The sequence below is a fragment of the Mesorhizobium loti R88b genome, assembly GCF_013170845.1.
GTDB lineage: Bacteria > Pseudomonadota > Alphaproteobacteria > Rhizobiales > Rhizobiaceae > Mesorhizobium > Mesorhizobium loti_B.
Window position 1 is genome coordinate 2099155 of sequence record NZ_CP033367.1, and the last position, 113020, is coordinate 2212174.

Annotated in this window: 108 protein-coding genes, 1 tRNA gene and 2 pseudogenes (2 of these 111 running past the window's edge); 56 read left to right on the top strand and 55 right to left on the bottom strand. The window is 62.7% G+C overall.

Annotated elements, in window-relative coordinates; translation table 11 throughout:
- Positions 1-2168, top strand: the 3' portion of a protein-coding gene (locus tag EB235_RS10220) for a transglycosylase domain-containing protein (protein ID WP_027031096.1). It extends 118 nt beyond the left edge of the window; 2168 of the gene's 2286 nt are visible here — the last part of the coding sequence; its start codon lies beyond the left edge, outside the window; it ends in the stop codon at positions 2166-2168.
- Positions 2169-2231: 63 nt separating this feature from the next.
- Positions 2232-2984 carry an SDR family NAD(P)-dependent oxidoreductase gene (locus EB235_RS10225; RefSeq protein WP_027031095.1) on the top strand — a complete coding sequence of 251 codons (753 nt, stop codon included), beginning with the start codon at positions 2232-2234 and terminating at the stop codon, positions 2982-2984.
- 3 nt (positions 2985-2987) lie between these two features.
- Here the strand turns inward: EB235_RS10225 and EB235_RS10230 are convergent, their stop codons facing one another.
- On the bottom strand, positions 2988-4172 hold the full coding sequence (locus EB235_RS10230) for an MFS transporter (protein ID WP_027031094.1): 1185 nt from the start codon (positions 4170-4172) through the stop codon (positions 2988-2990).
- Between the two features lie 105 nt (positions 4173-4277).
- Positions 4278-5198 (bottom strand): zinc-binding dehydrogenase, encoded by a 921-nt coding sequence (locus tag EB235_RS10235; RefSeq protein WP_027031093.1) that lies wholly within the window; start codon positions 5196-5198, stop codon positions 4278-4280.
- 102 nt (positions 5199-5300) lie between these two features.
- On the opposite strand from EB235_RS10235, the gene EB235_RS10240 reads away from it, so the two are divergent.
- Positions 5301-6113, top strand: coding sequence for an AraC family transcriptional regulator (locus EB235_RS10240; RefSeq protein WP_027031092.1), 813 nt, complete (start codon positions 5301-5303; stop codon positions 6111-6113).
- Here the strand turns inward: EB235_RS10240 and EB235_RS10245 are convergent.
- Positions 6110-7897, bottom strand: a complete 1788-nt coding sequence (locus EB235_RS10245; protein WP_027031091.1) for a cation:proton antiporter — start codon at positions 7895-7897, stop codon at positions 6110-6112. The genes EB235_RS10240 and EB235_RS10245 overlap by 4 nt on opposite strands.
- Positions 7898-8445: 548 nt before the next feature.
- On the opposite strand from EB235_RS10245, the gene cysG reads away from it, so the two are divergent.
- The 7 genes and pseudogenes from cysG (at position 8446) to EB235_RS10280 (ending at position 15864) form a co-directional block, all read left to right on the top strand.
- Positions 8446-9897 (top strand): siroheme synthase CysG, encoded by a 1452-nt coding sequence (gene cysG / locus EB235_RS10250; RefSeq protein WP_027031090.1) that lies wholly within the window; start codon positions 8446-8448, stop codon positions 9895-9897.
- Positions 9894-10187, top strand: coding sequence for a DUF2849 domain-containing protein (locus EB235_RS10255; RefSeq protein WP_027031089.1), 294 nt, complete (start codon positions 9894-9896; stop codon positions 10185-10187). The genes cysG and EB235_RS10255 overlap by 4 nt, the downstream gene beginning before the upstream one ends.
- A gap of 45 nt (positions 10188-10232) precedes the next feature.
- Positions 10233-11903, top strand: a complete 1671-nt coding sequence (locus tag EB235_RS10260; protein WP_027031088.1) for a nitrite/sulfite reductase — start codon at positions 10233-10235, stop codon at positions 11901-11903.
- Entirely contained in the window at positions 11878-12642 is a 765-nt protein-coding gene (locus tag EB235_RS10265; RefSeq protein ID WP_027031087.1) for a phosphoadenylyl-sulfate reductase, read from the top strand. Before EB235_RS10260 ends, EB235_RS10265 begins: the two co-directional genes overlap by 26 nt.
- Positions 12643-12815: 173 nt before the next feature.
- Positions 12816-13349 (top strand): DUF934 domain-containing protein, encoded by a 534-nt coding sequence (locus tag EB235_RS10270; protein ID WP_027031086.1) that lies wholly within the window; start codon positions 12816-12818, stop codon positions 13347-13349.
- 95 nt (positions 13350-13444) lie between these two features.
- Positions 13445-15051 (top strand): annotated as a pseudogene (locus EB235_RS10275) (GMC family oxidoreductase).
- A 192-nt stretch (positions 15052-15243) separates the two neighbouring features.
- Positions 15244-15864: a DJ-1/PfpI family protein gene (locus EB235_RS10280; RefSeq protein ID WP_027031085.1), complete on the top strand. Its 621-nt coding sequence runs from the start codon at positions 15244-15246 to the stop codon at positions 15862-15864.
- 91 nt (positions 15865-15955) lie between these two features.
- Here EB235_RS10280 and EB235_RS10285 read toward each other — a convergent pair whose 3' ends face one another.
- Both EB235_RS10285 and EB235_RS10290 read right to left on the bottom strand, forming a co-directional pair.
- Entirely contained in the window at positions 15956-16978 is a 1023-nt protein-coding gene (locus EB235_RS10285; protein ID WP_027031084.1) for a fatty acid desaturase, read from the bottom strand.
- 104 nt (positions 16979-17082) lie between these two features.
- On the bottom strand, positions 17083-17283 hold the full coding sequence (locus EB235_RS10290) for a hypothetical protein (RefSeq protein WP_027031083.1): 201 nt from the start codon (positions 17281-17283) through the stop codon (positions 17083-17085).
- 237 nt (positions 17284-17520) lie between these two features.
- On the opposite strand from EB235_RS10290, the gene grpE reads away from it, so the two are divergent.
- Together grpE and EB235_RS10300 are read left to right on the top strand one after the other, a co-directional pair.
- A complete protein-coding gene (gene grpE / locus EB235_RS10295) occupies positions 17521-18153 on the top strand; it encodes a nucleotide exchange factor GrpE (RefSeq protein ID WP_027031082.1) in 633 nt (210 codons plus the stop codon).
- A 116-nt stretch (positions 18154-18269) separates the two neighbouring features.
- Complete coding sequence (locus tag EB235_RS10300; RefSeq protein ID WP_027031081.1) at positions 18270-18902, top strand: trimeric intracellular cation channel family protein; 633 nt, start codon at positions 18270-18272, stop codon at positions 18900-18902.
- Between the two features lie 114 nt (positions 18903-19016).
- On the opposite strand, the gene EB235_RS10305 is transcribed toward EB235_RS10300, so the two are convergent.
- The 6 genes from EB235_RS10305 to EB235_RS10330 form a co-directional block, all read right to left on the bottom strand.
- Positions 19017-19892 carry a GNAT family N-acetyltransferase gene (locus EB235_RS10305; RefSeq protein ID WP_032925566.1) on the bottom strand — a complete coding sequence of 292 codons (876 nt, stop codon included), beginning with the start codon at positions 19890-19892 and terminating at the stop codon, positions 19017-19019.
- Between the two features lie 287 nt (positions 19893-20179).
- The gene (locus tag EB235_RS10310; protein ID WP_027031079.1) at positions 20180-22462 is read right to left on the bottom strand and encodes a hybrid sensor histidine kinase/response regulator; all 2283 of its coding nucleotides are present in this window, start codon (positions 22460-22462) and stop codon (positions 20180-20182) included.
- Positions 22463-22618: 156 nt separating this feature from the next.
- Positions 22619-23608, bottom strand: coding sequence for an MDR family oxidoreductase (locus EB235_RS10315; protein ID WP_027031078.1), 990 nt, complete (start codon positions 23606-23608; stop codon positions 22619-22621).
- Between the two features lie 54 nt (positions 23609-23662).
- On the bottom strand, positions 23663-24190 hold the full coding sequence (gene lspA, locus EB235_RS10320; protein WP_027031077.1) for a signal peptidase II: 528 nt from the start codon (positions 24188-24190) through the stop codon (positions 23663-23665).
- A gap of 13 nt (positions 24191-24203) precedes the next feature.
- Positions 24204-25061, bottom strand: a complete 858-nt coding sequence (locus EB235_RS10325; RefSeq protein ID WP_027031076.1) for a TrmH family RNA methyltransferase — start codon at positions 25059-25061, stop codon at positions 24204-24206.
- 17 nt (positions 25062-25078) lie between these two features.
- Positions 25079-26164: a class I SAM-dependent rRNA methyltransferase gene (locus tag EB235_RS10330; protein ID WP_027031075.1), complete on the bottom strand. Its 1086-nt coding sequence runs from the start codon at positions 26162-26164 to the stop codon at positions 25079-25081.
- Positions 26165-26296: 132 nt separating this feature from the next.
- Between EB235_RS10330 and EB235_RS10335 the strand changes: the two genes are divergently transcribed.
- The 3 genes from EB235_RS10335 to EB235_RS10345 all read left to right on the top strand — a co-directional run bounded on the left by EB235_RS10335 (position 26297) and on the right by EB235_RS10345 (position 27864).
- A complete protein-coding gene (locus tag EB235_RS10335) occupies positions 26297-26986 on the top strand; it encodes a helix-turn-helix transcriptional regulator (RefSeq protein WP_027031074.1) in 690 nt (229 codons plus the stop codon).
- A gap of 75 nt (positions 26987-27061) precedes the next feature.
- Positions 27062-27442, top strand: a complete 381-nt coding sequence (locus EB235_RS10340) for a VOC family protein (protein WP_027031073.1) — start codon at positions 27062-27064, stop codon at positions 27440-27442.
- Positions 27439-27864 (top strand): EVE domain-containing protein, encoded by a 426-nt coding sequence (locus EB235_RS10345; protein WP_027031072.1) that lies wholly within the window; start codon positions 27439-27441, stop codon positions 27862-27864. Before EB235_RS10340 ends, EB235_RS10345 begins: the two co-directional genes overlap by 4 nt.
- 7 nt (positions 27865-27871) lie before the next feature.
- Here EB235_RS10345 and EB235_RS10350 read toward each other — a convergent pair whose 3' ends face one another.
- From EB235_RS10350 to sppA, 4 genes are all read right to left on the bottom strand, one after another.
- Entirely contained in the window at positions 27872-28837 is a 966-nt protein-coding gene (locus EB235_RS10350) for an ornithine cyclodeaminase family protein (protein ID WP_027031071.1), read from the bottom strand.
- Positions 28838-28874: 37 nt separating this feature from the next.
- Entirely contained in the window at positions 28875-29231 is a 357-nt protein-coding gene (locus EB235_RS10355) for a LapA family protein (protein WP_027031070.1), read from the bottom strand.
- A 31-nt stretch (positions 29232-29262) separates the two neighbouring features.
- A complete protein-coding gene (locus tag EB235_RS10360; protein ID WP_006200394.1) occupies positions 29263-29547 on the bottom strand; it encodes an integration host factor subunit beta in 285 nt (94 codons plus the stop codon).
- A gap of 81 nt (positions 29548-29628) precedes the next feature.
- Positions 29629-30585, bottom strand: a complete 957-nt coding sequence (sppA, locus tag EB235_RS10365) for a signal peptide peptidase SppA (RefSeq protein WP_027031069.1) — start codon at positions 30583-30585, stop codon at positions 29629-29631.
- Between the two features lie 358 nt (positions 30586-30943).
- Here sppA and lptC point away from each other — a divergent pair, with 358 nt between their 5' ends.
- The 6 genes from lptC (at position 30944) to ptsN (ending at position 36237) form a co-directional block, all read left to right on the top strand.
- Positions 30944-31657 (top strand): LPS export ABC transporter periplasmic protein LptC, encoded by a 714-nt coding sequence (gene lptC, locus EB235_RS10370; RefSeq protein WP_027031068.1) that lies wholly within the window; start codon positions 30944-30946, stop codon positions 31655-31657.
- The gene (locus EB235_RS10375) at positions 31644-32243 is read left to right on the top strand and encodes an LptA/OstA family protein (RefSeq protein WP_027031067.1); all 600 of its coding nucleotides are present in this window, start codon (positions 31644-31646) and stop codon (positions 32241-32243) included. The genes lptC and EB235_RS10375 overlap by 14 nt, the downstream gene beginning before the upstream one ends.
- Complete coding sequence (gene lptB, locus EB235_RS10380; RefSeq protein WP_027031066.1) at positions 32243-33061, top strand: LPS export ABC transporter ATP-binding protein; 819 nt, start codon at positions 32243-32245, stop codon at positions 33059-33061. Before EB235_RS10375 ends, lptB begins: the two co-directional genes overlap by 1 nt.
- 271 nt (positions 33062-33332) lie before the next feature.
- Complete coding sequence (rpoN, locus tag EB235_RS10385) at positions 33333-34865, top strand: RNA polymerase factor sigma-54 (RefSeq protein ID WP_027031065.1); 1533 nt, start codon at positions 33333-33335, stop codon at positions 34863-34865.
- A 263-nt stretch (positions 34866-35128) separates the two neighbouring features.
- On the top strand, positions 35129-35713 hold the full coding sequence (hpf, locus tag EB235_RS10390; RefSeq protein WP_027031064.1) for a ribosome hibernation-promoting factor, HPF/YfiA family: 585 nt from the start codon (positions 35129-35131) through the stop codon (positions 35711-35713).
- Between the two features lie 59 nt (positions 35714-35772).
- Positions 35773-36237: a PTS IIA-like nitrogen regulatory protein PtsN gene (gene ptsN, locus EB235_RS10395; RefSeq protein WP_027031063.1), complete on the top strand. Its 465-nt coding sequence runs from the start codon at positions 35773-35775 to the stop codon at positions 36235-36237.
- A 68-nt stretch (positions 36238-36305) separates the two neighbouring features.
- On the opposite strand, the gene EB235_RS10400 is transcribed toward ptsN, so the two are convergent.
- Together EB235_RS10400 and EB235_RS10405 are read right to left on the bottom strand one after the other, a co-directional pair.
- Positions 36306-36560, bottom strand: a complete 255-nt coding sequence (locus EB235_RS10400; RefSeq protein WP_027031062.1) for a DUF1150 family protein — start codon at positions 36558-36560, stop codon at positions 36306-36308.
- Between the two features lie 64 nt (positions 36561-36624).
- Positions 36625-37050 carry an Hsp20 family protein gene (locus EB235_RS10405; RefSeq protein ID WP_027031061.1) on the bottom strand — a complete coding sequence of 142 codons (426 nt, stop codon included), beginning with the start codon at positions 37048-37050 and terminating at the stop codon, positions 36625-36627.
- 292 nt (positions 37051-37342) lie between these two features.
- On the opposite strand from EB235_RS10405, the gene EB235_RS10410 reads away from it, so the two are divergent.
- Entirely contained in the window at positions 37343-38284 is a 942-nt protein-coding gene (locus EB235_RS10410) for a nucleoside hydrolase (protein WP_027031060.1), read from the top strand.
- A 165-nt stretch (positions 38285-38449) separates the two neighbouring features.
- Here EB235_RS10410 and EB235_RS10415 read toward each other — a convergent pair whose 3' ends face one another.
- From EB235_RS10415 to EB235_RS10455, 9 genes are all read right to left on the bottom strand, one after another.
- Complete coding sequence (locus EB235_RS10415) at positions 38450-39064, bottom strand: LysE family translocator (RefSeq protein WP_027031059.1); 615 nt, start codon at positions 39062-39064, stop codon at positions 38450-38452.
- Positions 39065-39170: 106 nt separating this feature from the next.
- On the bottom strand, positions 39171-40616 hold the full coding sequence (locus EB235_RS10420; protein WP_027031058.1) for an amidase: 1446 nt from the start codon (positions 40614-40616) through the stop codon (positions 39171-39173).
- A 1-nt stretch (position 40617) separates the two neighbouring features.
- Positions 40618-41523 carry a ribokinase gene (locus tag EB235_RS10425; RefSeq protein ID WP_027031057.1) on the bottom strand — a complete coding sequence of 302 codons (906 nt, stop codon included), beginning with the start codon at positions 41521-41523 and terminating at the stop codon, positions 40618-40620.
- A gap of 142 nt (positions 41524-41665) precedes the next feature.
- Positions 41666-42151, bottom strand: coding sequence for a hypothetical protein (locus tag EB235_RS10430; protein ID WP_027031056.1), 486 nt, complete (start codon positions 42149-42151; stop codon positions 41666-41668).
- Entirely contained in the window at positions 42123-42641 is a 519-nt protein-coding gene (locus tag EB235_RS10435; RefSeq protein WP_027031055.1) for a hypothetical protein, read from the bottom strand. The genes EB235_RS10430 and EB235_RS10435 overlap by 29 nt, the downstream gene beginning before the upstream one ends.
- Positions 42608-42982, bottom strand: a complete 375-nt coding sequence (locus EB235_RS10440; RefSeq protein WP_032925561.1) for a hypothetical protein — start codon at positions 42980-42982, stop codon at positions 42608-42610. The genes EB235_RS10435 and EB235_RS10440 overlap by 34 nt, the downstream gene beginning before the upstream one ends.
- 38 nt (positions 42983-43020) lie before the next feature.
- Positions 43021-43491: a hypothetical protein gene (locus EB235_RS10445; protein ID WP_027031053.1), complete on the bottom strand. Its 471-nt coding sequence runs from the start codon at positions 43489-43491 to the stop codon at positions 43021-43023.
- Between the two features lie 217 nt (positions 43492-43708).
- Positions 43709-44587, bottom strand: coding sequence for a methylated-DNA--[protein]-cysteine S-methyltransferase (locus tag EB235_RS10450; RefSeq protein ID WP_027031052.1), 879 nt, complete (start codon positions 44585-44587; stop codon positions 43709-43711).
- A gap of 134 nt (positions 44588-44721) precedes the next feature.
- Positions 44722-45216, bottom strand: coding sequence for a DUF2244 domain-containing protein (locus EB235_RS10455; RefSeq protein WP_027031051.1), 495 nt, complete (start codon positions 45214-45216; stop codon positions 44722-44724).
- Positions 45217-45238: 22 nt separating this feature from the next.
- Between EB235_RS10455 and nth the strand changes: the two genes are divergently transcribed.
- Positions 45239-46045 (top strand): endonuclease III, encoded by an 807-nt coding sequence (nth, locus tag EB235_RS10460; RefSeq protein ID WP_027031050.1) that lies wholly within the window; start codon positions 45239-45241, stop codon positions 46043-46045.
- Here nth and EB235_RS10465 read toward each other — a convergent pair.
- Positions 46039-46494: a DUF2214 family protein gene (locus EB235_RS10465; protein ID WP_027031049.1), complete on the bottom strand. Its 456-nt coding sequence runs from the start codon at positions 46492-46494 to the stop codon at positions 46039-46041. The two genes, nth and EB235_RS10465, sit on opposite strands and share 7 nt — an antisense overlap.
- Before the next feature lie 210 nt (positions 46495-46704).
- On the opposite strand from EB235_RS10465, the gene EB235_RS10470 reads away from it, so the two are divergent.
- Together EB235_RS10470 and EB235_RS10475 are read left to right on the top strand one after the other, a co-directional pair.
- Complete coding sequence (locus EB235_RS10470; protein ID WP_027031048.1) at positions 46705-47244, top strand: GNAT family N-acetyltransferase; 540 nt, start codon at positions 46705-46707, stop codon at positions 47242-47244.
- 87 nt (positions 47245-47331) lie between these two features.
- Positions 47332-48408 (top strand): OmpA family protein, encoded by a 1077-nt coding sequence (locus EB235_RS10475; protein WP_027031047.1) that lies wholly within the window; start codon positions 47332-47334, stop codon positions 48406-48408.
- A 3-nt stretch (positions 48409-48411) separates the two neighbouring features.
- Here the strand turns inward: EB235_RS10475 and EB235_RS10480 are convergent, their stop codons facing one another.
- Both EB235_RS10480 and EB235_RS10485 read right to left on the bottom strand, forming a co-directional pair.
- The gene (locus tag EB235_RS10480; protein WP_032925559.1) at positions 48412-50904 is read right to left on the bottom strand and encodes an EAL domain-containing protein; all 2493 of its coding nucleotides are present in this window, start codon (positions 50902-50904) and stop codon (positions 48412-48414) included.
- A gap of 270 nt (positions 50905-51174) precedes the next feature.
- Positions 51175-51942, bottom strand: coding sequence for an IclR family transcriptional regulator (locus EB235_RS10485; RefSeq protein WP_027031046.1), 768 nt, complete (start codon positions 51940-51942; stop codon positions 51175-51177).
- A 184-nt stretch (positions 51943-52126) separates the two neighbouring features.
- Here EB235_RS10485 and EB235_RS10490 point away from each other — a divergent pair, with 184 nt between their 5' ends.
- The 5 genes from EB235_RS10490 (at position 52127) to EB235_RS10510 (ending at position 57350) form a co-directional block, all read left to right on the top strand.
- Positions 52127-53104 (top strand): Bug family tripartite tricarboxylate transporter substrate binding protein, encoded by a 978-nt coding sequence (locus EB235_RS10490; protein WP_027031045.1) that lies wholly within the window; start codon positions 52127-52129, stop codon positions 53102-53104.
- A gap of 132 nt (positions 53105-53236) precedes the next feature.
- Positions 53237-53773, top strand: coding sequence for a tripartite tricarboxylate transporter TctB family protein (locus tag EB235_RS10495; RefSeq protein WP_027031044.1), 537 nt, complete (start codon positions 53237-53239; stop codon positions 53771-53773).
- Positions 53774-53778: 5 nt separating this feature from the next.
- Positions 53779-55302 (top strand): tripartite tricarboxylate transporter permease, encoded by a 1524-nt coding sequence (locus EB235_RS10500; RefSeq protein WP_027031043.1) that lies wholly within the window; start codon positions 53779-53781, stop codon positions 55300-55302.
- Between the two features lie 15 nt (positions 55303-55317).
- On the top strand, positions 55318-56502 hold the full coding sequence (locus EB235_RS10505; RefSeq protein ID WP_027031042.1) for a CaiB/BaiF CoA transferase family protein: 1185 nt from the start codon (positions 55318-55320) through the stop codon (positions 56500-56502).
- Complete coding sequence (locus EB235_RS10510; RefSeq protein ID WP_027031041.1) at positions 56499-57350, top strand: citryl-CoA lyase; 852 nt, start codon at positions 56499-56501, stop codon at positions 57348-57350. Before EB235_RS10505 ends, EB235_RS10510 begins: the two co-directional genes overlap by 4 nt.
- A 9-nt stretch (positions 57351-57359) precedes the next feature.
- Here the strand turns inward: EB235_RS10510 and EB235_RS10515 are convergent, their stop codons facing one another.
- Both EB235_RS10515 and EB235_RS10520 read right to left on the bottom strand, forming a co-directional pair.
- On the bottom strand, positions 57360-57836 hold the full coding sequence (locus EB235_RS10515) for an NUDIX hydrolase (protein ID WP_027031040.1): 477 nt from the start codon (positions 57834-57836) through the stop codon (positions 57360-57362).
- A 123-nt stretch (positions 57837-57959) separates the two neighbouring features.
- Positions 57960-58328, bottom strand: coding sequence for a hypothetical protein (locus tag EB235_RS10520; protein WP_245268834.1), 369 nt, complete (start codon positions 58326-58328; stop codon positions 57960-57962).
- Positions 58329-58872: 544 nt separating this feature from the next.
- Between EB235_RS10520 and EB235_RS10525 the strand changes: the two genes are divergently transcribed.
- Both EB235_RS10525 and EB235_RS10530 read left to right on the top strand, forming a co-directional pair.
- A complete protein-coding gene (locus EB235_RS10525; protein ID WP_280945045.1) occupies positions 58873-67233 on the top strand; it encodes an autotransporter outer membrane beta-barrel domain-containing protein in 8361 nt (2786 codons plus the stop codon).
- 35 nt (positions 67234-67268) lie between these two features.
- Positions 67269-67850, top strand: a complete 582-nt coding sequence (locus EB235_RS10530; RefSeq protein ID WP_027031037.1) for an invasion associated locus B family protein — start codon at positions 67269-67271, stop codon at positions 67848-67850.
- Between the two features lie 56 nt (positions 67851-67906).
- On the opposite strand, the gene coaBC is transcribed toward EB235_RS10530, so the two are convergent.
- The 3 genes from coaBC to ubiE all read right to left on the bottom strand — a co-directional run bounded on the left by coaBC (position 67907) and on the right by ubiE (position 71884).
- Positions 67907-69376 carry a bifunctional phosphopantothenoylcysteine decarboxylase/phosphopantothenate--cysteine ligase CoaBC gene (coaBC, locus tag EB235_RS10535; protein WP_027031036.1) on the bottom strand — a complete coding sequence of 490 codons (1470 nt, stop codon included), beginning with the start codon at positions 69374-69376 and terminating at the stop codon, positions 67907-67909.
- A gap of 86 nt (positions 69377-69462) precedes the next feature.
- On the bottom strand, positions 69463-71037 hold the full coding sequence (ubiB, locus tag EB235_RS10540) for a 2-polyprenylphenol 6-hydroxylase (protein WP_027031035.1): 1575 nt from the start codon (positions 71035-71037) through the stop codon (positions 69463-69465).
- 70 nt (positions 71038-71107) lie between these two features.
- On the bottom strand, positions 71108-71884 hold the full coding sequence (gene ubiE / locus EB235_RS10545; RefSeq protein ID WP_027031034.1) for a bifunctional demethylmenaquinone methyltransferase/2-methoxy-6-polyprenyl-1,4-benzoquinol methylase UbiE: 777 nt from the start codon (positions 71882-71884) through the stop codon (positions 71108-71110).
- Positions 71885-72018: 134 nt separating this feature from the next.
- On the opposite strand from ubiE, the gene EB235_RS10550 reads away from it, so the two are divergent.
- The 3 genes from EB235_RS10550 (at position 72019) to EB235_RS10560 (ending at position 74455) form a co-directional block, all read left to right on the top strand.
- Entirely contained in the window at positions 72019-72993 is a 975-nt protein-coding gene (locus EB235_RS10550; RefSeq protein ID WP_027031033.1) for an adenosine deaminase, read from the top strand.
- A 148-nt stretch (positions 72994-73141) separates the two neighbouring features.
- Positions 73142-73771, top strand: a complete 630-nt coding sequence (gene upp, locus EB235_RS10555) for a uracil phosphoribosyltransferase (protein ID WP_015315749.1) — start codon at positions 73142-73144, stop codon at positions 73769-73771.
- Positions 73772-73891: 120 nt separating this feature from the next.
- Positions 73892-74455, top strand: a complete 564-nt coding sequence (locus EB235_RS10560; RefSeq protein WP_027031032.1) for a TIGR02281 family clan AA aspartic protease — start codon at positions 73892-73894, stop codon at positions 74453-74455.
- Between the two features lie 17 nt (positions 74456-74472).
- Here the strand turns inward: EB235_RS10560 and deoA are convergent, their stop codons facing one another.
- The 6 genes from deoA to EB235_RS10590 form a co-directional block, all read right to left on the bottom strand.
- On the bottom strand, positions 74473-75792 hold the full coding sequence (deoA, locus tag EB235_RS10565) for a thymidine phosphorylase (protein WP_027031031.1): 1320 nt from the start codon (positions 75790-75792) through the stop codon (positions 74473-74475).
- Positions 75792-76601: a purine-nucleoside phosphorylase gene (locus EB235_RS10570; RefSeq protein WP_027031030.1), complete on the bottom strand. Its 810-nt coding sequence runs from the start codon at positions 76599-76601 to the stop codon at positions 75792-75794. The genes deoA and EB235_RS10570 overlap by 1 nt, the downstream gene beginning before the upstream one ends.
- A 48-nt stretch (positions 76602-76649) precedes the next feature.
- Entirely contained in the window at positions 76650-77042 is a 393-nt protein-coding gene (gene cdd / locus EB235_RS10575; protein WP_027031029.1) for a cytidine deaminase, read from the bottom strand.
- Positions 77043-77209: 167 nt separating this feature from the next.
- On the bottom strand, positions 77210-78181 hold the full coding sequence (locus EB235_RS10580) for an ABC transporter permease (RefSeq protein ID WP_027031028.1): 972 nt from the start codon (positions 78179-78181) through the stop codon (positions 77210-77212).
- A 1-nt stretch (position 78182) separates the two neighbouring features.
- Complete coding sequence (locus tag EB235_RS10585) at positions 78183-79322, bottom strand: ABC transporter permease (protein ID WP_027031027.1); 1140 nt, start codon at positions 79320-79322, stop codon at positions 78183-78185.
- Positions 79319-80848 carry an ABC transporter ATP-binding protein gene (locus EB235_RS10590; RefSeq protein WP_027031026.1) on the bottom strand — a complete coding sequence of 510 codons (1530 nt, stop codon included), beginning with the start codon at positions 80846-80848 and terminating at the stop codon, positions 79319-79321. Before EB235_RS10590 ends, EB235_RS10585 begins: the two co-directional genes overlap by 4 nt.
- A 199-nt stretch (positions 80849-81047) precedes the next feature.
- Here EB235_RS10590 and EB235_RS10595 point away from each other — a divergent pair, with 199 nt between their 5' ends.
- The gene (locus EB235_RS10595; protein ID WP_027031025.1) at positions 81048-81257 is read left to right on the top strand and encodes a SlyX family protein; all 210 of its coding nucleotides are present in this window, start codon (positions 81048-81050) and stop codon (positions 81255-81257) included.
- 23 nt (positions 81258-81280) lie between these two features.
- Complete coding sequence (locus EB235_RS10600; protein WP_027031024.1) at positions 81281-81670, top strand: hypothetical protein; 390 nt, start codon at positions 81281-81283, stop codon at positions 81668-81670.
- On the opposite strand, the gene EB235_RS10605 is transcribed toward EB235_RS10600, so the two are convergent.
- The 5 genes from EB235_RS10605 to EB235_RS10625 form a co-directional block, all read right to left on the bottom strand.
- Positions 81665-82105: a GNAT family N-acetyltransferase gene (locus tag EB235_RS10605; RefSeq protein WP_032925558.1), complete on the bottom strand. Its 441-nt coding sequence runs from the start codon at positions 82103-82105 to the stop codon at positions 81665-81667. The genes EB235_RS10600 and EB235_RS10605 overlap by 6 nt on opposite strands.
- Before the next feature lie 105 nt (positions 82106-82210).
- A complete protein-coding gene (locus EB235_RS10610; RefSeq protein ID WP_027031022.1) occupies positions 82211-83200 on the bottom strand; it encodes a BMP family lipoprotein in 990 nt (329 codons plus the stop codon).
- Between the two features lie 338 nt (positions 83201-83538).
- Complete coding sequence (msrA, locus tag EB235_RS10615; RefSeq protein WP_027031021.1) at positions 83539-84201, bottom strand: peptide-methionine (S)-S-oxide reductase MsrA; 663 nt, start codon at positions 84199-84201, stop codon at positions 83539-83541.
- A gap of 38 nt (positions 84202-84239) precedes the next feature.
- Positions 84240-84563, bottom strand: coding sequence for a hypothetical protein (locus tag EB235_RS10620; RefSeq protein WP_027031020.1), 324 nt, complete (start codon positions 84561-84563; stop codon positions 84240-84242).
- A gap of 101 nt (positions 84564-84664) precedes the next feature.
- Positions 84665-85396: a hypothetical protein gene (locus tag EB235_RS10625; protein WP_245268830.1), complete on the bottom strand. Its 732-nt coding sequence runs from the start codon at positions 85394-85396 to the stop codon at positions 84665-84667.
- A 213-nt stretch (positions 85397-85609) separates the two neighbouring features.
- Between EB235_RS10625 and EB235_RS10630 the strand changes: the two genes are divergently transcribed.
- From EB235_RS10630 to EB235_RS10640, 3 genes are all read left to right on the top strand, one after another.
- Positions 85610-85750 carry a hypothetical protein gene (locus tag EB235_RS10630; protein WP_155256413.1) on the top strand — a complete coding sequence of 47 codons (141 nt, stop codon included), beginning with the start codon at positions 85610-85612 and terminating at the stop codon, positions 85748-85750.
- Positions 85751-85765: 15 nt separating this feature from the next.
- Positions 85766-85855 (top strand) — tRNA-Ser (locus tag EB235_RS10635).
- A gap of 364 nt (positions 85856-86219) precedes the next feature.
- Positions 86220-86882 (top strand): hypothetical protein, encoded by a 663-nt coding sequence (locus EB235_RS10640; protein ID WP_155256412.1) that lies wholly within the window; start codon positions 86220-86222, stop codon positions 86880-86882.
- A gap of 81 nt (positions 86883-86963) precedes the next feature.
- Here the strand turns inward: EB235_RS10640 and EB235_RS35170 are convergent, their stop codons facing one another.
- Both EB235_RS35170 and EB235_RS10650 read right to left on the bottom strand, forming a co-directional pair.
- Positions 86964-87293: a hypothetical protein gene (locus EB235_RS35170; RefSeq protein WP_027031016.1), complete on the bottom strand. Its 330-nt coding sequence runs from the start codon at positions 87291-87293 to the stop codon at positions 86964-86966.
- 26 nt (positions 87294-87319) lie between these two features.
- On the bottom strand, positions 87320-88288 hold the full coding sequence (locus EB235_RS10650) for a LysR family transcriptional regulator (RefSeq protein ID WP_051429682.1): 969 nt from the start codon (positions 88286-88288) through the stop codon (positions 87320-87322).
- Positions 88289-88726: 438 nt separating this feature from the next.
- Here EB235_RS10650 and EB235_RS10655 point away from each other — a divergent pair, with 438 nt between their 5' ends.
- The 4 genes from EB235_RS10655 to EB235_RS10670 all read left to right on the top strand — a co-directional run bounded on the left by EB235_RS10655 (position 88727) and on the right by EB235_RS10670 (position 91758).
- Positions 88727-89656 (top strand): pirin family protein, encoded by a 930-nt coding sequence (locus EB235_RS10655; protein WP_027031015.1) that lies wholly within the window; start codon positions 88727-88729, stop codon positions 89654-89656.
- A gap of 258 nt (positions 89657-89914) precedes the next feature.
- On the top strand, positions 89915-90676 hold the full coding sequence (locus EB235_RS10660; RefSeq protein WP_245268829.1) for an isochorismatase family protein: 762 nt from the start codon (positions 89915-89917) through the stop codon (positions 90674-90676).
- 83 nt (positions 90677-90759) lie between these two features.
- Positions 90760-91365, top strand: coding sequence for a hypothetical protein (locus EB235_RS10665; RefSeq protein ID WP_208603633.1), 606 nt, complete (start codon positions 90760-90762; stop codon positions 91363-91365).
- A gap of 24 nt (positions 91366-91389) precedes the next feature.
- On the top strand, positions 91390-91758 hold the full coding sequence (locus tag EB235_RS10670; RefSeq protein WP_027031012.1) for a DUF1622 domain-containing protein: 369 nt from the start codon (positions 91390-91392) through the stop codon (positions 91756-91758).
- A 252-nt stretch (positions 91759-92010) separates the two neighbouring features.
- Here the strand turns inward: EB235_RS10670 and EB235_RS10675 are convergent, their stop codons facing one another.
- Positions 92011-92196 carry a hypothetical protein gene (locus EB235_RS10675; protein ID WP_155256411.1) on the bottom strand — a complete coding sequence of 62 codons (186 nt, stop codon included), beginning with the start codon at positions 92194-92196 and terminating at the stop codon, positions 92011-92013.
- Between the two features lie 436 nt (positions 92197-92632).
- On the opposite strand from EB235_RS10675, the gene EB235_RS34720 reads away from it, so the two are divergent.
- Positions 92633-93208 carry an ABC transporter ATP-binding protein gene (locus tag EB235_RS34720; protein WP_280945053.1) on the top strand — a complete coding sequence of 192 codons (576 nt, stop codon included), beginning with the start codon at positions 92633-92635 and terminating at the stop codon, positions 93206-93208.
- 50 nt (positions 93209-93258) lie between these two features.
- Positions 93259-93351, top strand: a pseudogene (locus EB235_RS35175) (TOBE domain-containing protein); the annotation flags it as partial.
- Between the two features lie 154 nt (positions 93352-93505).
- Here EB235_RS35175 and EB235_RS10685 read toward each other — a convergent pair.
- Positions 93506-94402, bottom strand: coding sequence for a GntR family transcriptional regulator (locus EB235_RS10685; protein ID WP_027031010.1), 897 nt, complete (start codon positions 94400-94402; stop codon positions 93506-93508).
- Between the two features lie 269 nt (positions 94403-94671).
- On the opposite strand from EB235_RS10685, the gene EB235_RS10690 reads away from it, so the two are divergent.
- From EB235_RS10690 to EB235_RS10715, 6 genes are all read left to right on the top strand, one after another.
- Positions 94672-95622: an ABC transporter permease gene (locus EB235_RS10690; protein ID WP_027031009.1), complete on the top strand. Its 951-nt coding sequence runs from the start codon at positions 94672-94674 to the stop codon at positions 95620-95622.
- Positions 95619-96404, top strand: coding sequence for an ATP-binding cassette domain-containing protein (locus tag EB235_RS10695; protein WP_051429681.1), 786 nt, complete (start codon positions 95619-95621; stop codon positions 96402-96404). The genes EB235_RS10690 and EB235_RS10695 overlap by 4 nt, the downstream gene beginning before the upstream one ends.
- A gap of 136 nt (positions 96405-96540) precedes the next feature.
- Positions 96541-97407: a sugar ABC transporter substrate-binding protein gene (locus EB235_RS10700; protein ID WP_432431176.1), complete on the top strand. Its 867-nt coding sequence runs from the start codon at positions 96541-96543 to the stop codon at positions 97405-97407.
- Between the two features lie 73 nt (positions 97408-97480).
- Entirely contained in the window at positions 97481-98503 is a 1023-nt protein-coding gene (locus EB235_RS10705; protein ID WP_027031006.1) for a zinc-binding alcohol dehydrogenase family protein, read from the top strand.
- On the top strand, positions 98484-99773 hold the full coding sequence (locus EB235_RS10710; protein WP_245268827.1) for a mannitol dehydrogenase family protein: 1290 nt from the start codon (positions 98484-98486) through the stop codon (positions 99771-99773). Before EB235_RS10705 ends, EB235_RS10710 begins: the two co-directional genes overlap by 20 nt.
- Positions 99774-99841: 68 nt before the next feature.
- Positions 99842-100606, top strand: coding sequence for an SDR family oxidoreductase (locus EB235_RS10715; RefSeq protein ID WP_027031005.1), 765 nt, complete (start codon positions 99842-99844; stop codon positions 100604-100606).
- A gap of 124 nt (positions 100607-100730) precedes the next feature.
- On the opposite strand, the gene EB235_RS10720 is transcribed toward EB235_RS10715, so the two are convergent.
- The 6 genes from EB235_RS10720 to EB235_RS10745 form a co-directional block, all read right to left on the bottom strand.
- Entirely contained in the window at positions 100731-102872 is a 2142-nt protein-coding gene (locus EB235_RS10720) for a beta-galactosidase (protein WP_027031004.1), read from the bottom strand.
- Positions 102873-102895: 23 nt separating this feature from the next.
- Positions 102896-103798 carry a carbohydrate ABC transporter permease gene (locus EB235_RS10725; RefSeq protein WP_027031003.1) on the bottom strand — a complete coding sequence of 301 codons (903 nt, stop codon included), beginning with the start codon at positions 103796-103798 and terminating at the stop codon, positions 102896-102898.
- Positions 103798-104718 (bottom strand): carbohydrate ABC transporter permease, encoded by a 921-nt coding sequence (locus EB235_RS10730; protein ID WP_032925555.1) that lies wholly within the window; start codon positions 104716-104718, stop codon positions 103798-103800. The genes EB235_RS10725 and EB235_RS10730 overlap by 1 nt, the downstream gene beginning before the upstream one ends.
- 77 nt (positions 104719-104795) lie before the next feature.
- Positions 104796-106106 carry an ABC transporter substrate-binding protein gene (locus tag EB235_RS10735; protein WP_027031001.1) on the bottom strand — a complete coding sequence of 437 codons (1311 nt, stop codon included), beginning with the start codon at positions 106104-106106 and terminating at the stop codon, positions 104796-104798.
- A gap of 110 nt (positions 106107-106216) precedes the next feature.
- Positions 106217-107401, bottom strand: coding sequence for an ROK family transcriptional regulator (locus EB235_RS10740; RefSeq protein ID WP_027031000.1), 1185 nt, complete (start codon positions 107399-107401; stop codon positions 106217-106219).
- A gap of 422 nt (positions 107402-107823) precedes the next feature.
- Positions 107824-109020 (bottom strand): ROK family transcriptional regulator, encoded by a 1197-nt coding sequence (locus EB235_RS10745; RefSeq protein WP_080680827.1) that lies wholly within the window; start codon positions 109018-109020, stop codon positions 107824-107826.
- A gap of 357 nt (positions 109021-109377) precedes the next feature.
- On the opposite strand from EB235_RS10745, the gene EB235_RS10750 reads away from it, so the two are divergent.
- The 4 genes in view from EB235_RS10750 to EB235_RS10765 are tightly spaced (at most 54 nt apart) and all read left to right on the top strand, a layout consistent with a single transcriptional unit that may run on beyond the window.
- Entirely contained in the window at positions 109378-110568 is a 1191-nt protein-coding gene (locus EB235_RS10750; protein ID WP_245268826.1) for a glycoside hydrolase family 30 protein, read from the top strand.
- A 46-nt stretch (positions 110569-110614) separates the two neighbouring features.
- Positions 110615-111880: an ABC transporter substrate-binding protein gene (locus EB235_RS10755; protein ID WP_027030999.1), complete on the top strand. Its 1266-nt coding sequence runs from the start codon at positions 110615-110617 to the stop codon at positions 111878-111880.
- A gap of 54 nt (positions 111881-111934) precedes the next feature.
- On the top strand, positions 111935-112861 hold the full coding sequence (locus EB235_RS10760; RefSeq protein ID WP_208603632.1) for a carbohydrate ABC transporter permease: 927 nt from the start codon (positions 111935-111937) through the stop codon (positions 112859-112861).
- A protein-coding gene (locus EB235_RS10765; protein ID WP_027030997.1) for a carbohydrate ABC transporter permease crosses the window boundary here: on the top strand, positions 112858-113020 show its 5' end (the start). 668 nt of this gene lie beyond the right edge of the window; the window shows 163 of its 831 coding nt (coding positions 1-163); it begins with the start codon at positions 112858-112860; its stop codon lies beyond the right edge, outside the window. Before EB235_RS10760 ends, EB235_RS10765 begins: the two co-directional genes overlap by 4 nt.

Sequence of the window (113020 nt, forward strand, 5' to 3'; positions counted from 1 at the left end):
CCTCCGCAAAGCGCAAATCAGCGAAGGCGAAATCGTCGCGTGGTGGGCGTGGCGGAAGCCGGCGCGGCCTGTTCGGCGTGCTTGGCCGGCTGTTCTACTGGTGCTTCGTGCTCGCCATCTGGGGCGGCATCGCGGTGGCGGGCGTCGTCATCTATTACGGCGCCAAGATGCCGGCGGCTACCACCTGGTCGATCCCCGACCGCGCCCCCAACATCAAGATCGTCTCGGTTGATGGCCAGTTGCTCGCAAACAGGGGCATGAGCGGCGGCGAGGCCGTCGGCCTGCACGAAATGTCGCCCTATATTCCGGAAGCTGTCATCGCCATCGAGGACCGCCGGTTCTATTCGCATTTCGGCGTCGACCCGATCGGCCTGTCGCGTGCCATGGTGACGAACCTGCTCGGCGGGCACTTCTCGCAAGGCGGCTCGACGCTGACTCAGCAATTGGCGAAAAACCTGTTCCTGAAGCCCGACCGCACGCTGGAACGCAAGGTGCAGGAAGTGCTGCTGGCGTTGTGGCTGGAGCACAAGCACACCAAGGACCAGATTCTCGAAATGTACCTCAACCGGGTCTATTTCGGCTCCGGCGCCTATGGTGTCGAGGCGGCGTCGCGGCGTTATTTCGGCAAGAGCGCGCGCGATGTCACTCTGTCGGAGGCGGCGCTGCTTGCCGGCCTGTTGAAGGCGCCATCGAAATTGTCGCCGGCACGCGATCCGAAGGCCGCCGAGGAGCGCTCGCAACTGGTGCTCGCCGCCATGCGCGACGAGGGCAAGATCAGCGACAAGGAACTCAAGAGCGCACTCAGCGCGCCGGCGACGCGATCACCGTCCTACTGGACCGGCTCGGAAAACTATGTCGCCGACACCATCATGGAAGAATTGCCCGACCTGATCGGCGACGTGCGTGGTGACATTGTCATCGACTCTACCGTCGACCTGAACCTGCAGAAGTTCGCCGAACAATCGATCCGCAAGCTGATCGACGACAGCGGCAAGAAGCTCAACGTCACCCAGGGTGCGCTGGTGTCGATCGACGATTCCGGCGCGGTGCGCGCCATGGTCGGCGGCTACGATTATTCGACCAGCCAGTTTGATCGCGCCTCGGAAGCGCGCCGGCAGCCCGGCTCGGCGTTCAAGCCGTTTGTCTATATGGCGGCACTCGAAGCAGGCCGCACGCCCGACAGCACGCGCAACGATGCGCCGATCAGGATCGGCAACTGGACGCCTGACAATTACGGCGGCAAGTATTTTGGCAAGGTCACGCTGGCGACGGCGCTGGCCAAGTCGCTGAACTCGGTTGCCGCGCAGCTGACCATGGAGGTCGGACCGAACGCGGTGGTCGAGGCCGCGCACCGCATGGGCATCCAGTCCGATTTGCAGGCGAACACCTCTATTGCGCTCGGCACTTCGGAAGTGACGCCGCTGGAGCTGACCTCGGCCTATGTGCCTTTCGCCAATGGCGGCTACAAGCCTGATATCCATTTCATCCGCCGCATTACATCAGCCGACGGCAAGGTGCTGTACGACAGCGGTGGCGGCAATGCGCCGCGCGTGGTCAAGTCCGAGATCGTCGGTATGATGAACTCGATGATGATGGGCACGGTCGAGTTCGGCTCGGCAAAGAAGGCGGCTTTCGCCTGGCCGTCGGCCGGCAAGACCGGCACCAGCCAGAATTCGCGCGATGCCTGGTTTGTCGGCTACACCGCCAATCTCACCACGGGCGTCTGGTTCGGCAATGATGACGGCACGGCGATGAAGAAGGTCACCGGCGGCGCGCTGCCGGCGCAGGCCTGGCACGAATTCATGGTCGCGGCACATGAGGGCGTACCGGTGCGGCCGCTGCCCGGCACCTGGAAATCGACGCCGGCCGACACGATCGTGCCCGACGACATTCCTTCGGCCGACAACAACCAGCAGGCGCCGGTTCCGTCAGCGTCCGTTGGTCGGCAGGCGCCGGCTCCCGTGGCGCCGCAAGCCGCGCCTGTCGCTCAGGCGCCGACGCCGGCACGTGCAGTGCGTCCCGCCCAGACTGTCGATGCCGATGGCTTCGACATGCCGGCTGACAATGGCACAACCGCATCGGTCGGGCATCCGGTACCCCCCGGCAGTGTCGGCGGTCCGCTGAAGAAGAAACAGACCTCGATCCTCGATATCCTTGGCGGCGGCTAAGCGTCAATCCGCCCCTCGCCAGCGTCGCGGCGTTCCGCTACATCTCCGCCCTGGAGATCCGACATGGCCGAGACCGACACCAGAAAAACCATCGTGCTGACCGGCGCCAGCCGCGGCATCGGCCACGCCACGGTCAAGCGTTTTTCACGCGAAGGCTGGCGCGTCATCACCTGTTCGCGGCAGGCCTTTGCCGAGGATTGTCCTTGGCCAGCGGGTCCAGAGGATCACATCAAGGTCGACCTCGCTGACCAGGAAGATGTCGGCATCGCCGTTTCCGAAATCCGCCATCGGCTGGAAGCGCATGGCGGCCAGTTGCACGCGTTGGTCAACAATGCCGGCATTTCGCCCAAGCTCAAGGACGGCAACAGCCGCATGGACTCGATCGACACGCCGATGCATGTCTGGCGCGACGTGTTCCAGGTCAATTTCTTCGCGCCGATCATGCTCGCGCGGGGGTTGTTCAAAGAGTTAGCCGCGGCCAAGGGCTCGATCGTCAACGTCACCTCGATCGCCGGCACGCGCGTGCACCCCTTCGCCGGCACCGCCTATGCGACATCCAAGGCCGCGCTCGGCTCGCTGACGCGCGAGATGGCGCATGATTTCGGTCCGCACGGCATCCGCGTCAACGCGATTGCACCCGGCGAGATCGACACCGCGATCCTGTCGCCTGGCACGGACAAGATCGTCGAGACGATTCCAATGCGGCGGCTCGGCAAAACCGCCGAGGTCGCCGACATCATCTTTTTCCTCTGCTCACAGCAGGCATCCTATGTGACGGGCTCGGAAATCCACATCAATGGCGGCCAGCACGTCTAGAAGTCAGATCGTTCTTGCCCGTCCCGCAAGGCTTCCCAGGACCGCCATCAGCAAGGTGACGATGGCGCAGGCGCTCAGAGCCAAGCCCCAACTTCCAGTCACATCATGGGCAAGGCCGGCCAGCGGCGGGCCTGCTGCCGCCAGCGAATAGCCCAGGCATTGCGCCATTCCCGATAGTGCTGCCGCCTCCTGGCTGTTTGAGGCCCTCAGGCTGACGAAGGAGAGGCCTAGCATGAAGGCGGCACCCGCGCCGAAGCCGAACAGCGCCACCCATAACGGCGCAAGTGCCGGAATCTGCCACAGGCCGAGCAGCGAAAGGCAAGTGGCCAGTGCCATGCCGATGGCCATGGCGCGCTGGTCCTTCATGCGCTTGACGGCGGTGCCGAGCAGCAGACCGGGGACCGCGATCGCCAGTTGGCAGAGCCCATGAAGTGAGCCCGCGGTCGCCGGGGGATAGCCTGCCTGCGCCAGGATCGAGGGCAACCATCCGACGATCACGTAGAAGACCAGCGAGGTGAGGCCAAGAAAGCCCGTGACCTGCCAGGCGAGCGCCGAGCGCCAGAGGTGTCCGCGGTCATGCGTCGAGGATGCCGCTCGCTCCGGGTCGGAGGGCATTTGAAGCTGAGGCGCCCAGGCAATCAGGGCCGCGACTGGAAAGATCAGCGTGCAGGCAAGCGAGAGATGCCAGCTCGATCCCGGCAATTGAGCAAGCGGGATTACCGCTGTCGATGCCAATGCCTGCGATAGTCCGGACACGATGGCATAGAAGCCGGTCAGGCTGGCGACCCGGTTGGGAAAATCGCGTTTCAGCAAGCCTGGCAGCAGGACGTTGGCGACAGCAATTCCGGCCCCAATCGTACCGGTGCCGACGAACAGCGCCCAGAGGGGGCCGGTCGAGCGCAGGACAATACCTGTCGCGACAACAAGCAGCGCTGCGAATAACGACCTCTCCATGCCGTATCGACGCGCCAGTCCGGCGGCGAAGGGGGAGATCGCCGCGAACGCCAGCAAGGGAAGGGTCGTCAGCATTCCTGCTTCGGCGGCGCTGATGCCGCTGGTTTCGCGGATCATGCCGAACATCGGCGCCACGGCGGTGATGGGCGCGCGAAGCGTCGAGGCGATCAGCATGATGCCGATCAGGAGAAGTCCCTGACCGCCTGATGTTCTGACAATCTCTCTTACAGTCATTGCAGGCTCCTGCCGTGGGTGCTTTGGTTGGGAAAAATGATCGCTGAATACCGTCAGCCGGCTCCGACCGTGCCTGAGCGGGGTCCGTCGACTGAAAACGGCGGATTATCCGGCTATGGTCAGAACAGCCTTGCCGCTGAAGCTCCGCTGGCGCAGGGCGTCCACGGCCTGGGCGATATCCGTCCACGGCATGGTCAAGGAAACGCGGGTTTCCAGCCGGCCAGCCGCGACCAGAGCGAGCAGCGAGGCGATGTCGGCGCCAATGCCCGAGCCGGACGTGTAGTAGGCGAACGTCTGGAGCCGCGCCCCCTCGTGACCGGGAACGAACTGTCGGAAGCCAATGGGGGTGAGTTCGCCGCTGCTTGAACCGAACATGACAATGGTGCCGCCCGGCGCGACACGTTCAATTGCTTGCGCTAGGCTTTCGCCGCCGACCGACTCGGTGATCAGCGAAAACGGCCCCTTGGCCTGCTCGATCGACTCGACAACTTGTTCGGCTCCCAACTGGCGGAGATCATCGGCATGCCGGGCGGCGGCGATCGCCGTCACAAGCGCGCCTTGTTCGCGGGCGATCTGAATCTGGAAACGGCCGACCGCACCGCTTGCGCCAGTGACCAGGACCTTGAGGCCGGTCAAGTCACCGCCATGGCACAAGGTCCTCAGTGCCGTCGTGCCCGCCACGGGAAGCGTGGCGGCGGATACGAAGCTCACCTTATCCGGCAGGGCTGCGAGACGGTCGGTTGAAACGGCGACCCGTTCGGCCCAGCCGGCCTCGTCGACCAAAGCCACAACGCGGGTACCGACAACTGGCCCGGAGCCATCGGCTGCCGCCCGTTCGACAACCCCAACGATATCCTGGCCAGGTATCCAGCCGTCCTGACGTATGGCGAGCAGGCGCAGTTCGCCACGGTTCAACGAGGTTGCGTGGACGGCGACCAGAGCCTCGTTCGCGCGGGGCTGGGGCTCATCCACTTCGGTGAGTTTCAGTCTGGCGGCGTTGTCGGAAGAGATGGTGAGGGCGAGCATGGCGTCTTCCTTTGCCAATTGGCGAGAACGAGCCGAGCCTATCGATTTGTGTTGACGAATAATCTAGATATAAAAGCAATTGATCGCTAAAAGCAGGCAAATATGAGACAGCCTCTTCGTTACCCATGGCTCAATTTCGACGTCGATGACGTCCTTGCCCCGGCGATCGCCGTGCGCGTCGATGTTACCGACACCAAGGCTGAGGTGTCGCAGCATTGGCATCGCAAGGGGCAACTCGTCTTCGCGCTTGGTGGCGGCGTCACGTGCCGCGTTCCCAGTGGCCTGTGGATGGTGCCGCCGCATTGCGGCGTGTGGGTGCCAAGCCGCATGGAGCACAGCAACATCGCGACGGCAAACGCGCGGATTTTCTTCGTTTATATCGAGCCGGGCGCGGTCGATCTGCCGGACCGATGCTGCACGCTGTCGATCTCGCCGCTGCTGCGCGAGGTCATCATCGAACTGTCGGACTGCGCGCCGGACGATGCACGGTGCGCTTTCCTGGGAAGCGTCCTGCTTGCCGAACTGCCCGATATGCCTGTCCAGCAGTTGCATCTGCCTCTATCTTCGGAGCCGCGCTTGCGGCGGATCGCCGAAGCGTTGGCGGACGATCCCGCCGACCGCAGCACGCTGGCGGAGTGGGCCAATCGTGTCGCGCTCAGCGAGAGCAGTCTCGCGCGTCTCATTGTGAAGGAGACAGGCTTGAGCTTCGGCCGCTGGCGTCAGCAATTGCATTTGATCGTTGCGATAAGGGAGCTGGCTTCGGGCGCAAGCGTTCAGCGGGTTTCGGGTGATCTCGGCTATGAGTCAGTCACAGCTTTCATCACCATGTTCAAAAAGGCGCTCGGCAAGCCTCCCGCACAGTATCTCAGCAGCATCGCACAGAATGGCGGTTCTGCATTCGTACGATCAGCTTAGGCCGCGGACGGTTCAACCGCCTCTGGCTTGTGCCCCAGCACCTCTTCCACGATCCCGCGCGCGATCTCGCGTTCGCCCATGATGACCGTATCGGCGCCGAGCCCCTTGAGGTGCTCGACTTCTGCATCGGAGTGCGCGCGTGCGATGACATTGATGCCGGGGTTGGCGGCACGCGCCCTCAGCACGATCTGGCCGGCCTCGAAGGCATTGGGGATGGCGAGGATCAAACGCCTGGCGCCTTCGGGATTTGCGGCGGCAAACACTTCGGCGTTGGCGGCATTGCCGGAGACGGTCTCGATGCCGTCCGCTTTCAGCTTCGCCAGCGTCTTGTCGGCGTCCTCGATGACGAGGAAGGGCAGAGCGGCCTTTTTAAGCGCCGCGCCGACGAGGTTACCGACGCGGCCATAGCCGATCAGGATCGCATGGTCGGTAAGGCCAGTCCTGGGCGGCGGTCCGTCTTCGTCGCCCTTGGCCGATGCCGCCACCGATGCCACCTGGCCCGGTTCGGTCGCCGGCCCAAGCGGCTTGGCTTCCGCTGGTGGCGCCTTGCGGGCGGCGCGGGCTTCAAGCCATGGCTTCATCCAGTCGATCGCGAGGAACATCAGCGGGTTGAGCACGATCGACAGGATGGCGCCGGCCAGGATCAGATCACGGCCCTGTTCAGGCAACAGTTTCAACCCGACGCCGAGCTCGGCCAGGATAAAGGAGAATTCGCCGATCTGGGCAAGGCTGGCCGAAATCACCAAGGCCGTGGCCAGGGGATAGCCGAAGGCGATGACGATGACGAAGGCCGCCAGCGACTTGCCGATAATGATGATGGCGAGCGTCGCCAGGATCGGCAGGCCGTTGCTGAGCAGGCTGAACGGATCGAACAGCATGCCGACCGAGACGAAGAACAGCACCGAGAAGGCGTCGCGCAGCGGCAGCGACTCTTCGGCGGCGCGATGGCTGAGTTCGGACTCGCTCATGATCATGCCGGCGAAGAAGGCGCCCAGCGCCAGCGACACGCCGAACAGCTTTGCCGCGCCGAAGGCGACGCCGAGCGCGATTGCCAGCACCGCAAGCCGGAACAGTTCACGCGAGCCGGTATGGGCGACATAGTGCAGGATCCACGGGATGACCCTGCGGCCGACCACAAGCATGACGACGACGAAGGCGGCGACCTTGGCCAATGTAATGCCGACGACGCCCCAGATGCCGTAGCTGGCGGGCAGCGACAGCAAGCCGCTGGCATGGGCGTCGGCCTGTTCCTGGCCGCCGAGCACGCCGGCAAGCGCCGGCAGCAACACCAGCGCCAGCACCATGGCCAGATCCTCGACGATCAGCCAGCCAACGGCGATGCGGCCGCGCTCGGTCTCGATCATGCGGCGTTCCTGCAAGGCCCGCAGCAGCACGACAGTGGAAGCCACCGACAGCGCCAGGCCGAAGACCAGTCCTGCGCCCATCGACCAGCCAAGCATCCAGGCGAGCCCGGCACCGAGTGCGGTGGCAAAGCCAATCTGCACGATCGCACCGGGCACGGCGATGGCGCGGACCGACAGCAGGTCCTTCAGCGAGAAATGCAGGCCGACGCCAAACATCAGCAGGATGACGCCGATCTCGGCCAGTTCGTTGGCAAGGCCGGCATCGGCGACGAAACCGGGCGTGTTCGGCCCGACCAGCACGCCGGCTACGAGATAGCCGACCAGCGGTGGGATGCGGAACCGATTGGCGAGAGCGCCGAAGACGAAAGCCAGCCCCAGACCGGCGACGATGGTGGCGATAAGGGGCGTGTCATGCGGCATTGTCTATGGAGCGCCTTTCAAACCAGCGATGTTGGATGTGCGCCGCCCGAAGCCGCCGCCTGTTTGCAATATGGTGGAAGGGGTAACGGTGATGCAACCCGCAAGGGTGCGAAAATCGACGGCGCGGCTGCAAAATGCCTGACCGGCGGCTGAGCAGCCGCCGGCCCGCAGCAGTTTTGGTTTCGGCTGCGGACGTGATGGGAACGCCTCGCGACACCGAAATTATCCATCCGCCTACGCCGGCCGAACCCCGCCGGCGGGGACAAAGATTGAAAACCGTCGGCTGGCGACTTTAATCTACTGAATTGGTAGAAATTAGAAAAAACTGTTTTGCGAGACAAAGGGCAAGCGGCTAAAAAGAGCTGAAATCAAGGCCCGTTTCAGCGGCTTCAATCCGCCCACACCCTGGATGTGGAATATTTTTCTCCTGCCTTTCGCGGTTGCGAAAAAGCGATTGCCTGCCATCGCAGGATGCGCGAGTGCTTTGCTTCTGGTTTTTCGCGCTCGGGCGTAAAACTGCAATCCTGTTCAGGATTCCGCTCGCCGCCATGTCGCACGTCACCCCAAAGCTCAACGCCTTCCCCGTCTTCATGCGGGTCGAGGGCGAAGCCGTGGCCATCGTCGGCGGCGGCGATGAGGCATTGGCAAAGGCGCGGCTGATCGGACAGTCGAGCGCGGCGCTGCGCATCATCGCCGAAAATGTCGAACCCGAGCTTTTGGCGTTCATTGCTCAGTCCGGCGCCAGCCATGTTGCAGCGGCCTACGATGCTTCGCAGCTCGAAGGCGCGGTCATGGTGTTTGCCGCCAGCGGCGATGAGTTGCTTGACCGCCGCGTCGCCACGGACGCGCGCCGCTTGAGCATTCCGGTCAATGCCGTCGACCGGCCGGAACTCTGCGATTTCTTCACCCCGGCGCTGGTCAATCGCGCGCCGGTCGCCATCGCCATTGGAACCGAAGGCGCCGGCCCCGTGCTTGCCCAGATGCTGCGCGGCCGCATCGACCAGATGCTGTCGCCGTCGCTCGGGTCGCTGGCAACGCTTGCCGCTTCGTTGCGGGGTGCTGCTGAGAGACTACTGCCGAAAGGCAATGCCCGCCGACGCTTCTGGAGCAGTTTTTTCCAGGGTGCACCGGCCCATGCGGTGGAAGCCGGCCAGCTGTCGCAGGCGCATGACGCAGCTGTGGATCTTCTGCTGTCGAACGCGCCGGCTGTGGGCCACATCGCGCTGGTCGGCGCCGGTCCGGGCGCCGAGGATCTTTTGACGCTGCGGGCGCATCGCCTGCTGATGGAAGCCGATGTCATCGTCCATGACGCGCTGGTGCCTGAGGCGGTCGTTGCCATGGGCCGCCGCGACGCCGAGCGTCTGCCGGTCGGCAAACGCAAGGGATGCCACACCAAGAGCCAGGCGGAGATCAATGCGCTGCTGGTCGAGCTCGGCCGCCAGGGCAAGCGCGTCGTGCGGCTGAAGTCTGGCGATCCGCTGGTGTTCGGGCGGGCCGGCGAGGAGATGGCGGCACTGCGCGATGCCGGCATTGCCTATGAGGTGGTTCCGGGCGTCACCGCGGCCTTTGCCGCCGCGGCCGATTTCGAACTGCCGCTGACCTTGCGTGGTGTGTCTTCCTCGATGGTGTTCACCACCGGCCACGATCTCAAGGGCAATTCATTGCCCGACTGGGCCAGGCTCGCGATTTCCGGCGCCACGGTCGCCGTCTACATGGGCCGCTCGGTCGCGGCCGAAGTCGCCGGCCGTCTGATCGAAGCCGGGCTGTCGCCGGATACGGCGGTCGCCGTGGTCGAGAATGCCAGCCTTGCCAACCGCCGCCGTTTCCATGGCACGCTGGCCGACCTGCCGTCGCTGGAGGCGCGCGCCGATCTTTCCGGGCCGGTCATGACCATCATTGGCGATGCCGTTGCCGGCGCCAATTTTGAACGGTCCGAGCCGCTCACGGCATACAGGCATGAAGGCGCGGCCAAAGCCGCCACTGAGAAAGTTCAGCCATGAAGATACTGACCGCCAACCGCCTGACCGATGGCATCGCCGTCTGGTACGCCGATGGCGGCTGGGCCGAGACCGTGGACCACGCCGACCTCGCCCATGACAAGGCCGCCGAGGACCGCCTGGAGGCGATCGGCGCCAAGGCCTATGCCGACAATGAAGTGGTCGACGTCAATCTGATCGACGCGGACGTCGTGAACGGTGTGGTCGAGCCGGTGCGGCTGCGTGAAAAAATCCGCGCCGCCGGACCGACCATCCGCAGCGATCTCGGCAAGCAGGCCGAGCGGGCGGCGTAGCCAGGATTTAAGTGAAACGGGCGGACGCGCCCTGAAAGACGAAACATGTACCGTTACGATGAGTTCGATCACGATTTTGTCCAGGCCCGTGTCGCCGAGTTCAGCGACCAGGTCGAGCGCCGGCTGTCCGGCGAGATATCAGAAGACCAGTTCCGGCCGCTGCGGCTGATGAACGGCGTCTACCTGCAGCTGCACGCCTATATGCTGCGCATCGCGGTGCCCTATGGCACGCTGAGCGGCAGGCAGCTGCGCATGCTCGGCCACATCGCCCGCAAATACGACAAGGGCTACGGCCATTTCACGACGCGCCAGAATATCCAGTTCAACTGGCCGGCGCTGTCGGACATTCCGGCGATCCTGGCCGATCTGGCGAGCGTCGAGATGCATGCCATCCAGACCAGCGGCAATTGCATCCGCAACGTCACCGCCGACCATTTCGCCGGTGCTGCCGCTGATGAGGCCGCAGATCCGCGCCCCTATGCGGAAATCCTGCGGCAATGGTCTTCGGTGCATCCGGAATTCTCGTTCCTGCCCCGGAAATTCAAGATCGCGGTGACGGGTGCCGAGCGCGACCGCGCCGCCATCCAGACGCATGACATCGGCCTGCATGTGAAGAAGAACGCAGCCGGCGAGCTTGGCTTTGCCGTCTATATTGGTGGCGGCCAGGGCCGCACGCCGATGGTGGCGAAGAAGATCCGTGACTTCCTGCCGGAAGCCGACCTTCTGTCCTACTGCACGGCGATCCTTCGCGTTTACAACCTCTATGGCCGCCGCGACAACAAGTACAAGGCGCGCATCAAGATACTGGTCCATGAGACCGGCGTCGAGGAAATCACCCGTCAGGTCGAGGCCGAATGGCAGGAGTTGAAGGACGCCGAACTGAAGCTGCCGGATGCCGACATCCGCGCCATCGAGACCTATTTCGCGCCGCCGGCGCTGACTGAACGGCCGGAAGGCGACCAGGCGGTGAAGCTGGCGCGCCTCGACTCCAAGGGTTTTTCCGAGTGGCTCGACCAGAATGTGGTGACACATCGCCATCCCGATTATGCAGCGGTGACCATCTCGCTGAAGGGCATCGGCGAGGTGCCGGGCGACGCTTCCGACAGCCAGATGGAAGCGGTCGCCGACATCGCTGAGAAATACGCTTTCGACGAGCTGCGTGTCAGCCATGAGCAGAACCTGATCCTGCCGCATGTGGCGCGCGCCGACCTCAAGGCGGTCTATGACGCGCTGGTCGACATCGGGCTGGCGACGGCCAATTCCAATCTGATATCGGACATCATCGCGTGCCCGGGGCTCGACTATTGCGCGCTGGCGACGGCACGCTCGATCCCGATCGCGCAGGAAATCTCGCAACGCTTCGCCTCGCTGGAACGGCAGCGCGAGATCGGCGAGCTGAAGCTGAAGATTTCAGGCTGCATCAATGCCTGCGGCCACCACCACGTCGGCCATATAGGCATCCTCGGCGTCGAGAAGAAGGGCTCCGAGCTCTATCAGGTGACGCTGGGCGGTTCGGCTGACGAGAACACATCGGTCGGCGAGATCATCGGCCGCGGCTTCTCGTCGGAAGAGATCACCGATGCCATCGAGCAGATCGTTGAGACTTATCTCGGGCTTCGGCTCAACCCCAGTGAAAGATTTATCGACGCCTACCGCCGTGTCGGTCCCGCGCCGTTCAAGGAGGCGCTCTATGCTGGCGAAACCAAGGCCGCTTGACCGTATCGTCGATGTCGATGACGGCGTCGCCGCCAAGGCGGCGGGGCTTGACGCGCTTTACGGTCATCTGAAGCCGCTCGAGATCATCGAACGCGCGGCCCGCGAACTGTTTCATGACGAAATCGCTGCCGTGTCGTCCTTCGGTGCGGATTCGGCGGTGCTGCTGCATATGATTTCCGAGATCGACCGGTCGCTGCCGGTCATCTTCCTCGACACCGGCAAGCATTTCGAGGAGACGCTCGGCTACCGCGACGCGCTGGTCGCCGATTTCGGGCTGACCAACATCCAAGTGATCAAACCCGACGAAGCCGCGCTCGAACGGATCGACCCGACGGGCAATCTGCACCAGAGCAACACCGACGCCTGCTGCGGCGTGCGCAAGGTCGAGCCGCTGGCGCGTGGCGTGGCGCCGTTTCGTGCCTGGTTGACCGGCCGCAAGCGCTTCCAGGCCTCGACGCGGGCTGCGCTGCCGGTGTTCGAGGCGGTCGGCGCGCGCATTCGCATCAACCCGCTGGCGCACTGGACGACATCGGATCAGGCCGACTACATGCGCGCGCATGCGCTGCGCGAAAATCCGCTGGTCGCCTATGGCTACCTGTCGATCGGCTGCTTTCCCTGCACGCAACCGGTCCAGCCGGGCGAGGACGCGCGCAGTGGCCGCTGGGCCGGTCATGCCAAGACCGAGTGCGGCATTCACCTGTCGGGACTGGAAGTTTCGCTGACCGACGCATCACTATAGGATGTGCTGATATTCAGGTGAGGCTGGCCTGCAAACGGCGGCTTCCTGCGCTTCCGGTGCTCACGTACTTCAAGTACGCTCCGCTCCGGTTCTCGGAAGCCGCCATTTTCGGCGCAGCCTGACCTGAATCTCAATACATCCTCGGCTTGTTTGAATATTTAGGAATTTTTTTGATGACTGAATCGACGACACCGGAGACCCGGCTCTGGACCCCGGAGGGTTTTCGCGAGGATGAGTGGGCCCATGCCGAAAGCGCTGACGCGCTGTCGGGCAATGGCCGCTTCATCCTGCCGCTGCAGGCGTTCCTCGACCTTGATCCAGAGGTACGCCGCTCGGCCAAGGAGCGGCTCGGCGTCGTTTTGCAGCCTGGTGATCAGCTTGAGAAGATCGCCGACCTGCTCGACCAGCTGTCGCTGGTGGCGCTGGTGTTTCCGGCCTTCAGCGACGGGCGTTCGTTCTCCAAGGCTGAACTGCTGCGCAGCCGCTATCATTTCGAAGGCGCCGTTCGTGCCACTGGCCAGGTGCTGGTGGACCCGCTGCCGCATATGCTGCGGCTGGGCTTCGACGAGTTCGAGATTTCGAACCCGGTGCTGTTGAAGCGTCTGGAAGAGGGCCGCACCGGCGGGTTGGGGCTCTACTACCAGCCGACCGCCGTGCCGGAGCCCAACGGCCCGAAATATTCCTGGCGGCGCGTTCGCGGCAGCTGACGCTGCGGTAATTGCGCCCGTCTTTACATCAGCTCTGATCAGGCCTTCTCTTGGCTGTCCGGACGGAAACATCCGCCGGGTGCGAGGAGGAAACCATGGCTTTCGACTATGTCATCGCCGGCGGCGGGTCCGCCGGCTGCGCGCTCGCCGCACGGCTTTCCGAAGACCCATCGAAAACGGTCTGTCTGATCGAGGCCGGCGGCGAGGGCAGGGACATGCTGATCCGTGCTCCGGCCGGCATTATCGGTATGCTTTCGGGCCGGCCGAAGATCAACAACTGGGCTTTCGAGACGGTGCCGCAAGACGGGCTTGGCGGCCGCAAGGGCTATCAACCGCGCGGCAAGGCGCTGGGCGGCTCCAGCGCCATCAATGCCATGCTTATGTCAGGGGCCATTGCAGTGACTATGACGAATGGGCCGATCTCGGCTGTGACGGCTGGTCATGGGACGAGGTGCTGCCCTATTTCCGGCGCGCCGAAAGCAATGAGCGCGGCACCGATGCCCTGCATGGCGGCGACGGACCGCTGAAAGTGTCGAACCAGCGTTCGCCGCGGCCGATCGCAAAGGCCTTCATCGAGGCCTGTGCGGAAAACCAGATCCGCATGACGGACGATTTCAACGGGCCGGAGCAAGAGGGCGCCGGCTATTTCCAGGTCACGCAATTTGCCGGCGGCGCGCGCAATGGCGAGCGATGTTCGGCGGCGGCCGCCTATATCCATCCGGTGATGCAGCGACCCAATCTGACCGTCATTACGCGGGCGCATGCCACGGGCGTCGTCCTTGACGGCAAGCGCGCCACGGGCGTCCGCTACCGCACCCGCCAGGGAGAGGCGGTGGCGCAGGCGTCGCGCGAGGTGATCCTGTGCGGCGGTGCCTTCGGCTCACCGCAACTGCTGCTGTTATCCGGTATCGGTCCGGCCGCCGAACTTGCCATGCACGGCATTCCCGTCACCCACGAATTGCCGGGTGTCGGCAAGAATTTGCAAGACCATCTTGATTTCATCGTCGGCTGGAAATCCAGGGATACCGACATGCTTGGCATGAGCCCGCGCGGCGCGGTCGGTTTCCTCAGGCATATCCTGCAGTGGCGGCGCGATGGCACCGGACTGATCGCCTCGCCGGCGGCCGAAAGCGGCGCGTTCGTGAAATCCGATCCGACGCTCGATCGTCCCGACCTGCAATTGCAGTTCATTATCGGGCTGGTCGAGAACCATGCGCGCACGCTGCACTATGGCTTTGGTTTCTCCTGCCATGTCTGCATCTTGCGGCCGCACTCACGCGGTGAGGTCGGCCTGGTCAGCGCCGATCCGCTGGCCGCGCCGCGCATCGATCCACGCTTCCTCGCCGACGAACGCGATGCCGAGTTGTTGCTCAAGGGCGTGAAGCTCACCCGGCAGGTGCTGGGTTCACCAGCGCTGGCGCGCTATCGGCACAAGGAAATGCACATCGCCGGCGCGCCAGGCGATGCCGACTTGATGGGACATATCCGCGCCCGCGCCGACACTGTCTATCACCCGGTCGGCTCTTGCCGCATGGGCGTCGACGAGATGGCGGTGGTCGATCCGCAATTGCGGGTCCACGGGCTTGACGCCTTGCGGGTCGTCGATGCCTCGGTGATGCCGACGCTGATCGGCGGCAACACCAATGCGCCAACCATCATGATTGCCGAAAAGGCGGCGGATATGATCAAGGCTGCCGCCTGACCATCATGTTGGTCTAACCAGTATCGTTATTTTTGCTCCCGGCTATAGCTGTAAGCAGATATATGCCTCGAAAGAGGCAGAACTGGTCGTACCAATTGTGCGATTTGCGCTTTCCCTTTGGCCATCCTGCCCTTAGGATAGGTCCATTATTTCGCACTCCGAAATAAATGGCCACAAGGGAGGAACCAGGAAATGGCTGGCAAGAAGATATTGATGCTCGTTGGCGAGTTCAGCGAGGAGTATGAGATTTTCGTCTTTGAACAGGCCATGCATGCGGTAGGCCACACCGTGCATGTCGTCTGCCCGGACAAGAAGGCGGGCGATATCCTGAAGACGTCACTGCACGATTTCGAAGGCCATCAGACCTATACCGAAAAGCTCGGCCACGACTACATCCTCAACAAGACGTTTTCCGAGGTCGATCCGGCGCAATACGATGCGGTCTACGCAGCAGGTGGGCGCGGCCCCGAATACATCCGCATCGACAAGCGGGTGCAGGCGCTGGTGCGGCATTTCCACGAGGCCGGCAAGCCGATCTTCACCATCTGCCATGGCGTGCAGATCCTGATCGCGGTCGATGGCGTGGTCCGGGGCAGGGAAGTGGCCGCACTCCACTATTGCGAGCCGGAAGTGACGCTGGCCGGCGGCATTTACATCGATGTCGCGCCGACCGGTGCCCATGTCGACGGCAATCTCGTTTCAGCCAAGGGCTGGCCGGGCCTGTCCAACTTCATCCGAGAATGCCTGAAAGTGCTGGGCACGGAGATCCGCCATGGCGAAATCCTGATGCGCGATGAGCGCCAGGCGGCCTGATCCCAGGATTTCCAGGGCTGCCGCGCCCATGGCGCGGCGGTCTTTCCAGAGCAATTCCGGACGGACCGTTCACACTTTTTCTGGGATTGGCCTAAACAATCGCCCGTGCCTCGCGGAACGACACCAGCTTGCGGCGGCTTTCATCCCACAGCGCCAGTTTGACGCAACGCAGGCTGTCGAGCAGCGTGACGCGACCGATGCCGCGCAGTTCCGGATAGTCGCGCAGCACTTCCTGCAGCCGGTAGCCCGGGACCTTGGCGGAGAGGTGGTGGACGTGGTGGACCCCGATGTTGCCGGTGAACCAGTTCAGCACCGGCGGCAGGTCGTAATAGGACGAGCCGTGCAAGGCGGCATGCTGGAATTCCCAGTCTTTGTCCTTTTCCCATTCCGTCTCCTCGAACTGGTGCTGGACGTAGAACAGCCAGACGCCGGCCGAACCGGCGAGGATGACGATCGGCAGGTGGACGACCAGGAAGGCACCGGGGCCGACGGCCCAGATAAGCAGGGCTGCCGCAAGCGCGATGGCGAGATTTGTGGTCATTGACGACACCCAGGGCGTCAATCCGCCGCGCATCATGCCGATCGGCAGCCTTTGCGAGAAGATGAACAGCCAGATCGGTCCCAACCCGAACATCACCAGGGGATGGCGATAGAGACGATAGCCAAGACGACCACGCCATGACAGCTGCCGGTATTCGGCAACGGTGAGCGTCCTGATGTCGCCCATGCCGCGTTCGTCGAGATTGCCGGCACTGGCATGGTGCACGGCGTGGGCGCGCCGCCAGCAATCGTATGGTGTCAGCGTCAGGACGCCGAGCGCACGGCCGATCCAGTCGTCGGCGTAGCGGTTGGCGAAGAAGGAGCCATGGCCGCAATCGTGCTGGATCATGAAGATGCGCACCAGGAACCCGGCCGCTGGAAGGATCAGGATCAGGCCCCACCAGTGGCCATAGGCATAGGCGGCCGAGGACAGCGCCCAGAGCGTGGCAAACGGAATGAGGGTGATGGCGAGCTCGATGGTGCTGCGCCGCCGGTCCGGCTTCTTGTAGCGCGCCAGAATCTTCAACCAGGCGCGCTTGCTGTTGGCGGCCGCATCGGGGGAAATCATGTTCATCAGGAAGCATAGGCGGGGCGTGTGGCCGCCGCAAGGCGAGGATCACGTGAAATTACTGCGCGTAATTGACGCGCGATAGGCCGGGCAGGCTGCGGAAAGATGATTTACTGATCGCGCCGGTCGACATTATCGTTCTCCGCGCCATCGAGGCGGTCAAGCAATTCCCGGAAGCGGTCTGGTATGTCGGCTTCAGGGCGGAAGGCCGGTAAAGTGCGCAGAAAGCGCGTCATCGCCTCGGCACCAAATTGGCGCCTGACTTCGCTGGCGAGTCCTTCTCCCTTTTCGAACTTGTGGTTGGTCATCATCTCAAAATCCTTTGTCGGTTTCGAAACTCCTCCAGCTAGGGAATGGTTCCCCCATCGCTCTATCAGGGCAAGTAAAGCCGGCGGTTACGGTAAAATTTGAATTAAAATTGAAATGGCTTGATCTCCGCCTGAATATCCATCAGATCGACGCCTCCGGCGCTTACCCCTTGATTTTTGGCTGCCAAACCTCGATATCGGGCACAAAATCCACACCATTCGAGATGACGGGAAACGGCGATGAGCGACCAGGCAAAAGACGAACGCGCGCCCAGTGAAGCCGAAGCGGCCGAGGCCAATGCCGAGCGCACGGAAGGCAGCATCGACGGCGACTATGAAGCGCTTGTGCGGCTGCTGAAGGAGAATGAAGAGCTGAAGGACCGCGCGCTGCGCGTCGCGGCCGAGATGGAAAATCTGCGCCGCCGCACCGCGCGCGACGTGCATGACGCCCGCACTTACGCGGTTGCGAATTTCGCCCGCGACATGCTGTCGGTGTCGGACAATCTGCGCCGCGCGCTGGACGCCATTCCGGCCGAGGCCAAGGGGTCGGGCGACGCCGGCTTCAAGGCGCTGATCGAAGGCGTCGACCTGACCGAGCGCGCCATGCTGTCTGCGCTGGAAAGGCATGGGGTCAAGAAGCTCGAACCCGAAGGCGAGAAGTTCGACCCCAATTTCCATCAGGCAATGTTCGAAGTGCCCAATCCCGATGTTCCGGCCAACACGGTGGTCCAGGTCGTGCAGCCGGGCTATTCGATCGGCGAGCGCGTGCTGCGTCCGGCCATGGTCGGCGTCGCCAAGGGTGGCCCGAAAGTCGCCGCTGAGGCGCCGGTCGAACCGGGACCGGTGAATGAGCAGGCCGAGAAGGATGCTTAGTTAGGGATTGGGCAGTAGTCAGTAGGCAATAGGAAACCAACGCAGTCGTATCAAACGCGCGGCTTCGTGCTATTCATACGCAGTTCCTAATCCCTATTGCCTATTGCCTCATGCCCTTGAACCCCATCGCCCTTCTCGACTATGCCGGTGTCGCGGTTTTCGCGGCGACGGGGGCGCTGGCTGCGTCGCGCAAACAGCTCGACATCATCGGGTTCCTGTTCCTGGCCAGCGTCACCGGCATTGGCGGCGGCACTTTTCGTGACCTCATCCTCAATGTTCCGGTGTTCTGGGTGATAAACCGCGACTATGTGCTGATCTGCGCGGTGGTGGCGGTGCTGGTCTTCTTCACCGCGCATCGGGTCGAATCCCGCTACAAGCTGCTGCTGTGGCTGGACGCCATCGGGCTGGCCGCCTTTTCGGTGATGGGCGCGGCAAAGGGCCTGGCCATCACCGGCTCGCCGGTCGTTTCGATCATCACCGGCATGCTGACCGCGACCTTTGGCGGCATATTGCGCGATCTGCTGGCCGGCGAGCCATCGGTGCTGCTGAGGCCGGAAATCTACGTCACGGCCGCGCTCGCGGGCGCCGCCATCTTCACGCTTGCTGACGTCGCCGGATTGCCGCAGATTGTCTCGGGCCTGGCCGGTTTCTTCGTGGCGCTTGCCGTGCGCGGCGGTGCACTGCGTTTCGGCTGGTCGTTTCCGTCCTACAAGAGCCGGCCGGGAAGGCGGCCTGAGGATATTCCGTGAAAAGGAAGCGAATAGCGAATAGGGATGACAGCCGCAGGATCGCGACGTAGCTCTCTCGCTATTCGCTATTCGCTATTCGCTATTCGCTATTCGCTATTCGCTATTCGCTATTCGCTATGCCGCGAAACGTTGCGCTTCCCCGCCGTAATAGTTGACGTAGCGGGCACCGATCTCCTTGACCGGCATCACCACGAAGACGTCGACGGTCGAGAATTCGCGGTCGATGACGCAGCCGTCGCCGATGCGGGCGCCAACCCTCAGATAGCCCTTGACCAGAGGCGGCATCGCCGCGATCGCGGCCTTGGCGTTGACCGCCTCGATCGGCATCAGGTCCATGGAGCAGTACCGATCGGACACGGCGCGCACGTCCCAGGCCGAATTGGTGCGGCAGTGATGGGCGAGATAGGTGAGAGCCTCGGCATGCGCTGCCGGCACGATGCCATGGAAGGAGGCGCAGCCGGTCATCACGCCGATTTCGTAGTGATTGATGTAGGCCCAGATGCCTTGCCACAGCGCCTCGATGGTGCGCTTCGAACGGTATTGCGGCAAAACGCAGGAACGGCCGAGTTCGAGAAAACGCTGGCCGGGGTGACGGGCGATGAGCTTGGTCAGCTCGAATTCGCCTTCGGAATAGAAGCCGCCGGCGGTGGCCGCGATTTCCTGCCGCAGCAGGCGGTAGGTGCCGACGATGCGGCGATGTTCGGGGCCGGAAAGCGTGGTATCCAGGACCAGCAGATGGTCGCAGAGCGGATCGAACCGGTCGGCGTCACGGCGGTCGTGCGCCTGGAACAGGTCCTTCCTGGCGCCAAGTTCGTCGTAAAATACCCGGTAACGCACTTCCTGAGCGGCCGCGATCTCGGCCTCGTTGCGGGCGAGCCGCACTTCGAGATTGCCGATACGGCCGAGTGCTGCGCCCTTTATGACGGAATCGACGTTACGTCCGGCAAGCAAGGCGCTGCTGGCGTTCGGCCGAGTGTCACATTCCGGCATAACTGTATGCACGAGTGATTCTCCTTCGAGCCATCCCTCTTGGCACGGGGATACGGTGTAGGTGCAACAGGATTGTGACAGTACCGTGATACGGCGGCGCGGGCAATACTTCGTCGGCTGGCGAAAACGGTCAACCGGCTACGTTCGGTGAGGAAACATGAAGTGCGGCGCATCTCGATCGGGTAGGGCGACGCGCTCCAGGCCCTTCTTTTTCATACCTGTCATCCGCCCAGAACTCAGGCAATTTTTGGCCGACATGCATCGGCCGCACGCCGGAAAAAGGCGGCTCAAGCGGCGACCTGGCCCTCGACGGCGTTGACCAGCGCCTCGGGGTCGAGCGGCTTGGTGACGAAGCCGCTGGCGCCGTGGGCGAGCACCGCATGGCGGGTCTTTTCCTGGCTGTCAGCCGACAGCACCATGATCGGCACGGGTGGCGCCGACGTTTCCTCCTCATGGCGACGGATCGCCGCAATCGCGTCAAGCCCATCCATCACCGGCATATGCAGATCCATCAGCACCACGTCGAAGCGGTTCTTGTGCCCGGCGCTGGTGACGGCCTCGACGGCAGCCTTGCCATTGCCGACCACCTTGACGCGGTGCCCTGCCTTCAACAGCGTAGCGCGCGCCAGCATGGCATTGATGTCGTTGTCTTCGGCGATCAGAACGGACAGGCCCTGCTGGCGGTCACCTGAGGCGCGAAGCGCCGGGACGCGGCGCTTTTCCGGCTGCGGCTGGGCAAGGCCCGGCGCATGGCTGGTCAAAAGCACACGCAGAAGCGTTGCCCCGCGCACCGGCCGGGCAAGGAAGGTCGCATAGCCGCTGGCGCGGAACTCGCCAAGCATGCCGCGGTCGGTCGGCGCGATCAGCGTAATGGCTTCGCAATCGGAAAAGCCGCTTTGGCGCAACCGCTTAAGCAGCCTCCCGTCACTTTCCTCCATGGAGGCGTCAACCAGCAGCACGTCGCAGCCGTCGGCAAAGGGCGCGGCCTGCGCCACGCTGGTGGCGATACCGGCGGTGCCGCCATTGGCGCGGATGGTGCGGGCGATGGCGTCAGCCTCGATGGCGTTCCTGGACAGGATCACCGCGCGCCTGCCGATGAGCGCGTTCAGCCGGCCCTGCGGCGCCTCGGTGGCCTCCGTGGCTGGGATTTCGAATACGAATTCCGACCCTTGGCCAAGCCGGCTGGAGACCGAGATCGTGCCGCCCATGGCGGCCACCAGGCGTTTGGAGATGGCAAGTCCCAGCCCCGCGCCGCCATGCGTGCGTGTCGAGGTGCCGTCGGCCTGCTCGAACTCCTCGAAGATGCGCTCCATGTCCTCGTCGCGCAGGCCGGGGCCGGTGTCGGTGATGGTGAAGCAGATGCGGTCGCTGGTTTCGGTGCGGGCACGCGCAACGCTGACCAGCACGCCGCCGCCGTCAGTGAACTTGATGGCGTTGCCGATGAGGTTGAGCAACACCTGCCTGACCCGGCCCGGATCGGCGGTGATCAATTGTGGTACATCCGGTTCGACGTGGCAGCCGAGGCCGATATCCTTGGCGAAGGCGCGCGCAGCCAGCAATTCGATGATGTTGTCGGCGATCTCACGCACCGACATCGGCTGCGGTTCCGGATCGAAGCGACCGGCCTCGATCTTGGAGTAGTCGAGCAAATCCTCGATCAGGGCGAGCAGGGCGCTGGCCGAAGTCGAGACGGCGCCGACATAGGTTTGCTGCTCCGGCGACAGGCTGGTATCGGCCAAGAGCCTCGCCATGCCCATGATGCCGTTCATCGGCGTGCGGATTTCATGGCTGACGGTGGCGAGAAAGCGCGATTTGGCTTGGCTGGCGTATTCGGCCCGCTCGCGCGCGGTGATCAGTGAGGATTCGGCGCGCTTGCGGGCGGTGATGTCGCGGGCGATGGCGCGATGCGAAACCGCGCCGCTGTCCTTGTCGCGCACCGACAGTTCGATCCAGGAGAACCAGCGCGGGCCGCTCGGCGTGCGGATGGCGACGTCGGTGGAACTCAGGCACTCATGGTCGGAAAAGGCGGCATCGGGCACGATGCCGACCTCGACGCCGAGTTCGGCCAGGGTCTTGCCGGCAAGATCACGCTGATCGGTTTCGACCAGATCGGCGAACACCTTGTTGGCGTATACGATGTAGCCGTCGCGGTCGCGATGGATGACAAGATCGCCAAGCGCGTCGATGAGACCGCGAAAACGCTCCTCGCTCTCCTGCATCTCCCACATGCGGTCGGCCAGCGTCTCGATCTCGGCGCGGCTGCGGGCGGTGGTCTCGTCAAGCAGGACCACGGTACGGTGGACGCTGCGTCTGGCATGCAGATGCAAGCCAAGGCCGGCGAGGCCGGTGGCCAGCAAAGCCAGGCTGATGAAGATCGGCGCCCCGGTCAGATGCGCGAGGCCGGCCAGTATCATGATGGCACCGTAGGTCAGCAGCGGCAGACCTTCGGGCCTTACCACTTGCTGCTCGGGCACCAGCGGCGGCGCGGCGATAAACCGCCGTGTCGCTGCGGGTGCCGCATCGACGTCGTCGCCAATATCTGCCTGTTGCGTGCCGGATTCCGCGATCATGCGAAACCATTGCCAGACAGAGATTATGGAAAATTGCGGCGGATCGTTCGAATTTTAGCGGATGCGAATCTTTTTACCCGGTGTGCCGGATTTGTCGCCAGACAGTGTCAATTCCGCCAGCCCTTCGGGACGGCGAACTCACCCCAATCGGCGAACTCACATGTCGACGACGACGCGTCCGCGGATCTTGCCGTCGACGATGTCGCGTGCGGCATCGATGATGCCGTCGAAGCCGATGGTCGTGGACAGGCTGGCGAGCTTCTGCAGGTCGAGATCGGAGCCGATGCGCCGCCAGGCCTCGATGCGCACAGCCTTCGGTGCCATCACCGAATCGATGCCGAGCAGCGAGACGCCGCGCAGGATGAAGGGGGCCACGCTCGACGGCAGATCCATGCCGCCGGCCAAGCCGCAGGCCGCGACCGCGCCGCCATAGGAGGTCATCGACAGCACATTGGCCAGCGTGTGGCTGCCGACCGAATCGATGCCGCCGGCCCAACGCTCCTTGGCCAGCGGCTTGGCGGGCTGGTTGAGCTCGTCGCGCGATATCACCTCGGCGGCGCCGAGGTTGATCAGATAGGGGCTTTCGGCGTTGCGACCGGTCGACGCAATGACATGGTAACCGAGGCTGGACAGGATGGAGACCGCGACCGAACCTACGCCGCCGGCGGCACCCGTCACCACCACCGGGCCGCGATCGGGCAAGATGCCATGCCGCTCCAGCGCCATGACGCTGAGCATGGCGGTGTAGCCAGCGGTGCCGACCGCCATCGCGTCATGCGTGCTGATGCCTTGCGGCAGCGGCACCAGCCAGTCGCCCTTGACACGGGCGTGCCCGGCATAGGCGCCGAAATGCGTTTCACCGACGCCCCAGCCATTCAGGATGACCTTGTCTCCCTGGCGCCAGTCGGGGTTGGAGGACGAGATCACCGTGCCGGCGAAATCGACGCCCGGCACCAGAGGCCAGCGGCGGACCACCGGCGCCTTGCCGGTGATGGCCAACCCATCCTTGTAGTTCACCGTCGTTGCCTCGACCGCGACGGTGACGTCGCCTTCCATCAGGTCGGCGTCGGTGAGATCGGTCACGGTGACCGACTGCTTTTTGTCGGCGTCGCGCGAGACGAGGATGGCTTTGAAGGTTTCGGACATCTTTTTCTCCGCGAGCTTGCTCGGTGTGGACTGTGCGGCGAAGGGCGCGCGGGGTCAATCTATGGAAGGCTTGGCTTTGGAAGGCTTGGCTTCGGAAGGCTCGGTGTTCGAAGGTTTGGGCTCGCGCCGCCAGCCGATGAGTTCGTCGAAGACGACCAGTGCCGCGCCCACGGAAATGAAGGCATCGGCGAGGTTGAAGACGGCAAAGGACCAGACCGGCGTGTGGAACAGGATGTAATCGATGACGTGGCCGTAGACGGCGCGGTCGATCAGATTGCCCAGCGCGCCGCCGATGATCAGGGCAAAGCCGATGCGGGCGACGACGTGGCCGGCCGGTGTGCGGGTGGCGAGATAGAGCACGAAAGCGACGACCAGCACGGCGATGACCACCAGTCCGGTGTCACCGAAGGAGGAGAACATCGAAAAGGCGATGCCGGTGTTGTAGGTGCGAAACAGCGCCAGGAATGGCACAAGGTCGAGCTTTTGCTGAAACGGCAGGCCGGTCTCGACCAGATGCTTTATCCACTGATCGAGTGCGACGGCCGCGACGACGAGCAGTGCGTAGGGGGACCATGATCTCAAGGGCGGGCAACCTTCATTGCTGATCGTTGATCGGTTCGAGCTTCAGCGCGCCGCGCCGGATCTCGAACAGCATGATGCCGGTGGCGACGGCGAGATTGAGCGAATCGGCGCGGCCCGCTTGCGGAATCCGGAGCAGCCTGTCGCAACTCGCCGCCAGGCTCTCGGGCAGGCCCTGCTGCTCATTGCCCATCATCAGCAGCACCGGCCCGCGGGAAAAATCGACCGAGCGATAGTCGACGGCGCCTTTCAGATGCGTGCCGGCGACGAGGCCCGAAAAGCCGCCACGCCAGGCAAGAAATCCCTCGGTCGTTGCCTTGGCTACCGGAACGGCGAAGATCGAACCCATGGTGGCGCGCACTGTCTCCACGGAAAAAGGATCGGTGGTGTCGCCGACAAGGATAACGCCCTTGGCGCCGACCGCATCGACGGTGCGGATGACGGTGCCGAGATTGCCGGGATCGCGCACCCGGTCGAGTGCCACCCAGACATCGCCATTGTCGGCGCGGATATCCCTGAGGGCGAGGAATCTCTGCGAGAAGACACCGACCACCATTTGCGGGTTGTCGCGGCGGGTGATGGCGACAAGCACCTTTTCCGAGACTTCGAGCACCGTGCCGCCGGCGGCGACTGTGCGCGCCGCGACCTTTTCCACCGCAGCATTGCCGCGCCCGGCCTTGGCGAACACAAGCGTCCTGATCTGCCAGCCGAGATCGAGCGCATCGATGACCAGCTTCAGCCCCTCGGCCATGAAGGCGTTCTGCTGGTCGCGGAATTTCTTCAAGGCGAGCGCCTTGATGTCCTTGATCAGCGGATTGGCAAGGCTGGTGACTTCCTTCACCTGGCCCGGTGCGCCGGCATGCCGTTCGTTCATTCGGGACTCCGGGGCATTCAGGCCACCCAACGCGAAAACAGTGAGGTCGAGAGCGCCCTGCCAGCGGATTTTTCGCGGATGATCAGCTCACCCGATTCAACCCTGCCGCCCATGCCGGCGAAGGTGTCGCGCATCAGAGCATGGATGGCGAAGAAGGAGGCGCGGATCGAATAGGCGGTCAGCACCACAGCGAGCGGTTTTGGCGTCAGGATCGCGCGGCAGAGGTCGGTCAATGCCGGCAGGTCCTCGAACAATTGCCAGACCTCGCCCTTGGGCCCACGGCCATAGGCCGGCGGGTCGAACAGGATGATGTCGTAGCGGCTGCCGCGGCGCTCCTCGCGCTCTGCGAATTTCACCGCATCATCAACGATCCAGCGGATCGGCTTGCTGCCAAGCCCGGCCATTTCCTGGTTTTCACGCGCCCAGCCGATCGCCTTCTTCGAGGCATCGACATGGGTGACTTCGGCGCCGGCGCGGGCCGCCACCAGCGAGGCAAGGCCGGTATAGCCGAACAGGTTGAGCACCTTGACCGGCCGCCTGGCCGACGCGATCAGGCCCGCCATATGATCCCAATGCGAGGCCTGTTCGGGAAAGACGCCGACATGGCGAAACGAGGTGAAACGGCCGAGATAGTCGATGCCGTCATGCTTCATCGGCCAGGTTTCGCCAAGCGGCGTTTTCGGGAAACGCCAGCGGCCGATCCCTTCCTCGTCGGTGTCGCCGGTGAAGATAGCGTCGGCACGCTCCCAGTCCCTTGCCGGCAAGGCCTTCTGCCAGATCGCCTGGCCCTCGGGCCGCACGATGCGGTAGGGGCCGTATTGTTCGAGCTTTTCGCCGGCGCCGCTGTCGAGCAGGGCATAATCCGCGTTGGGTGCTACTTCCAGGATGACCGGAAGTTGCTCGGCGGGCAGCGCCCCTTCGCGGCGGGCGAGGATGCGCGGTACGGCTTTCGGTTCGGTGCGATCGTCGGGTCTGGCCTCGGGCCGCTCGCGCGGCCTGGTGTCCGGCCGGGCCGCGCCACGCGCCTCGTGCGGACGTGCGTCTCCCGTTCCGCCTTTTGCGGGCGGGCGGCTGTCGCGGCGTTTGTCGCGAAAAGACTTCAAGCGGGAGCATCTCCGAGCGGCGTGCCGCTTTTGGCATAGGGCAACCGGCTTCGCAACCAAGTCTGCCGCTACCTCTCCTGTTCATGTCGGCCAGCGATGGACCAATGTCAAAGAAACAGGCAAATCTGCTGGATGTCCCGCTCCGAACGCCTGCTTGATCTCATCCAGTGCCTGCGCCGGCACCGCCGGCCGGTGAGCGGGCGCACGCTTGCCGATGAGCTCGGGATCTCGATCCGCACACTCTATCGCGACATCGCCACGCTGCAGGGGCAGGGCGCGCCGATCGAGGGCGAGGCGGGGCTCGGCTATGTGCTCAAGCCCGGCTTCATGCTGCCGCCGCTGATGTTCAGCGACGAGGAGATCGAAGCCATCGTGCTCGGCTCGCGCTGGGTCGCCAAGCAGCCGGACCGCCGTCTTTCAGCCGCCGCCGCCAACGCACTGGCCAAGATCGCCGCCGTGCTGCCCGACGATCTGCGCGAGGATCTCGATGCCTCGACGCTGCTGGTCGGGCCGCCCATGACGGTCATTGAAGGCATCGACCTCGGCATCGTGCGGCAGGCCATCCGCAACGAACGAAAACTCGGCTTTCTCTATCGCGACGCAGGCGGCGCCGGATCCGAGCGCGTGGTGTGGCCGTTCGCGCTCGGCTTCTTCGACAAGGTGCGGGTGGTGGTGGCGTGGTGCGAGATGCGGCAGGATTTCCGCCATTTTCGCGCTGATCGCATCTCCGGCCTCAACACAATCGATACGCGCTATCCGCGTCGCCGCCAGGCGCTGCTCAAGGAATGGCGGGCGACGTTCGACAAACCGCGTGGGTCTTGAATGCTACTGCCAGAAACTGACAGTAGCCCGGCCTATATCGAGCGCATCGAAACGCCGAACCCTGGAGAGCCGATCATGACCACCCCGAATTTCGTCATTCTCTATGTCGACAAGCCGCTTGAGAGCGGCGCCTTCTACAGCGCGTTGCTGGGGCGCGAGCCGGTAGAAAGCGCGCCGACCTTCGTGTTGTTCGTGCTCGACAACGGCTTCAAGCTCGGCCTCTGGTCACGCCATACGGTGGAGCCGGCGGCAGAGGCGGCCGGTGGCGGCGCCGAGATCGTGTTTGCGCTGGAGACACCCGGCGCGGTCGATGCCACCCATGCCGACTGGGCCGGGCGCGGGTTGAAGATCCTGCAGGCACCGACCGACCTGGATTTCGGCCGCACCTTCGTTGCGCTCGATCCAGACAATCATCGTCTGCGTGTTTACTGGCTGTCCGATGGGGAACAGAAATGAGCGCATACTGGATCGCGGTTGCGTCGGCCGAGCACGTCCGCCGTGGCCGGAAGGATGGCTTCATGCAGGTCAACCACGGCAAAGCGGCACCTCTGCGCCGCGTCAAGCCCGGTGACGGCATTGTCTACTATTCGCCGACCAACGTTTTGGGCGAGAAAGACGGCCTGCAGGCTTTCACGGCAATCGGCACCGTGCGGACGGGAGAACCCTATCAAGGCGACATGGGCGCCGGCTTCACGCCGTTCCGCCGCGATGTCGACTGGGCGACGGCTGAAGAAGCGCCGATCAAGCCATTGCTCGACCGGCTGGAGTTCACCGCCGGCAAGTCGAACTGGGGGTATCAGCTACGCTTTGGCCTGTTTTCGGTCAGCGCGGCTGATTTCACAGTGATCGCCGAGGCGATGGGCGCCAAATGGCTGTGACCGGGAGCTAGGCCTTGAGTGCGTTGTAGACGGCAATGCCGGCGGCGAGGTCCTCGAGCGCGGCACCGACCGACTTGAACAACGTGATCTCGTCGGAGCTCTCCCGGCCCTTCTTCTGGTCGCGCGTCAGTTCGTGCAGATCGGCGACAATGGCTTCCGGCTTCAGCAGACCGGAGGCCAGGGGCTGGACGATGTCGCCGGCCTCCTTGGTGGCACCGGCGCGGGTATCGACATAGACACGAGCGCGCGCGATCGCTTCGTCATCGCTTTCGCGCATCGTCGGGGTAAAGCCGCCGACCAGATCGACATGGGTTCCCGGCCGCAGCATCGCGCCCTTGACGAGCGGCGTGGTGGTGATCGTCGCCGAGGAGACGATGTCGGCCTGGGCAAGCTCGGCATCGAGATCGGTCGCGGCGCTGGCCGAAAAACCTTCGGCACGCAAATCGGCCGCGACTTTCTCGGCATTGGCCGGGGTCCGGTTCCAGATGCGGATGGTCTTGATCGGCCGCACGGCCGAATGTGCCTTGGCAAGGAACGGCGACAGGGCGCCGGCGCCGACCACAAGCAGCCGCGAGGCATCGTCGCGGGCGAGGTAGGATGCCGCCAGCGCCGAAGCGCAAGCGGTGCGCCACTGCGTCAGTCGCTGGCCGTCAATCAAGGCTTCCGGTTCGCCGGTGCTGCCATTGAGCAAGAGATAGAGCCCCATCACCGCCGGCTTGCCGATGGCATTGTTGTCGGGCGAGACGGTGACGATCTTGACGCCGACATGACCGCCGGCCGAGGTACCGGCGGCGTGGAAATCCGTCCATGCCGGCATCAGCAACAAGGTCGAGGCCGCACCATCCGGTCGCTCGACCGCGTGATGATGCCTGACAGGTTGCACCGCACCTTCGCGAAATGCTGTTCTCAACGTCTCGACCAGTCCGGGAAAGGTCAGCGCACGATCGACCTCGGTGGCCGAAATGGTCAGCATGAAAAGCTCCGTGGAAAGAAAGCCGCCGGCCGGCGGCTCAAGTGGTCGGCTTCGGCAATACCGGTCCTTGGGCTGACCCCTGGACCGGCCTCTGCGGTGCCGATGGTGCGCGACTGACCGCCTGGCGCAGGTTTTCCGCCTCGACACCGCGCTGGCGCGCCAGCTTGCGGTAGCGGCCCTGTTTGACCCAGGTGGCCAGGCTGCCGACGATCATGCCGATGGCGAGCGCCAGGAACAGGAAGATGAACAGCGGCAAGGTAAGCGTCAGCTTCGGATTGCCGGGATTGAACGGGTCCAGCGTGAAGGCGACGAGTTCGCGGTTGGCGACTGCGAGCGCGATCAGGATGATCGCCAGGGGCACGAAGACCACGATGAGCACGAAACGATTGAGCATTGTGTTTTCCGTCGGAAGCTGGCGCTGACGCCTACTTGCCGCCGTTCAGCCTTTCACGCAGTTCCTTGCCGGTCTTGAAGAACGGCACCCATTTCTCCTCGACCTCGACGGATTCGCCGGTGCGCGGGTTGCGGCCGGTGCGGGCGGGGCGGTTTTTCACCGAAAAAGCGCCGAAGCCACGCAACTCGACCCGGTTGCCCTCGGCAAGGGCGTCGGTGATCTCATCGAAGATCGCGCCGACAATGTTTTCGACGTCGCGCAGGAAAAGATGCGGATTGCGCGTGGCAATAATCTGCACAAGTTCGGACTTGATCATCAGACGGGTCCCCGAGAAAGCGATGCGGTCAAAATTATCAGGATGATTTTATTTGCTTTTTTACTCGCCCCAACCGGCATCTCAAGGGTGCCAGACGGAAACGAGACCGTCAAGAAACAAGCGGTCGGCGCCAAGTTCGTGGATCACATCGCCGCTGTAATCCGGCAGGCCGAGCGCGCTGCCGATCGTTTTCACCATCGACTTGGACCACAGGAAGCTCCCGCGCCGGTCCGTGTCTTTCCATTCGACCACCTTGAGCTTGGCGTCGACGCCCTTGGTCGCCAGCCAGTCGATCGCCTCGGTTTCGCCGCCGACGGCATCGATCAGCCCGTTGGCGAGGCCCTGGCGGCCGGTGAAGATCGACCCATCAGCCAGAGCCAGCGCCTGCTCATGCGTCATCTTGCGGCGGTCGGCGACGATGCCGACGAACCAGTCGTAGCTGTCGAGGATGAGCTTGCGGACCATGGCGCGCTCGTCGTCATTGGTCGGCTTGAAGGGCGAGGGCGAGGCTTTGAGCGGCGAGGATTTCACCTCCTCCAGCTTGATGCCGAGCTTGTCCATCAGGCCGCTGACGTCAGGATACTGGATCAGCACGCCGATCGAACCGACGATCGAGGTCTTGCGGGCAACGATATGGTCGGCCGCACTTGCGATCATATAGCCCGCCGAGGCGGCGAGCGTACCGACTTCGGCCACGACAGGCTTGTCGGCGGCCACCTTGCGGACCTCCTCAAAGATCGATTCGCCGCCGACGGTGGTGCCGCCGGGTGAATCGATCGCCAGGATCACGCCTTTCACCTTCGACGATTTGCGGATGTCCTCCAGCCGCTTGATCAGTTCCTCGTCCTCGGTGATCGTGCCTTCGATCCTGACCTTGGCGATATGGTCGACGGACGAGCCGCCGAGATCGTCGCCATAGAGCCATGCCGACAGCCCGATCACGCCGAGTGCGACGATGCCTATGGCCGCAACACGCCAGAATGTCAGCTTGCGCCGCAAACGGCGGCGGTCGATCAGGTCGTCGGCTCTCAATGCCATGGTCAGCCTCACAGTCGGCGGGAAGAGACGCTTTTAGACCATGATGTCTTGATCGGGAAGCTGTTCCGTCTTCCATGTGGCGCGGCAATCCGCGCGCGGCCATCCCATGCTGTCTGTTTTGTGACTGGCCTGCGCAACGGACGCAAGGTAAGTGGGAGCAATGGCGGTGACGAAAAACGACGCAGGCGCGTCCATTTCTGCTATGAAGTACCGGCTGTTGTGCTGACCTCGTTTTCGTTTGTACAACGGCAGTTGTCACATTTTTGCGGTTTTCGTGGGCTTGTGCTTGCTTGAGGGCACCGGCCCCCCACCTATAGGCGGTGCTCGCTGGCGGGCAGGGGTTTAGAAGAAAGCAGTCATGTTAGCGCGACCGAATGAATCGACCAGCCCAGAAATGGAGTTGGCTCCCCCGGCGGATGGCCCGACGCGGAGCGATGCGTTCGACCGCGCGCAGCGTCATTCGCGCCGCGTGCGCGTGCTCAAATTCGCCGTGCCTCTGGCTGCCGCGTTGATCGCCGTCGCCTTCCCGGTCTATTCCTATCTGGCGGCACCCATCAAGATAGCGGTGCAGACGGAAGGCACTGCCTTTTCCAATGGCAAGCTGGTGATGGCCAATCCCAAGCTCAACGGTTTCACCAAGCAGAAGCAGCCTTATTCGATGACGGCCCTGCGGGCGATTCAGGATGTCAACACGCAAGGCATCATCGAGCTGGAAGGCATAGACGCCAAGGTGCCGGTCGGGCCAGACAATGTGGCGGCGGTCAAAGCCTCACACGGGACCTACGATCGCGACGGCAATACGATGAAACTGACCAGCGACGTCACGATCACCACGACCGACGGCATGCAGGCCAAGTTCAAATCGGTCTTCCTCGACATGGGCAAAGGCACTATGAAGACGGATGATCCCGTCGATGTCAGCCGTGGCGGGTCACAAATCACAGCGAATTCCATGTCGGTCCAGGACAATGGCAAGGTCCTGGTGTTCGAGAACAGGGTGCGCGTCAACATAGATCCCGCCGTTCTGAAGGCGGCCGAGGCAAAGGGCGAGGAAGCGAATGTGGCTCAATAGTTCAATACGGCTTGCGGCCGCGACTTCGGCACTGCTCCTGCTGGGGCTGGGACCGTCGCTGGCACAGTCCGGCGCCGAAAGCCTGTCCGGCCTGAAATTGACCGGCGACAAGCCTATCCAGATCGAGAGCGACAAGCTCGAGGTTCGGCAGGCTGACAATGTTGCCGTGTTCACCGGCAATGTCACCGTCGTGCAGGGGCCAACCCTGCTCAAGGCCGGCAAGATGATGGTGTACTACATCAAGGACCCCAAGGCTGCCGCCAAGGGCACCGAAGCGGCGGGTGCCGCGATGACCGGCTCCGCCAACATCGATCACCTCGAAGTCAGCGACAGGGTCTATATCAAGTCGAATGACCAGGTGGCGACCGGCGACAACGGCACTTTCGACATGAAGACGCAGGTGCTGGTCCTGTCGGGCAAGGAAGTGGTGCTGTCGCAAGGCCCTAACGTGCTCAAGGGCTGCAAGCTGACCGTACAGATGAAGACTGGCCTCGCCAACGTCGATGGTTGCGGCGGTCGTGTCATCATGTCGATGACGCCGCCACCGAAAGCGGATGCGGCGAAATCGGGAGCGACGAACCCCTGATGGCCAGCCTGTCGTCGCTGACGGCGCGTCTTCCGGGACGGGCCGCCGGCAAGATTTCGGCGCCGGCCACGGTGACCGTCGATGCGGGAAAATTCAAGGGCACCTTGATCGCCAAGGGGCTGACCAAGAGCTACAAGGGCCGCAAGGTCGTCAGCGGCGTCACCATCGGCGTGCGTGCCGGCGAGGCCGTCGGGCTGCTCGGCCCCAACGGCGCCGGCAAGACCACCTGTTTCTACATGGTCACTGGCCTTGTGCCGGTGGATGAAGGCACGATCGAGATCGACGGCTTCGATGTTACGTCGATGCCGATGTACCGCCGTGCCCGGCTCGGCATCGGTTATCTGCCACAGGAAGCCTCGATCTTTCGCGGCCTCAATGTCGAGCAGAATATCCGCGCCGTGCTCGAAGTGGTCGAAAAGGACCGCAAGGTACGCGAGCGCAGCCTCGACGAACTGCTTGAGGAATTCCACATCAGCCATCTGCGCAAGGCGCCATCCATGTCGCTCTCCGGCGGCGAGCGGCGGCGCCTGGAAATCGCCCGCGCGCTGGCGACGCGCCCGGCCTATATGCTGCTTGACGAGCCCTTTGCCGGTATCGATCCGATCGCCGTCGCCGATATCCAGCAACTGGTGCGCCACCTGACGGCACGCGGTATCGGCGTCCTCATCACCGACCACAATGTGCGTGAGACGCTCGGCCTGATCGACCGCGCCTACATCATCCATGCTGGCCAGGTGCTGACCCATGGCCGCGCCGACGAAGTGGTGGCGAACCCGGATGTGCGGCGTCTTTACCTCGGCGAGGGTTTTACGCTCTGAACCTTCCTGTGCTTTTTCCGGGAAAACAATATACGCTTTTCCAGGAATTGCCTTGTCGTGCAGAATTGCCTTGGGCGTGAAATTTGTTTCCTGACGCGATTTTTCGCGCGCTGTAACCTCTTTTTGTACGGTTTTACTCCGAGATAACGCTCCGGTAAGTGAGTTTTGCTAGCTATTGCCTTGACAAGCAAAAGCCGGGCCAGTTTCTATGGGCGGCTGCAAAATTTCTGTCCGCGTGCGGATGCGTAGACGAGGCGTTTGAAACCGAACCATGGCGTTGGCGGCAAAACTACAGCTCCGACAGTCGCAGTCGCTGGTGATGACGCCGCAGCTGATGCAGTCGATTCGGCTGCTGCAGTTCACCCATGGCGAGCTAGAGCATTTCATCGACGAGGAGATCGAACGCAACCCGCTGTTGGAGCGCGCCGAGCCGCAGGATGATGCCGCCAGCGACCAGGCGCAGAAGGCCGAGGCGGAGCCGCAGGGGACCGCTGATGGCGACTGGTTCGAGAATGAGACGCAGTGGAGCGCCGAGGCGATCTCGGAGAAGCTCGATACGTCGCTGGAGAATCTGTTTCCCGACGATCCCGGCACCAGCGAACGGCTCGGACCCGACCTGACGGCGCAATGGAAATCGGCTTCCGGCAATGGCAGTGGCGGCGGCTCCTCGTCCGAGGGGCTCGACGCCGGCGACATGGCGGCGGGCGCGATTACGCTGCGCGACCATGTCGCCGAGCAGGTCGCACTCGCCTTCGCCGATCCAGCGGCGCGGCTGATTGCAGGCGAACTCGCCGATGGCCTCGACGAAACCGGCTATGTCAGGGTCGATCTCGCCGAGATCGCGACGCGTCTAGGCACGGACGCAGCGGCCGTCGGCAAGGTGCTGGCGGTGTGCCAGACCTTCGAGCCGGCCGGCCTTTTCGCCCGCGACCTTGCCGAATGCCTTTCCTTGCAGCTTGCGGTGCGCGACCGTCTCGATCCGGCGATGAAGGCCCTGGTCGCCAATCTCGAACTGCTGGCGCGGCGCGATTTCCAGACGCTGAAACGGATCTGCGGCGTCGACGAGGAAGACCTGCTCGACATGCTGGCCGAGATCCGCGCGCTCGATCCGCGTCCGGGCATGGCGTTTTCGGGCGGCGCCAGCGACGCCATCGTCGCCGATGTCGAGGTGCGTGCGGCCAATGACGGCAGCTGGACCGTCGAACTCAATGCCGAGACGCTGCCGCGCGTGCTGGTCGACCACATCTATTTCGCCCAGGTGTCGCCGCATGCGAAGAACCAGGCGGAAAAGGATTTCCTGGCTGAGTGCCTGCAAAACGCCAACTGGCTGACGCGCAGCCTCGACCAGCGGGCAAAGACGATCCTGAAAGTGGCCTCGGAAATCGTGCGCCAGCAGGATGCCTTCCTGGTCCATGGCGTGCGCCAGCTGAAACCGCTCAACCTGCGCACGGTGGCGGATGCCATCGGCATGCACGAATCGACCGTCAGCCGGGTCACCGCCAACAAATACATGCTGACCCCGCGCGGCGTGTTCGAATTGCGCTATTTCTTCACCGCTTCGATCGCCGCATCGGGCGGCGGCGACGCGCATTCGTCGGAAGCGGTGCGTGACCGCATCAAACAGCTGATCGATGAGGAGAAGCCCGTCGATGTCCTTTCGGACGACGCGATCGTCGACATGTTGCGCGAAAGCGGCGTCGATATTGCCCGGCGCACGGTCGCCAAGTACCGGGAAGGCATGAATATTCCGTCTTCCGTGCAGCGCCGGCGCGAAAAACGGGCGCTGGCCAGCGCCGGGCGTTAAGGCTGCCGGGTTCTCCACAGGCGGGCTGTTCATTGACAAGCTGCGGTGAAGTGGCTAGAAGCCCGCCCGCATGAGACGGGCTGACGCCCGCAGCGGATGGTCCGTCACGACAATGGTTTCGGGACGGTCAAAAAGGCGGCTTGTGATCAACCGGAAAGTTCGGATTTAAATCGGCGTTAGTGGCGCCGCAAAGCTTGTGCGCACGGACCACGAGTATAAACTCGGGCGAGTTTGAAGCCTGAGCAAGGAAGGTCAGTTTTCAGATGAATTTGCGCATATCGGGAAAGCACATGGATATCGGCGATGCGTTCCGCACACGCATCAACGATCGTGTCGGCGAAGCGATCGGCAAATATTTCGATCGCGGCTTTGCGGGACACGTCACTGTCATCAAATCGGGTTCTCGCTATCAGGCGGATTGCATGATCCGGCTGGATTCCGGCGCTTCGCTGCAGGCCACCGGCGATGCTCAGGAGCCGACGCTGGCCTTCGAGGCCGCGGCCGACCGGCTGGAGACCCGGCTCCGGCGCTACAAGCGCCGTCTCAAATCGCACAATTCGGGCAATGGCAATGGCGAGTTGACCGACATCGCCTATACGGTGATGGCGCCGCTTGCCGATGACGACGAGGAGATCGCGGAGGACTACGCGCCCGCCATCGTCGCCGAATCAACCATGACGCTGAGGACCATGTCGGTGGCCTCGGCGGTCATCGAACTCGATACCAAGGACAGTCCGGTGTTCGTTTTCCGCAACGCCGGAACCGACCATCTCAATATCGTCTATCGCCGGCCCGACGGAAACATTGGCTGGATCGACCCGTCCACGACCAAGGTCGCGCAGGGATAAACGCCGGCCGCACGAGGGGTGGGGACTGGTGACGGCAGGCGAACAAGGGATTTTCAAGCATGGATCTGAGCGATCTTATCAGCGTTCCGGCGATTTTGCCGGCGTTGAAGGCGAACTCCAAGAAGCAGCTTCTGCAACTGCTGTCCGAACGGGCAGCGGCGATTTCGGGCATTCCGGAGAGGGAAGTGTTCGATACCATCCTGCAGCGTGAGCGGCTGGGCTCGACCGGCGTCGGCAACGGCATCGCCATTCCGCATGGCAAGCTCGCCGGCGTGAAGCGCATCGCCGGTGTTTTCGCCCGGCTGGAAACGCCGGTCGATTTCGAATCACTGGATGACCAGCCTGTGGATCTGGTGTTTCTGCTGCTGGCGCCGGAAGGCGCGGGCGCCGATCATCTCAAGGCGCTGTCGCGCATCGCACGCGTGCTGCGCGATGCCGACACGGTGGCCAAGGTCAGGGGGACGCGCGACGCAACGGCGATCCACGCGCTGTTGTCGGACACGCAGGCCTCGCACGCCGCCTGAATTTCAACAATCATACCGCCACAAGGGCCGCTGCGGCGGCCCTTTCCGTTTTCAACCGGATATTGCCGTTAGTGAATAGCGACGGTGGTCAGGTCGTTTTCCATGGCACCGGCCAGTGCGCGGTCACGCGCATCGGCCAGCAGGATCGGCTGGCCGTTGGCGGCAAACAGCGCCCACAGTTGCATGCCGGGCGCGATTTCGCCGAGATTGGGGAAGCGGCCGAGCAGTTCATCGCTCGAGACCTTGCGCAGATATGCAACCGAGCCCTCGCCGAGATGGGCGAATTCGCCATTGGTCATGGTGATGTTTTCAGTTCTGGTCATTTCAAGCCTCCTTGGCGCGAGGACGCCGCTCAAGGCCATCCCGCATGAGAGCTATCGGCAAAGATCAGTCTTTCACCGATATGTTTATTTTCCGTACCAGCCGTTCGGACTCAGGCCGATCAAGGTCGATCGACAAAAGACCGTTCTTCAGCTCCGCCGCGATCACCCGCATGCCGTCGGCCAGCACGAAACAGCGCTGGAACTGGCGTGCGGCGATGCCGCGATGAAGGAATTCGCGCTCGGTGTCGTCGGTCTGACGGCCGCGCACGACCAGCTGGTTTTCCTCCGTCGTCACATCGAGATCGCTTTCGGCGAAACCGGCGACGGCCAATGTGATGCGCAACCTTTCGGTCGTGCCGTCGGGGCCGCTGAGGCGTTCGATGTTATAGGGAGGGTAGCTGTCACCGGATTTCGCCAGGCGTTCCAGGGTCTTTTCCATGGCGTCGAAGCCAAGCAGAAGCGGGCTGGAAAAAGGCGTCATTCGGCTCATGTTACACTGTCCTCTCAAGAGCGACATAAAGTGGAAAAACCCGGATGGCATTTTTCCCGATGCTCTTGATATGGTCCGCCCCGCGACCAAGTTCAAGCCACCAGAAGACCCGCCCAAAAAGACCCGGCCTTGGACCCACAGGAATAACCAAAAAAGGATCAGGTCGTGGACTCACAGGAACAATCGACATGGCGCTTGAAACGACGCTTGGATGCAGGGAGAAGCGCCAAGGTCGTCCTTCGGCCGTGCGATCGGCCCGGTGAGCTCACGGCCAGCCAAACAAGGAATTGAAATGCCCCAATCACGCAAGATCATCATCGACACGGACCCCGGCCAGGACGATGCTGTCGCCATCCTGCTGGCGCTCGGCAGCAGCGAGCTGGAGATCGTCGGCATCACCGCCGTTGCCGGCAACGTGCCGCTGAAACTGACCCAGAACAATGCCCGCAAGATCTGCGAACTGGCCGGCCGGCCGGAGATCAAGGTCTATGCCGGCGCCATCCGTCCGCTGGCGCGCACCCTGGTCACGGCCGAGGAAGTGCATGGCAAGACCGGCCTCAACGGGCCGCAACTGCCGGAACCGACGATGAAGCTGCAGGAGCAGTACGCCGTCGATTTCATCGTCGAGACGTTGATGAAGGAAGAGAGCGGCACCATCACGCTCTGCCCGCTCGGGCCGCTCACCAACATAGCGCTGGCGCTGATCCGCGAGCCACGCATCGCGCCGCGCATCAAGGAAATCGTGCTGATGGGCGGCGGCTTCTTCGAGGGCGGCAACGTCACGCCCGCGGCCGAGTTCAACATCTATGTCGATCCGCAGGCCGCCGACCTGGTGTTCAAGTCCGGCATCCCGATCGTGATGATGCCGCTCGACGTCACCCACAAGGCGCTGACCACGAGCAAGCGCATACAGGCTTTCCGCGCGCTTGGCACCAAGGTCGGCACCGCGACCGCCGAAATGCTGGAATTCTTCGAACGCTACGACGAGGGCAAGTACGGCACCGACGGCGGGCCACTGCACGACCCCTGCGTCATCGCTTATCTCTTGAAGCCAGAGCTGTTCAAGGGGCGCCACTGCAACGTCAGCGTGGAGACCGCCTCCGAACTCACCATGGGCATGACCGTGGTCGACTGGTGGGGTGTGACCAAGCGGGAAAAGAACGCCATGGTGATGCGCGACATCGACCATGACGGGTTTTTCGCCCTGCTGGTGGAGAGGCTGGGAAGGCTTTAGACGTCTTTTTTCCTTCTCCCCTTGCGGGAGAAGGTGGCCTCGCGAAGCGAGGTCGGTTGAGGGGTGTTCCAGGAACACCAACGCCTCACTCCGCTGGAACATCCCTCAACCGTCTCGGCGCTGCGCGCCGATCCACCTTCTCCCACAGGGGGAGAAGGGAAGGCGTTACTTCGATCGCGAAAACGCCAGCCACAGGCCGCCACCAACCATGAAGCTGCCGCTGATCCTGGACAAAAGCTTGATGCGGCTGGCCGAGAGCATGCGACCGGCGCGGCCGGCGGCGAGCGCATAGGTCGAATCCGACATCGCGGCGAAGATCATGGCGGTCAGGCCCATGACGACGATCTGCAGCGAGTAGTTGCCTTGCGGCGAAATGAACTGCGGGAAGAATGCGCCGAAGAAGATAAGCGTCTTTGGATTGCTGAGTGCCACCAGCAGGCCCTGCAGGAAGAAGCCACCACGCGGCTTCCTGGCGGTGCCATCCGCATTCAGCGTGCCCTTGGAGCGGAACATCTGCACGCCCATCCAGATCAGGTAGGCGGCGCCAATCAGCCTGACCCATTCGAACCAGTGGCCCATGCCCGAGATCAGCGTGTTGAGGCCGATGCCGACGATGGCGATCATGATCGCAAGCCCGGCCTGCGTGCCGGCGACATTGGCGAGGCCAGCGCGGGCGCCATGGCGGATGCTGTTGGCGATGATCAACGTGACCGTCGGACCGGGCACCAGGATGATGACGATGCAGGCAAGGACATAGGCGGCGTAGAGTTCGAGCGACATGGCTTTTCCCTTGGAATGCCGCTGACGCGGCGCGACTGGGACAATCAATGCATGACGACAGTTTCCGCGCAAGACATGCGCGAAGTGCTGCGTTGTTGCACTCGGGTCAGGCGCCAGTCTGCCAGGGCAGTGTCGCCTCGTAGGCCGCCGCCGCCTTCAGCACGGCAAGGTCGCCGCGCGGGCGGCCGATCAACTGCATGCCCATTGGCCGGCCCATGTCGTCGAAACCGACGGGAACATTGACCGCCGGACAGCCGCCCAGCGTGGCGTAGGCGGAAACCTGCATCCAGCGGTGATAGCTGTCCATCGCCCGTCCGGCGACCTCGCGCGGCCAGTGGGTACCGACTTCGAAGGGGAAGACCTGTGCGGTCGGCAGGGCGATGAGGTCGAAGCGGTCGAAGATCGACAGCAGCGTGCGGTGCCAGGAGGTGCGCACGACCGAGGCCGCGCGGATTTGCGGCGCTGTCAGCCGCATCGCATTCTCGACTTCCCAGATGGCTTCGGGCTTCAGCAGGCCGCGTCTGGCGGGATCGTCGTAGTGGATTTTGAGCGCGCAGCCGCTGCTGGCCTGGCGGAGCGTCACGAAGGCCTGCCACAGCGCTTCGAAATCGAAGTCCGGCAACAGGGGTTCGGCTGGGAAGGATGCATCCGAGAACCGGCCGAGTGCCGTCTCGCACAGCTCAAGTATGCCGGGTTCGATCGGCAAATGGCCGCCGAGGTCACTGAGCCAGGCGATGCGACCGCCGGCTGACGGGACTGCGAGCCCTTCGAGGAACGAGCCGGGTTTCTCATAGGACAAGGGCGCCCGCGGGTGGTAGCCCGACTGCACGTCGAGCAGCAGCGCCATGTCGGCGACGTTGCGGCCCATCGGCCCCTCGACGCCCATCTGCGCATGAAAGACCTCGAAGTCCGGCCCGCCGGGCACAAGCCCTTGCGACGGTCGGAAGCCGTAGACATTGTTCCAGGCTGCGGGATTGCGCAGCGAGCCGCCGAAGTCGCTGCCGTCGGCGACGGGCACCATGTCCAGCGCCAGCGCCACCGCCGCACCGCCGCTCGACCCACCGGCGGTGAGCGCCGGATCGAATGCGTTCAGCGTCGGCCCGAAGACGTTGTTGTAGGTGTTGGATCCCAGCCCGAATTCGGGGACATTGGTCTTGCCGATGATGATGGCGCCGGCGTCGCGAATGCGCTCGACGAAGAAATCGTCTTCATGCGGCACGAAATCGGCGAAGATCGGCGAGCCGAAGGAGGTCCTGAGCCCGGTGGTCGAGGCGAGGTCCTTGATAGCGATCGGCAGGCCGAAGAGCGAACCGGTTTCGCCCTTCCGCTTGTTATCGGCTGCGTCGGCCTCACGCAGGATGTCGCTGCGGTCGCGCAACGAGACGATGGCGTTGACCAGCGGGTTGACCGTCTCGATGCGGTCGAGGAAGGCGGTCACTACCTCGCGTACGGAAAGCTTCTTGTGGCGGATCGCGTCGGCCAGTTCGACAGCGGACAGGCGGCAGGTGTCGCCGGCCGGCGGCACGGAATGTTTGGTTTGGGGGCGCATCATCTCAGCGGGTTTCCTGCAAAGCCTGATCGACATCCATGGCCAGCGGGATCGCCGGCTGGGCGCCAGGCTTCAGGCAGGCCAGCGACCCAGCCGCACCGGCGCGCGCCAGTGCCTTGTCGAGGGCCAAGCCGGACGACAGGCCGGCGGCGAAATAGCCGCAGAAGGTGTCGCCGGCGCCGACCGTGTCGACAGGGGCGATCTTCATCGCCGGAATAGTAAGGAAATCGGTCGGGGTCGCGGCCATCACGCCGTCGCCGCCGAGCGTGACGACGATGGTACGGCCGGTTTTCGCCGCGAAGTCACGCATGCGTGCCGCCCGATCGCGGCCATTCAGCTTCAGCGCCTCGCCATAGAGGTCGAACTCGGTCTCGTTGGCAACGGCATAGTCGGCCTTGCCGAGAAACGCGGCTGCTTGACCCTGGAAGGGTGCGGTGTTGAGCACGGTGATGGCGCCGGCGGCTCTTGCCTGGTCGAGCGCGGCATCGACGGTCGCCAGCGGGATCTCATGCTGCAGCAGCACGACATCGCCCTTTTTCAGGAAAGCCTTGGAAAGGTCGCCGGGCAGAACCGAAGCGTTTGCGCCGGGGACCACGGCGATGATGTTTTCGCCGTCGTCGCCGACCATGATCAAGGCCGTGCCGGTCGAGGCAAAGGTTTCTCCCACGCCAGACAGGTCAACCTTGGCTTCGCGCAGCAACGCCAGCGCCTCGGCGGCGAAACTGTCCTTGCCGACCGCGCCGACCATGCGCACCGAGGCGCCGGCGCGCGCGGCAGCCAGCGCCTGGTTGGCGCCCTTGCCGCCGGGTGCTGTGGCGAAACCGGAACCGCTGACCGTTTCGCCGGGGCTCGGTAAACGGTTGACATTGGCGATAAGGTCGAGGTTGATCGAGCCGATGACGATAATCAAGCAAGGCCTCCTGCCAGTCCAAATTCAAGATGTCGGAGCGTTCGGGCGAACGCCGATCGTTCCAATCGCGCGGGAAGCTAGCCTGTAAGGCCGCGGCTTGCCAGACCACGCGAATGGTCCAGCTCAATTTGTGGCGTCGTGCCTATTCACAGCGCACGGTGACCGTGCCCTGGTAGTTGCCGGCAGGAAAAATACCGCTCGACTTGGTGGCGGTGAGATCGACCTGCATGGGGTGGGTGCCGTTGACCACCCTTTGCGGCACGCTGCCGTTGACATCGACCCCCGAGCCATCGAGACGGAAGACCGAGGCGAAGGTCACATTTGTGCCGCCGCCGCTGGGCGCCGATGAGAATGCGGCAGGCGCCGGCGCTGAAACAGAATAACAATCAAGCAAATTAAGTATTGAGCACAGCAGGGAGTTTGCCACCACCGTGGCGCTGGCGCTCGATCCGCCTGCCTGTTTGGAGCCCAGTATGCTGATGGCGGGATTTGCGGTCATTTTTCCCGATGCCCCGACCATGATGGTGCAGGTGCCGATGATCGCCGCCTGCACCGGAAGGCAGAAGCCGGCGAGGGCTGCCACCGCAAGCAGCGCGCGGCTATTTCTTCTTCCTCTTTTTCTTGCCATCGCCATTTCCAGTCCTGAGGCTCCAGCCCTCGTTGGCCCATCCGGGTGATGCGGCCGCGGGAGCAGTTGTGGCAACGCTTGCCGTCGTGCCACCGTCGACATTAACGCCCATCTTCAACAGTTTGAGCTCCATCTGCAGGCGCTGCACCTCAAGTTCATAGAGCCGGCTGCAGTCGAGACGCTTCGGCGTCCGGCCAATCGGGATCACCACCCGGCCATAGGTGGCGACGTCATTGTTCGACTGGTTGTTGCCCCTGATGACGCCCAGATCGAGATAGGCACCGCTTCCGGAAACCGCCGAGCGGCAGGTGGTGCCGTCGGCAGCGTGTACCTCGTCCTGGCCCTGGGGCAAGGTAACGCCGGGCAAATTGAAGCCTGTCTCGTTCTGGTTGAGGTTGTAGACATCCTGGGCCAGAGCCGGCGCGGCGCTTGCGGTGGCAACCGCGAGTGCCAGCGTCAGGACTTGCGATGTCCAAAGAACTTTCCGCATATCTGTGCCTTTATCTGGGTCTGCTGATTGGGAAAGGGGATGCTTTCGGTACAGATACGCACCTTGCGGTCGGGGGCGCCGTCAAAGGGCACGACCACAAGGACGGGGCGGGAAGCCTGCGAAGGCAGCTGGAAGACGCTGGGAGAGATTTTGGCCTCTACCGGCTGAAAATCCTGGTCGTAGACGTGGACTTCGATCTTGATCTTCTGGTCGTAGGGATTGGCCGGAAAAACGCGGACCGCGAAGACGTCGGTGAAACTGTTGACCTCGCCTCGCATCGGCGACATCGACTGGGCCACGGCGGCAACAGGTATCAGGCCGACGGCCAGTGCCGTCGCCATAGTTCCAAAAAATGTCAAGGATGCCTCCTTCCCGAGGGCTATTCGCAGCGCACCGTCACCGTTGCCTGATAGTTTCCGGAGGCGAAGCGGTTGCTGCCGCCCTTGGTGCCGGCGAGGTGGACCGAGACGAGATCGGCACCGGGGGCAGTCAGGCTGGTGGCCGAGCCTGTCTCCGCGATCGTGTGGGTACCGCTGGCCGAATAGGTTGGCGTCCAGGTGATGGCGGTGGTGTCGGCGGCTGGCACCGTGGTGGTGGTGACCGGGTCTACGCTCAGCGACACACCTCCGGTGGTGGTAAGCGTGACCGTCCCCGCTGACCCGCCGCTGTTGTGCGAGCTCAGCGACTGGAGATCGGGGCTGACCGTCATCGTGCCGTTGGTGGCGACCACCAGGGTACAGGTCGCGGTGATCGTGCCGTTGAAAATGACATTCTGCGTCGTGGCCAACGCCGCTTGGTCCATACAGGCGACCAGCATGGCTGCACCAAAAGCGGTGCGAAACAACTTCATCAAGACCTCCTATTAAGTCGGATCGCCCGAATTAATATTGGGTCATCATCGCTTTATCATGGTTAATTTAGCGTAAACTAAAATATCATGTTAAAGTATCGACTGCGCAAACCGTGGGTTGTCTCAGGTTGCAATCAATAAAGCCGACATAATAAATCTTATCAATACTTCCTGTATTTCTTCGATTTTTACGGTAATAGTCTGAAAAATCGATATTTCAAGACGACACCTGACCTGCTTCCCAGCCCAGGATGGCCCGCTTGCGGGTCAGGCCCCAGTGATAGCCGGTGAGATCGCCGGATTTGCCGATGGCGCGATGGCAAGGCACCACGAAGGAGAGCGGGTTGGCGCCGTTGGCGGCGCCGACGGCGCGGCTGGCGCTCGGCGCGCCGATGCTGGCCGCGATCGAGGAATAGGTGCGCGCCTTGCCCATCGGAATCTGCAGCAGCGCCTCCCAGACGCGAACCTGGAAGTCGGTGCCGATCATGACGACATGCAGCGGCTGGTCGGGGCGCCACAGCGTCTGGTCGAAGATGCGCGCGGCATAGGGACCGGTCGCCGCCATGTCCTCGACATAGATGGCATTCGGCCAGCGGCTGGACATATCGGCGAACGACGCACGTTCCTCGCCCGGGTCGCTGAAGGCAAGGCCGGCAAGCCCGCGGTCGGTGGCCATGATCAGGGCGGTGCCGAAGGGCGAGGGGTGGTAGCCGTAGCGGATGGTGAGGCCAGCGCCGCGCGTCTTGTAGTCGCCAGGCGACATCGCCTCATGGGTGACGAACAGGTCATGCAGCCGGCCGGGACCAGACATGCCTAATTCGAATGAGGTTTCGAGCAGCGGCATGCCGGAATCCAGCAACCGGCGCGCGTGGTCCAGCGTCACCGCCTGCAGGAAGGCTTTGGGCGACAGGCCGGCCCAGCGGGTGAAGAGTTTCTGCAGGCCGGTCGGCGTCTCGCCGACTTCCTCGGCCAGCTCTTCCAGCGATGGCTGGTCGCGATAGTCGAGGCTGATCTTCTCGATGGCGCGGCGCACGATCTCGTAGTCGCTGCCTTGCGGCGTGATGTCCTTCTTGAGGACTGCGGCGTGTGTGCTCATGGGACGATCTCCTTGATCGAAATATCGCCCCTTGGGGCGGCGATCGCCACCCGAAACTTGCCTTCTTGCCGATGGCTGACGAAAAAATCCTGGCGAGGCCAAAAACAGCAGGCTTCTGCGCACCGGTTCGAGGCTCAGCGCGCCTTGGCGGTAGCCAGCGCGCGTGAAAAGGCGGTGGCAAAACTCTCGCGGGATTCGGGATCGAGAAAGCCGCCGATCGGCACGTTCTGGCCTTGTCCTTCCACCGTCATCTTGGTGATGCCGATCTCGGCGTGACGGGAAACCGAAAACCGCGCCCAGAACGGGTTGAAGCGATGCGCTTCCGATTTTCCCGAGGGTGCGGTCTTGCGGATATCGAGGCTGGTGCGCGAGACCGAAACCTCCTCGCGGGCGCGGGCGGCGCGATAGTTGGCGCGGAAGGCGATGTAGACCGCGATCACGTCTAGGCCGAAGAAGCCGAACACCGGCCAGGCGCCGCGCGACAGGAAAAACGCGCCGGTCACCAGCCAGCCGAACAGCAGCGCACCCATCAGGATCAGGAAGCCTGTCCTGCCCAGCGACCGGTGTGGGGTCAGCAATGCGTGAAAGAAGGGCTCGTCAGCCTTAAACGAGGCGTTTGTGTCGCTCATGACGGGATATTATAGGAGGGAAATGGCGAGCCCCAAGTCCAAAGATTCTTCCATGCCCAAAAATAAACCGTTGCCCGGACGGCGCGATGGTTCGAATGCCAAGCCGCGCCCACGGCCGGTGCGGCGAACGTCGCGCTACAGTCCGGCCGAAGTGCATGAGATTTTCCGGCGCTTTTCCGTGCAGCGGCCGGAGCCGAAGGGCGAACTCGAACATGTCAACGCCTTCACCCTGCTGGTGGCGGTGGTGCTTTCGGCGCAAGCAACCGACGCCGGCGTCAACAAGGCGACACGGGCGCTGTTCAAGGTTGCCGATACGCCGCAGAAAATGCTGGCGCTGGGTGAGGCCAAGGTCGGCGACTATATCAGGACCATTGGGCTGTGGCGCAACAAGGCCAAGAATGTCGTCGCATTGTCCGAGGCGCTGATCCGCGACCATGGCGGCGAGGTGCCTGATGACCGCGACGAGTTGGTCAAGCTGCCGGGCGTCGGGCGCAAGACCGCCAATGTCGTGCTCAACATGGCCTTCGGCCAGCACACGATGGCGGTCGACACGCATATTTTCCGGATCGGCAACCGGCTTGGCCTGGCGCCCGGCAAGACGCCCGAACAGGTCGAGCAGGGGCTGCTGAAGATCATCCCAGACGAATATATGCGTCATGCGCATCACTGGCTGATCCTGCATGGCCGCTATGTCTGCAAGGCGCGCAAGCCGGATTGCCCGGCCTGCGTCATTGCCGACATCTGCAAGGCGCAGGAGAAGACGTCCAGCATTCCGGCGCCGCTGGTGCCGATCGCTCCGCTCGAAGCGGTCGCTGCTGACGATCAGTAGCCGTAACCGCGTGCCATCGCTGCCGCGAAGACCGGGATCAGCAGGAAGACGAAGGCCTCGGCGCGGATATAGGTCTTCACCGAAGCCAGCTCGCTCGCGGGTACAGTGAAGGAGGGATTGGCATTGGCCTGCCGGTTCCAGGAAATGAAGCGCACGGTCGGGATGATCGACAGCAGGCCGACAATGCCAAACGCCGCCATCTTGGCCCAGAACACCCAGTTGTAGACGTAGAATTCCCAGCCCTTGAGGCCCCAGACGACACGGCCGATACCGACGATGATGATGAGCGCGGCGATGATGCCATAGTGACGGTCGATGCCGGCGAGCCGCTTGAGCGTCACGGCGGGCAGGTCGCCCCGGATCAGCACGAATTCGGCGCCGATGATCCCGGCCAGGGAAAACACCAGCAGATGATGGACAATGGCAAGCACAAGGTCGGTCGTGTCCATGGTTTTTCCCTTGGGTTTGAGCATCAGCCCGCGTTGAGGAGGTTGCATCGCAAATGGGCTGAATCAGCCTGCCGGAAAAATAGCACCGTCGACCAGAATTCCCATAGCGGGCATGAGTATCGCCTCCCTGGATGATGGCGCGTCTTCTGCTGGCCCTTGCACCGCCGGGCCGATTTGCTAAGCGCGGACACCATCAGCGAGGCAAATCCCATGAACAATTCGCAAGCGACCGTCGCCCCCGTCATTGAAACGAAGCGGACTATCCTGAGGGCGCACCGGCTGGAGGATTTCGACGCCTATGCCGCCATGTGGGCCGACCCGACCGTCACCCGCTTCATCGGCGGCAAGCCGCGCACGCGTGAGGAAAGCTGGATGCGTTTCCTGCGGCACGCCGGCCTGTGGTCGCTGCTCGGCTACGGCTTCTGGGCCATTGAGGAGAAGGCGACGGGCCGCTTCGTCGGCGAGGCCGGGTTTCACGATCTGAAGCGCGATATCGAGCCGTCGATCGAAGGCATTCCCGAGGCCGGCTGGGCGCTGGCGCCAGCCGTGCATGGGGCAGGCCTCGCCACCGAGGTCGTCGGCCGGGTACTCGCCTGGGGCGAAGAAACCTTCGGGCGCGAGAAAACCGTCTGCATCATCGATCCGGAGAACACCGCATCGTTGAATGTCGCTGGCAAGGTCGGCTACCACGAAGTGATGCGGACCACTTATCACGATGCTCCGACTGTTCTGCTTGAGCGGCGCCCCTGAGGCGTCATCGACTGGACATACCCGCTCTGCTAAGCATCGATCATCAAGCGAGGGGGATGATCGATGCATGCATTCAAGACGATAGTCATGAAATTTTTCTGGGCAGGGCTGGTGCTCATGCTGACGATGCGGCTTGCGGCGGCCGACGCGACGGTGCCGACCGCCGATATCGACGGCGCCGCCGACAATCAGCTGGCCAAGCGCTATGAAGGCTCCTTCATCGTCTCCTACCAGAAGCTCGCCTTCACCGATTTCAGCGTACCGCTGTCGCCCTTGAAGCCAAGTGCCGACCCGGACGCGCATGATGCGATGAACAACCGCGTCTTCGCGCCTGACAAGAAGGCCGAGGTCGAGGGCGCCTTGACCCGCATCGCCTATGTGCTGCCCGCCGAGCGCTCGCCGCTCGAGGTGCTGCGCAATTATCAGGATGTGATCAAGGCGGCCGGCGGCGAAGTGCTGTTCGAATGCAAGAAGGAGGAGTGCGGCGGCGCTGCCGACCGTTCGTCGAGCGGTGGCGGTGGCGACATGAGCCTGACGATGTATTCCTTCCACGAGAGCGATCTCAAGGATGCCGCCTTCTCCAACGGCGCCTGCGCGTTGGCCACAGGCATCAACGACCAGCGCTACTTCGCGGCCAAGGTGCCGCAGGATGGCGGCGACGCCTATGTCACCGTGCAGACCTATTCGTTGACCGACGATCTCTACTGCAAGGCGCTCAACGGCCGCACCGTCGCCGTCGTCCAGGTGCTGGAGCCCAAGGCGCGCGACAAGAAGATGGTGGTCGTCGAGGCGGCCAAGATGGCGGATTCGATTTCCGCCACCGGCAGCATTTCACTCTACGGCATCTTCTTCGACACCGACAAGGCGGTCATCAAGCCGGAATCGGAACCGACGCTCAAGGAGATTTCGACGCTTCTGGCAAACGAACCCGACATGGCGGTGATCGTCGTCGGTCACACCGACAATCAGGGCGCCTTCGACTATAATCTCGATCTGTCGTCGCGGCGTGCGCAAGCGGTCAAAAAAGCGCTGGTGTCGAAATATGGCATCGACGGCAAGCGGCTGACGGCGGCCGGCGCCGGCATGATGGCGCCTGTCGCCAGCAATGATGACGAAACCGGTCGTGCCAAGAACCGCCGGGTGGTTCTGGTCAAGCTGAACTGAGCTTCAGCTGGCCTTGCGGCGCAGCGTTCGTGCCAGATCGCCCCATGGATCGGTGGTGTCCTTGGCCGCCGATTTAACGCTCGGGCCGAGCAGCACCGTCGAAGCATCGAAAGGCTTCGGTCTGGCGATCCCATAACCCTGGGCATAGTCAACGCCGATCGTCTTCAGGGCGGCGATGATGCCGTCGCTTTCGACGAACTCGGCGATGGTGCGCTTGCCCATGACCTTGCCGATGTGGTGGATCATCTCGACCATGGCGCGGTCGATGCGATCCTCCACCATGTCCTTGACGAAGCTGCCGTCGATCTTGAGGTAGTCGACCGGCAGGTGCTTGAGATAGGCGAAGGATGACATGCCGGAGCCAAAATCGTCGAGTGCGAAACGGCAGCCCAGCCCGCGCAGATCGGCAATGAAACGCATGGCGTTGGTGAGATTGGCGATGGCGCTGGTTTCGGTGATCTCCAGGCAGATCATGGCAGGCGAAATGCCATGGACGAGGAACTGCTCGCGCAGGAAGCCGAGAAAGGTCTCGTCGCCGAAAGTCGCGCCGGAAAGATTGATGGCGCATGTCGTGATCGGCGGCATGCGCGGATCGGCTTGCCGTGCGGCCAGGATGCGGAAGGTGTTGCGCACCACCCAGCGGTCGATCGACGGCATCAGGCCGTAACGCTCGGCCGCGGGAATGAAGCTCTGCGGGGTGACGAAGCTGCCGTCTTCGTCGGTCAGCCGCAACAGAATCTCGATATGCGCTCCGGCCTCGGCTGCGTCGTCGTTGAGCGGCCAGATTTCCTGGGCATGAAGCCTGAAACGATTTTGCTCCAATGCGGCGTGCAGGCGCTGCACCCAGGCCATCTCGCCGAAGCGCTCACGCAAGGCCATGTCACCGTCGCTGTGGATCTGGACGCGGTTGCGGCCCTTTTCCTTGGCCATGTAGCAGGCGACATCGGCGGCCCGCAGCGCTTCCTCGATGGTCACTTGCGCATCGGCGATCTGCACCATGCCGATGCTGACGCTGGTGTTGAAGGGTCTGCCATCCCAGGCGAAATGCATGTCCTGCACGGCCGTGCGCAGCCGTTCAGCGGTGTCGGCGGCGGTTTCGCAGTCGCTGTCCACCAGCAGCACACCGAATTCGTCGCCGCCCAGCCTGGCCAGCACGTCGCCCGGCCGCAATTCGTGGGTCAGCAGCGCGGAGATCTGGCGCAGCAACTGGTCGCCAGCGGCATGGCCGCAGGTATCGTTGACCAGCTTGAACTGGTCGAGATCGAGATACATCAAGGCGTGCTGCCGGGGCTGGCTCTGCAATTCGACGATCGTCCTTTCCAGCCGGCTTTCGAAATCGCGCCGGTTGGCGAGCCCGGTCAATGCGTCATGCGACGCCTGCCACGAAAGCCGCTCGATATAGTCCTCTTCGCGCGTCATGTCGTGGAAGGCGAGCACCGCGCCGACGACTTCACCGGAAACGAGCAGCGGTGCGCCGGTCAGCGCGACGGGAACAACAGAGCCGTCCGGCCGCTGCAGCAATTGCGGCCGGGCGCTGGAACGGCGCGGTTCGCCGGCCAGCAGGCATTCAATCAGTCGGGGTTCTTCAACGCTGGTGTCTTTGTCCACCAGCCGGAACAACCAAGCGATCGGTTTGCCCTTGGCACCGCTGAACGGGCATGCCAGCAATTTCTCGGCGACCGCATTCATATAGTCCAGCCGTCCGTCAGCCCCGGTGCTGATGACGGCCTGGCCGATCGAAGCCAAGGTTATCTGGGCGCGCTCGCGCTCGGTATTGAGCGCCAGCTGGAAGGCCTGGCGCTGCGCCAGAAGCTTGCGTGTGCGCCACACGGCAAGCAGGATCAGCAAGGCGGCGGTGACGAGATTGGCAAAGGTGAGCAGCACGCGGATGAAGCGTGATCCCTCGCCAAGACTGTCCGAGAAGGCCTTGGAAAGAGGGCTGATCTGACGATCCAGCTGATGGATATCCGTCTTCCAGGCGTTGATCTCAGCCGGTGACGCCTGTCCCTTGCTCAACGTCGCGTGCATCGCGTCGCCGAGCTGCTGGATTGCGAGGATCATCGTGTCGGCGGCGGTCCAGTGGCGGATAGCTGTGTCGAGATAGATGAAGCTGCGGAAATTCTGGAACAGCCAGATCATCCCGGCAACGTCGTCTGGATGGTTTCTGCCCTGCAGAAAGCCGGCCCGCGCCGCCTCTATATCGGGAACGGGCTGCTCGAGCGCCAGACGGGCCGAGCGGTCGGCCAGCGGAACGGCGATCGCTGCACGATACTCGCCGAAGAATTCTTCATTGCCGTTGTCCGCATAGAGGCTGAGGAAGTAGATGGCGTGCTTTTGGCCCTTGGACCATTGGCTTTCGCCGCCGACATAGGCGCGAACCGCCGACAGGGTGTAGAGGCTGAGGCTGGCGACCAGCGCCTGGATGAGGACGACGGCGATGAACGGCCAGACGAGCCCGAGAAGACGGGGGCTGGCGTTCCTCGATGACAGCTTCATCGAATTCACGGACGGGCCATGATCCTGTCAGCGCGTCTGTCCGACTGTTACATCCGTCGGTTTAAGACGCTGTTCTTCCCTCATGTCGCTCATCCGGCGACAGCAATCCGGGTATCACGGTTGGGCTTAACAGCGAATAAAGACTTCAAACATTTATAAGGTTGATTATTACTCGGAGCGGTCGAATATTACGCCGCGTCATGTGACTGTTTTGAGTTGAATAAGATTGTATTCAAAAACGTATCGAGCCAATCGGCGAACCGATCAGCATTAAAGCATCTCGGTCGCAAAACTTGCTTGCTCAAGCATCGAAGCGTCTTCGCCGAAGGCTCGCGTGGCGCGAGCCGCCGCCTCGAGCAGCGGACGTTTCATGCTCTGAAGGAAGGCAGTGTCGACGCGCGAGCTCGGACCAGCCAGCGTCAAGGCGCCAAGCAGCACGCGTCCCGGCCCGAATACCGGCGCCGAGACGCCTGCCGTTTCGGGGTCGCGGTCACCGACGGCGAGGCAGTTGCAGGTCCTGCGAATGGTCTCGTAGGGTTCGCCCGGCTGGCCGGAAAACGCTGCGAGCACGCGTCCGCCCGAGCCGACCAGCAAAGGCAATACGTCGCCCTCGCGTATCGTGTAGCGGATCGGATGCTTGGATTCGACACGATAAAGGCAGGTGCGGACGTCGCCCGAACGAACATAGAAGGCAACACTCTCCCAGCTGCGCTCGGAAAGATCGCGCATGATCGGCAACAGGATATCGATCGCCACGACGGAACGTTGATAAAGCGCGCCGAGCCGGAAGGCGGCAGGCCCGACCCGGTAGCGCCCGTCGTCCAGCCGCTCGAGCAGTTGCCCGCGCAGCAGCGAATTCGACAGCCGTAGGATCGTGCTTTTGTAGAGGCCGGTGCGTGCCGCGATTTCGGCCAGGCTGAGCGACCGGTCGGCCGTGGTGAAGGCATCGAGGATGGCAATCGCCCGATCAAGTGCTGCAACACCGTCGGCGGATGCGCGCCGGCTTTCCGCATCAGTCGATCTGTGTGGCAAGTCCATTGCAGTTCCCAATCCGGAGAAACCCAGGCGGGCAACTCTGTCGCGCCGCTAGATCGTTCTGTCCAGCAGAATATCGTTCCCGTTGACAGAACTCGGTAACATCTGCTTGAAGTCGATCACGGGTCTGTGAACACAGGCGCGTTTGGCAGGCACCGGAGGAGGTGTCGTGATCTGGAGGAATCCCATGCTGAACAGACGCAGATTTTTGATGAGCACTGCGGCGGCAGGCGCTGCCGGCCTTGCAGGACTTCATTACACTTCCGCTTTCGCCGAAGGCGCACCGCAGATCCAGATTTTCGTACCGGCGGCACCGGGCGGCGGCTGGGACCAGACGGGACGCACTATGGATCAGGTGCTGCGCGGCGAGAAGCTGATCTCCGGCTCGCAGATCACCAATGTCGCCGGCGCCGGCGGCACGGTCGGGCTGCCGCAGTTCATCAGCCAGTGGAACGGCAAGGGCAATTCGCTGATGGTTGCCGGCATGGTCATGGTGGGCGCCATCATCGCCAACAAGGCCGCCAACAATCTGACGCAGGTCACGCCGATCGCCCGCCTAACCGGCGAGTTCGAGGCTCTGGTGGTGCCGGCGGAATCGCCGTTCAAGACCGCCGCCGATTTCGTCGCGGCGCTTAAAGAGGATCCGACGAAGGTTCCCGTCGCCGGCGGCTCTGCCGGTGGCTCCGACCACATATTGTTCGGCCTGATCGCCAAGACGGTCGGCGTTCCGGCTCCCAGCCTTTCCTACGTGCCGTTCGCCGGCGGCGGCGAGGCCTTGTCGGCGCTGCTCGGCAACCAGGTCGCGGCCGGCATCTCCGGCTTTGGCGAGTTCTCCGAACAGGTCAAGGCGGGTGCGCTCAGGCTGCTTGCCATCTCGGCCGACAAGCGCCAGGACGGCATCGACGCGCCGACGCTGAAGGAAGCCGGCATCGATGTCGAACTGTTCAACTGGCGCGGCGTCTTCGCGCCTCCGGGCGTGTCCGACGCCGACAAGGCGGCGATGATCACGCTGGTCGAAACCATGGCCAAGAGCGATGCCTGGGCGAGCGAGTGCAAGAACCGCAACTGGACGTCCATCCTGCTTACCGGTGACGACTATGCGAAATTCGTCGCCGAGGACTCGGCGCGCATCGAAGCCATTCTCAAGGATCTTGGCCTCGCCTGATTTTCCCCAGGGGGACGGCGCGAGCCGTCCCTCATTTTTCAGTTCCAGCCGATCGCAGGGGAGTGCGGTCAGTCAACGAGTGAAGGTACGTGAAGCCGGCAGCAGGATGCCGGCTATCTTGGGAGGACATCCATGAGCACCATCAACCAGCCGGCGGCGCCATCGCGTCTTGCCGTGCCGGAATTGCTTGTTGGCATCGGCCTTCTGGCCTGTGCTGGCGCCGTTGCCTGGCAGACGCTGGCGATCCCGGTGTCGCCACTCTATTCCAAGGTCGGCCCGACTGTCTTTCCCTATCTCACCATGGCCGGCCTGGTGGTGCTCTCCCTGCTGCTTATCCTCGCCGCGCTTCGCGGCGGCTGGCAGCCGGAAGAGGAAAAGGAAACGCCGACCGATTGGAAGGCGATGGGCTTCGTCGTCATCGGCCTGGTCGCCAACCTGCTGCTCATCCGGACGCTCGGCTTCACGGCGTCGTCGGTCATCATGTTCGTTCTCGTCTGCTATGGCTTTGGCAGCAAGCGTACGCTGCGCGATGCGCTTACCGGTCTCATCCTGGCGCTGGCCGCGTATTTCGGTTTCGCCAGGGCGCTCGGCGTCAACATTGGTGACGGCTTCATCGAGAACCAGCTGAACGCGGTGATCGATGCGATCATCGGCGCGTTGGGAGGCTGATGCCCATGGACACGCTTGGCCATCTCGCACACGGATTTTCAGTCGCCTTCACGCCGATGAACCTGATGTGGTGCCTGCTCGGCACCACGCTCGGCACCGCCATCGGCGTGCTGCCCGGCCTCGGGCCGGCGCTGACCATCGCGCTGCTTTTGCCAATCACCTACCAGGTGGCGCCGGAAGCGTCCTTCATCCTGTTCGCCGGCATCTATTACGGCGCCATGTATGGCGGCTCGACGACATCGATCCTGCTCAACACGCCCGGTGAGAGCGCTACTATCGTTACCGCGCTGGAAGGCAACAAGATGGCGCGGTCCGGGCGTGGCGGGGCGGCCCTGGCGACCTCGGCGATCGGCTCGTTCGTCGCCGGCACGCTCGGCACGCTCGGCGTTGCCTTCCTGGCGCCGGTGGTGGTCAAGTTCGCGCTGGCCTTCGGCCCGGCCGAGTATTTCTCGCTGATGGTGCTCGCCTTCATCACCGTTTCGGCCGTGCTCGGCTCGTCCTCGGTGCGAGGACTGACCAGCCTGTTTGCCGGCTTCGTCATCGGCATGATCGGCGTCGACCTGCAGACAGGCCAGCCGCGCTTCACCTTCGGCACATCAGAACTGCTCGACGGCGTCGACGTCATCATCGCCGCTGTCGGCCTGTTCGCCGTCGGCGAGACGCTCTACATGGCCTCGCGCCGCTATGCCGGGAAGGACGAGATCGTGCCGCTGAAAGGCTCGCTCTACATGACCGCGGCCGAGTGGGGCCGCTCATGGAAGGCCTGGCTGCGCGGTGCAGCGATCGGCTTTCCGATCGGCGCCATGCCGGCCGGCGGCGCCGAAATCCCGACCTTCCTGTCCTATGCCATTGAGAAGAAATTATCGAAGCACAAGGAGGAGTTCGGCACGGTCGGCGCCATCGAGGGCGTTGCTGGTCCCGAGGCCGCCAACAACGCGTCCGCCGCCGGCGTGCTGGTGCCGATGCTGACGCTCGGCCTGCCGACCTCGGCGACGGCGGCGATCATGCTATCGGCCTTCCAGAGCTACGGCATCAATCCCGGGCCGCTGCTTCTGACGACGCAGGCGGACCTGGTCTGGGGCCTGATTGCCAGCCTGTTCATCGCCAACGTCATCCTCGTCATCCTCAATTTGCCGTTGATCGGGCTGTGGGTGCGGCTGTTGAAGATCCCGGCGCCACAGCTCTATGCCGGCATCCTGGTGTTCGCGACCGTCGGCACCTATGGCATCTCGCAGTCGCCTATCGACCTTGTCATCCTCTATCTGCTCGGCGCGGCAGGCTTCCTGATGCGGCGTTTCGACTTCCCGACCGCGCCTGTCATCATCGGCATGATCCTGGGGCCGCTCGCCGAAACCCAGTTCCGCCGGGCAATGACGATCTCGAACGGCGATTGGTCGGTGTTTTATACGCACAAGCTGTCGCTGACGCTGCTGACGCTCGCTTTCATCGGCCTCGCCGGGCCGCATATATGGGCCTTCATCGAGCATCGCCGTCGGAGCGGCCCGGAGCATGTGCCGGGCGATGCCTGAGCGGTCTGAAAAGATATGACAGACCTGCTTTCCGGTATCCGAGTCCTCGACCTGACGAATGTGCTCGCCGGGCCTTATTGTGCCTACCAGCTAGCGTTGCTTGGGGCCGACGTTATCAAGGTCGAAGGACCGCAAGGCGGCGATCTGGCACGCCAGCTTGGCGGCTCGCCAAAGCTCAACAAAGCCGGCATGGGCGCCTCGTTCCTGGCGCAGAATGCCGGCAAACGATCGGTGGTGCTCGATCTCAAGAAAGAAGCGGATCGCGAACGCTTCCTCGACCTGGTCGCCAGCGCCGATGCGCTGGTGGAGAATTTCCGCCCGGGCGTCATGGATCGGCTTGGCCTTGGCCATGAGGCGCTGCAGGCGGTCCGTCCCGGCCTCGTCTATTGCGCGATCTCGGGTTTCGGCCAGACCGGGCCGATGCGCGGCAATCCCGCCTATGACCAGATCATCCAGGGGCTTTCCGGTATCATGAGCATCACCGGCACGCCAGAAACCGCGCCGCTGCGTGTCGGCTATCCCGTTGCCGATACGCTTGGCGGGCTGGTCGGTGCGTTCGCGATCGCATCGGCGCTGGTCAGGCAGAAGATTTCTGGCGAGGGCGCCTTCCTCGATGTCTCGATGCTCGAATGCACGCTTTCGGCGCTTGGCTGGCCGGTGTCGAACTATCTGACGGCAGGGGTCGATCCCAAGCCGATGGGCAATGAAAACATGACCGCGGCACCTTCCGGCGCCTTCCACACCGGCGACGGACTGCTCAACATCGCCGCCAACAAGCAGGAGCAGTTCGTGGCGCTGTGCCGGCTGATCGGTAGGCCGCAGCTGGCGTTGGACGCGCGCTTTGCCGAGCGCGAGACACGCAAGCGCAACCGAGCGGCGCTCAAAGTCGAGATCGAGGAGGCCTTGGCGGGTGCTCCGGCGGCGGCCTGGGAGGAAATCTTCAACGGTGCCGGCGTCCCCGCCGGCCGGGTGCTGACGATCCCGCAAGTGCTGGCCGAGCCGCAAGTGCTCGAACGCCAGGTAACCGCCAATTTTGACGATGTGGCCGGGATGGACACGCCGCTGACCGTGCTGCGCGGCGGCTTCATGGTCGATGGCGCGGCACCCTTGCCGACGAAACCGCCACCGGCACTGGGCGAGCATATGGACGAGGTTTTCGCCCATCTGCCGCCACGCGCCAGGGCAAAGGCACGGGCATGAGCGGCTCGGATGAGACGTCAGGCCGTGAGCGCGGCGAGGAATGGTGGCAGACCGCCATCATCGAGATGAGCCCCGGCGTCATCAGGCTGCGCGGCTATGAGATCCAGGACCTGATCGGCCGCGTCAACTTCCCAGCCATGATCTGGCTGATGCTGCGTGGCGAATTGCCCAGCGAGGAACAGGCGGCATTGCTCGGCATTGCGCTGGGTGCGGCTGTCGACCACGGCCCGCAGGCGCCGTCGATCGCCATTGCCCGCATGGCGGCGACATGCGGCGTCGGCATCAACAGCGCCATGGCTTCGGCCATCAACGTGCTGGGCGACGTGCATGGCGGCGCCGGCGAACAGGCACTGTCGTTCTATGGCGATGTCGCCGTGTCGATCGACGGCGGGGCGGCACTGGACGAGGCGGTCTCGGTGCGGCTCGACCGGTTCTTCGCCGAGGATAAGGGCTATGTGCCGGGTCTGGGCCATCGCTTCCACCCGATCGATCCGCGCGCCCCGCGCCTGCTGCAACTGACCCGCGATTTTGCCGCGCGGGGCGTTGTCGGTGGACGCTTTGCCGACATCGCCGAGGCCGTCGAGGCTGATGTGGCGCGGCGCAAGGGCAAAAAGATTCCGCTCAACATCGATGGCGCCACCGCCGTCATCTATGGCGAGCTCGGCTTTCCACCGCCGCTGACACGCGGGCTTTTCGTGCTGTCGCGGTCGGTCGGCATCCTGGCGCATGCCTGGGAACAGTCGCAACAGAGCGAGCGCAACAAGGGGCCGCTGCCACGCGAATGGCTGTGGGCCTATACCGGCACGCCGCTGCGGCCTTTTCCCGAAGATGGTGACAAGGGCGGGTGAGATCCTGCCTCAGGCGGGGCCGATCGGTGCTGGCCGGGGGATCGTCAAGGTCGCCACCAGCGTCGAGAGGTCAGGTTCGTCGATTAGCATCGCCGCGTCGGCCGGCGTCAGCCAGGCCCGCTGCCGCCGCTTGGCTTCCTGCCATTTGGCCAGTTCCTCGGTCACCTCCAGCAGATAGACGATGACGTCGACACGAATGAAGTTGTTGGCCAGCCGTTTCCAGTAGGAATAGGTGCCCGCCGGGTCCTTCAACGTTTTGCCGAGCACGCCGGCTTCTTCCATCGCCTCGATGGTGGCTGCCTTGCGGCCGCTCTTGCCCTTCATCGGCCACCCCTTGGGGACGATGAAGCGCTGCGTCGTCCTGGATGTGACCAGCATCACCTCGATGTCACCAAGCGCGTTCCGCCGAAAGGGGATGGCCGCGACCTGGCGGATCCGCTCGCCCTTCTTGGCCTTGCGCACGGCCTTTTTCCTGGTGGCTGCCATCGGTTAAACCCAGTCGCTCAAATGCCCATAACGTGATCTGGCACCGTTGCAAGGCAAAACTGCCGCAACGACACCCGAAGGCGCCTACCATGTAAGTCGGCTAAATAAAAGAGTGCTCGCCTGTCAGTGGCAGGTGCTCACGGCGGTGCTGCCGATTATCTGCGTCTGGCAGCTTGGCCTGACCTGCGGCACGACCGGCGGCTGCTGGACGATCACGCGGTCCTGGGCACGATACTGCTGTTGCTGCTGCTGAAATTGCTGCCGCTGCACCCGGTTCTGCAAGGTCTGCAGATCGTTCTGCTGAACCTGAACCCTGCCGTTGGTCGAGGGGATGGTTATCTGCGCGGAGGCGGGCGAAGCCAGGCACGCCAGAGCCGCCGTGGCCAATACTGCCGATGCGAAAACCGTTGAGAGGCGAAGCGACGACATCCGTTCATTCCCGTACGAAACAGAACCCTTCAGCAATATAGGGCGTTTGTCCGGCGCTGCCATGATTTCATGGCTCCAGCGGAATGGAATTGATGCGTTGGCGCCGGAAATCAAGCCATCAACCATCGCATGCCGGACGTACGGTCGAAGCATTGTCGTCATATGACGACTATGAATCGTCAAATGTGTCGGTCAGTGTCCTGAATTGAGGGCGGTCTCCACCAAACGGCTGACGTCGCGCGTTCGGGCATGGGCTAAACGTAACTTTCGATTCCATCTGGTAAAATTTAATGTATTCTAAATTAGCCAGGACTGCACAAGCGGGAGTGCGGATTTTCTTGTGTTGATGCATGAAGACAGTTTCAGAGAACAGCATTTTCAGTGCGTACACGGGTGACTTCGGCGCCAGCCTCTCGGGATAAGGGGAAGCGCCGACAGCGGGGGTAAGTGCATGGCTTTGTTGTCAATGCGTGCTGTTGCGCGTTCTCTGACCAGCGGGTCAACCCGCCATGAACCAGGCAATGCGCTTGCCTTGGGAAGTTCCGAAAATCGGGAAGCGGCTTCGCCCAAGGAGTGCGCGGGCCGTGCGAACCGGCGTTTCGCCATTTTGCCCAAACGCCTCGCATTGTTGCTTGGCGCGACGGCGCTGGTAGGGCTTTCCTCGCTTTCGACCGGAATAGTCCACGCTCAGGTTGTGATCGATCAAAATGGCGCGGCGGCGCCCGATCGTGGCGGCGGCTACGATGTCGATGGCGACAATGGTGACGACGGCCATGCCATTGTCGACACCAACAACGCGGATCAACTCAATGTCGGAGCTTCCGGCTATGTTGGTACCGCCAATGGCGGCAAGGGCGGCAATGGCGGCGAAGGCAGCATCGGTACTCCCTTGCATACCAATGGCGGTGAGGGCGGGAATGGCGGTCATGGCGGGACCGTCGACATTACCAATAACGCCCATCTTTCGACCAATGGGGACAATCACTTCGGTGTCGCCGCGACCGCCAAAGGCGGTAATGGCGGCGATGGCGGATCAGCCGATGCGGCAGCGACCGCCGAGTCCGGTGATGCCGGCAGTGGCGGGGCCGGTGGCACCGCCAGCGCTAAAGCCTCATCCACCAGCACAATCGTTACTACCGGCAATCGGTCATACGGTATCTATTCGGATGCAAGCGGTGGCAATGGCGGTCAGGGCGGCGATTTCGATGTGACCGTCATCGGCGCCGGCGGAAACGGTGGCAACGGGAATTCGGGCGGCGCCGCTTCGGCCAACAATGCGGGATCGGTCGATACAGGTGGAATGTTCTCCTACGGTATGCTGGTTCGTTCGGCCGGTGGGACCGGAGGCAACGGCAGGGGCGGTCCAGGCATCATATCCAATGGCGGTAATGGCGGAGCTGCGACCAACGGCGGAACCGTCGACGGTACCAATACCAGCACCGGCAGCATCATCACCAGAGGTGATTTCGCTAGCGGTATGGTCGTGCAGTCTATCGGCGGCGGCGGCGGCGACGGCGGCGGTGCATTCGGTCTTTTCGGTGGCGGCGGCGCCGGGGCCGCCGGCAACAATGGCAACACCGCCACCGGCACAAATGATGGCACGATAACCACCAACGGCACCGGCGCAATCGGCATGCTTGTCGAATCGGTGGGCGGCGGCGGTGGCGATGGCGGCGGCGCCGTTGGTGTCGTCGCGTTAGGCGGCAGGGCGGGGGGCGGGGGTACCGGCGGTACGGTCAATGCCAATGTCGGTGGCACCATCACCACCGGCGATGACGGCCGCGGCGACGGGGCAACCGGCGTGCTGGCACAATCAGTCGGCGGCGGCGGCGGCAATGGCGGATTTGCTGTTTCCGCGGGGGCCAACATCGCTGTTTCCATCGGCGGCGGTGGCGGTACGGGCGGCGATGGCGGTATCGTCAATGTCAATCAGGCCGGATCCGGGGCTACTGTACACACTCATGGCAGTTCAGCAGTCGGCATTCTTGCGCAGTCCGTGGGCGGTGGCGGAGGCAATGGCGGCGGCAGCATAAGCGCCGGCGTCTTCGTGTCGGTTGGTATCGGAGGAAGTGGCGGCGCGGCCGGTGCCGGCCAACAGGTCAACTACAACATCGCCAACGTGAATGTGACGACCGACGGCACCGATTCCGCCGGCATCATCGCACAGTCGATCGGCGGTGGCGGCGGCAATGGCGGGTTCGCGATAGGCGCTGCCACTCTCGCAACAATCGGCGTGGGCGGCAGCGGCGCCGCCGGCGGCGGCGCCAACAAGGTCGACATGACCACGGGCGGCATCGTGGAGACGAAGCAAGACCGGTCCATCGGCATCATCGCGCAATCAATCGGCGGTGGCGGCGGCAACGGTGGATTCACCATAGGCGCCAGCCTTCTTGCGACGGTTGGGGTCGGCGGCACGGGAAGCAAGGGTGGCGATGCGGGCGAGGTATCTTTCCGCACGGTGGATGGCGGCCTTCAGAACATCACGACCCACGGGTTCGATTCGACCGGACTGGTCGTGCAATCGATTGGCGGCGGCGGCGGCAATGGCGGCTTTTCGGGAGCAGTAGGCGCTGTCGCAGCCGTGGCAGTGGGCGGCAGCGGGGCCGGCGGCGGCGACTCGAAAGCCGTGGATGCCACTTTCAACGGCACGGTCGATACATCGCTTGACCGGTCGGCGGGCATTATCGTGCAGTCGGTCGGTGGTGGCGGCGGCAATGGCGGTGGTGTGTTCACGGGCAGCTTTGCGGTTTCGGTTGGCATTGGCGGCGATGGCGGCGTGGGTGGTGCCACCAACACGGTCAAATACACATCCGACACCACGACGATCACCACCGGTGGCAACGATTCAGCCGGCCTTATCGCTCAGTCGGTCGGCGGCGGTGGCGGTAATGGCGGCTTCTCGGTCAACATCTCGGCAGGGGTTGCCGTCGGCATCGGCGGCGGCTCCAGCAAAGGCAGCGATGGCAAACGTGTAGATGTCGACATCGGCACAGCCACAGTCACCACCACCGGCGATCGCTCGATAGGCGTTCTTGCTCAGTCGGTTGGCGGCGGCGGCGGAAGCGGCGGCTTCACGCTTGCAGGGTCCCTGGCCGTTTCTGTCGGCATCGGCGGAAAAGGCGCCGGCGGCGGCAACGGTGGCGAGGTGGTAGCCACGGTTCGCGGCGGCCTCATCTCGACTTCGGGCGAATATTCCCATGCCTTCGTCGCGCAATCCATCGGCGGCGGCGGCGGTGCCGGCGGCTCGACGATCTCGGCCGGTCTGGGCGTCAATGTCGGCGTCGGTGGCAATGGAAGCGTCGGTGGCATCGGAATGAACGTGACCGCGACGAATGGCGCGGAGTTGAAGACGGATGGTATCTTCTCGCATGGCTTCCTGGTTCAGTCCGTGGGCGGCGGCGGCGGTTCGGGCGGGTTCTCGATCGCAGCCGGTCTCGGGCCGGCTGTATCCGTCGCCGGCAGCGGGGATGGCGGCGGCAGCGGCGGCGAGGTTCGCGCAACAAACACCAACAACATTACCACCCTTCAGTACGGATCAATGGGCCTTTTCGCCCAGTCGGTCGGCGGCGGCGGTGGCGATGGCGGCTTCAGCTATGCCGTCGGCACGACGGCAGCCGTTTCGGTTGGCGGTGGCGGCGGGAAGGGCGGCGACGGGAAGTTGGTGGATGTCGAGAACACCGCCAATCTCATCAAGACTTATGGCGGCCTTTCGCATGGCATCCTGGCGCAATCGGTGGGCGGCGGCGGCGGCAATGGCGGCGCCTCGAACTCCGTGGCCGTTGGTCTGGCGGCCATTTCCGTGTCGATCGGCGGCGGCGGCGGCGGCGGCGGCGTCGGTGGTGACGTCATCGTTAACCACACCGGGGACATATCTGTCTATGGCGGCGGTTCCAAGGGCATCTTCGCGCAGTCGGTCGGCGGCAATGGTGGCAGCGGCGGTGACGCCTTCTCCCTGTCTGCGGCGGCAAACATCTACCCCTATCCGGCAGGCGCACTTTCGGTGTCCGTCGGCGGAGCGGGTGCTGCCGGCGGTAGCGGCGGAACGGTGGAGGTCACCGGCAACGGTCACATTGCCTCGGTGGCTAATCCCGATGTTTTGGGAAGCAACAATCCCGACAATGGCGGCGGCATATTAGCACAATCTGTAGGCGGTCGCGGCGGCGATGGTGGCCGCAGCCGCACCTATTCCGGCAGCTTCAGCCCCACGGTCAGCATCAATCTGGGCGCCTCTATTGGTGGCAAGGGCGGCGGCGGTGGCAGCGGCAACACTGTAACAGTGAAATACGGTCTCAATGATCCGACCAGTACGATCGTAACCACGGGCAACAATTCGAATGGCATTCTCGCCCAGTCTATCGGCGGTGGCGGCGGCAATGGTGGCGACTCCATGGCTGGTGCCGGAGGTCTCGGTGGCACCGTCACCGTCAACGCTACCGTAACGGTCGGCGGTTGGGGCGGCTCCGGCAACATAGGCGGAACGGTCATTGTCACCAATGCCGGTAAGATCAACACGAGCGGCAATACCAGCAACGCTATCCTTGCCCAGTCGATCGGCGGTGGCGGCGGCTCCGGCGGTTCGGCCAGCGGCACGACGGCATCGGTCAGCACCGGCTCGAACGTGAACGTCAACGCCAATGTGGCGATCGGCGGCCAGGGCGGCGATGGAAACAATGGCGGCGCTGTCACCGTCACAAACTCCGGCATACTCGACACCGCGGGCGATTTCTCCAATGGTATCCTGGCGCAGTCGATCGGCGGCGGCGGCGGCGCCGGTGGCTCGGCTGACGCAAAGGCGCTTAATCTCGGCGACAGCGAGGGCACCACGATCGATGCCAATCTCGCAATCGGCGGGGGCGGCGGCGACGCCACCGGAGATCGCGATCACGACGGCGTCACCAACCAGGCTGAATGGGCCACCTACGCGCTCGGGCTGGACAGCGGCAGCAGCGGCATGAAGGTCATTGTGGACAATTCCGGCAATATCCATACGCACGGGTATGGATCGGCCGGCATCGTCGCGCAGTCGGTGGGCGGCGGCGGTGGCGTCGCCGGTGCCGCAACGGCGGGCAGCCAAGGCAAATATGGCGGCAGCGCGACGGTTTCGGTTGGCGCGGGCATCGGATTGGCGGGTGGCGACGCCGGCAATGGTGGCGAAATACAGGTCAGCAACTCCGCCAACATCCACACGGACCTCGATGAATCGAACGGCGTAACCGCAAGTTCCGTCGGCGGCGGCGGCGGCATCGGCGGCGCGGCATCGTCGGGCGTAAAAGCCGATTATGCGATTGGCGGTTCCGTGGGTGGACTTGGTGGCGCGGCGGGCATAGGTGGTCTTGTCCACGTCACCAACACAGCCACCGGTGAAATCCGCACACTTGGTAATCGGTCCGTCGGCATCTTCGCGCAATCGATCGGCGGCAGCGGCGGCGCTGGCGGTGGTGGCGAGAGTCATGGCTCCGGCGCAACCCTGACGGTAAATCTGGTTGTCGGCGGCTTTGCCGACGGCGGTGGCATGGGCGGCAACGTCATCGTTGAAAATTCCGGCGTCATCACCACCGGAACACTAGACCCCACGACGCTCGCACGCACCGGCCACGGTTCGCATGGCATCCAGGCGCAGTCCATCGGTGGCGGTGGTGGCAGTGGCGGAGCGGCAGGAACGACCAGCGAGGCGGCTGATTATCAAATCGCAGCAACACTCAGCGGCAAGGGCGGCAAGGGTGGCAAGGGTGGCGATGTAACGGTCACCAACAATGCAACGGGCGTCATAACGACCGCCGGTGACAATGCGGATGGTATTTTCGCGCAATCCGTAGGCGGCGGCGGCGGATCGGCCGGCGCGGGCAACAGCCAGGCCAAGGGCGGCGATACGACAGTGACCTTGCAGCTTGGCGGAACCGGTGCGGGCGGTGCCAACGGTGGCACTGTCCGTGTTACGAATTACGGCGATATCACCACGCTCGGCGTCATGTCGCACGGCATCTTCGCCCAATCGATCGGTGGTGGTGGCGGCGCGTCCAGTTCGTTGACGCAGGCTTCGGACGGCAAGACCGCCATCGGCATTCAGTTGGCGCTTGCCGATACGATCGGCCCCAACAAGGTGGTTGGCGCGGGGGCTGACGGCGGCGACGTCTATGTCCATCACAACGCAGGCACCATCAATACTTCCGGCGCCGGCGCCTTTGGCATCTTCGCACAGTCGGTCGGCGGTGGTGGCGGCTTTGGCGGCTCGATGACCAACGCGTCCGCGGGTGACGGTTCCTACTCGCTTCAGGTCGGCGTGAACGGCGGTTTCGGCGGCAATGGCGGGAATGTGGAAGTGCTGGTCGCGGGTGACATCCACACCACCGGCGCCCTTGCACATGGCGTGGTTGCACAATCCGTTGGGGGCGGCGGCGGCTTTGGCGCCGATGCCTCCGGCAAGGCTCAGGTATCCCTCGGCGTCGGCGGGCTCGGTGGCGCGGGCGGTAACGGCGGCAATGTTTATGTCGAACGCACCGGCACGATCGTTACCGAAGGCACGGACTCGGTGGCCATTATCGCACAATCCGTAGGCGGCGGCGGCGGCATAGGCGGCACCAGCTTTGGCCGGTTCGCGACCAGTGACGATGGCGACGGCCCTGATGGATTGACCCTGGAGATGCTGGACGGTTCAAAGGGCGTCAGTGGCACCGTGACCGTTATCCAGACCGGGGAGATCGAAACATTCGGTCTGCGCTCGCATGGCATAGTCGCGCAGGCGGTGGGAGGTGGCGGCGGTATCGCTGGCGGCCTGAACAAGGGCGCCGGCTCAGCGGGCGGCGTAGGCGACGCCAACGCCGCTTCGGCAACGGCAAACAGCTTGATAGTGATCCACGGCGATGAGAGCTACGCAATGTTCGGCCAGAGCGCTACTGGTCAAGGCAATTCCAATACGGTCACACTGACGGCGCAGGACAGCCTGTTTGCCCAAGGCGCGGATTCCGTGGCTGCTTATGGCGAAAGCACGGCCAGCGGCGTGAAGGGCAACATCGCCATAAACCTGAATGGCCAATACACGATCGGCGGCGCCGGTACCGGCGTGGCCGCGATGCTGGTTGGCGGCGCCGATAACACGCTGACCAACCACAGCCTGCTCTACGCCATGGGGGCAACGCCGACATTCGAGGTCCAGGCTTCTCAGTTCCAAGCGTTGAAAGCCTTACTTGTGGCGCCGGGTCCGGATCCGGTGGTGCCGACGAACGCGATCCTGGAGTCGCTGCTGGATGATTTCAGTCCATTCGCCATCACCGGCACCTCTGGTGATGACCATGTCGACAATTCGCCGCTGGGCGGCACACTTGGCCGCGTCATCGGCAATATCGATCTCGGCGGCGGCAACAACAGCTTCCATAACTTCGCCGATGCCTCGATGGTCGGTCTGAAGACCATCGATCTCGGCGGTGGGCTGTTCACCAATGACGGACTCTACACCAACCAGGGCATTGGTGTGGTTGCGACGGTCAATGTCGGCGGCGGATTCAAACAGGACAGTACCGGCAGTTTCGTTACCGACGTCGACCTCAACAACCAGATCACCGATGCTGTGGCGCTTACCGGCGCGGGCAACTTCAACGGCGAAGCGCCGCTGAACTTCCTTTCGATTGACAAGCTGTTCACGACGTATGTGGTTGCTAACGGCTCGGCGATGACCGACTCCGGCATAACAGCGACGACCTTGCATCCGGCGGCAGGCTTCAATTTCGTGTTCAAGGTCGAAAACGGCACCGATCTGGTGCTGACCACCGACAACCAGACTTTCCTCCAACTCGCGCAAGATCCGCAAGCCGGCGTCAACGATCCGGGCGTGTACCAGATGGCGCAGTATCTCGACGACGTCGAGGCGTCGTCGAGCCCCGACAATCCGATGGCGCGTTTGATCAATCTGTTGCGCTTCCTGCCGAGCGAGGCAGAGATTGGTGCCGCGTTGACCCGGCTGACGCCGCACTATGCCGTGCATACGTTCGACATGATCAATCGCGAAGCCGAAACCATGCTGGATACAGCGCGCGAGTGCACCGGTCCGGCCTCCAAGAATCAAGATGGGCGCTGCATCTGGGCAACGATAACCCCGCAGGGCGAATACAGCCGTGACGCGGGTGCGGGAACCACCAGCCGCGATGATACCGAAAAAACAATGTCGCTTGGCGGCATTGGCGAGATTGGCCAGAACTGGTCGCTGGGTGCCACCATCGGCCGCACCGAGTTCGATTCCAAGATTGGCTTTAATGGAGACCTGCTGTCGGAGACCACCGGTGAGGCCTGGCAGGCCTACGCGCTGGCCAAATACACCAACAAGAATTACTTCGTGGACTTTGCAGTCGGTGGCGGCACCGGTTCGTTCAAGGGCGAACGCGATACCCATATCGATCCTGCGTTCTTCATTCCCGGTGAAACTTTAGACGGGACCTACCTGCCGGAAGAAGAGCTGCCTGGCATCGGCAGCAGCGTCACCTACACACAGAAGACAGCCATGTTCGGCGGTTCGGCACGGCTCGGCTTCACCCAGGAGATGGGTGCGTTCTATGTGCAGCCGACCGTGCAATTCGACGCGCGATGGTTGCGTGTCTCAGGCACGGAGGAGGGCTCAGTCGCAGCCTTCAACTTCGACGGCTCGGCCAATACCTACTATTCCGCAACGCCGGCGCTCGAGATCGGCGCCGACATTCCGATCAGCGACCTTGCCAGTGTGCGCATCTACGGCAAGGCCGGGGCGGAGTTTTCCAACAAGGAGTGGGAAATCGAAGGCCGCTTCGCTGCGGCGGAGAATCTGCCCGGCAATCCCGCATTGCACTTGACGGAAGCTGTCGATTCGCCGCTCTATCGGGTCGGCGCTGGCATCGAGCTGAATGGCGTCAATGGCGTCGGCCTGTCGGTCAGATATAATGGCGCCTTCGGTGAAACGGTAAAACAGAACGCAGTCAGCGCGTCTCTCAAGGTCAGTTTCTAGCTGGCTCGAGACGGAGCCGGGCGGGAGGGGTCTTGATGAGGAAATACGCGTATTTTGCAGCGATGCTGGGTGTTGCCGCTATTGTCGGTCTGCCAGCTCTTGCCGCCCAGACCAAGGGCGACAAGGTGGCGGCAACGCCGCCTGCGGCAGCGGATGTTCCGCAACTGCCCGGCGGCGCATCGGCCTTGTCCGAAACCCATGGCGACTGGACGGTCAATTGCCAGATATCGGGCACGACTAAGGTCTGCAGCCTGTCGCACCAGCAGTTCAACAAGCAAAACAACCAGCGCCTGCTGGCGATCGAGTTGTCGAGCAAGACCGGTGACGATGCGACCGGAACCCTTGCGCTGCCGTTCGGCCTGGCCTTGGCCAAGGGCGTCAACCTGACCATCGATGACCAGAAACTGGATGGCAGCCTGCCGTTCAACACCTGCCAGGTCGTCGGCTGCCTGGTGCCGGTGGCTTTCGATGGCAATGTCACGCCACTGCTCAAGGCAGGCACCACGCTGAAGATCGACGCCTTCGCGGCGGATACGGGGCAAGCGGTGAGCTTTTCCATTCCGCTCAATGGTTTTAGCGGGGCGCTCGCCCGCACAGCGGAACTCCTGGCCAACTGACGGCTTAGACCACTGTAAGCAACAGGGTGTTGACGGCAGACGCTTCCGCCAACACCTCACACGACAATCGTTTTCAACCGCTCGGCAATGAGGGCGGCGAGCCGCGCCGCCACCTCGTCCTTGGTCATCTCGGGCCATTCCTCGACGCCGGCCTTCGATACGATCCGCACCCGGTTGCGGTCACCGCCCATCACGCCTGAAGGGCCGATACCGCTTTCGTGCGACACATCGTTGGCGACGATGAAATCGGCGCCTTTCTTCCTGAGCTTGGCCTCGGCGTTACGCAAAAGATCCTGCGTCTCGGCGGCGAAGCCGACGACGAGGCCAGGTCGCTGGCTGTGATGACCGACGCCAGCCAGGATGTCGGGATTTTCGACCATGCGCAGCATGGGCGGGCCGTCGCCGGCCACCTTCTTGATCTTCTCATCCGCTGAATTCTCGGTGCGCCAGTCGGCAACGGCGGCGACGAACACCGCGGCTTCAGCGGGCAGAAGCTGTTCGACCGCATCGCGCATTTCCTGCGCACGCTCGACATGGATGGTTTTCACCCCGACGGGATCGGCGATGCTGACCGGACCGGAGACGAGATGCACGTCGGCACCAAGTCTTGCCAATGCCGCAGCAATCGCATGGCCCTGCTTGCCGGACGAGCGGTTGGCGATATAGCGCACCGGGTCGATCGGTTCGCGCGTCGGACCGGACGTGACGATGATCTTGCGGCCCGCCAGCGGTTTGGGGCCGGCATCGAGCAGCGCCTCGATAGCGGCGACGATCTCCAGCGGTTCGGCCATGCGGCCATCGCCGGCTTCATTGCTCTCGGCCATCTCGCCCCTGGCCGGGCCGACGAAGGCAATGCCGTCCTTGCCCAGTGTCGCGCGGTTGCGGCGGGTCGCCGGGTGTGCCCACATCCTGGGGTTCATCGCCGGCGCCATCAGCACCGGCTTGTCGGTGGCGATGAGCACGGTCGAGGCGAGATCGTTGGCATGGCCGTTGGCAAGCTTTGCCATCAAATCGGCGGTGGCGGGAGTGACCACCAGAAGGTCGGCCTCGCGCGACAGTCTGATGTGGCCGACATCATGTTCGTCATTGCGGTCGAACAATTCGGTGAAGACGTGGTCGGCCGAGAGTGCGCCGACCGACAGCGTGGTGACGAATTCCTGCGCCGCCGTAGTCATGACAACCCGTACCGCAGCACCGCGCTCGCGCAGCCGGCGGATCAGGTCGAGCGCCTTGTAGGCGGCGATGCCGCCGCCAATGATGAGCAGGATGCGCTTGCCGGAGAGGGTACCGCGCGGGAAGGTCTTGCCTGCCGGAGAGGCAGCCGGCGTCACTGGGCTGTGTACGCTCGTCAGTTCGCGCAGTGTCTGTTCGATCCGGTCGATGCGGTCTGGTTCGATCTGACCGTCGACGGCGGCCCGGATCATCACCCGCGCTTGTTCTTCCATCGAGCGGTTGTTCTCGGCCGCCAGCCGGCGCAGCAGTTCCTTGACCTCGTCATCAAGGTTGCGGATCGTGATGCTTGCCATGCGATTGCACTCTGCTCCTCCATCTCGATGGCAATGATAGCAATGCAATCAAATCATCGCAAGTTGGGGACAAGGCCGCGACGGAGCTAGAGCAACTTCCACGCGATATAGACCAGCGTCAGCGCGATCACCCACAGGGCCGCGCGGCCGGAGCGGCTGTAGCGGGCCTCGGCCTTGCCGATGGCGTGGGCGGTGGTTTCGTCGAAGCGCAGGCCGTGCTCGGCCATCAGGTCGATCTCGCGCGACAGCCGGTCGGTGCGCGCCGCAAGTTCGGGTATCTGGCGGGCGAGCGTCAGTAGCGCCTTGGCGCCGTCACGGGCATCGATCATCATGCCGCGCGGGCCGAGGTTGCCTGATATCCAGCCGCCGACCACCGGTTCGGCCGTCTTCCACATGTTGAAGGCCGGGTCGAGCGTGCGCGCCACGCCTTCGACCACGACCATGGTCTTTTGCAGCAGGATGAGCTCCGGGCGCGTTGCCATGTCGAAGAGTTCGGTCACCTCGAACAGCAGCGTCAAAAGCTTGGCCATCGAAATGGTCTCGGCCGGCTGGCCATGGATCGGCTCGCCAATGGCGCGGATGGCTTGCGCGAAAGCCGCGACATTGTGCTGGCGCGGCACATAGCCGGCCTCGAAATGCACCTCGGCGACGCGCAGATAATCGCGGGTGATGAAGCCGTAGAGGATCTCGGCGAGGAAGCGGCGCTCCTTCTTGCCGAGACGCCCGGCGATGCCGAGATCGACGGCGACGATGGTGCCGTTTGCTTCGACGAAAAGGTTGCCCGGATGCATGTCGGCGTGGAAGAAACCGTCGCGCAGCGTATGGCGCAGGAAGGACTGGATCAGATTGGCGGCTATCGCCTTGAGATCGTGGCCGGCCTCCTCCAGACCGGCGATGTTGTTCATCTTGATGCCGTCGACCCACTCCATGGTCAGCACGTCGCGGCCGGTTCGCTCCCAGTCGACGGATGGCACGCGAAAGCCGGGGTCGTCCCTGGTGTTTTCGCCGAGTTCGGAGAGTGCCGCCGCCTCGAGGCGCAGGTCCATCTCGATCTTGGTGGTCTGCGCCAGCGTCTCGGTCACCTCGACAGGGCGCAGCCGGCGCGAGGAGGGGATGTATTTCTCCTGCAGGCGGGCGGCGAGGAAATAGCTTTCGAGATCCTGGAAGAAGCGGCGCCGCACGCCTGGCCGGATCACCTTGACCGCGACCTTGGTGGCAACGCCGTCATGGACGGTGTCGGCGGCATGGACCTGGGCGATGGAGGCGGCTGCGACCGGGTCGCCGAACGCAGCATAGAGATCGCCGATCTTGCGCCCGAGCGAGGCTTCGATGGCAGCGACCGCCTCGGCCTTGGGGAAGGTGTGCATCTTGTCCTGCAGCATGGCGAGATCGAGCGCCATGTCGTTGCCGACAACGTCTGGCCGCGTCGCCAGGAACTGGCCGAGCTTGACATAGGATGGGCCAAGCCGGACCACGGCCTTGGCCAGCCGGTCGCTGCGCTCATAGTCGAGCGCGCGGCGGCGGGTGAACAGCCGCGCCAGCCGCCAGCCGAGTTTCGGCAGGCCGGTCAGTTCCTCGCCCGGCAGAGCGGCGACGACGCCTTCGCGCACCAGTACCCAGCCGGCCCGTACGAGCCGAAATCCTGCGCTGACGGTGCTCATGGCCGGGCCCATCCTGCCGGTTCTTCGAACCGGCACAAGCCATAGCCAGGATGGGAAATGCGGTGCAGCCTCAAAGCTTCCAGCCCGAATGCAGGGCCGCGATGCCGCCGGAATAGTTGCGGAAGGAAACGCGGTCGAAACCGGCGCGGGAAATCATCGCCGCGAAGTTCTGCTGGTTGGGGAATTTCGCGATCGATTCGACCAGATAGGAATAGGGCTCGCCGTCACCGGTCACCATCTTGCCGATCCTGGGAATGGCGTTGAACGACCAGGCTTCATAGACCTTGTCGAGCAGCGGCATCTCGACCTCTGAAAACTCCAGGCACAGGAACCGCCCGCCCGGCTTCAGCACGCGGAACGCTTCGCTGAGCGCGACATCGATGCGCGGCACGTTGCGAATGCCGAAAGCGATGGTGTAGGCGTCGAATGTTGCGTCAGGGAAGGGCAATTCCTCGGCATTGGCTTCGACGAAATCCGTATTCCCGGACAGGCCCTTCTTTTCCGCACGGTCACGGCCGACGGTGAGCATCGAGCCATTGATGTCAAGCACGGTGGCATGGGCATGGCCGTGGCTGGCGTCGACAATGCGGAAGGCGATGTCGCCAGTGCCGCCGGCCACATCCAGAACCTTCCAGCCGGCGCGCTTCGGCGGATTGAGCCATGTCACCATGGCGTCCTTCCACAGCCGGTGCAGGCCAGCCGACATCAGATCGTTCATCAGGTCGTAGCGGTTGGCGACCTTGTGGAAAACATCGTTGACCAGGGACTGCTTCTCGCCTTCCCCTACACGCTTGAAACCATAAGAGGTTTCCATGCCGCCCGCGGCCGTGGTTCTCTCAACTGACATTTTTTTGATCCGTCATAAAACCGGCGGGACCATAGCCGATCGATGATGCGGGCGCTATTGTTTAAGGCGCGGTGTTCAGCCGCGCTTCCAGGTGGTGGGTTTTCAAGACCTGGACTGACCGACGGGATGTTTGAATGCCTTTGAAAGCGGAACTGCACTGCCATATTGAAGGGGCAGCGGCGCCAGAGCTCGTCATCAGCCAGGCGCAGAAATACGGCAAGGATACCTCGCCCTATATCCAGAATGGCTCGTTTGTCTGGCACGATTTCACCTCCTTCCTCGCGGCCTACGATTTTTCCGCCGACCTGTTCCGGAGCGAGGAGGATTATGCCCGGCTGGCCGACCACTATCTGACCAGCCTGGCCCGCGATGGCGCCATCTATTCCGAGGTCTTCACCTCGCCGGACCATGCGACAAGGGCGGGGCTGTCGCCCAAGGCCTATACCGACGCGCTTGGCGAAGGCATGGCCCGCGCCAAGGCCAAGACCGGCATAGAGGGCCGCATGATCGTCACCGGCGTGCGTCATGTCGGTGTCGAATCGATCGAACGGGCGGCGCGCTTCGCGGCGCGCTGCGGGCACCCGCTGGTCACCGGCTTCGGCGTTGCGGGCGATGAGCGCATGGGCGAGATGGAAGACTATGTCAGGGCCTTCGAGATCGCCCGCGAGGCCGGGCTCGGCATCACCATCCATGCCGGCGAACTGACGGGATGGGAGACCGTGCAGTCGGCGCTCGATCATATCAAGCCTTCGCGTATCGGCCACGGCGTGCGCGCCATCGAAAACCCGGACCTTGTGCGGCGCATCGCCGACGAAGGCATCGTGCTGGAATGCTGCCCCGGCTCCAACATCGCGCTCAAAGTGTTCGACAGTTTTGCCGACCATCCATTTCCGGCGCTGCAGGCGGCCGGCTGCAAGGTGACGCTCAACTCCGACGATCCGCCCTATTTCTGGACCTCGCTGAAGCGCGAATACGACATCGCCGCCGAGCATTTCTCGATGAACGAGAAAGCGCTGGCAGCTGTCACTAAAACGGCTATCGAGGCCGCCTTCGTCGACCGGAAGACCAAGACCGCACTTCTTGCCCGGCTGAACGGCGCCTCTCGCTGATTTCTTCCGACAAAGCTGTGGTCGATGCCGGCCAGGCGGTTCCTTGGCCGATGCATTGCCGCTAGGGTTCGCTCAAGCAGCTTGAAGCGCGACACATCCGAAAGGATTGATGCGTGCAGTTTCGAGCGACACGCATCAGGAGTACACCATGAAGGGCGTCACCGTCGTCGACCATCCGCTTGTCCAGCACAAGCTGACCATCATGCGCAAGAAGGAGACCTCGACGGCCGGCTTCCGGCGGCTGCTGCGCGAGATCTCACTGTTGCTCGGCTACGAGGTCACGCGCAATCTTGAACTGACGACGACGACGATCGAAACGCCGATGGAAACCATGGAAGCGCCGACGCTGGAGGGCAAGAAGCTGGTCTTCGCCTCGGTGCTGCGCGCTGGCAACGGCTTGCTGGAAGGCCTGCTCGATCTGGTACCGGCAGCCCGCGTCGCCCATGTCGGCCTCTACCGCGACCACGAAACGCTGGAGGCGGTCGAGTATTTTTTCAAGGCGCCGAGCGATCTCGCCGACCGGTTGGTGATCGTCGTCGATCCGATGCTGGCAACCGCCAATTCGGCGATCGCGGCGATCGACAAGCTGAAAGAGCGCGGCGCCACCAATATCCGCTTCCTCTGCCTTTTGGCGGCGCCCGAAGGCATAGAGCGCTTCACCAAGGCGCATCCGGACGTTCCGGTGTTCACCGCTTCCATCGACCGCCAGCTCAACGAAAAGGGCTACATCATGCCCGGCCTCGGCGACGCCGGCGACCGCATGTACGGGACGAAGTAATACCAGGCAAACTGCCTGTTGCGATTTACCAAATGTTTACGCAAAGACATGGTTTCGACGCCCGTTAAAGCGACGAACACCATACAGGGCTAAAGGATCGGCCATCACAAAGGCCGATCCATGCTGCGCAAGCTTCTCATCCTCAGCGTTTTCGCCGGCACATCGGCGTCGATCCCTGTCGTCTATCAGGCAAATCCGCAGATCTTCGAAAACCTGCTGAAATCGGCGACGACAGCCAAGCTCGACGCCGAGCAGCAACCTGAAGTCAACCTCGCATCGGTTCCCGACAAGCCGGTGACGCCGCTGCCGACCGGCCGCAAGGTCGTCGTCTCCGCGGACAGTCGCGGCCACTTCTCATCGACCTTCAAGCTCAATGGCCGCCAGGTTGACGGCATGATCGACACTGGCGCCACTCTGGTGGCCGTCAACACTTCGACGGCGCGCCGGATCGGGCTGTCGCTCAACCCGTCCGATTTCAGCCATGAGGTCAGCACTGCCAACGGCACGATCAAGGCGGCGGTGGTGGCGATTGATCGCCTGCAGATCGGCAGCATCAGCGTCGATAACGTGCAAGCCATCGTGCTCGACGACAAGGCACTGAAGACCAATCTGATCGGCATGAGTTTTCTCAATCGGCTCGGCAAATACCAGGCCGAGAACGGCACGCTGCTGCTGGTGCAGTAGCAGCGAACTCAATCTGATCAGCCGCGTGGAAGAATCCTTCGGATGACCGACTTGTCGGCGGCCGGCTTCGAAGAGCCGACCGCATAGGCCGAAAGCACGGCGGCGCCGGCAGTATCGGCATCGGATTGTGAACGGGCATGGACCAGCGCCAGCGGCTCGCCGGCCCTGACCTCCGCGCCTATGGGCAGCAGCCCGGTGATGCCGACCGCCGGGTCGATCCTGTCGTCGGGCCGTGTTCGCCCGCCACCCAGGCCAACCACCGCAAGGCCGATGTCGCGGGTGGCGATGCCAGTGACGAAGCCGTCCGTCGTTGCCTTGACCGCGAATTCCGTTGGCGCCACGGCCAGGTATTTTTCCGGCCTCTCGATGAAATCGGCGGGTCCGCCAAGCACCGCCACCATGCGGGCGAAGGTGGCGGCGGCGCGGCCGCTGGCAAGCGCCTCGGTGGCGCGCCTGATACCATCCTGGTTGGACGACACCAGTCCCGCCGACTGCAGCATTTCGGCCGCCAGCGCCAGCGTCACGTCCTCCAGGCGCCGGTCGCGCAGACGGCCAGTCAGGAAATCCACGGCATTGCGCACCTCGACCGCGTTGCCGGCGGCCGAGGCCAGCGGTTCGTTCATGCCGGTGATCAGCGCCGAGACCTTCAGCCCGGCGCCGCTGGCGACCTCGACCAGGCTGTTGGCCAGCGCGGTCGCGTCGCGCGACTTCTCCATGAAGGCGCCGTTGCCGACCTTGACGTCCAGCACCAGCGAACCCAGCCCGGCGGCCAGCTTCTTCGACAGGATCGAGGCGGTGATCAGCGGCACCGATTCCACGGTTCCGGTGACGTCGCGGATGGCGTAGAGCCGGCGGTCGGCGGGTGCCAGATCGGCGGTCTGGCCGATGATGGCGCAGCCCGTTTCGAGCACCGCCTGGCGAAACAGCGCGATATCGGGCTGGCTGGCGTAGCCGGGAATCGCATCCATCTTGTCCAGCGTGCCGCCGGTATGGCCTAGGCCGCGGCCCGAGATCATCGGCACATAGGCGCCACAAGCGGCGACGATAGGCGCCAGCATCAGCGAGACATTGTCCCCGACGCCGCCGGTCGAATGCTTGTCGGTCACCGGGCCGGGCAAATCCGACCAGTCGAGCACATCGCCGGAATCGCGCATGGCGAGCGTCAGCGCCACGGCCTCGTCACGGCTCATGCCGTTGAAGAATACCGCCATGGCGAAAGCCGCGACCTGGCCATCGGTGACGGCGCCCGAGGTCACGCCGCAGATGAAGGCAGCAATTTCACCAGCAGACAGTCTGTGGCCGTCTCGCTTGTGGCGGATGATCTCCTGTGGAAGCATCAGCTCTCCAGCAGCCCGTCTTGAAACACACGCTGCAGGACTGTCGCCAGCCGCGACCCGCCAACCGGCGCCATGTCCTTGGTCTCCTGGTGCGAAAGCTCGGCTCCGGTCATGCCAGCCGCCAAATTGGTGATGACCGAACAGGCGGCGACACGCAGACCAAGGAAGCGGGCGAGAATGACTTCCGGCACGGTCGACATGCCCACCGCATTGGCGCCCATGATGCGCGCCATGCGGATTTCGGCCGGCGTTTCGAAACACGGGCCGGAAAACCACATATAGACGCCCTGGTGCAGCGCGGTGCCAGTCGCCTTCGCCGCGCGCTCGATCGCCTTACGGATGCCGGCGTCATGAGCTTCGGTCAGGCCGACGAAGCGGCGGTCGCTCGGCTCGCCGATCAGCGGATTGGTGCCCGAGAAATTGATGTGATCCGTGATCAGCATCACCGAGCCCGGCGGCATGTCCGGATCGACCGAGCCGGCGGCGTTGGTGAGGATCAGTTTCGTGATGCCGATGCCGGCGAGCACTTCCAGAACCGGGCGCATCGCTGCCGCGTTGCCGTGCTCGTAATAATGGGCGCGGCCGGACAGCATCAGCACCGGCACGCCGGCAAACAGCCCGGCCACGACCTCGCCGGCATGGCCGCTGACGCCGCTCCTGGGAAAGCCGGGCAGATCGGCATAGGAGACGCGAATCGGGTTTTCGATCCGGTCAACCAGGCCGCCGAGGCCCGAACCGAGCACCAGTGCCGTCGACGGCGCCAGGCCGTCCAGCCTTTCGATAAGATGGTCCACGGCCTTTTCGGTCATTGCAGCCAGCCCGTCATTTCAGCCAATTCTTCATTTGAACCAAAAACGTCATTTGAGAATATCGCCGCGAAAACCGTAGGGCAGCATGTCGCCCATGGTCACGGTCTCGGCAACGCCGGTATTGTCGCAGAGGTAGAGTTTGGTTTCAGGCCGGCAGAATTCGGCGAGCCGCTGGCGGCAGCCACCGCAAGGCGAGCATTTGGCCATGCGCTCGGCAAGGACAGCGATTTCGACGATCTTGCCGCCGCCGCCCATGATGTAGTGGCCAAGGGCTGTGGTTTCGGCGCACCAGCCCTCCGGATAGGAGGCGACCTCGATGTTGGCGCCAGTGAAGACGCGTCCGTCCTCGGTGCGAAGTGCGGCACCCACGGGAAATTTCGAGTAGGGCGCATAGGCCTTGGCCATGGCGGTCTTGGCCGCTTCGAACAGATCATGCGACATTCAGTTGTTCTCTCCGATGATCATGTCCAAAACCCGGCGCCTGCCTCGCGCCGAGCTATCGGTCCTTAAAGCGCGTCGCGTCGAAACGGATTCAGGCGACGCGCTTCAACTTTTTGTTTTATGCATGTCGTCTTCCCAAAACCGCGGTCACTTTTGGGCGACATGCATCAGCGTTCCTTGACGTAGGGCACGCCGCCGGCGCGCGGCGGGATCGCCTTGCCGATGAAGCCAGCGAGCAGGATGACGGTGAGGATATAGGGCAGCGCCTGCATGAACTGCACCGGCACCTTGCCGATGATCGGAAGCGGCGAACCCTGCAGGCGGATCGCCAGCGCGTCGAGGAAGCCAAACAAGAGGCAGGCGAACATGGCATTGACCGGCTTCCATTTGGCGAAGATCAGCGCCGCCAGGGCGATGTAGCCCTTGCCGGCGGTCATGTCCTTCACGAAGCCTCCATTCTGCACCATCGACAGGTAGGCGCCGGCGATGCCGGTGAGGATGCCGGTGCAGATCAGCGCCCGGTAGCGCAGCCACGCGACCGAGATGCCGGCGGTATCGACGGCGGCAGGGTTCTCACCGACGGCGCGCAGCCTGAGGCCAAAGCGGGTGCGAAACAGCACCCACCAGGTGAACGGCACCATCAGGAAAGCGAGATAGACCAGTATCGAGTGGCCGGAGATCAGCTCCGCATAGATCGGTCCGATGATCGGCACGTCCCTGATTGCATCGGCGCCGGGCCAGACAATCGCCTCGAACCGCTCGCCCGGCTGCAGCGCCGGCGTGCGCCCGCCTTGCTGAAACCAGGCCTGGCCGAGCATGACGGTCGAGCCGGCGGCGATGAAATTGATCGCGACGCCGGAAACGATCTGGTTGCCGCGGTGCGTGATCGAGGCAAAGCCGTGGATCAGCGCGAAGGCGACCGAAACCAGGATGGCCATGCCGAGGCCGAGAAGGGCCGAATGGAAGACCGACGCAGCGGCGGCCCCAGCGAAGGCACCGACCAGCATCTTGCCCTCGAGCCCGATGTCGAAGACGCCCGCGCGTTCCGAATAGAGACCGGCGAGGCAAGCGAGCAGCAGCGGTACCGACAGGCGGATGGTGGAGTCGAGTATCTGCACGATGGCGATGAAGATATCCATCTCAGGCACCCTTTCCCTTGACCGCTTCCATGCCGACCGACCTCGGACTGAACGAGGCGAACAGCGCCTGGATGTAAGGCCTGAACATGTGCTCCAGCGCGCCGGCGAACAGGATCACCAGGCCCTGGATGATAACGATCATGTCGCGGCTGATCGCTGGCATCTCGAAGGCGAGTTCGGCGCCGCCCTGATAGAGCATGCCAAACAGGATCGCCGCCAGCACGATACCGACCGGATGGAGCCGCCCCATCAGCGCCACGGCAATGCCGACGAAGCCGGCACCGGAGACGAAGTCGAGCGCGACATTGTGCTGGTCGCCCATCACCGGATTGAGCGCCATCATGCCGGCCAGCGCGCCGGAGATCATCATGGCGGTGATGATGATGCGGGTCTCCGAAATACCGGCATAGCGCGCAGCCTTCGGGCTGTGGCCGTAGGTGCGCATCTCATAGCCGAGCTTGGTGCGCCAGATCAGCAGCCAGACCAGGAAGGCCATGACCAGCGCCAGCAGGAAGGTGACGTTGAGCGGCGCCGAGCGGATCTTGGCGCCGAACAGCTCGATGATCCAGTTGAGCTTGGGCAATTCCGCGCCGGGGAGGAAGTTGCGCGTCTGCGGTGCCTGCGAGGCGGCCGGCTTCAAAGGGCCGACCAGCAGGTAGACCATGATCGAGGCGGCGATGAAGTTGAACATGATGGTGGTGATGACGATGTGCGAGCCGCGCTTGGCCTGCAGATAAGCGGGGATCAGCGCCCACAAGGCCCCAACGACCGCCGCAGCGACGATCGCCAGTGGAAAAGTCAGCCACCAGGGCAACGTGCTGTCGAAGGAGAGGCAGACGATGGCGATGCCGAGGCCGGCAATGTAGGCTTGCCCCTCCGTGCCGATGTTGAACAGCCCGCAATGAGCGGCAACCGCCACCGAAAGGCCGGTGAAGATGAAGGTGGTGGCATAGAAAAGGGTGAAGGCGATGCCTGTTCCCTTGCCGAAGGCGCCCTCGACCAGGATGACGGCGGCGCGGAATGGATTTTCGCCGACCAGAAGCACGACGAAGCCGGCGACGATGAAGGCCACCGACAGGTTGATCAGCGGGATCAACCCATAATCGGCCCAGGCCGGCAATTTGGCGTAAGGCGTGCTCATGCCGCGGCCTCCTGCTCGACGCCTGCCATCAGCAGGCCGAGCTCGCCCTCCGTCGCCTCCGGGCCGCGCTCGCCGACGATACGGCCGGCAAACATCACCAGGATGCGGTCGGAGAGCGAGCGGATCTCGTCGAGCTCGACCGACACCACCAGCACGGCCTTGCCCTGATCGCGCATAGCGATCAGGCGCTTGTGGATGAATTCGATGGCGCCGACATCGACGCCGCGCGTCGGCTGGCCGACGATCAGCACGCCGGGGTCCTGTTCGATTTCCCGTGCCAGCACGATCTTCTGCTGATTGCCGCCGGAGAAGTTGGCGGTCTTCAGGCGCGGATTGCCGGGACGGATATCGTATTTCTCGATCTTGTCCTTGGCATCGGCCATGATGGCATCGACGTTGAGGAACGGCCCTTTCAGATAGCGGGGGTCGTCGTGATAGCCGAGGATCGAATTCTCGTTTTCCTCGAAGGCCAGCACCAGCCCGACATGGTGGCGATCCTCCGGCACGTGTGCCAGCCCGCGGTCGCGCAGCTCGCCGGGATCGGCGGCACCGGTCAGGTCGATCGGCTTGCCGTCGAGCGTGACCGAACCGGAAACGGCGCGCCTGATGCCGGAAATCGCCTCGAGCAGTTCGGATTGTCCGTTGCCTGCGACACCGGCGATGCCGACGATCTCGCCGGCCCTGATATCGAAGGAAATGTCGTCGACCATGGTGACGCCGCGCGAATCCTTGACCGTCAGGTTCTTGACCGCGAGCTTGACGGCGCCGGCTTCGGCTTCACCCTTCTCGACCCGCAGCAGCACGCGCCGCCCGACCATCAGTTCGGCCAGTTCCTCGACGGTGGTCTTCTTCGTCTCGCGGGTTGCCACCATCGTGCCCTGGCGCATCACCGACACCGTGTCGGTGATGGCCATGATCTCGCGCAATTTGTGGGTGATCAGCACCACCGTCTTGCCCTGTTCTTTCAACTGCTTGAGGATGCGGAACAGATGGTCGGCCTCGGCGGGTGTCAGCACGCCCGTCGGCTCGTCGAGGATCAGAATCTCGGCGCCGCGATAGAGCGCCTTGAGGATTTCGACGCGTTGCTGCAGGCCGACCGGCAGTTCCTCGATGATGGCGTCTGGATCGACTTCGAGCCCGTACTCACGCTCCAGCCGTTCCAGTTCGGAGCGCGCCTTGGCGATACTGCGCTTCAACAGCGCATCGCTTTCGGCGCCGAGAATGATGTTTTCCAGCACCGAGAAATTGTCGACCAGCATGAAATGCTGGTGCACCATGCCGATGCCGAGCGCGATGGCGTCGTTGGGCGTCTTGATCGATGCCGGATTGCCGCCGACGCGGATCTCGCCGCTGTCGGCCTGGTAGAAGCCATAGAGGATCGACATCAGCGTCGATTTGCCGGCGCCGTTTTCACCGACGATGCCGTGGATGGTGCCGCGCGCGATCTCCAGATTGATATCGCGGTTGGCGCGCACGGCGCCAAAACTCTTGTTGATGCCGATCAGTTCGATAGCGGCTTGCGCCATGCAGCCAGTCCCACTCTTATTTTTTTATCGCTTGGTCAAAATGCCTAGCATGACGCTCCGCCCATGCCAATCGGCCGGAGCAGCATCCACTCTCGGCAAATCCCGGTGCGCTTGTCAATTTCCAACGTGTCCGTGGCCTTCATATTCGCTAATATGACGAAGCCGAAATAAGCATCTAGATAAAAGCCAGGGATTGCCAATGACCATGCCCGCCGACCGGCTGACGACGCTGGAAATCCGCGCCGCCGAGCAGGAAAAGACCATCGAGGAGCTGTCAGGGCAGATTGCCGAGCAATGGAAGGTGATCGAACGCATGCAGCGCAAGCTCGATGCGCTGACCGACCGCTTCCTGGCGCTCGAGGAGCAGTCCACAGCCGACGTGCCTGTGACCAAGCCGCCGCATTATTGAGGAAAAAGGGAAGGGCGCAAACCATGGGCGACCGCATCGCAAGGGCTGGTGACTATGTGCTTGGCCTGATGAACGACGCGGAGCGCGAACGCGCCGAGCGCGATCTGGAGATAGACCCTGCCTTCCGCGACGCCGTGCTGCAGCTTGCCGAACGCATGCACATGTTCGACCGCGCCGGAAAACCGGGTGGCCTGCCAGCCAATCATTGGGAATTGGTCACCCAGCGTATCGCGGAATTGCCGCAGATGCGTACGTCCGGGTTGGGCAATTCGCGGTCTCCAGCGGTGATCCACAAACTCTCCCAGCCACCGTACGGGGTCGGCGTGCATTCGCTTGGCGGCTGGCGCGGCGCCATCATCGCGATCGTGCTGATCGCGGTCTTCGCGCTCGGCTATCTCGTCGGTCGGTTATAGCCGCAGTTCGCGCGCCATCAGCAGCATAGGGTGACCGTCCTGCTCGAACGGCTCGACGACCGTCCAACCAACCCCGGCATAGAAATCGCGCGCTTCCCACGTATAGAGGTAGAGCCTCTCCACACCGATCGACGAGGCGCGCGATTCGATGGCCGCGACCAGCGCGCGGCCGATCCCCTTGTTGCGGTGATGGTGATCAACGACCAGCCCCGCCAGCCATGGCGTCAGATCATGCGCGGGCTCCAATTCGTGGCGAACCAGCAGGCATGTGCCGACGGGTAAGTTGCCGATTCGGGCCACAAGCGCCTTCTCGAAGCCGTCACCGGCCAACAGCAGGCGGAGCCCATCAGCGTCTTCTTCCGCCGTCCTTGCGCTGTCCTCGAAAAAGGCGGCAACGCGCAATCGTGCCGCCGCCTCGACGTCGCTTTCGGTCATGGGTTCTATGATCGTCGTCACTCTTGCCTCGGTGTCTCGCCAAAGTCCTCCAAAAACAAAACCGCCGGGACAAGGCCCGGCGGTTCGCAAATTGGTGTTAGCCGATCAATAAGGGCAGGCGTTGTCAGCGGTGTAGTCGTGCACCTGGATCTTGCCGGAGATGATGTCGGCCTTGGCCTTCTCGACCGCCGCCTTCATCTCAGGAGTCACCAGCGCCTTGTTGTTGTCGTCCATGGCGTAGTCGACGCCGCCCTCCTTGAGGCCGAGGTTCTCGAGACCGCCCTTGAAGGTGCCGTTCTTGCCATCCATGAAGGCGGTGTAGACGGCAACGTCGACGCGCTTCATCATCGAGGTCAGAACCTTGCCGGGCTGCAGGCCGTTCTGGTTGGAATCGACGCCGATGCCAAGCTTGCCGGCATCCGCCGCCGCCTGGAGCACACCGACGCCGGTGCCGCCGGCGGCGGCGTAGACCACGTCGGCGCCCTGGTCGATCTGCGTCTTGGCGATCTCGCCGCCCTTGGCCGGATCATTCCAAGCTGCCGGCGTGTCGCCGGTCATGTTCTGGATGACGTCGGTCGCGCCGGCCGACTTGGCGCCGCCGACATAGCCGCATTCGAACTTGCGGATCAGCGGGATGTCCATGCCGCCGATGAAGGCAACCTTCTTCGACTTCGAAGCCATCGCCGCCATGATGCCGACGAGGTAGGAGCCTTCATTCTCCTTGAACACCAGCGAGCGGACATTGGGCAGGTCGACGGCATCGTCGATGATGGCGAAGTTGAGATCGGGATATTCGGCCGCGACCTTCTTCAGCGCATCCTCCCAGGCAAAGCCGGCCATGACGATCGGGTTGTGGCCGTCCTCGGCGAAGCGGCGCAGCGCCTGCTCGCGCTGCGAGGCGTTGGACACTTCGAACTCGACATAGGGCGTGCCGGTCTCGGTCTTGAATTTTTCGGCGCCATGGAAGGCAGCCTCGTTGAAGGATTTGTCGAACTTGCCCCCCAGATCATAGAGGATGGCCGGCTGGACATCCGCGGCGAAAGCCGGAAGAACCATTGCGGTTGCGGCCAGGAGGCCGAGAACGATACGTTTCATGTGATCCACACCCTGTCGGTTATTTTTTCCGTTACGCACCGCCTGGCTGCCCGGTTCACCGGCAGCCACGCGACGTCAGCCAGGAGTGTATTCCCCTCCCGCTCTTGGGCAATCTGGCACGGCCCGAAACAAAATTCACGCGGAATTTTGACCTTTTGGAAAAGCATGCCACGGGCAAGCTGCGGTGCAGGCCAATGCTTGCGCGCAAGAGCGGTTAATCGTTTCACGGAAACGCCGAACCGCTCTAACTTTTTGTTTTGACGCAATTCCCAAGGGGAAGCGCTTCGCGCTTCTCCCGGGAAAACCGTTTCACACTTTTCCTGGAATTGCTCTGGCCATCAGGCGGTGGCGGCCGGCATGGCGCAGGCGATGCCCGTGCCCTTGAGGTTGCAATAGCCGTAAGGGTTCTTCGCCAGATATTGCTGGTGATCGGCCTCGGCGAAGTAAAAGGCGGGCGCCGGCGCGATCTCGGTGGTGATCCTGCCATGGCCGGCGCCGCACAGCGAGGCTTCGTAGGCAGCGCGCGAGGCGCTCGTCGCCTGGATTTGTGCATCGCCAAACGTGTAGATCGCGGAGCGGTAGGTGGTGCCGACATCATTGCCCTGGCGCATGCCTTGCGTCGGGTCGTGGCTTTCCCAGAAGAGCTGCAGAAGTTCGGCATAGGAGACGATCCTGGGGTCGAAGACGACCAGCACCACTTCGGTGTGGCCGGTGAGCCCGGTGCAGGTTTCCTGATAGGTCGGGTTGGGCGTGATGCCGCCGGCATAGCCGACGGCGGTGACCCAGACGCCTTCGATCTGCCAGAACAGCCGCTCGGCGCCCCAGAAACAGCCGAGCCCGAACATCGCCGTCTCCAGCCCATCGGGATAGGGGCCCTTGAGCGGCCGTTTCAGGACATGGTGTTTTGATGCGGTCGGGACCGCCTTGGCGCGGCCCGGCAGCGCTTCGGACGGCTTCGGCAAATGGAGCTTCCTGTTCAGCATGTCGCTGAGAAAGAACATGCGCGGCCTTCCTTCCCTGGGTAGCGCTCAAGAATAGGTCAGTTGGTGGCGAATTGGTTGGTGCGCCGCTGCCGGCGGTAGCCGATGGCATAAAGCAGGAAGGCCATCACCGCGAACACGGCAAAGCCCGGCTGGTTGAGCACCCAGGCGATGGCGCCATCCCACACCAGCGGACTGGCCTTGGCGCGGACGAAGGTTTCGAAAGCCGCCCGCGTGTCCGGCGAGACGGCCAGCCAGCTGGCGTTGAGCGGGGTCAGTACGAGAGCCGAAGCCGCCACTGTGCGCGTCGTATCGAGCACCGCCATGATGACGGAGACCGACAGCGCGACCATGGCGGCAAGACGAAAAATAAAGCGAAACATCAAGCTCTCCCCCGGCCGACCCCAGACGTTTCCGGCACCAGCGAGAAATAGAGTGCGCAGCGTCGGCCCGCAACCGCGATACGCGAATTTGAAAGGCCTCGCTATGCCACCGGCTTGCGCTTGCGCCGGTGAACCAGCCAGACGCCAAGAATACCGCCGCCGATGGCGCCGACCACCAGCCCGCCCAGGCCGAAGAAGGCGGCGAAATAGCCGCAGCCACCTTCGAAGCAGCTAACCTGCGCGACATCGGCGATCACCGATCCGGCCAGGAAGCCGCCCACGGCGCCGACGGCGGCACCGAGGACGATGCCGAGCAAGGCGGCGGCAATGGAAACCAGGACCGGCGGCGCTTCGGTTTCCGGTTTCGCGTAGACGGTCTCGGCGCCCGAGCCGTGGCGAAGCAGGTAGATGCAAAGCAGCCCAACGCCGATCTCGATGGCGGTGATGCCGAGGCTCCTGGCGGAGAAGACGAAATCCGGCACGGCAAGCACATAGGCTTGCCTTGCCAGCACCCAGACGATGAGGGCGATCTGCCAGACGGTGAAATGGCGGGGGAAGCGCGCTGAGCGGCCGAAGGCGAGGCCGAGCAGGTAAAGCCCCCACAGGATGATGATGACATCCGCGATGAGCCCGCCAAGCAGGAAATAGAGAATCTTGTCCGGCAGGCCGGAATTGCCGACCAGCCACCAGGCCGACGCCAGGCCATAGACCGACCACGCCATGACGAAGATAAGCCAGCCCACCGGGACATAAGACAGGTCGCCGCCAGGACGCCCGATCGGCGCCTGTCCACCCGGGATTCCGCTGGCCGGTTGTTCGCTGCTGGATGTCATGTCAGGACGATGCCCCCGCAAAGCCTCTTTATCACTCGACAGGTGGCCGGCGGCGAAGTCAAGCATGGCCGGCCTCGCGGCCTTGCCTGTGCACATCATTCTAGGCGCCGGCGCCTCGAAAACGGCTGCGACGGCGGCCTCGCCAAACGCTGTGTCGCCGGCAAAGCGAATAGACTGCCGTTATGGCTTGGCATTCGGCGCGGGATCGACTAGATGAGCCCCGCGCCTGTTGCTTCGACGGCTCAGGTGCCGGGGAAGGATGTCTGCTGGTTGGGCGGCATCCATGGCGCGGAAACTCCGCGTCGCGGCCCCAAGGAGATGCATCTCCCCAACACGCGCGGCGAAACCGGCTAGCGCGAAGGCAAGGACGGAGAGGTGGCCGAGTGGTTGAAGGCGCACGCCTGGAAAGTGTGTTTACGGGAGACCGTAACGCGGGTTCGAATCCCGCTCTCTCCGCCATATCATCAAATAAATCAACAACTTATAGTGAATTTCAGAGCTTACCCGCCAAAGAGCCCATCATGCAGGATGCTATTGATTTAGGCAGCATGCGACGGCGTGAGACATCCGGCCGGGGCGCCATTCCCATCATAAGACGATATCTTGGACCCATCGAGATCACAATTCTGGCAAAGGCGGTGAGCGACTACTAGGCTGGGGTGAATCTGGCCTTTCTGTGTAGCGCTGTTCTGTAAATCCTTTGCGGCCGCCTCGATCGACGCCGCGCGCGCGTCTTCGATGAATTGCTTAATCGCCTCTTCGCTCATGCGGATACCATGCCTTGCGACATGTTATGCTGCCGCACTTTCCGAAGGGGGACACGATGCTGATGCGCGTCTGCTGGTTGTTGATTGGGGTCGCAATTGGAGTTGCTGTGACTTTGGCGATCACAAGCCAAACTTGGCTGATCGCAAGCCTTGAATACAATCTGACCTGGGACCGGGGCCGAGATTGGGTTGGAGCTTTGTCCGGCTGGGCAGCATTCGTCGCAGCAGCGGCAAGCTTGCCCTATTTGATAGGACAGTGGCGCGAGGCCAAAAAGCAAACGAGATTCGTGATCGGCGACGAAGATCCAACCCTCGACGTCATCGAACATTTGAAAGACAAAAACACGCTTGTTATCAGAATAGTGAACTGGAATAGGCGGACGATCTTCGTGAAGGACATTGCGGTCGCGTCCAAAACCAAACCCTCGAACATGACGGACCAGGCTGTCGTTTGGGACGCCAAGAACGAAGATGGTGATGTCGACGCGAAACTCCCCATTCAGATCAAGGGCTGGGAAGATCGAGCGGCAAGGCCCGGCTTTGCGAGCCTCGATATCCTTCTGATTAGACAAGCAGCCGGTAGCGAGGAGAACTGGACAGCAGACAGCGTAGTGCCTTTCCCGCAGGATGCGAGCATAGTCGCGACCATTCAGCTGCTGGGCAACGTGCACCGCCTGCTTGAGCTCACCGCAAACGCGTTTCCTGCAAAAACGCCTTGATGTAGGCTCCAGCGCCCGGAGCGCGTTGTCGGATGCGCACGCCGATGTCATCAGTCGTCAAAGCCAAGGTCAACGACGTCTTCAGCAAGGAACCAGTCTTGTGCCAGTTCCCTTTTCGGTCGAATTGGACGAGATAGGACGTGCGCCCACGATCGCGCCAAGCGCCAACCCGCTGCTGGTGGACGGAACTACATTTCGACCCTTTCTGTCTGGCGCCTTCAGCCGAATTGCGCCTGCGTAACCGTCCCGGATGTCGATAGGCTGCTCGACCAGATGGTCAAAGTTCTGAAATGAATATTCCAGCCATTCGACCTCGGGAAGCGCGGCCGCCATGTGCACACCAACCTCCAGGAAAGTGTTGCCGATGCTGACCGGGATCCCGAGTTCGGCGGCAAGCCATCCGATGCGCATGACATCCGTCACTTGGCCGTGGACATTCAGGATGTCTGCCGCATGGGGATGGACACGGACGTCGAGAAGACCTTGTCCATAGGCCATTTGCCCGGCATTTCGTTTGAACACTGCTTAAGGCGCTCGATCATCCAACGGCCCGCGGGTCCCGGAGGTGAGGCGATTGGGTAGATGGCCGATATCGGCAGCTCAAGTCCGCCCCGTGGTATATCTTGGATCGAAAGTTCAACAAGCCGCCCCTCGGCGATGTCCTTCCCGACGACGTGGAGCGGCATGCCACCCCAACCCAGCCCGCTGATGAGAAAGGCGTGCTTGGCAAACAGGTCAGCCAACCGCCAGGTTGAAGGCGATATGACTCCGATCTCCCTCCCGGCTGATAGATCGGATCGATCAGTGAGCACCAGTTGAACGTGTCGCGCCAGCTCATCCCGTGGAATGAGGCCACCATACGCCGCCAGCGGATGGTTTGCAGCCGCGACCATGACAAAGTCAACGCTGGTGACGCGCTCGGCCACAAGGCCAGAGGGCAGTACTGGCAGAGATCCAACGATGCCGAAGCTTGCGCGACCATCCATGACGGGTTGCACCGCGCCGCCGAGCGCCTCGACAAGTAGCCGCAAAGGTGTGGCGGGGAATTGTCCGCGGAACTCGTGAGCGACCTCGGCAATCGCGGTGATCGGAAAGAAGACGTCGATCACCGCAGCCAGCTCCGCCTCCAGCCCGCCTGATATTCCCTTCGCGCGTGCCTTCATGCCATCAACGCCGGACACGACAGCCCGCGCGTCGGCAAGAAGCACACCACCTTCGGTCGTCAGCCGCGGATATCGAGCGCTGCGGTCGAACAGCGTTACCCCAAGCTGCGTTTCCAAGTTGGCCATGGTTTCGCTGACGGCAGACTGGGTTCGCCTTAGGCGCCGGGCCGCAGCAGAGAAGCTTCCTTCGTCAGCCGCGGCAACAAAAGTCCGCAGTTGGTCAAGAGATAGACCATCAAGCACGTTGCTTTCCTTCTATCGAGCTAACCGATGGATCTGCTAAAAATATCCAGGCTGCTCCTATTTATGCAAGAGTACGACTGACCCGTCAACGCTGAGCCGAGACGATCTTCGGCGGCAAAGAGTGCCGGCCAACTGAAGTGCCGACCACGGATGCTTCCATGATTCAATCCATCGCTGAATCCGATGGATAGTATCGTGACATACCGGCTTTCCCGGCACGTGCGATGGTGGCATTACGATCCTTAGACGCAATCGACAAATTCAACCAAACCCCGAGCCGACCCATGGGCGGTGCAACAAATTCGCCTGTGAAGGTGGCGGGTTCGCAACACCAGCACTATCGGCCTGTACCTCAACGTCTTTGTTGAGATGAACATGCGCTTTGGAGCGAGATCACTGCGCGACAGCGCCGAATTGAACTCTACAATGGAGGCGGCAATGACTGTTACGAGTGCCCTGCAAGACTCGGCAGTGGAACATTTGATCCTTCCGCCTGTTCGCGATCTGGGTGATGGGTTCAAGGTTCGCCGTGCGCTCCCATCGGCACAGCGCCGCACGGTTGGTCCTTTCATTTTCCTCGATCATTTCGGACCGGTGGTGTTTCGAGAAGGGGCTGGCCTGAATGTCCGCCCCCATCCCCATATCGGCCTGTCGACCCTCACCTACCTGCTCGAAGGCGAAATGGTTCATCGAGACAGCATCGGGAGCGTTGAGACGGTCCGTCCCGGTGACGTGAACTGGATGACAGCGGGTAGCGGCATCGTCCACTCCGAGCGCTCACCCGCGAAATTGCAGGCTCAAGGTGGAACGATGTTCGGCCAGCAAATCTGGGTCGCCTTGCCCAAGGCGCTCGAAGAAATGCAGCCGGGTTTCTCCAATCACGCCAACGGCACTCTGCCCAGGCTCCAGGCCGACGGAGCCTCGCTCACCGTCGTTGCGGGCAGTGCGTTCGGAGAACGCTCGCCGGTGCCGGTCTATTCGGACCTGATGTATGTCGACGCCGTGCTCCAGCCTGGCGCGCGGTTGCAAGTGCCCACGGATCATATCGAGCGGGCCGTGTTTGTCGTCTCTGGCGAGATTGAAGTCGCCGGCCAGACAGGAACATTCGGCGAAGCGCAGTTTGTCGTCTTCAAGCCTGGCGCGGAGATCATCGTGAGCACACGCGGCGGAGCGCATCTGATGCTGGTCGGCGGCGAACCTTTTCCCGAGCAACGTCACGTCTACTGGAACTTCGTTTCGAGTTCCAAGGATCGGATCGAGCAAGCGAAGGACGACTGGCGGCAGGGCCGCTTCCCCGAAGTCGCTGGCGAAACGGAGTTCATTCCGTTGCCGCCAGAGCCTACGCAGGTCGAGTCTGCCGGCTCATGACCTCGCAAGGTGGCACGATGGAAATCGGTATCGACAAGTTTCGCCGCAATTTTCTCTGGCATGCCTCGGGTAGAGCGCCGCAGCGCGGTGGACATCCAGAATGCATTCCTGGCGGCCAAGGTGGTCATGGCGGTGTCTGATACTGGATCAGTCCACAGTCATTGGCGAGAAACGGCTTGAGTTGGCAGTCGTGGTCGAGCGCGCGCCTCTTCAGCTTGATCGGACCCATCTAAAAATATCAATCGATCGGAGAAGTAAATGAAGCGCAGAGAGATACTTATTGCCGGCGCTGCAGCCGGTGCAGCGACATTGCTGACGACGCCGACGACCGCGGTAGCCGCCGCCGCAGCCAGCACATCCAGTTCCAAAACCAAAGGAAATGACATGACATCAAACAAGTGGATGATTGACCCGAACGATGCTGTATTGCTGCTGATAGATCATCAGAGCGGCTTGTTCCAGTTGGTCCGTGATATGGAGTACAGGGAACTCCGCAACAACGTAAATGCTCTTGCGAAGGTAGCGAAGATCGCGAAGATCCCGACCGTTGTAACGGCATCAGTTCCCGAAGGTGCTAATGGTCCGACCATTCCCGAGATCCTTCAGAGCAACCCCGATGCGGTGTACGTTCCACGCAGCGGCCCGATCAACGCGTGGGATCACCGCCCCTTTGTCGAAGCGATCGAGAAGACCAAGCGGAAGACACTGCTGATCGCAGGCACACTCACCAGCATTTGCATGGTGTTTCCCGCACTGAAAGCTCTCGAGGCTGGATACAAAGTGTTCTGCATTGTCGATGCATCGGGCAATTGGTCGAAGATGGCGACCGACATATCCATTGCCCGGGTCACGCAGGCGGGCGCGATGCCGATTGACACATTCGCGGCGATTACAGAGGTGATGCACACTTGGGATCGCCCAGACGCGATGGAATTCGCCAAGGTCTTTGTCGACCACGTCGAACCCGCATATGGGGCGTTGTTTGAAAGCTATTACGCGGCACAGAAAGCCGCGAAATAGGTCCAGGCAGCTATTGGGACGCGGGCCACCTGGTGACGGGTGGCCCTCACGGTTCAATCCGGAGGAAGTTGCAGAAAAGGTAGATGCCTCATTTCGCACGCGAAAACATGGGCCAAAACGCGAAATTGACCAGCCCCGACGACACCACGGGAGCAACGGTCGTCATCACTCATCGGGTGCGTGATGGCAGGCAGGGTGACTACGAAAAATGGATAAACGAAATCGGCCCGCTTTGCCGGTCATCGCCTGGCAATCTTGACTGGCAGATCATCCGGCCGGTTCCAGGCTTCTCCTCAACCTACAGCGTTATTATCAGGTTTGACACTATAGCGCATCTGCGAGGCTGGACGGAGTCGTCCGTTCGCGGTCAGCTCATCGAAAGAGTCAAACCGTTTCTTGCCAGTGGCGACGATTTCTCTATTCGTAGCGGTCTGGATTTCTGGTTTGCCCCGACGGAGGCCAAGACCAAGGTGCCAGCCCGCTGGCGGCAGAGTTTGGTGACCTGGTCTGTAATTTATCCCCTGGTCCTCGGCGTTCCCATGATCGTCTTGCCGGCTCTGCGGTTCCTGGGCATCCCTGACCATCGTTTGATCACTACTTTTGTTGTTACGGGAACCATCGTCGTGCTCATGGTCTACGTCATCATGCCGCGCTATACGAAGCTCGTGAAGCGCTGGCTGTTTGCCTGAGCGATAGTAAGCGCAAGCACCATCATGGTTCCTTCCCCTTTCGATGTCGGCGCTGAGGCCGTTGTCGTTAGTTCCGTCTTGTGGCTCAAGCTTGTTGTCGAGAGTGTGGGTGCGCTCGTTATCGGAATCGGAATGGTGGCCTCTTTCGTCGAGTTCGCACGAACCTATGTCACGCATCAGATTCGTGACAACAAATCGGTGAGGCAGACACTGGCGGGATACATGGCGCTCGCGTTGGAATTTCAGTTGGGCGCCGACATTCTCGCAACGTCCGTCGCACCCAGTTGGGACATGCTCGGAAAGCTAGGCGCTGTCGCCGTCCTTCGAACAGCGTTGAACTATTTTCTGACGCGGGAAATGAAGCAAGAGGAAGAAGCGCGGGGTCATGAATAAGCTGAGGCTGCTGTTCCACCCGCCATACTCGTTTGATCTCTACCTCAATCGCAGGCGCCTTCCCGCGCAGCGGGATCTTTCTCCGGCCCCGAACCTGCCTGGCGGCAATGCGTCTAAGCCGGCCATTCAGCAGAACTGGGTGATCTCCTGAAAGCTGAGATCGCCGCTGTGGGCAAACCGCCAGAAGCGTGTTGGTCACTTCCTGCTCAGGAGCCTGGAGACTAGCGCGGCGAAGTTCCGCGACCTACATCGTCAGCGTCTTCGAGAAGCCCCCACCGGCGTACCTTGCTGACCGCCAAGGACAAGCAGAAGGCGTTCGATATGGCCAAGGAGATCGGCGACAAGGGTCGAACAGATCACGCCGAAGCCAAAGAAGCGATGAAACAAAATGGCCGGCGCCAGTTGGGATCTGGGTGGCTTGGGGATGACGCCGGCCAAGCGGACATCAGGTCCGCTGGAAGCACATGCTAATATACCGAAGGCGATCCCTGGATATGGTGTGATCGCGGAAGTCCTGCTCCCGCCTGCTCCCGTCGTGCTCAGGTTCACGTTCCGTGGATCAAGCTGACTGCCAAAAGGCGAGAGCCACAAAAAATAGAACACCAAATGCTATAAACAGGAGCCTCATCGGCCTAATTTTAGCACGCCCTGAAACAAGGCCCGCGCCTTGAGTTCCTTACGGATTCGTAAGTGGCTGTTTCTGGCAGCGCGAGCTAACCATCCATCGGCAGCGAACGGCACATTTGCAGCCCGGTGGGCCTCCACCCGCCGAAACAAAAGGCCCGCTGCCCGCTCACCAGTAGGCAGCGGGCTTTACTAGCCGCCACCGTAAGCCGGCAAGCGAAAACGCAGCTATTCGGCTGATCCATTGTCGGTGAAGGGCGAGGCGCTCGGCACGCACTGTACCGACCAGCCAGTGGGTGTCGACTGCCAGCGCAAGCGCGCCTTCGATGATGCCGCGCGGCTGCTGCAGATTTCGCATCTGCTCGACCGACGCCCCGCCAATCTCTCGGGAGGAAAGCGCCAGCGCGTTGCGATGGGGCGCGCGATCGTGCGCGACCTGGAGCTGTTCCTTTTTGACGAGCCGCTTTCCAATCTCAATGCCAAGCTTCGTGTGGAAATGCGCACGGAGATCAAGCGCCTGCACGAGCGTCTCGGCACGAGCATCGTCTATGTGACGCACGATCAGATCGAGGCGATGACGCTCGCCACCAAGGTGGCGGTGATGAAGGGCGGCCACATCCAACAGTTTGCCGATCCTCGCACCATCTACGAGCGGCCAGCCAACGTCTTCGTGGCAAGTTTCATCGGCTCGCCAGCGATGAACTTCCTGCCCGGCGTCTGGTCTCGGACGCGAACGGCGCGCATTTCGCAGCGAGCGGTGTGTCGGTCACATTGCGAGCCGGCAAGCGGCCGGCCGATTTCCAGCGCCCGGTCATCCTGGGTATAAGGCCTGAAGAACTAAAGACCGTTGCGCCCGATGAGGCTTCGGTCACGGGGGTGATCGACGTCGTGGAGCCCACGGCCCCCGAAACCATGGTGACGGTGCAGGTTGGTGAACAGTCGATCATAGCCCGCCTGCCACCGAGGTTTGCAGACCGGCGAAACGAGCCGATATTTCTTGCCGTCGATCCGGCCAGCGTCAACCTGTTCGATCCGCCAGCGAGCAGCGCATCGATCTTTAGGGCATGGGCGCCAGGGCGCTTCCATCCTCGACGCCTCCCCAAGGGGAGCGCAGGGCGATCGATCATTCATCGAACCCAATCAGTGACCGCATCAGCGTCGCTCTTGCCGAAGCCAGATGCGCTCGGCAGGCCCGCTCAATTCGGTCGGGATCGCGACTTTCGAGCGCATCGATGTAAGCGAGATGCTCGAGGATCGCCGCCTGGTTTCGCTGCTGTTCGTCCTGCTTGTTCCACTGATAGTGGTAGTGAAAAATGAAGCTGATGATGTCGTAGAAATCGTCGATAAAGCGGTTCGGCGACGCCTCGTTTATGAGCCGATGAAACCGGTTGTCGAGACCGGAGAAGTCGTGATAGCGGCCTTCAATCCGCTTCAGCAATTCGCTGTGCGCAACCTTGAGCGCGGCGAGCTTGTCCCACAGGGGAGACGTGTCGGGTTGGCGTGAAAACAGATGCGCCGAGCGCAGCTCGAACATCACCCGGATCTCGAACAGCTCAAGAGCGAAATCCTCCGTGAAGCCCTTGAAAAGCCAGCCAGTATTTGGCCTTTTCTCCAGCAGGCCAAATCGGCTGAAGCGGATCAGGAACTCACGAATTCCGTTGGTCGCGACACCGAACTGCCGGGCAAGTTCGAGTTCGTTGATGCTGGTGCCAGGCCTGGTGTCACCCCGCAGCATCCACTCCATGAATTGCTGTTCGACGTGGTTGGCCCGCGACGTGGTCTCGGCGTCGGGATAGTAGTCGCTATCCTCGACCGCGCGGCCCGCCGTCCGGACGCCGCCGCGCTCGGCGACGAGTTCGCGGTGGGCAAGTTCTCCCAGAACCTTTCGAACGGTCGTACGGCTCACGCCTATCCGCCGTCTCAGCTCATTTTCAGAAGGGAGCTCACCGGTCAATTGTCCATCCCGCAGCATGGTGGCGGCGCGGTTGAAGGCCTTTTTGTACACAGTGTCGGTTCGCATCGGTTCTTCCTCTGGGCAACACCTTGTCCTTTCTAGCATGAACTTTATCCATAAAAAACAACTTGACCAAGTGATGATGGTTGTTTTTTATCGATAAGAGGAAGCTGAAATACAGCAAAAGTTTTGACGACGAGAGCTCGCATGAGCTTTCGGCGGGGAGGGGAACTTTGCCTGAAACGGGGAACACCGGCACCACTGCCGGCGAGGCCGCATTGCCAGAGCCCAGGAAGCAGGAAGCCGTTCCCGGCCTTGCGCTTGGTCTGGCTCTATTGAGCGCCGGCCCGGTCGTTATCCTGGTGCTGCTGATCGTCGTACTCAGCTTTCTGTCGCCCTATTTTCTGACAGGGCGCAATCTCAGCAACATCCTCGCCCAGACCGCCGTCATCTCGGTTGTGGCGATGGGCCAACATCTGGTCATCCTGACACGCGGGATCGATCTCTCTGTTGGCTCGAATGTCGCACTGGCCTCCGTCGTCGGCGCGCTCAGCTTTCATGCCGGCGCTCCCGCCTTCGTCGTGATCGCGGTGATGGTTGGCTGCGGTGCGGCGGTCGGCGCCATCAACGGCCTGTTCTATGTGTTCGGCCGGCTGCCGCACCCTTTCATCATCACGCTGGCGACATTGAGCATCGCCAAGGGATTGGCGCTGCAACTGGCCGACGGCCGTGCCATCCCTGGCATGCCGGATTCGATCGACGCGCTTGGCCGCGAGGCGGTCTGGGGTCTGCCTGGATCGGTCTTCGTCGTTGCCGGCGTCGCCGCGGTTTTTTTCGTCATGGCCAAGACGATGGTCTGGGGGCGCTGGATCTATGCCGTCGGCGGCCGACCTGACGCCGCGGTGCGGATGGGCATTCCCGTGTCCTGGGTCCTGGTTTCGGTCTATGTGATCTCAGGGCTGTGCGCAGGCGTCGGCGCGGTCATCCTTGCCGGCCGCACCGACGCCGGTTCGCCGTTGTTCGGCAATCTGCTGGAACTGGATACGATCGCGGCGGTGATCATCGGTGGCGCCAGTTTCCTCGGCGGCCGCGGCCATCTCGGCCATGCCCTGATCGGCGCCATCATGATCGGCGTCATCCGCAACGCGCTCAACCTGCTCAACGTCAATATCTTTTTCCAGCTCATCGTCATCGGAGTGGTCATCGTCATCGCGGTCGAGTCCGACGTGCTTCGCAACTACCTCGAAGGGCGTGTGCGTGTCATGCATGCTGGGAGGCCGTCGTGAGCGCGGTCGCGGCTAGCGCCGATCACACTGTCACCGCCGACCCTCCCGTGCTGGCGGTACGCGGTGCCAGCAAACGCTTCGGCTCGGTTCTGGCACTCGACGATGTCAGCATCGAGGTCCGGCGCGGCGAGATTCTCGGGCTTCTTGGCGACAATGGCGCTGGCAAGTCGACGTTGACCAAATGCATCAGCGGGGTGCACCAACTCGATGCCGGCGCGATCCTTCTGGACGGTGCGCCAACGCAAGTACGCTCCCCTGCGGATGCGCGCTTCGCCGGCATCGAGACCGTCTATCAAGACCTGGCGCTCTTCGACAATCTGACACCGGGACAGAACTTCTTTGCCGGTCGCGAGTTGGCCTGGCCGCAATGGCTTCCGCGCGGCCTGCGCTTTCTGCAGCAGCGCAAGATGGACGCCGAGACCCGCGTCCTGCTGGCAAACCTCAAGGTGACGCTGCCGCGGCTGGATGCCGTCGTCGCCATGATGTCGGGCGGACAGAGGCAGGCGATCGCCGTGGCACGCTCTACCGTGTTTGCCCGCAAGGTTGTCATGCTCGATGAGCCAACCGCTGCACTTGGCCTGCGTGAATCGCGCCAGGTGCTCAATCTGGTTGCCACGCTCCGCGACCAGGGCAACGCCGTCATCCTGATTACCCACAACATGGAACATGTCATCGAGCTTGCCGATCGCGCCGTGGTGCTTCGCCAGGGCCGCAAGGTTGGTGAACTCGTGCCGACCAAGGACAACAAGCAGGAGCTGGTTTCCATGATCGTTGGAGCCTGATCCGTTCGAAATTTGGGGATCGTTCCGGTCCGCAAATGCCTGAAGCGTCTTCCATCGGAAGGCGTCTCAATCCAAGGGAGGACTGCAAATGAACCGAAAACTGTTCGCAGGGCTGGCGATCGCTGTTGCGTTCGCGATGCCTGCTTCCGCCGCCGACAAGATCAAGGTCGGTCTGATCACCAAATTCCCGGTGCCGTTCTATTCGACCATGGAGGCCGCCGCCAAGAAATACGCGGCCGCTCATCCCGAAATCGAGCTTGTCACCGGCCAGGGCCAGGCGGCCACTGACATCGAGGGCCAGATCGCGTTGATCGAGTCGATGATCACGCAAGGCGTCAAGGGCCTGGCAATTACTCCGGTCGATCCGACCGTGGCACCGGCGCTCGACAAGGCCGTCGCCGCCGGCATCAAGGTGGTGCTGGTCGACAACAGCATCCCGAACTGGAAGGGTCAGACCGCACTGGTCTCGACCAACAATCTCAACGGCGGCAAGATCGCCGGCGAATATCTGAAAACCGTTCTCAAGAGCGGCGACAAGATTGGCATCCTGCAAGGGGTACCAGGCGTTCCGGCGCTGGATGACCGCGTCACCGGCATGATGCAGGGGCTGGGCGACGTCAAGGTCGACGTCGTCGGCAAGGGCGCCACCAACTGCACGCTTGAGCTTGGCACCTCGGTCACCGAAGATATTCTGACCGCCAATCCCGATCTCAAGGCGATCTACTCGGCCTGCGGCCCGCCAATTCCTGGAGCGGTCAAGTCGATCAGCAATGCGGGCATCGCCAACGACAAGATCATCCTTGTCGGCTTCGACGCCTGCTGCGGTGAGATCGAAGCGATCAAGTCGGGTGCGGAAGATGCCAGCGTCGCACAATTTCCGGCAAAAATGGGGGAGCTTGGCATCGACACTGTCGTCAAGGCGATCCGCGGGGAGAAGGTCGAGGCCAATGTCGATACTGGCGCCGGCCTCGTGACGCTGAAGAACGTCAAGGACTTCGAATAGGCTCCCACACCTCGGCCCGGCGGGCATCCCAGCCGCCGGGTTCTTTTTGGAACATTTCAGGAAGATGGTCCGCATGAAAGCGCTCGTGTGCCGAAAGCCCAGCGAATTGAGCTTCGAAGATCGCCCGGCACCCGGCTCGCCAGGCCCTGGATGGGCGCTGGTCAGCATCAGCCATGTCGGCATTTGTGGAACCGACTACCACATCTTCGAGGGCAAGCATCCGTACCTCGCTTATCCACGCGTCATGGGCCACGAAATTTCGGGAACAATCGCGGCAATCAACGCGCCAGGGGACATCGCGGTCGGAGAGCAAGTGCTCGTCAACCCCTACCTTGCCTGCGCCAAGTGTGTGGCCTGCCGCCAGGGCAAGCCGAACTGCTGCGTCGCGATCGAGGTGCTGGGCGTGCACCGTGACGGTGCCATGACGGAGCAGATTCTGGTGCCGGCACAGAACTTGATTCCAGCAACCGGCCTGTCACTGATCGAGGCGGCCACTGTCGAATTTCTGGCTATCGGTGCTCACGCGGTCCGCAGATCCATGGCCGGGCCGGGCAATCGAACCTTGGTCATCGGCGCCGGCCCGATCGGCCTTGGCGTCGCGCTTTTTGCGCGCATAGCGCGACAGAGCGTGACCGTCATGGACGTCGATGCCGAGCGGCTGGCTTTTGCAGCAAAGCAGGGCTTCCTGGTGATCGACGGTTCGAAGGGATCGGTCGTTGAGACGATAGCGGAGCGAACCGCCAAGTCAGGTTTCGATGTCGTCTTCGATGCGACCGGAAACAGCCGATCGATGCAGTCTGCCTTTGCCTATGTTGCCCACGGCGGCGTCATGGTGATGGTCAGCGTCGTGCAGGACGACATAACCTTCTCCGATCCGGAGTTTCACAAGCGCGAAATGATGCTGATCGGCAGTCGTAATGCGACGCAGGCCGACTTTCAGCACGTCATTACCTCGATCCGCGATGGAAAAATACCGGTAGACCAGCTCGTCACTCACCGCACGACCCTGCGCAACAGCCCCCGCGACATCGCGATCTGGGCGCAGCAGAAGTCTGGTCTGATCAAGGCCGTTATCGATGTGGCAGGATCTGCGTGACTTCAAAAAACACGATGGTCACACTGCGCCGCAGGCGGATCACCCTTGGGCTGGCGGCTGCATGCGCAGCGGCTCACCTTTACGAAGTGAATTGAGAGCGAAAACGATGGTGAAGGAAGTCGTCACGCCCATTTTCCAGTTCGGAACCAGCCGCTTTCTGCAGGCGCACGCAGCGCTCTTCGTGCACGAGGCGCTACAGGCAGGCGACGCGGCCGGCCCGATCACGGTGGCAGCCATAAGCGGATCGGTCGTCGGCCGAGCCCGGCTGCAGGCGCTTGCCCGTGATGAGGGCTACCCGGTTGTCATCCGCGGGCTGGAGAAGGGCCAGCGCGTCGAGCATGAAATTGGCGTGAAGAGCATACGGCGTGCGCTTGATGCCGAACTTGACTGGTCGCGGTTGACCACGCTGTTTGCGGTACAAGCGGAATTCGTTGTTTCGAACACGACGGAGGCGGGCCTCACCATTCCATCCGATCTGGTCGTCGACCTCACCAGTGGTGCCGGACCTGCTCCAGCCGGATATCCAGCAAAATTGCTCGTTTTGCTTGCGCACCGATTTGCGGTTTCGGCAAGGCCTGTCGTGTTGCTTCCAACCGAACTGGTTCAACGCAACGGCGACACACTGAAGGAAGTGTTGATCGTATTGGCCAAGCGCAGCGGCGCGTCCGACGCGCTTTTGTCCTTCATTGCCGACGATTGCGTATTTGCCAATTCGCTTGTCGACCGCATTGTCTCGTCGGCCATCGAGCCCGTCGGTGCAATCGCAGAACCGTACGCTTTGTGGGCCATTGAATGGCAAGCTGGGCTGAGATTGCCCTGCCGTCATCCCGCTATCGCGCTTGTCGGGGACCTTGAGCGCATCGAGAGGCTGAAGCTTCATATCCTGAACCTTGGCCACACAGTGCTTGCACAATGCTGGATGGACGATGGGCTGAGATCCGGCCTGACGGTGCGCGAAATTCTGGAACTAGGCAGGTATCGAAACTTGCTGACTGAGATTTATGGTTCCGAGGTCATTCCTGGCTTCAAGGCTCGGGGAATGGAGCAGGAAGCGACAGCCTATGTGGTGACCACGCTTGAACGGTTCGACAACCCCTTTCTCGACCATCGGCTGAGCGATATCGCTGCCGGTCATCTGATCAAGGTCCAACGGCGTATCGGCGGCTTTCTTCGGTGGGTGCCGGAGGAGCGTCGTCGACACTCGCCATCTCTCGCAAACATTCTCTCGGCTGCTGATGAGAACGCGGACCGCCAAGACGTCGTTCAGTAGAGGCGCGACGAAAAGCGGCTGAGACAAGACTAGCCGGCGGGATCATCGAATTCGCAAGGAAGAACGCTATGGACCTGTTCAGACTGGATGGCGACGTCGCATTGGTCACCGGCGCCGGCAGCGGCATCGGCCAGGCCATAGCGGTCGGGCTTGCAGAGGCTGGCGCCAACGTCGCCTGCTTCGGTCACTCCTCCAATGGCGGGCTTGAGGAGACGGCGGGAAGGATCACTGCGCTCGGCCGCAAGGCGCTGGCGATAACCGGCTCGGTGACGTCGGAAGCCGATCTCGCCGCCGCTGTCGAACGCATCGAAAAGGAACTTGGCGCGCTTACGGTTGCAGTCAACAATGCTGGTATTGGCGGCGCGCATGCGGCCGAGACCTTGCCGCTGGCAACTTGGGAAGAGCTCTACAGCATCAACGTTGGCGGTGTGTTCCTGTCCTGCCATGCCGAGGCTCGCGTGATGCTGCCGCGCCGCAAGGGATCGATCATCAACGTGGCTTCCATGTCAGGCTCGATCGTCAATCGCGGCCTCCTCCAGACGCACTACAACTCGTCGAAGGCAGCGGTCATTCACATGACCAAGAGCCTGGCCATGGAATGGTCGGACCGCGGACTGCGGCTTAACGCACTCAGTCCCGGCTACACGCTGACCCCGATGAACCGCAGGCCCGAAGTGGCCGACCAAGTGAAGAACTTCGAGCGCGATACGCCGCTGGGTCGCCTCGCGATGCCTGAGGAGATGGTAGGCCCGGCAGTGTTCTTGGCCAGCCGCGCTGCGTCGTTCGTTACCGGCATCGATCTCATCGTCGATGGCGGTTTCATCTGCTGGTAGCAGAAACGAAGCAGGATCAAGGACCAAGGAAATCGTCAGCCGCCGACGCCATGGCAGCGCATCACACAACCCTTCAGGCAGCCAGCACGATTGAGCGTTTCCCAAAAGCCTCGCGACAACATCCCTAGTCGAGTTCGATGATGCTGCAGCCATAGGCCGGGAGCGACAGCTTACCGCCGCGTATTTTGCCATCGCCGAGCAAATCCTTGCCCGCAGGGACATTGCCGATGCTTGCCAACTCGCCCATCGTATTGAGGATGAACAGCAGGCGGCGGTCCTTGCTTTCGCGGATCGTCGCCTCGACGCCGGCCGGAATGTCGGCGATGAGCGGCACGATACCGGCGGGCGCCAGCACTTGATCGGCCAGCACCTCGACCAGAGCATCGCTGAGGTACGTGCCGAGGTAGATGACATTGCCGTTGCCGACTTTGCGCGAAGTCATCGCGGCTTGGCCCTCGGCGAAGCGGCTGGCCCAACTGCCGATTACGTCCGTGCCGGGCGCGACGCTAAGCAGCTCATAAAGATGCGCCGCCGTCACCTGCGCGTTCCCGATGTTGACCTCGTATCGGCGGCTCGCCGACGTCGCCGGCAGCTTCTTGCGCACCGTGTTGGCGCCGAAGCGGCCGCCATGCTCGAACATTCCGTCGCCGCCGATCGGCGTCAGCAACCCGAACTCCTCGACCGTGATCCCGGCCAGGGCCGAGAGCCTCTTGCCCGGCGAGGTGTCGCGGATGACGTGGTTGTTAACGTCGCGTGATCCGGTGCGGCCTCCCAGGATTACCGTTCCACCCGCCTTGGCGAAGGCCTCGATCCGCGCCGTCCACGCATCGGTCCATTTCAGCCAATGCGGCACGTAGAGCGCCTTGAGCTTGCTAAGATCATCCTCGGGATGGATGAAGCCGCAGGCGATGTTGTGGCGGTAGCAATAGCGGTGCAGCAGCGTGGCATCGTCATGCGGGCTCGGCATGCCGATGGGGCAGGAGCGGTGCATCTCCTGATTGTCGAAATCTGATCCGGCGATGCCCAAATCCATGCGCACATGCGTGCCGAGGATCTTGTCCTTGAGCGCCGTGACCTCACCCGCAAACTGCCTGGCCTCGTCATAGCGTCGCCGCGGGATGTCGTCGTGGTCGATGATGCCCATCCAATAGATCTCGGCGCCGAAATGCGCCGGCCGCCAGCGGAAGAACAACACGCCATCGGCGCCACGCGCCACTGACGTATAGGCCATGCGACGCATCTCGCCGGGTTCGGGCGTCAACGTCGAGAAGTTCGGCTGCGCACCGAACCCCGATTGCTGTTCCGGCACGATGAAGTTGCCGGTGAAGCCGCGGCAGATGTCGAGACGCAGTGCCTGCGCCTCGCCGACGCCGCCGACCCGCTGCATCTCGTCATCGAGATGCGGGTAGATATCGAAGCCGAGGAAATCGAGATCGGTCGAGAACTCGCCGCGGAAGTCGATGTCGTCGATCCGCCCCAGATTGTGGAAGACGAACCAGTCTGGATTGGTGGCGCGCAGGATCAACACCTGATCGTGCTGGAATCGCGCCGTGACGAAGGCGAGGAAGCGGTGATAGTCGACCACATGGCTCGGCCCGACGGGGGCTGGGGCGTAGTCGAGCGGCAGCACCACTTGATCGAAATCGTCGTAGGCGGTGGCCCAGAAATTCCCGCCCCACGCATCGTTGAGCGCGGCGATGGTCTTGTACTTGTCCTTGAGGAAGGCCTGGAACTCGGCCAGGGTTACCGGACCGTAAGACAGCGATCCAGAGGTATTGAACTCATTGTCCGTCTGCCAGCCGATGATGTGCGAATTGCCGCGATAATGCTCGGCCATCGCTTTGGTGATGCGCTTCGAATGCTGGCGGAACACTCCGCTCGCAAGATTGGCGTGCTGGCGCGAGCCATGGCTCATGGCGCGGCCATTGGCATCGACGCGCAACACTTCGGGATAACGCGCCGTCAGCCAGCGCGGCGGCGTCGCCGTCGGCGTGCACATGATGGTCTTGATGCCAGCCTTGCCCAGCACATCGATGGCGCGGTCGAACAAATCGAAATCGAACGTCCCCTCATGCGGCTCGACAATATGCCAGGCGAATTCCGCAAGTCGCACCGCGTTGAAGCCCGCGGCCGCCATGCGGTCGGCGTCGCGCTGCCAATAGCTCTCATCGACATGCTCCGGGTAATGCGGGGTACCGACGAGGAAAGTGTCGGTTGCGATCGGCCGCCAGACAGAGAGCGGCGCGGATTTCGAGGCAGTCGTCATAGTTGGAAAACTCCAGCGATAGTCTATTTGATGGCGCCGGCGGTGAGGCCGCCCTGCCAGAACCGCTGCAGCAGCAGGAACACCACGATGACCGGGATGATGCTGACCAGCGCGCCGGTGATGATGATCGAGAACAGCACCTGTCCGCCGCCACCGCCCTGCTGCGCGAGCTGATACCAGGTCGCAAGGCCCACCGTGATCGGCTGATACTCCGGCGAGCGCAGCACGATCAGCGGCAGGAAGTAATTGTTCCAGGTCCCGACGAACGAGAGCAGCGCCACGGTCACCATGCCCGGCGCCACCAGCCGCAGCACGATGACACGGAAGATCACGAACTCGCCGGCGCCATCGAGACGCGCTGCGTCGAGCAGTTCGTCGTCGACGCCCTGCTCGATATAGACGCGCATCAGATAGACGCCGATCGGCGAGATCATCGAGGGCAGGATCACGCCCAGCGGATTGTCGCTGAGACCCGACAGCGCCAGCAGCAGGAAGATCGGCACGACGAGGGCCGTCTGCGGGACAAACACCGCGCCCAGCACGAGCCCAAAGGTCAGATTTCGCCCGTGGAACTTGAACTTGGCGAACGCATAGCCTGCTGCGGTGGAAAAGATCGCGGCACCAAGCCCGGCGACGGTCGAATAGAGCACGCTGTTGAACATCCAGCGCGAGAAGATGCCATTGTCGCGGCTGAACAGATCGCTCAGATTCTGCCAGAGGTTGAACTCGGTGCCGAAGCCGAAGCCGAACGTGGCGAACAGGTCGCCATTCGTCTTCGTTGCCGATAGGACCAGATAGACCAGCGGCACGAAGCTGTAGACCAGGAACAGTGACAGCAGCAGCGTGAGGATGATCCGCGAACGCCGCCGTTCGCCGGGCCGGCGCCTGGCAGCGTCGAAAGTGGCGATGTCAGTGGTCGCAGTCATCATTGCTCCGGCCGACGGCGGCTGGTGACCAAGGTGAAGATATAGGAGGCACCGGCGATCACGATGCCAAGCACGAACGAGACGGCGGCCGCATAGCCATACTGCTGGTTCTGAGTCGCCAGCGAATAGGCATAGAGGTTCGGCGTGTAGCTCGAATTGATGGTGTTACTGGCGAGCGAGCGCATCAAATACGGCTCATTGAACAGCTGCAGTGTGCCGTTGATCGAAAAGATGATGGTGAGCAGGATCGCCGGCCACAGCAGCGGCAGCTGGATCATCCGCGCAAATTGCCAGGCCGAGGCGCCATCCATCCGCGCGGCCTCGGCGAGGTCCGACGGGATCGCCTTCAGCGCGGCGTAGTAGATCACCATATTGTAGCCGACATATTCCCACGTCACCATATTGGCCAATGAGAAGATCATCACGCCCGGCGACAGGAAGTCCGGCGGCGGCAGGTTGAACGCCTTGGCCATCTGCGTGAACGGGCCGAAGTTGGGGCCGTAGAGATAACCCCAGATGATCGTCGCGATCACGCTCGGCACGGCGTAGGGGAGGAAGAAGCCGAGCCGGAAGACGCCCTTGCCATAGACCTGGCCACGATCGAGCACGATGGCGAACAACAGCGCCAGGCCCAGCATGATCGGCACCTGCACGATGCCGAACAGAACGAGGTTCCACACGCCGCCCCAGAATTTGGCGTCGCCCGCGACCTTGATATAGCTGGCTGCACCCGCGAATTGCCGTCCGCCCACCAGCGTATCGCGGTAGAGGCTCATATAGAACGCATAGACCAGCGGCGCGACGATGAAGGCGATAAACAGCAGCACGAAGGGCGCCAGGAACAGATAGGGCGTGAGCTTTCGTAACGTAAAACCGCCCGATCGCGCTGGGCGCGTCGCCGCGGCTGGCGAATTCGACATTGCCATGGTCCCCCGTCCGGCAGGATGAAGAGATCGGGCGCGCCGGTCAAGCGCGCCCGGCCGTTGCCCGGGAGGAGTTAGCCGACGGTGAAGCCTTGTTCCTTCGCGTAGGTGACCACGGCGTCCTGGATGCGGTCGAACGCATCCGACAGCGTGCCCTTGCCGCCGATCGAGGCGCCGAATTCATCGGACATCGACTGGTAGAGGAAGTCCTGGAACGGGCTCCACTCAAACGGCGCCACGGCATTCGCCGATTTGGCGAACACTTTGTTCACCGCCTGGCCGCCGAAGAAATCCGGCTTGGCGTTCGCCCATTCCGGGTCAGACAGCAGCGCGCGGGTACAGGGGAAGAAGTTTTGCTTGGTGGTGTAGAGCTTTGTGGCTTCGGGATTAATGTTCAGCCAGATCGCGACTTCGGCGGCCTCGGGCAGATGCTGGGTCGTTTTCATCACGGCCAGCGCTGAGCCACCCCAAGCGCCAGTCGCGAACTTGCTCGCGTTCCACTGCGGCAGATCGGCGGCACGCCACTTGCCCACGCTGGTCTTGGCGACCGAGGTCAGGAACAGCGGACCCCAGCCGGCAGCGAGCCAGGTGGCATAGCGGCCCGAGTCGAGGCCGGTGTACCACTCATTGTTGAAGCCCGGCTTGGTCTCGATGACACCCGCGGTAATAAGGTCCTGCCAATAGGCGGCGAAGTCCTTGGCAATCTTGTCGTTGATGTTGATCGCGAGCTTGTCGCCATCGCGGCTGACCGGCTTCCAGCCCATCGGCCACAACAGACCCAAGACCCAGTCGGCATTGGCTCCGAACGGCGCGTCGGTGATGAACACATTCGGATCGGCCGCATGGATCTTCTTGCCGGCATCGGCAAACTCGGCCCAGGTGGTGGGCGGCGTGATCCCATGCTTGTCGAAGATGTCCTTGTGATAGAGCATCGCCATCGGACCGTAATCCTGCGGCATGCCGTTGACGACATCGCCCTTGGCGACCTGCGTCCACAAGCCTTCGGGGAACTCGCCCTTATGGGCATTGGCGTACGGGCCGATGTCGGCGAAGGCGTCGACCTGGCGGAAGGTCTCGAGGAGCTGGTATTCGATCTGGACGACGTCGGGCAGGCCGCTGCCCGCCTTCAGGCCCGCACGGACCGCCTGATATTCGGGGTTCCCCTGGCCGGCATTCACGAGTTCGACCTGGATGCCTGGATGCGCGGTGTTGAACATGTCAACCTGAAGCTGGAGATCCGGCACCCACGACCACAGCACCACCTTGACGGGATCGGCAGCGCGAACTGTCGCCGGCAGGGCTGCTACCGCAACGCTCGCACCCGCAACTTTCAAGAAGTCACGACGCTGCATCGTCCGCCCAAGCGGATTGAAAATCTTCGTCATTGAAGTCCTCCCACGAAAGATACGCTCCCACACGATGCAGGGCACGTTTTTCTTTCAGTTAGAAACTTAATGCCGACATACAGTCGCTGTCAATTGCGATCGATTGATCTTCAGTCGGCCATCACGACGCTGTCGGCAGGGTTGAGGGTCGTCGCATCGAGCACCAGACGCACTGCGCCCAGGACGATATCGCGGTGGCCCAGCGCACCCATCACGAGGCGCGGCGGGTCATACACATTGCCCTTGAGGCGGTGCCGCAGCACATCGAGCACCAGATCACCACCCCCGACGATCCGGCCGGCCAGTACGATGATTTCCGGGTTCATGAAGGCAGCAACACTGCCCACCGCCATCGTCGCATAGTCGAGCAACTCGGTGACAACCGGCGCAATCTTGTCTGCCTGCCGGTCGGTGACGGCGGCCAGGGTGAGCTTTCCCGCCGCATACTGGGTGTTGGCCTCTTCGAGCATCTTGGTCGCCTGTTCGGGGATGCCGAAAAAGCGCAGCGATTGCTTGTCGCCCAGATGTTCGAACGGCCGCCCGGTGAGGAGGGGGTCATCGAGATACCAGCCGAGCTCGCCCGCCGCATGCGAGTGCCCGCCATAGAGCTTGCCGTCGATGACGACGCCCGCGCCGGCGCCGGGCCCGATCGAGAGGCTCACGACGCTGTCGGCGCCACGCCCGGCCCCGAATCCCCATTCGCCCACGGCGGCGAGGTTGCGCCCGTTTTCGACGACGATGGGAATCTGAAAATGCTGGCTGAGCCGCGCTCGCAACGGCATGTCGCGCCAGCCCAGACCGAGCGTCAGCACCACTTCGCCCTCCGGCTGCCTGACGATCGAGGGCAGGCCAATGCCGATGCCGCGAATGGTCTGGCCGCGCGGGCGCGGGGCCGCCATCAGCCGGCGGATCAGGCCGACCAGCTTCTGGAAATTGCGCTCGCCATCATCGTCGGCCGTCTCGTGCATTTCGGTCTGCACGGCGCCCTCGAGATTGGCCACGGCGCCATAGAACTCGCCCTTGCCGGCCTCGATGCCGATGATCGCATGCGCCGCGCCGCGGAATTTGATGCGTGCTCGGGGACGGCCCCGGACATTGGCCTCGTCAAACCCGTCATACGCCACCAAATCCTCGGCAATCAGATCCTCGATCACCCGCATCACCGTCGGGATGCTGATGTTCAGTCGCTCGGCGAGGCTCGAAGGTGATGCCACTCCTTCGGTGCGGATCAAATCCACCACGGCCGAACGATTGAGTCGGCGTAACAGGCTCGACGTCGTGGGCTGGCGCTTCATTCATGGACCAAATGCAAAAGGCCGGCGGACCGGCAACGAGCGTCGGCATAGACCAGAACCGTGCCAGAGTCCGCCTTTTTCTGATGACGCCGAACGTCAGCTATCGCTCTGCAGTGAAAGCTACCGCGGTAGCCCGTTCGATGATTACGGCGATCCGTGGCGGGCGCCCAAGCCCTTGGAGTCACTGCGCTTACTTGAGCAACGAGCTGACTCCGGTTGCGTCAATCGGTCACGAGCTCGTCCCCTTTGGCGCGGATGACGGCTTTGGCGCTGTCCCACCATTATCATTACGTATCAACCGCTTAGCAAACGTGGACTCGAACCCCTTGATAGGCAAGCGCTCTACGACGCTTTCAGTCGCTTTGGGCAGAAGTCCGCCCAAGGTGACGCGCGCCGCCGCCAAATCGACATGGACCTTGAGGTCAGGTGTGTCCGGATGAGCGGGTTCCGCTCTCGCGCTCAAACCCCGCAGTGCTTTCGAAGTCGAAGAACTGCTGAATCGCGAGTGCCGACGCGCCGCGGGACCAAACGTTGTTGTCCCAGTCAATTTCGATCGGCGGCGGGGTCGCGAACGAGGATTCGCGGACAGCGGCAATGAGGGGCTCGATAAGCGCCGGACCAAAACGGACCGCTTCGCCGCCGACGATGACGACTTCCGGGTCGATGAGATCGATCAAGCCGGTGAGGCGTTGACCAATCTCGTGGCCGACTTCGCTGAGGTAGTCCAGAGCAAGCCGCTCGCCTGCGTCGATGGCCTGCTGCAGGTCGGCGGGGGCCTTGCGGGAGCGCTTGCGGATCTCATTCCAGGCGCTGACCATGGCCGGTTCGGAGAGACGCCGATCCCAACTCAACCGCTCCTGCGTCGCAATCGAGCCATCGCCGTCCTCGGCGGGGAACCCGATCTCGCCGGCCGCGGATCGCGCCCCACGATGGATCTGGCCGTTAAAGATCAGCGCCGCCCCGACGCCCGTGCCTATGATCAACACCAGCACCGAACTGCGTCGCCGCCCGTGTCCGAAGAGCTGCTGGGCGATGGCAAACGCATTGACGTCGTTGTCGACCCATACCGGTACGCTGATCTGTGACGCGATCATCTCCGCGATAGGCACGTCCTTCCAGCCCAGGCGCTGAGAGACGAGACAGACGCCACGGTTGACGTCGACCAATCCTGGCATAGCCATGCCGATGCCGACAAGTTTCTGTCTACCTTCGCGCCGATCACCCATAAGCATGGCCACGCCCTCCTTGACCGCATGGGCGACGGCCACGGGGCCGTGGTCGGGAAGCGGCAGTTCGCAGGTGCCTATCGCGCGGGTGGAAAGATCCGTGAGCGTGCCCTCGAGCCGGCCCTCCGTCAGCTTGAACCCGATCGACCAATGTCTGGCATAGTCGATGCTGAGTGGTATCGGCCGGCGGCCGCCGCTGCTCTGGGTGCTCTTGCCTTCCACGACGATGCCTTCGTCGATCAGTGCAGCCGTGACGCCGGTGACCGCAGCTGGGCTCAGACCTGTCATCGCGGCTATCTCGACCCGGCTTAGATCACCTTCCCGACGCAGGCAGTTGAGGATCAGGCGCCGGTTCATCGCCCGTGTCGTATTTTGATCCGCCTTAAGATTCATGACTTACTTCATTCTGTGAATTAAGTATTGCATTGGCGCGCATGATGCCCTATGAAAGGGCACAAGATCAAGCCGCGCCGCGATCGGGCTGATCTTTCCCCGGGAGGAGTTCCGGACCGAGTTGAAGCAACTGTTGGCGCTTGTGGGCGGCAACAGCCGGCGATTTTTGCAATGCGCGTCTCTCCCTTCGAGGGCACGGAGCATCGTCTCCAGTTTGCCCGCGACGGTGGAGCCGTGCGCGGAGGACAGGCAGGTATGGCAACACAACTGAGGTCGTCTTCGCCCAGCAGCCAATGGGCTACGGGCTGCGTTGACACGCACCGAACGTCGGACAGTCCGTCCGTTTGGGCGGATGGCGTGGTTACGCCCGACTTCAAGGGTTTTGGCGGCTGCTTCAACGAGCTTGGGTGGAAGGCCCTTTCGCATCTCGATGAAAACGAGCGCGGCGAGATAGTGGGCGCGCTGTTCTCCGCGGATGGCTGCGCCTTCAATTATTGCCGGCTGCCGATTGGTGCCAACGACTATGCGGAGAGCTGGTACAGCCACAACGAGACCGAGGGGGACTTCACCATGGAGACCTTCTCGATAGCGCGCGACCGGCAATATCTGATCCCTTACATCAGAGCCGCGCGCGCGGTGCGTGGCTCTGATTTCCATCTCTTCGCCTCACCGTGGAGCCCGCCGACCTGGATGAAGTTCCCGCGGGCGCACAACCATGGAACGCTCATCTGGGAATCCCGCTATCGCCACGCCTATGCGAATTACTTCGTCCGCTTCGTCAAGGCATATGAGGACGAGGGGATCGCGATCAATGCCGTGCACGTCCAGAACGAGCCGAACTCGGATCAGAAATTTCCATCTTGCATTTGGACAGGCACGAAAATGCGGGACTTCATCCGCGACGATCTGGGACCTGCGTTCAGGTCCGCCGGCCTTGATGCCGAGATTTGGGCGGGCACGATCGAGCGCGGCGACTTCAATGACTGGGCGGGCACCATCATGTCGGATCCGGCCACGGCTGCCGTCGTCAAGGGGATGGGCTTCCAGTGGGCCGGCAAGCACGGCGTGCAGCGAACGCGCCAAGCCTTTCCAGATCTGCCGATTATCCAGACCGAGAACGAATGCGGTGACGGCACCAACAGTTGGGATCAAGCTCACTACGCCTTCGACTTGATCCAGCATTACCTGAGCAATGGAGCCGAGGCTTACCTTTACTGGAACATGGTGTTGGAGCCCGGAGGCGTCAGCACCTGGGGTTGGCGCCAGAACGCGATGGTGACGGTCGATCCCACCACGCGCAGCGCCACGTTCAATCCCGAGTTCTTCGTGATGAAGCACTTTGCCGGCTTCGTGCGGCCGGGCGCGGCGGTATTGAGGACTGCTGGCCCAATGGCCGCGAACACCCTGGCTTTCCGCAACCTCGACGGCGGCGAAGTCTTCGTCGTTCAGAACGCGCAGGATACCGAGAGGACGATCACGGTCCGGGGCAGCCGTGAATCGGCAACTTTGAACCTCGCCCCCTTTTCCATCAGTACGCTCACTCTTTGAAGCCAAGCGGCGGGCGGCAAGCCCGTTCTCTAGGGAGGAAACCAAAATGAAATTCTCAGGTTTGACCATGCTGGGGGCGGCATCGCTTTTGGCCACGCTCCTTGCATCCACGGCGTTCGCGGATGTGACCGTCCACGTTCTTCGGCCGGAGGTACCGAATACCGAAAAGGCCTATCACCAAAAAATGGTCGCGGACTTCGAGAAGTCGCATCCAGGTGTTGATATCGCTTTCGAATACATCGCAAACGAGGCCTACAAGCAGAAGCTCACGACGCTGCTGCAGTCGGACCAGAAGCCCGACCTCATCTTCAGCTGGGCGGGGGGCGTCCTTGCGCAACAGGCCAAAGCCGGCGTCCTGCAGGACATCTCCGCATCCGTCACCAGCGATTGGTCGGCGTCGATCGCGAACGCCGGATTGTCGGCGTTCACCATCGACGGAAAAGTCTATGGCATGCCGGTCAATGCGAGCGACGTGGTGTTTTGGACCAATCTCGATCTCGCAAAGAAGGCCGGCGTCGACCCCGAAAGCATCAAGACCTGGGACGATTTTCTTGCAGCGGTCAAGAAGGCAAAGGAGGCTGGTGTCACGCCGATCATGGTTGGCGGCAAGGACAAATGGCCATTGCACTTCTACTATGGCTATCTGTGGGTGCGCGAGGCCGGCAAGGACGGAATGGCCGCGGCCATGGGAGGCAAAGGCGACGGCTTCGCTGCCGCGCCCTTCGTGAAGGCTGGCGAGGACTTCAAGAACCTCGTCGATCTGCAGCCCTTCGAGCCTGGTTTCATGGATACCACGTTCGAGCAGGCAACGGGACAGTTCGGTGACGGCAAGGCCCTGTTTCATCTCATGGGGGATTGGGAGTACGGGACCGAGAAGCAGAATTCGGTCAGCGGCAAGGGCATTCCGGACGACAAGCTCGGCACGATCCGCTTCCCTGCGGTTCAAGGTGGGGCGGGCGAGGCGACCGACACGTTCGGGGGCATCAACGGCTATGCGGTCATTGCCGGAGCACCACCGGAGGCGGTCGAATTCCTGAAATACATGACCGACGCCGAAAATCAGAAGCTGGCTGGCGCACAGGGTCTGTTCATACCGATCGCCAAGGGCGTGGACGAGAGCATCGCCAATCCATTCTTCCGCAAGATGTCCGAGGCGCTCGCTGTCTCGAAATTCCATCAGATCTTTCTCGATCAGGCGCTCGGATCCGATGTCGGGGCCACGGTCACAGACGTAGCCGCGGATCTGGCCCAAGGCGTCGTCACGCCGGAGGCGGCGGCAAAGACCGTGCAGGACGCCTGGTCCATGCGCTGATGGTTACGGCCGGGCGCGAACTCCGCGCCCGGCCTTTCAATCCATCCAGGGAGGATGAAAATGACCGAGCTAGCCGCGCCCGGATTGGCTCCGAGCATACGTAGTCGAGGGCGCTTCACCAGCCAAACCAGCGCACTGCTTCTGATGTTGCCGCCCGCGCTGGTGCTTTTCACATTGTTCGTGGCGTTACCCCTGTTCGACGCCGCGTACTACAGTCTGTTCAAATGGGACGGCTACGGTACGCCGACCGATTTCATAGGCCTGGACAATTTCAAGCAGGCCCTGGGCCATGCCGTTTTCTGGCAAGCGGTACGCAACACGCTGATCGTGCTTGCGGTGTCCGTTTTCGTTCAGCTGCCCATCGCGCTGGGCCTCGCCTTGTTGATCTACGAGAAGACCCCCGCCAATACGCTGTTTCGCCTCATCTTCTTTCTGCCCTTCATCCTGGCCGAGGTGGCTTCGGGTCTGATCTGGAGTTTCGTATTCGACGGCAACACGGGGGTGGCTGCCGCTCTCTTCCATGCGCTGGGAATGGAGCCCGTTTTCATTCTCGCGGATCGCCACTGGGCATTCGCGGCCATTACGCTGGTCGTCGTGTGGAAATACTTCGGGTTTCACATGATGATCTATATTGCCGCTCTGCAGGGCGTGCCCAAGGAAATGCTTGAGGCGGCACGGCTGGAAGGTGCGGGCCGCTGGGCGATCGTGCGCCATGTTCAGGTGCCGATGATCGCCTCGGCCATTGGCGTGTCGGTGTTTTTCTCCATCGTCGGCTCCTTGCAACTCTTCGACGTTGTGATCCCGCTCACCAATGGTGGCCCGTCCAACTCCACGCATACGATTGTCACCTATCTCTATACGTTTGGTCTCACCCGAACGCGTATCGGCTTCGGAAGCGCCGTCGGCGTCATGCTGTTCGTCGCCGCTGTCGCTTTCGCCGTTCTCTACCAACGCCAGATTAGCAAGGGGAGCCGGTCATGAATGCGTTCAGATTTCTTCCAGCGCTGGGAAAAGCCGCCGTCCTGCTGGTCTTCACCGGTTTCGTGCTGGGGCCGTTAACGGTCGCCGTCTTTGGCGGCTTCAAGACCAATGGCGAACTCCGCGTCAATCCTTTCGGCATCCCGCAGCAATGGGACTTCG

Bases quoted from the DNA above. Each gene is read 5' to 3' on its own strand.
- EB235_RS10225 (WP_027031095.1), top strand. From the start codon at position 2,232: ATGGCCGAGACCGACACCAGAAAAACCATCGTGCTGACCGGCGCCAGC.
- EB235_RS10230 (WP_027031094.1), bottom strand. From the start codon at position 4,172: ATGACTGTAAGAGAGATTGTCAGAACATCAGGCGGTCAGGGACTTCTC.
- EB235_RS10235 (WP_027031093.1), bottom strand. From the start codon at position 5,198: ATGCTCGCCCTCACCATCTCTTCCGACAACGCCGCCAGACTGAAACTC.
- EB235_RS10240 (WP_027031092.1), top strand. From the start codon at position 5,301: ATGAGACAGCCTCTTCGTTACCCATGGCTCAATTTCGACGTCGATGAC.
- EB235_RS10245 (WP_027031091.1), bottom strand. From the start codon at position 7,897: ATGCCGCATGACACGCCCCTTATCGCCACCATCGTCGCCGGTCTGGGG.
- cysG (WP_027031090.1), top strand. From the start codon at position 8,446: ATGTCGCACGTCACCCCAAAGCTCAACGCCTTCCCCGTCTTCATGCGG.
- EB235_RS10255 (WP_027031089.1), top strand. From the start codon at position 9,894: ATGAAGATACTGACCGCCAACCGCCTGACCGATGGCATCGCCGTCTGG.
- EB235_RS10260 (WP_027031088.1), top strand. From the start codon at position 10,233: ATGTACCGTTACGATGAGTTCGATCACGATTTTGTCCAGGCCCGTGTC.
- EB235_RS10265 (WP_027031087.1), top strand. From the start codon at position 11,878: ATGCTGGCGAAACCAAGGCCGCTTGACCGTATCGTCGATGTCGATGAC.
- EB235_RS10270 (WP_027031086.1), top strand. From the start codon at position 12,816: ATGACTGAATCGACGACACCGGAGACCCGGCTCTGGACCCCGGAGGGT.
- EB235_RS10280 (WP_027031085.1), top strand. From the start codon at position 15,244: ATGGCTGGCAAGAAGATATTGATGCTCGTTGGCGAGTTCAGCGAGGAG.
- EB235_RS10285 (WP_027031084.1), bottom strand. From the start codon at position 16,978: ATGAACATGATTTCCCCCGATGCGGCCGCCAACAGCAAGCGCGCCTGG.
- EB235_RS10290 (WP_027031083.1), bottom strand. From the start codon at position 17,283: ATGATGACCAACCACAAGTTCGAAAAGGGAGAAGGACTCGCCAGCGAA.
- grpE (WP_027031082.1), top strand. From the start codon at position 17,521: ATGAGCGACCAGGCAAAAGACGAACGCGCGCCCAGTGAAGCCGAAGCG.
- EB235_RS10305 (WP_032925566.1), bottom strand. From the start codon at position 19,892: ATGCCGGAATGTGACACTCGGCCGAACGCCAGCAGCGCCTTGCTTGCC.
- EB235_RS10310 (WP_027031079.1), bottom strand. From the start codon at position 22,462: ATGATCGCGGAATCCGGCACGCAACAGGCAGATATTGGCGACGACGTC.
- EB235_RS10315 (WP_027031078.1), bottom strand. From the start codon at position 23,608: ATGTCCGAAACCTTCAAAGCCATCCTCGTCTCGCGCGACGCCGACAAA.
- EB235_RS10325 (WP_027031076.1), bottom strand. From the start codon at position 25,061: ATGAACGAACGGCATGCCGGCGCACCGGGCCAGGTGAAGGAAGTCACC.
- EB235_RS10335 (WP_027031074.1), top strand. From the start codon at position 26,297: ATGTCCCGCTCCGAACGCCTGCTTGATCTCATCCAGTGCCTGCGCCGG.
- EB235_RS10340 (WP_027031073.1), top strand. From the start codon at position 27,062: ATGACCACCCCGAATTTCGTCATTCTCTATGTCGACAAGCCGCTTGAG.
- EB235_RS10345 (WP_027031072.1), top strand. From the start codon at position 27,439: ATGAGCGCATACTGGATCGCGGTTGCGTCGGCCGAGCACGTCCGCCGT.
- EB235_RS10350 (WP_027031071.1), bottom strand. From the start codon at position 28,837: ATGCTGACCATTTCGGCCACCGAGGTCGATCGTGCGCTGACCTTTCCC.
- EB235_RS10355 (WP_027031070.1), bottom strand. From the start codon at position 29,231: ATGCTCAATCGTTTCGTGCTCATCGTGGTCTTCGTGCCCCTGGCGATC.
- EB235_RS10360 (WP_006200394.1), bottom strand. From the start codon at position 29,547: ATGATCAAGTCCGAACTTGTGCAGATTATTGCCACGCGCAATCCGCAT.
- sppA (WP_027031069.1), bottom strand. From the start codon at position 30,585: ATGGCATTGAGAGCCGACGACCTGATCGACCGCCGCCGTTTGCGGCGC.
- lptC (WP_027031068.1), top strand. From the start codon at position 30,944: ATGTTAGCGCGACCGAATGAATCGACCAGCCCAGAAATGGAGTTGGCT.
- EB235_RS10375 (WP_027031067.1), top strand. From the start codon at position 31,644: ATGTGGCTCAATAGTTCAATACGGCTTGCGGCCGCGACTTCGGCACTG.
- lptB (WP_027031066.1), top strand. From the start codon at position 32,243: ATGGCCAGCCTGTCGTCGCTGACGGCGCGTCTTCCGGGACGGGCCGCC.
- rpoN (WP_027031065.1), top strand. From the start codon at position 33,333: ATGGCGTTGGCGGCAAAACTACAGCTCCGACAGTCGCAGTCGCTGGTG.
- hpf (WP_027031064.1), top strand. From the start codon at position 35,129: ATGAATTTGCGCATATCGGGAAAGCACATGGATATCGGCGATGCGTTC.
- ptsN (WP_027031063.1), top strand. From the start codon at position 35,773: ATGGATCTGAGCGATCTTATCAGCGTTCCGGCGATTTTGCCGGCGTTG.
- EB235_RS10400 (WP_027031062.1), bottom strand. From the start codon at position 36,560: ATGACCAGAACTGAAAACATCACCATGACCAATGGCGAATTCGCCCAT.
- EB235_RS10405 (WP_027031061.1), bottom strand. From the start codon at position 37,050: ATGAGCCGAATGACGCCTTTTTCCAGCCCGCTTCTGCTTGGCTTCGAC.
- EB235_RS10410 (WP_027031060.1), top strand. From the start codon at position 37,343: ATGCCCCAATCACGCAAGATCATCATCGACACGGACCCCGGCCAGGAC.
- EB235_RS10415 (WP_027031059.1), bottom strand. From the start codon at position 39,064: ATGTCGCTCGAACTCTACGCCGCCTATGTCCTTGCCTGCATCGTCATC.
- EB235_RS10420 (WP_027031058.1), bottom strand. From the start codon at position 40,616: ATGATGCGCCCCCAAACCAAACATTCCGTGCCGCCGGCCGGCGACACC.
- EB235_RS10430 (WP_027031056.1), bottom strand. From the start codon at position 42,151: ATGGCAAGAAAAAGAGGAAGAAGAAATAGCCGCGCGCTGCTTGCGGTG.
- EB235_RS10435 (WP_027031055.1), bottom strand. From the start codon at position 42,641: ATGCGGAAAGTTCTTTGGACATCGCAAGTCCTGACGCTGGCACTCGCG.
- EB235_RS10440 (WP_032925561.1), bottom strand. From the start codon at position 42,982: ATGGCGACGGCACTGGCCGTCGGCCTGATACCTGTTGCCGCCGTGGCC.
- EB235_RS10445 (WP_027031053.1), bottom strand. From the start codon at position 43,491: ATGAAGTTGTTTCGCACCGCTTTTGGTGCAGCCATGCTGGTCGCCTGT.
- EB235_RS10450 (WP_027031052.1), bottom strand. From the start codon at position 44,587: ATGAGCACACACGCCGCAGTCCTCAAGAAGGACATCACGCCGCAAGGC.
- EB235_RS10455 (WP_027031051.1), bottom strand. From the start codon at position 45,216: ATGAGCGACACAAACGCCTCGTTTAAGGCTGACGAGCCCTTCTTTCAC.
- nth (WP_027031050.1), top strand. From the start codon at position 45,239: ATGGCGAGCCCCAAGTCCAAAGATTCTTCCATGCCCAAAAATAAACCG.
- EB235_RS10465 (WP_027031049.1), bottom strand. From the start codon at position 46,494: ATGGACACGACCGACCTTGTGCTTGCCATTGTCCATCATCTGCTGGTG.
- EB235_RS10470 (WP_027031048.1), top strand. From the start codon at position 46,705: ATGAACAATTCGCAAGCGACCGTCGCCCCCGTCATTGAAACGAAGCGG.
- EB235_RS10475 (WP_027031047.1), top strand. From the start codon at position 47,332: ATGAAATTTTTCTGGGCAGGGCTGGTGCTCATGCTGACGATGCGGCTT.
- EB235_RS10480 (WP_032925559.1), bottom strand. From the start codon at position 50,904: ATGAAGCTGTCATCGAGGAACGCCAGCCCCCGTCTTCTCGGGCTCGTC.
- EB235_RS10485 (WP_027031046.1), bottom strand. From the start codon at position 51,942: ATGGACTTGCCACACAGATCGACTGATGCGGAAAGCCGGCGCGCATCC.
- EB235_RS10490 (WP_027031045.1), top strand. From the start codon at position 52,127: ATGCTGAACAGACGCAGATTTTTGATGAGCACTGCGGCGGCAGGCGCT.
- EB235_RS10495 (WP_027031044.1), top strand. From the start codon at position 53,237: ATGAGCACCATCAACCAGCCGGCGGCGCCATCGCGTCTTGCCGTGCCG.
- EB235_RS10500 (WP_027031043.1), top strand. From the start codon at position 53,779: ATGGACACGCTTGGCCATCTCGCACACGGATTTTCAGTCGCCTTCACG.
- EB235_RS10505 (WP_027031042.1), top strand. From the start codon at position 55,318: ATGACAGACCTGCTTTCCGGTATCCGAGTCCTCGACCTGACGAATGTG.
- EB235_RS10510 (WP_027031041.1), top strand. From the start codon at position 56,499: ATGAGCGGCTCGGATGAGACGTCAGGCCGTGAGCGCGGCGAGGAATGG.
- EB235_RS10515 (WP_027031040.1), bottom strand. From the start codon at position 57,836: ATGGCAGCCACCAGGAAAAAGGCCGTGCGCAAGGCCAAGAAGGGCGAG.
- EB235_RS10520 (WP_245268834.1), bottom strand. From the start codon at position 58,328: ATGGCAGCGCCGGACAAACGCCCTATATTGCTGAAGGGTTCTGTTTCG.
- EB235_RS10530 (WP_027031037.1), top strand. From the start codon at position 67,269: ATGAGGAAATACGCGTATTTTGCAGCGATGCTGGGTGTTGCCGCTATT.
- coaBC (WP_027031036.1), bottom strand. From the start codon at position 69,376: ATGGCAAGCATCACGATCCGCAACCTTGATGACGAGGTCAAGGAACTG.
- ubiB (WP_027031035.1), bottom strand. From the start codon at position 71,037: ATGAGCACCGTCAGCGCAGGATTTCGGCTCGTACGGGCCGGCTGGGTA.
- ubiE (WP_027031034.1), bottom strand. From the start codon at position 71,884: ATGTCAGTTGAGAGAACCACGGCCGCGGGCGGCATGGAAACCTCTTAT.
- EB235_RS10550 (WP_027031033.1), top strand. From the start codon at position 72,019: ATGCCTTTGAAAGCGGAACTGCACTGCCATATTGAAGGGGCAGCGGCG.
- upp (WP_015315749.1), top strand. From the start codon at position 73,142: ATGAAGGGCGTCACCGTCGTCGACCATCCGCTTGTCCAGCACAAGCTG.
- EB235_RS10560 (WP_027031032.1), top strand. From the start codon at position 73,892: ATGCTGCGCAAGCTTCTCATCCTCAGCGTTTTCGCCGGCACATCGGCG.
- deoA (WP_027031031.1), bottom strand. From the start codon at position 75,792: ATGCTTCCACAGGAGATCATCCGCCACAAGCGAGACGGCCACAGACTG.
- EB235_RS10570 (WP_027031030.1), bottom strand. From the start codon at position 76,601: ATGACCGAAAAGGCCGTGGACCATCTTATCGAAAGGCTGGACGGCCTG.
- cdd (WP_027031029.1), bottom strand. From the start codon at position 77,042: ATGTCGCATGATCTGTTCGAAGCGGCCAAGACCGCCATGGCCAAGGCC.
- EB235_RS10580 (WP_027031028.1), bottom strand. From the start codon at position 78,181: ATGGATATCTTCATCGCCATCGTGCAGATACTCGACTCCACCATCCGC.
- EB235_RS10585 (WP_027031027.1), bottom strand. From the start codon at position 79,322: ATGAGCACGCCTTACGCCAAATTGCCGGCCTGGGCCGATTATGGGTTG.
- EB235_RS10590 (WP_027031026.1), bottom strand. From the start codon at position 80,848: ATGGCGCAAGCCGCTATCGAACTGATCGGCATCAACAAGAGTTTTGGC.
- EB235_RS10595 (WP_027031025.1), top strand. From the start codon at position 81,048: ATGACCATGCCCGCCGACCGGCTGACGACGCTGGAAATCCGCGCCGCC.
- EB235_RS10600 (WP_027031024.1), top strand. From the start codon at position 81,281: ATGGGCGACCGCATCGCAAGGGCTGGTGACTATGTGCTTGGCCTGATG.
- EB235_RS10605 (WP_032925558.1), bottom strand. From the start codon at position 82,105: ATGACCGAAAGCGACGTCGAGGCGGCGGCACGATTGCGCGTTGCCGCC.
- EB235_RS10610 (WP_027031022.1), bottom strand. From the start codon at position 83,200: ATGAAACGTATCGTTCTCGGCCTCCTGGCCGCAACCGCAATGGTTCTT.
- msrA (WP_027031021.1), bottom strand. From the start codon at position 84,201: ATGTTCTTTCTCAGCGACATGCTGAACAGGAAGCTCCATTTGCCGAAG.
- EB235_RS10620 (WP_027031020.1), bottom strand. From the start codon at position 84,563: ATGTTTCGCTTTATTTTTCGTCTTGCCGCCATGGTCGCGCTGTCGGTC.
- EB235_RS10625 (WP_245268830.1), bottom strand. From the start codon at position 85,396: ATGACATCCAGCAGCGAACAACCGGCCAGCGGAATCCCGGGTGGACAG.
- EB235_RS10630 (WP_155256413.1), top strand. From the start codon at position 85,610: ATGAGCCCCGCGCCTGTTGCTTCGACGGCTCAGGTGCCGGGGAAGGAT.
- EB235_RS10640 (WP_155256412.1), top strand. From the start codon at position 86,220: ATGCTGATGCGCGTCTGCTGGTTGTTGATTGGGGTCGCAATTGGAGTT.
- EB235_RS35170 (WP_027031016.1), bottom strand. From the start codon at position 87,293: ATGCGCATCGGATGGCTTGCCGCCGAACTCGGGATCCCGGTCAGCATC.
- EB235_RS10655 (WP_027031015.1), top strand. From the start codon at position 88,727: ATGACTGTTACGAGTGCCCTGCAAGACTCGGCAGTGGAACATTTGATC.
- EB235_RS10660 (WP_245268829.1), top strand. From the start codon at position 89,915: ATGAAGCGCAGAGAGATACTTATTGCCGGCGCTGCAGCCGGTGCAGCG.
- EB235_RS10665 (WP_208603633.1), top strand. From the start codon at position 90,760: ATGCCTCATTTCGCACGCGAAAACATGGGCCAAAACGCGAAATTGACC.
- EB235_RS10670 (WP_027031012.1), top strand. From the start codon at position 91,390: ATGGTTCCTTCCCCTTTCGATGTCGGCGCTGAGGCCGTTGTCGTTAGT.
- EB235_RS10685 (WP_027031010.1), bottom strand. From the start codon at position 94,402: ATGCGAACCGACACTGTGTACAAAAAGGCCTTCAACCGCGCCGCCACC.
- EB235_RS10700 (WP_432431176.1), top strand. From the start codon at position 96,541: ATGCCTGCTTCCGCCGCCGACAAGATCAAGGTCGGTCTGATCACCAAA.
- EB235_RS10705 (WP_027031006.1), top strand. From the start codon at position 97,481: ATGAAAGCGCTCGTGTGCCGAAAGCCCAGCGAATTGAGCTTCGAAGAT.
- EB235_RS10710 (WP_245268827.1), top strand. From the start codon at position 98,484: ATGTGGCAGGATCTGCGTGACTTCAAAAAACACGATGGTCACACTGCG.
- EB235_RS10715 (WP_027031005.1), top strand. From the start codon at position 99,842: ATGGACCTGTTCAGACTGGATGGCGACGTCGCATTGGTCACCGGCGCC.
- EB235_RS10720 (WP_027031004.1), bottom strand. From the start codon at position 102,872: ATGACGACTGCCTCGAAATCCGCGCCGCTCTCTGTCTGGCGGCCGATC.
- EB235_RS10725 (WP_027031003.1), bottom strand. From the start codon at position 103,798: ATGACTGCGACCACTGACATCGCCACTTTCGACGCTGCCAGGCGCCGG.
- EB235_RS10730 (WP_032925555.1), bottom strand. From the start codon at position 104,718: ATGTCGAATTCGCCAGCCGCGGCGACGCGCCCAGCGCGATCGGGCGGT.
- EB235_RS10735 (WP_027031001.1), bottom strand. From the start codon at position 106,106: ATGACGAAGATTTTCAATCCGCTTGGGCGGACGATGCAGCGTCGTGAC.
- EB235_RS10740 (WP_027031000.1), bottom strand. From the start codon at position 107,401: ATGAAGCGCCAGCCCACGACGTCGAGCCTGTTACGCCGACTCAATCGT.
- EB235_RS10745 (WP_080680827.1), bottom strand. From the start codon at position 109,020: ATGAATCTTAAGGCGGATCAAAATACGACACGGGCGATGAACCGGCGC.
- EB235_RS10755 (WP_027030999.1), top strand. From the start codon at position 110,615: ATGAAATTCTCAGGTTTGACCATGCTGGGGGCGGCATCGCTTTTGGCC.
- EB235_RS10760 (WP_208603632.1), top strand. From the start codon at position 111,935: ATGAAAATGACCGAGCTAGCCGCGCCCGGATTGGCTCCGAGCATACGT.